Source organism: Pseudomonas sp. DW-iso3, assembly GCF_058725305.1.
In genome coordinates, this window is sequence record NZ_JBZXDZ010000001.1 from 669,783 (window position 1) to 783,839 (window position 114,057).

At 60.9% G+C, this 114,057-nt stretch carries 104 protein-coding genes (1 of these 104 cut by a window edge); 40 read left to right on the forward strand and 64 right to left on the reverse strand.

Going from position 1 to position 114,057, the window contains the following annotated elements; genetic code table 11:
- The 15 genes from AC4PS7_RS03110 to AC4PS7_RS03180 all read right to left on the reverse strand — a co-directional run.
- Positions 1–1,715, reverse strand: partial view of a ligase-associated DNA damage response DEXH box helicase gene (locus AC4PS7_RS03110; RefSeq protein ID WP_010212417.1) — the 5' portion only. It extends 766 nt beyond the left edge of the window; the window shows 1,715 of its 2,481 coding nt (coding positions 1–1,715); its start codon is at positions 1,713–1,715; its stop codon lies off the left edge, out of view.
- Positions 1,716–1,772: 57 nt separating this feature from the next.
- Positions 1,773–2,537: an ABC transporter ATP-binding protein gene (locus AC4PS7_RS03115; RefSeq protein WP_010212416.1), complete on the reverse strand. Its 765-nt coding sequence runs from the start codon at positions 2,535–2,537 to the stop codon at positions 1,773–1,775.
- Positions 2,538–2,550: 13 nt separating this feature from the next.
- A complete protein-coding gene (locus AC4PS7_RS03120; RefSeq protein WP_198581457.1) occupies positions 2,551–3,669 on the reverse strand; it encodes a succinylglutamate desuccinylase/aspartoacylase family protein in 1,119 nt (372 codons plus the stop codon).
- Positions 3,670–3,695: 26 nt separating this feature from the next.
- Positions 3,696–4,406 carry an ABC transporter permease gene (locus AC4PS7_RS03125; RefSeq protein WP_044286733.1) on the reverse strand — a complete coding sequence of 237 codons (711 nt, stop codon included), beginning with the start codon at positions 4,404–4,406 and terminating at the stop codon, positions 3,696–3,698.
- Positions 4,403–5,131, reverse strand: a complete 729-nt coding sequence (locus tag AC4PS7_RS03130; RefSeq protein WP_010212412.1) for an ABC transporter permease — start codon at positions 5,129–5,131, stop codon at positions 4,403–4,405. The genes AC4PS7_RS03125 and AC4PS7_RS03130 overlap by 4 nt, the downstream gene beginning before the upstream one ends.
- 57 nt (positions 5,132–5,188) lie before the next feature.
- A complete protein-coding gene (locus AC4PS7_RS03135) occupies positions 5,189–5,968 on the reverse strand; it encodes a transporter substrate-binding domain-containing protein (RefSeq protein WP_045791249.1) in 780 nt (259 codons plus the stop codon).
- Positions 5,969–6,208: 240 nt separating this feature from the next.
- Positions 6,209–7,843 (reverse strand): ATP-dependent DNA ligase, encoded by a 1,635-nt coding sequence (locus tag AC4PS7_RS03140; RefSeq protein WP_010212409.1) that lies wholly within the window; start codon positions 7,841–7,843, stop codon positions 6,209–6,211.
- On the reverse strand, positions 7,840–8,844 hold the full coding sequence (locus tag AC4PS7_RS03145; protein WP_010212407.1) for a ligase-associated DNA damage response exonuclease: 1,005 nt from the start codon (positions 8,842–8,844) through the stop codon (positions 7,840–7,842). The genes AC4PS7_RS03140 and AC4PS7_RS03145 overlap by 4 nt, the downstream gene beginning before the upstream one ends.
- Before the next feature lie 122 nt (positions 8,845–8,966).
- Positions 8,967–11,408, reverse strand: coding sequence for a penicillin acylase family protein (locus AC4PS7_RS03150; RefSeq protein WP_044286734.1), 2,442 nt, complete (start codon positions 11,406–11,408; stop codon positions 8,967–8,969).
- 102 nt (positions 11,409–11,510) lie between these two features.
- A complete protein-coding gene (locus AC4PS7_RS03155; RefSeq protein WP_010212403.1) occupies positions 11,511–12,155 on the reverse strand; it encodes a glutathione binding-like protein in 645 nt (214 codons plus the stop codon).
- 105 nt (positions 12,156–12,260) lie between these two features.
- Positions 12,261–13,046, reverse strand: a complete 786-nt coding sequence (locus AC4PS7_RS03160) for an ABC transporter ATP-binding protein (protein WP_198581459.1) — start codon at positions 13,044–13,046, stop codon at positions 12,261–12,263.
- Positions 13,043–14,101, reverse strand: coding sequence for a FecCD family ABC transporter permease (locus AC4PS7_RS03165; RefSeq protein WP_198581460.1), 1,059 nt, complete (start codon positions 14,099–14,101; stop codon positions 13,043–13,045). The genes AC4PS7_RS03160 and AC4PS7_RS03165 overlap by 4 nt, the downstream gene beginning before the upstream one ends.
- 94 nt (positions 14,102–14,195) lie before the next feature.
- Positions 14,196–15,311 (reverse strand): ABC transporter substrate-binding protein, encoded by a 1,116-nt coding sequence (locus AC4PS7_RS03170; RefSeq protein ID WP_492179053.1) that lies wholly within the window; start codon positions 15,309–15,311, stop codon positions 14,196–14,198.
- A gap of 28 nt (positions 15,312–15,339) precedes the next feature.
- A complete protein-coding gene (locus AC4PS7_RS03175) occupies positions 15,340–16,020 on the reverse strand; it encodes a Fe2+-dependent dioxygenase (protein WP_198581462.1) in 681 nt (226 codons plus the stop codon).
- Between the two features lie 3 nt (positions 16,021–16,023).
- Positions 16,024–18,405 (reverse strand): TonB-dependent receptor, encoded by a 2,382-nt coding sequence (locus AC4PS7_RS03180; RefSeq protein WP_492179054.1) that lies wholly within the window; start codon positions 18,403–18,405, stop codon positions 16,024–16,026.
- Positions 18,406–18,603: 198 nt separating this feature from the next.
- Here AC4PS7_RS03180 and AC4PS7_RS03185 point away from each other — a divergent pair, with 198 nt between their 5' ends.
- Together AC4PS7_RS03185 and AC4PS7_RS03190 are read left to right on the forward strand one after the other, a co-directional pair.
- Positions 18,604–19,314: a response regulator gene (locus AC4PS7_RS03185; protein ID WP_010212395.1), complete on the forward strand. Its 711-nt coding sequence runs from the start codon at positions 18,604–18,606 to the stop codon at positions 19,312–19,314.
- Positions 19,311–20,696 carry an ATP-binding protein gene (locus AC4PS7_RS03190; protein ID WP_010212394.1) on the forward strand — a complete coding sequence of 462 codons (1,386 nt, stop codon included), beginning with the start codon at positions 19,311–19,313 and terminating at the stop codon, positions 20,694–20,696. The genes AC4PS7_RS03185 and AC4PS7_RS03190 overlap by 4 nt, the downstream gene beginning before the upstream one ends.
- A 131-nt stretch (positions 20,697–20,827) precedes the next feature.
- Here the strand turns inward: AC4PS7_RS03190 and AC4PS7_RS03195 are convergent, their stop codons facing one another.
- The 4 genes from AC4PS7_RS03195 to AC4PS7_RS03210 are packed head-to-tail and all read right to left on the reverse strand — an operon-like array spanning position 20,828 to position 22,500.
- Positions 20,828–21,028: an SEC-C metal-binding domain-containing protein gene (locus AC4PS7_RS03195; RefSeq protein ID WP_003189235.1), complete on the reverse strand. Its 201-nt coding sequence runs from the start codon at positions 21,026–21,028 to the stop codon at positions 20,828–20,830.
- Positions 21,025–21,507 carry an LEA/WHy family protein gene (locus AC4PS7_RS03200; RefSeq protein WP_021492408.1) on the reverse strand — a complete coding sequence of 161 codons (483 nt, stop codon included), beginning with the start codon at positions 21,505–21,507 and terminating at the stop codon, positions 21,025–21,027. The genes AC4PS7_RS03195 and AC4PS7_RS03200 overlap by 4 nt, the downstream gene beginning before the upstream one ends.
- A gap of 20 nt (positions 21,508–21,527) precedes the next feature.
- The gene (locus AC4PS7_RS03205) at positions 21,528–21,998 is read right to left on the reverse strand and encodes a YchJ family protein (RefSeq protein WP_010212389.1); all 471 of its coding nucleotides are present in this window, start codon (positions 21,996–21,998) and stop codon (positions 21,528–21,530) included.
- A gap of 4 nt (positions 21,999–22,002) precedes the next feature.
- A complete protein-coding gene (locus tag AC4PS7_RS03210; protein ID WP_010212387.1) occupies positions 22,003–22,500 on the reverse strand; it encodes a DUF6231 family protein in 498 nt (165 codons plus the stop codon).
- 190 nt (positions 22,501–22,690) lie between these two features.
- Between AC4PS7_RS03210 and AC4PS7_RS03215 the strand changes: the two genes are divergently transcribed.
- Entirely contained in the window at positions 22,691–23,386 is a 696-nt protein-coding gene (locus AC4PS7_RS03215; protein WP_042570681.1) for a PA1041 family peptidoglycan-binding anchor lipoprotein, read from the forward strand.
- A gap of 160 nt (positions 23,387–23,546) precedes the next feature.
- Entirely contained in the window at positions 23,547–24,305 is a 759-nt protein-coding gene (locus tag AC4PS7_RS03220; RefSeq protein WP_010212385.1) for a hypothetical protein, read from the forward strand.
- A 119-nt stretch (positions 24,306–24,424) separates the two neighbouring features.
- On the opposite strand, the gene AC4PS7_RS03225 is transcribed toward AC4PS7_RS03220, so the two are convergent.
- On the reverse strand, positions 24,425–24,889 hold the full coding sequence (locus tag AC4PS7_RS03225; RefSeq protein WP_492179055.1) for a CopD family protein: 465 nt from the start codon (positions 24,887–24,889) through the stop codon (positions 24,425–24,427).
- Between the two features lie 99 nt (positions 24,890–24,988).
- Here AC4PS7_RS03225 and dinG point away from each other — a divergent pair, with 99 nt between their 5' ends.
- The 6 genes from dinG (at position 24,989) to AC4PS7_RS03255 (ending at position 33,453) form a co-directional block, all read left to right on the forward strand.
- On the forward strand, positions 24,989–27,133 hold the full coding sequence (gene dinG, locus AC4PS7_RS03230; protein WP_010212383.1) for an ATP-dependent DNA helicase DinG: 2,145 nt from the start codon (positions 24,989–24,991) through the stop codon (positions 27,131–27,133).
- A gap of 89 nt (positions 27,134–27,222) precedes the next feature.
- A complete protein-coding gene (locus tag AC4PS7_RS03235; protein WP_492179056.1) occupies positions 27,223–29,520 on the forward strand; it encodes a beta-galactosidase in 2,298 nt (765 codons plus the stop codon).
- An 80-nt stretch (positions 29,521–29,600) separates the two neighbouring features.
- Positions 29,601–30,746: an EstA family serine hydrolase gene (locus AC4PS7_RS03240; protein WP_021492394.1), complete on the forward strand. Its 1,146-nt coding sequence runs from the start codon at positions 29,601–29,603 to the stop codon at positions 30,744–30,746.
- 143 nt (positions 30,747–30,889) lie between these two features.
- Entirely contained in the window at positions 30,890–32,044 is a 1,155-nt protein-coding gene (locus AC4PS7_RS03245) for an OmpA family protein (protein WP_460127852.1), read from the forward strand.
- Between the two features lie 27 nt (positions 32,045–32,071).
- Complete coding sequence (gene pdxH, locus AC4PS7_RS03250; protein ID WP_045791231.1) at positions 32,072–32,719, forward strand: pyridoxamine 5'-phosphate oxidase; 648 nt, start codon at positions 32,072–32,074, stop codon at positions 32,717–32,719.
- Between the two features lie 269 nt (positions 32,720–32,988).
- Positions 32,989–33,453 (forward strand): outer membrane lipoprotein, encoded by a 465-nt coding sequence (locus AC4PS7_RS03255; RefSeq protein WP_003189251.1) that lies wholly within the window; start codon positions 32,989–32,991, stop codon positions 33,451–33,453.
- Between the two features lie 725 nt (positions 33,454–34,178).
- Here the strand turns inward: AC4PS7_RS03255 and nhaA are convergent.
- Positions 34,179–35,372, reverse strand: a complete 1,194-nt coding sequence (gene nhaA / locus AC4PS7_RS03260; protein WP_010212376.1) for a Na+/H+ antiporter NhaA — start codon at positions 35,370–35,372, stop codon at positions 34,179–34,181.
- A 217-nt stretch (positions 35,373–35,589) separates the two neighbouring features.
- Between nhaA and AC4PS7_RS03265 the strand changes: the two genes are divergently transcribed.
- Positions 35,590–36,684 (forward strand): PLP-dependent cysteine synthase family protein, encoded by a 1,095-nt coding sequence (locus AC4PS7_RS03265; protein WP_010212375.1) that lies wholly within the window; start codon positions 35,590–35,592, stop codon positions 36,682–36,684.
- 43 nt (positions 36,685–36,727) lie between these two features.
- Here AC4PS7_RS03265 and AC4PS7_RS03270 read toward each other — a convergent pair whose 3' ends face one another.
- The 3 genes from AC4PS7_RS03270 to AC4PS7_RS03280 form a co-directional block, all read right to left on the reverse strand.
- On the reverse strand, positions 36,728–38,341 hold the full coding sequence (locus AC4PS7_RS03270) for an NAD(P)/FAD-dependent oxidoreductase (RefSeq protein WP_010212374.1): 1,614 nt from the start codon (positions 38,339–38,341) through the stop codon (positions 36,728–36,730).
- A 106-nt stretch (positions 38,342–38,447) separates the two neighbouring features.
- Positions 38,448–39,119 carry a COG3650 family protein gene (locus AC4PS7_RS03275; RefSeq protein ID WP_021492391.1) on the reverse strand — a complete coding sequence of 224 codons (672 nt, stop codon included), beginning with the start codon at positions 39,117–39,119 and terminating at the stop codon, positions 38,448–38,450.
- Between the two features lie 96 nt (positions 39,120–39,215).
- Positions 39,216–39,815, reverse strand: coding sequence for a short chain dehydrogenase (locus AC4PS7_RS03280; RefSeq protein ID WP_010212372.1), 600 nt, complete (start codon positions 39,813–39,815; stop codon positions 39,216–39,218).
- Positions 39,816–39,920: 105 nt separating this feature from the next.
- Here AC4PS7_RS03280 and AC4PS7_RS03285 point away from each other — a divergent pair, with 105 nt between their 5' ends.
- Complete coding sequence (locus tag AC4PS7_RS03285; protein ID WP_021492390.1) at positions 39,921–40,829, forward strand: LysR family transcriptional regulator; 909 nt, start codon at positions 39,921–39,923, stop codon at positions 40,827–40,829.
- On the opposite strand, the gene AC4PS7_RS03290 is transcribed toward AC4PS7_RS03285, so the two are convergent.
- From AC4PS7_RS03290 to AC4PS7_RS03330, 9 genes are all read right to left on the reverse strand, one after another.
- Positions 40,826–41,311 (reverse strand): DoxX family protein, encoded by a 486-nt coding sequence (locus AC4PS7_RS03290; RefSeq protein ID WP_010212370.1) that lies wholly within the window; start codon positions 41,309–41,311, stop codon positions 40,826–40,828. The genes AC4PS7_RS03285 and AC4PS7_RS03290 overlap by 4 nt on opposite strands.
- On the reverse strand, positions 41,308–42,084 hold the full coding sequence (locus tag AC4PS7_RS03295; RefSeq protein ID WP_460114752.1) for an HvfC/BufC N-terminal domain-containing protein: 777 nt from the start codon (positions 42,082–42,084) through the stop codon (positions 41,308–41,310). Before AC4PS7_RS03295 ends, AC4PS7_RS03290 begins: the two co-directional genes overlap by 4 nt.
- A complete protein-coding gene (gene bufB / locus AC4PS7_RS03300) occupies positions 42,081–42,959 on the reverse strand; it encodes an MNIO family bufferin maturase (protein ID WP_460114751.1) in 879 nt (292 codons plus the stop codon). Before bufB ends, AC4PS7_RS03295 begins: the two co-directional genes overlap by 4 nt.
- Before the next feature lie 23 nt (positions 42,960–42,982).
- On the reverse strand, positions 42,983–43,279 hold the full coding sequence (locus AC4PS7_RS03305; RefSeq protein WP_010212367.1) for a BufA1 family periplasmic bufferin-type metallophore: 297 nt from the start codon (positions 43,277–43,279) through the stop codon (positions 42,983–42,985).
- 260 nt (positions 43,280–43,539) lie between these two features.
- On the reverse strand, positions 43,540–44,241 hold the full coding sequence (locus AC4PS7_RS03310) for an ABC transporter ATP-binding protein (RefSeq protein ID WP_010212366.1): 702 nt from the start codon (positions 44,239–44,241) through the stop codon (positions 43,540–43,542).
- 1 nt (position 44,242) lies between these two features.
- Entirely contained in the window at positions 44,243–45,010 is a 768-nt protein-coding gene (gene livG / locus AC4PS7_RS03315) for a high-affinity branched-chain amino acid ABC transporter ATP-binding protein LivG (protein ID WP_010212365.1), read from the reverse strand.
- Positions 45,007–46,260: a high-affinity branched-chain amino acid ABC transporter permease LivM gene (locus AC4PS7_RS03320; RefSeq protein ID WP_010212364.1), complete on the reverse strand. Its 1,254-nt coding sequence runs from the start codon at positions 46,258–46,260 to the stop codon at positions 45,007–45,009. Before AC4PS7_RS03320 ends, livG begins: the two co-directional genes overlap by 4 nt.
- The gene (livH, locus tag AC4PS7_RS03325) at positions 46,257–47,180 is read right to left on the reverse strand and encodes a high-affinity branched-chain amino acid ABC transporter permease LivH (RefSeq protein WP_003172375.1); all 924 of its coding nucleotides are present in this window, start codon (positions 47,178–47,180) and stop codon (positions 46,257–46,259) included. Before livH ends, AC4PS7_RS03320 begins: the two co-directional genes overlap by 4 nt.
- Positions 47,181–47,409: 229 nt before the next feature.
- A complete protein-coding gene (locus tag AC4PS7_RS03330) occupies positions 47,410–48,537 on the reverse strand; it encodes a branched-chain amino acid ABC transporter substrate-binding protein (protein WP_010212361.1) in 1,128 nt (375 codons plus the stop codon).
- Positions 48,538–48,878: 341 nt separating this feature from the next.
- Between AC4PS7_RS03330 and AC4PS7_RS03335 the strand changes: the two genes are divergently transcribed.
- On the forward strand, positions 48,879–49,181 hold the full coding sequence (locus AC4PS7_RS03335; protein ID WP_010212359.1) for a DUF2288 domain-containing protein: 303 nt from the start codon (positions 48,879–48,881) through the stop codon (positions 49,179–49,181).
- 309 nt (positions 49,182–49,490) lie between these two features.
- Here the strand turns inward: AC4PS7_RS03335 and AC4PS7_RS03340 are convergent, their stop codons facing one another.
- From AC4PS7_RS03340 to AC4PS7_RS03350, 3 genes are all read right to left on the reverse strand, one after another.
- Complete coding sequence (locus AC4PS7_RS03340; protein ID WP_021492386.1) at positions 49,491–51,668, reverse strand: hypothetical protein; 2,178 nt, start codon at positions 51,666–51,668, stop codon at positions 49,491–49,493.
- A 204-nt stretch (positions 51,669–51,872) separates the two neighbouring features.
- Positions 51,873–54,137: a putative bifunctional diguanylate cyclase/phosphodiesterase gene (locus AC4PS7_RS03345; protein ID WP_010212354.1), complete on the reverse strand. Its 2,265-nt coding sequence runs from the start codon at positions 54,135–54,137 to the stop codon at positions 51,873–51,875.
- Between the two features lie 140 nt (positions 54,138–54,277).
- Positions 54,278–54,643, reverse strand: coding sequence for a YkgJ family cysteine cluster protein (locus AC4PS7_RS03350; RefSeq protein WP_021492384.1), 366 nt, complete (start codon positions 54,641–54,643; stop codon positions 54,278–54,280).
- 251 nt (positions 54,644–54,894) lie between these two features.
- Here AC4PS7_RS03350 and AC4PS7_RS03355 point away from each other — a divergent pair, with 251 nt between their 5' ends.
- The gene (locus AC4PS7_RS03355; protein ID WP_021492383.1) at positions 54,895–56,241 is read left to right on the forward strand and encodes a spinster family MFS transporter; all 1,347 of its coding nucleotides are present in this window, start codon (positions 54,895–54,897) and stop codon (positions 56,239–56,241) included.
- 179 nt (positions 56,242–56,420) lie between these two features.
- Here the strand turns inward: AC4PS7_RS03355 and rapA are convergent, their stop codons facing one another.
- The gene (gene rapA / locus AC4PS7_RS03360) at positions 56,421–59,267 is read right to left on the reverse strand and encodes an RNA polymerase-associated protein RapA (protein WP_492179057.1); all 2,847 of its coding nucleotides are present in this window, start codon (positions 59,265–59,267) and stop codon (positions 56,421–56,423) included.
- A gap of 219 nt (positions 59,268–59,486) precedes the next feature.
- Here rapA and AC4PS7_RS03365 point away from each other — a divergent pair, with 219 nt between their 5' ends.
- Positions 59,487–59,828, forward strand: coding sequence for a hypothetical protein (locus tag AC4PS7_RS03365; protein WP_010212350.1), 342 nt, complete (start codon positions 59,487–59,489; stop codon positions 59,826–59,828).
- On the opposite strand, the gene AC4PS7_RS03370 is transcribed toward AC4PS7_RS03365, so the two are convergent.
- The 3 genes from AC4PS7_RS03370 to AC4PS7_RS03380 all read right to left on the reverse strand — a co-directional run bounded on the left by AC4PS7_RS03370 (position 59,825) and on the right by AC4PS7_RS03380 (position 62,430).
- Positions 59,825–61,006, reverse strand: a complete 1,182-nt coding sequence (locus AC4PS7_RS03370; RefSeq protein WP_042570686.1) for an aminotransferase class V-fold PLP-dependent enzyme — start codon at positions 61,004–61,006, stop codon at positions 59,825–59,827. The two genes, AC4PS7_RS03365 and AC4PS7_RS03370, sit on opposite strands and share 4 nt — an antisense overlap.
- Positions 61,003–61,473, reverse strand: a complete 471-nt coding sequence (locus AC4PS7_RS03375) for a RidA family protein (protein ID WP_010212347.1) — start codon at positions 61,471–61,473, stop codon at positions 61,003–61,005. The genes AC4PS7_RS03370 and AC4PS7_RS03375 overlap by 4 nt, the downstream gene beginning before the upstream one ends.
- Positions 61,474–61,563: 90 nt before the next feature.
- Positions 61,564–62,430, reverse strand: coding sequence for a LysR substrate-binding domain-containing protein (locus AC4PS7_RS03380; protein WP_010212345.1), 867 nt, complete (start codon positions 62,428–62,430; stop codon positions 61,564–61,566).
- Positions 62,431–62,561: 131 nt separating this feature from the next.
- Here AC4PS7_RS03380 and AC4PS7_RS03385 point away from each other — a divergent pair, with 131 nt between their 5' ends.
- On the forward strand, positions 62,562–62,723 hold the full coding sequence (locus AC4PS7_RS03385) for a hypothetical protein (protein ID WP_010212343.1): 162 nt from the start codon (positions 62,562–62,564) through the stop codon (positions 62,721–62,723).
- A gap of 143 nt (positions 62,724–62,866) precedes the next feature.
- Positions 62,867–62,983 carry a cytochrome c oxidase subunit CcoM gene (gene ccoM, locus AC4PS7_RS03390; RefSeq protein WP_010212341.1) on the forward strand — a complete coding sequence of 39 codons (117 nt, stop codon included), beginning with the start codon at positions 62,867–62,869 and terminating at the stop codon, positions 62,981–62,983.
- Positions 62,984–63,152: 169 nt separating this feature from the next.
- On the opposite strand, the gene AC4PS7_RS03395 is transcribed toward ccoM, so the two are convergent.
- Entirely contained in the window at positions 63,153–64,628 is a 1,476-nt protein-coding gene (locus tag AC4PS7_RS03395) for an inorganic phosphate transporter (RefSeq protein WP_010212339.1), read from the reverse strand.
- Between the two features lie 313 nt (positions 64,629–64,941).
- Entirely contained in the window at positions 64,942–65,142 is a 201-nt protein-coding gene (locus AC4PS7_RS03400) for a hypothetical protein (RefSeq protein WP_003189295.1), read from the reverse strand.
- Between the two features lie 547 nt (positions 65,143–65,689).
- On the opposite strand from AC4PS7_RS03400, the gene pcaR reads away from it, so the two are divergent.
- The 11 genes from pcaR (at position 65,690) to pcaC (ending at position 76,384) form a co-directional block, all read left to right on the forward strand.
- Entirely contained in the window at positions 65,690–66,532 is an 843-nt protein-coding gene (pcaR, locus tag AC4PS7_RS03405; protein ID WP_010212335.1) for a pca regulon transcriptional regulator PcaR, read from the forward strand.
- Positions 66,533–66,677: 145 nt separating this feature from the next.
- Positions 66,678–68,018 (forward strand): 4-hydroxybenzoate transporter PcaK, encoded by a 1,341-nt coding sequence (pcaK, locus tag AC4PS7_RS03410; RefSeq protein WP_010212334.1) that lies wholly within the window; start codon positions 66,678–66,680, stop codon positions 68,016–68,018.
- Positions 68,019–68,245: 227 nt separating this feature from the next.
- Positions 68,246–69,103 carry a CoA transferase subunit A gene (locus tag AC4PS7_RS03415; protein WP_010212331.1) on the forward strand — a complete coding sequence of 286 codons (858 nt, stop codon included), beginning with the start codon at positions 68,246–68,248 and terminating at the stop codon, positions 69,101–69,103.
- A complete protein-coding gene (locus AC4PS7_RS03420; protein ID WP_010212329.1) occupies positions 69,103–69,882 on the forward strand; it encodes a CoA-transferase subunit beta in 780 nt (259 codons plus the stop codon). Before AC4PS7_RS03415 ends, AC4PS7_RS03420 begins: the two co-directional genes overlap by 1 nt.
- The gene (gene pcaF, locus AC4PS7_RS03425; RefSeq protein ID WP_175439626.1) at positions 69,879–71,084 is read left to right on the forward strand and encodes a 3-oxoadipyl-CoA thiolase; all 1,206 of its coding nucleotides are present in this window, start codon (positions 69,879–69,881) and stop codon (positions 71,082–71,084) included. The genes AC4PS7_RS03420 and pcaF overlap by 4 nt, the downstream gene beginning before the upstream one ends.
- 17 nt (positions 71,085–71,101) lie before the next feature.
- Positions 71,102–71,806: a protocatechuate 3,4-dioxygenase subunit beta gene (gene pcaH, locus AC4PS7_RS03430; protein ID WP_183701289.1), complete on the forward strand. Its 705-nt coding sequence runs from the start codon at positions 71,102–71,104 to the stop codon at positions 71,804–71,806.
- 1 nt (position 71,807) lies between these two features.
- Positions 71,808–72,374, forward strand: a complete 567-nt coding sequence (gene pcaG / locus AC4PS7_RS03435; protein ID WP_021492379.1) for a protocatechuate 3,4-dioxygenase subunit alpha — start codon at positions 71,808–71,810, stop codon at positions 72,372–72,374.
- Positions 72,375–72,511: 137 nt separating this feature from the next.
- The gene (locus tag AC4PS7_RS03440) at positions 72,512–73,807 is read left to right on the forward strand and encodes an MFS family transporter (RefSeq protein ID WP_010212323.1); all 1,296 of its coding nucleotides are present in this window, start codon (positions 72,512–72,514) and stop codon (positions 73,805–73,807) included.
- A 10-nt stretch (positions 73,808–73,817) separates the two neighbouring features.
- Complete coding sequence (locus tag AC4PS7_RS03445) at positions 73,818–75,173, forward strand: 3-carboxy-cis,cis-muconate cycloisomerase (protein WP_010212322.1); 1,356 nt, start codon at positions 73,818–73,820, stop codon at positions 75,171–75,173.
- Between the two features lie 10 nt (positions 75,174–75,183).
- Complete coding sequence (pcaD, locus tag AC4PS7_RS03450; protein ID WP_492179058.1) at positions 75,184–75,975, forward strand: 3-oxoadipate enol-lactonase; 792 nt, start codon at positions 75,184–75,186, stop codon at positions 75,973–75,975.
- 10 nt (positions 75,976–75,985) lie between these two features.
- Positions 75,986–76,384, forward strand: coding sequence for a 4-carboxymuconolactone decarboxylase (gene pcaC / locus AC4PS7_RS03455; protein ID WP_010212318.1), 399 nt, complete (start codon positions 75,986–75,988; stop codon positions 76,382–76,384).
- 133 nt (positions 76,385–76,517) lie between these two features.
- On the opposite strand, the gene AC4PS7_RS03460 is transcribed toward pcaC, so the two are convergent.
- The 7 genes from AC4PS7_RS03460 to AC4PS7_RS03490 all read right to left on the reverse strand — a co-directional run bounded on the left by AC4PS7_RS03460 (position 76,518) and on the right by AC4PS7_RS03490 (position 86,351).
- Positions 76,518–77,417, reverse strand: coding sequence for a polysaccharide deacetylase family protein (locus AC4PS7_RS03460; RefSeq protein WP_029529212.1), 900 nt, complete (start codon positions 77,415–77,417; stop codon positions 76,518–76,520).
- A 118-nt stretch (positions 77,418–77,535) separates the two neighbouring features.
- Positions 77,536–77,865, reverse strand: coding sequence for a M91 family zinc metallopeptidase (locus AC4PS7_RS03465; RefSeq protein ID WP_492179059.1), 330 nt, complete (start codon positions 77,863–77,865; stop codon positions 77,536–77,538).
- A complete protein-coding gene (locus AC4PS7_RS03470) occupies positions 77,799–79,037 on the reverse strand; it encodes a calcium-binding protein (protein WP_492179060.1) in 1,239 nt (412 codons plus the stop codon). The genes AC4PS7_RS03465 and AC4PS7_RS03470 overlap by 67 nt, the downstream gene beginning before the upstream one ends.
- 90 nt (positions 79,038–79,127) lie before the next feature.
- A complete protein-coding gene (locus AC4PS7_RS03475; protein ID WP_010212315.1) occupies positions 79,128–80,378 on the reverse strand; it encodes an OprD family porin in 1,251 nt (416 codons plus the stop codon).
- 199 nt (positions 80,379–80,577) lie between these two features.
- Positions 80,578–82,035, reverse strand: a complete 1,458-nt coding sequence (adeC, locus tag AC4PS7_RS03480; RefSeq protein WP_010212314.1) for an AdeC/AdeK/OprM family multidrug efflux complex outer membrane factor — start codon at positions 82,033–82,035, stop codon at positions 80,578–80,580.
- A complete protein-coding gene (locus AC4PS7_RS03485) occupies positions 82,032–85,193 on the reverse strand; it encodes an efflux RND transporter permease subunit (protein WP_010212313.1) in 3,162 nt (1,053 codons plus the stop codon). Before AC4PS7_RS03485 ends, adeC begins: the two co-directional genes overlap by 4 nt.
- Positions 85,194–85,196: 3 nt before the next feature.
- Positions 85,197–86,351 carry an efflux RND transporter periplasmic adaptor subunit gene (locus AC4PS7_RS03490; protein WP_010212312.1) on the reverse strand — a complete coding sequence of 385 codons (1,155 nt, stop codon included), beginning with the start codon at positions 86,349–86,351 and terminating at the stop codon, positions 85,197–85,199.
- A 286-nt stretch (positions 86,352–86,637) separates the two neighbouring features.
- On the opposite strand from AC4PS7_RS03490, the gene AC4PS7_RS03495 reads away from it, so the two are divergent.
- Positions 86,638–87,270 carry a TetR family transcriptional regulator gene (locus AC4PS7_RS03495; protein ID WP_492179061.1) on the forward strand — a complete coding sequence of 211 codons (633 nt, stop codon included), beginning with the start codon at positions 86,638–86,640 and terminating at the stop codon, positions 87,268–87,270.
- Positions 87,271–87,526: 256 nt separating this feature from the next.
- On the opposite strand, the gene AC4PS7_RS03500 is transcribed toward AC4PS7_RS03495, so the two are convergent.
- The 3 genes from AC4PS7_RS03500 to AC4PS7_RS03510 are packed head-to-tail and all read right to left on the reverse strand — an operon-like array spanning position 87,527 to position 90,118.
- Positions 87,527–88,582 (reverse strand): alkene reductase, encoded by a 1,056-nt coding sequence (locus AC4PS7_RS03500; protein WP_010212309.1) that lies wholly within the window; start codon positions 88,580–88,582, stop codon positions 87,527–87,529.
- Between the two features lie 29 nt (positions 88,583–88,611).
- Positions 88,612–89,778: an MFS transporter gene (locus tag AC4PS7_RS03505; RefSeq protein ID WP_010212307.1), complete on the reverse strand. Its 1,167-nt coding sequence runs from the start codon at positions 89,776–89,778 to the stop codon at positions 88,612–88,614.
- A 13-nt stretch (positions 89,779–89,791) separates the two neighbouring features.
- Positions 89,792–90,118, reverse strand: coding sequence for an ArsR/SmtB family transcription factor (locus AC4PS7_RS03510; protein WP_010212305.1), 327 nt, complete (start codon positions 90,116–90,118; stop codon positions 89,792–89,794).
- A 154-nt stretch (positions 90,119–90,272) separates the two neighbouring features.
- Here AC4PS7_RS03510 and AC4PS7_RS03515 point away from each other — a divergent pair, with 154 nt between their 5' ends.
- A complete protein-coding gene (locus tag AC4PS7_RS03515) occupies positions 90,273–90,857 on the forward strand; it encodes an acyl carrier protein phosphodiesterase (protein WP_010212303.1) in 585 nt (194 codons plus the stop codon).
- Between the two features lie 106 nt (positions 90,858–90,963).
- Here AC4PS7_RS03515 and AC4PS7_RS03520 read toward each other — a convergent pair whose 3' ends face one another.
- Positions 90,964–91,755, reverse strand: a complete 792-nt coding sequence (locus tag AC4PS7_RS03520; RefSeq protein ID WP_047541417.1) for a lysophospholipid acyltransferase family protein — start codon at positions 91,753–91,755, stop codon at positions 90,964–90,966.
- On the reverse strand, positions 91,755–92,510 hold the full coding sequence (gene olsB / locus AC4PS7_RS03525) for an L-ornithine N(alpha)-acyltransferase (protein ID WP_003172415.1): 756 nt from the start codon (positions 92,508–92,510) through the stop codon (positions 91,755–91,757). Before olsB ends, AC4PS7_RS03520 begins: the two co-directional genes overlap by 1 nt.
- A 186-nt stretch (positions 92,511–92,696) precedes the next feature.
- On the opposite strand from olsB, the gene AC4PS7_RS03530 reads away from it, so the two are divergent.
- Complete coding sequence (locus AC4PS7_RS03530; RefSeq protein ID WP_045791223.1) at positions 92,697–93,770, forward strand: serine hydrolase domain-containing protein; 1,074 nt, start codon at positions 92,697–92,699, stop codon at positions 93,768–93,770.
- Complete coding sequence (locus AC4PS7_RS03535; RefSeq protein WP_010212295.1) at positions 93,767–94,081, forward strand: hypothetical protein; 315 nt, start codon at positions 93,767–93,769, stop codon at positions 94,079–94,081. The genes AC4PS7_RS03530 and AC4PS7_RS03535 overlap by 4 nt, the downstream gene beginning before the upstream one ends.
- A gap of 183 nt (positions 94,082–94,264) precedes the next feature.
- Here AC4PS7_RS03535 and AC4PS7_RS03540 read toward each other — a convergent pair whose 3' ends face one another.
- On the reverse strand, positions 94,265–94,555 hold the full coding sequence (locus tag AC4PS7_RS03540; RefSeq protein WP_492179062.1) for a DUF3077 domain-containing protein: 291 nt from the start codon (positions 94,553–94,555) through the stop codon (positions 94,265–94,267).
- 288 nt (positions 94,556–94,843) lie between these two features.
- On the opposite strand from AC4PS7_RS03540, the gene AC4PS7_RS03545 reads away from it, so the two are divergent.
- On the forward strand, positions 94,844–95,434 hold the full coding sequence (locus AC4PS7_RS03545; RefSeq protein ID WP_010212292.1) for a YceI family protein: 591 nt from the start codon (positions 94,844–94,846) through the stop codon (positions 95,432–95,434).
- A 1-nt stretch (position 95,435) separates the two neighbouring features.
- Positions 95,436–96,593, forward strand: coding sequence for a phospholipase D-like domain-containing protein (locus tag AC4PS7_RS03550; RefSeq protein ID WP_010212290.1), 1,158 nt, complete (start codon positions 95,436–95,438; stop codon positions 96,591–96,593).
- A 130-nt stretch (positions 96,594–96,723) separates the two neighbouring features.
- On the opposite strand, the gene bglX is transcribed toward AC4PS7_RS03550, so the two are convergent.
- The gene (gene bglX, locus AC4PS7_RS03555; RefSeq protein WP_010212288.1) at positions 96,724–99,015 is read right to left on the reverse strand and encodes a beta-glucosidase BglX; all 2,292 of its coding nucleotides are present in this window, start codon (positions 99,013–99,015) and stop codon (positions 96,724–96,726) included.
- 238 nt (positions 99,016–99,253) lie between these two features.
- Here bglX and AC4PS7_RS03560 point away from each other — a divergent pair, with 238 nt between their 5' ends.
- The 4 genes from AC4PS7_RS03560 to AC4PS7_RS03575 all read left to right on the forward strand — a co-directional run bounded on the left by AC4PS7_RS03560 (position 99,254) and on the right by AC4PS7_RS03575 (position 102,606).
- Entirely contained in the window at positions 99,254–99,865 is a 612-nt protein-coding gene (locus AC4PS7_RS03560; protein WP_010212287.1) for a LemA family protein, read from the forward strand.
- 18 nt (positions 99,866–99,883) lie between these two features.
- A complete protein-coding gene (locus AC4PS7_RS03565) occupies positions 99,884–100,612 on the forward strand; it encodes a TPM domain-containing protein (protein ID WP_010212285.1) in 729 nt (242 codons plus the stop codon).
- Positions 100,613–100,640: 28 nt separating this feature from the next.
- Positions 100,641–101,258 (forward strand): TPM domain-containing protein, encoded by a 618-nt coding sequence (locus AC4PS7_RS03570; protein ID WP_010212282.1) that lies wholly within the window; start codon positions 100,641–100,643, stop codon positions 101,256–101,258.
- Between the two features lie 130 nt (positions 101,259–101,388).
- Positions 101,389–102,606, forward strand: coding sequence for a class I SAM-dependent methyltransferase (locus AC4PS7_RS03575; RefSeq protein ID WP_010212281.1), 1,218 nt, complete (start codon positions 101,389–101,391; stop codon positions 102,604–102,606).
- A gap of 13 nt (positions 102,607–102,619) precedes the next feature.
- On the opposite strand, the gene AC4PS7_RS03580 is transcribed toward AC4PS7_RS03575, so the two are convergent.
- The 6 genes from AC4PS7_RS03580 to AC4PS7_RS03605 all read right to left on the reverse strand — a co-directional run bounded on the left by AC4PS7_RS03580 (position 102,620) and on the right by AC4PS7_RS03605 (position 109,818).
- Positions 102,620–103,519: a DMT family transporter gene (locus AC4PS7_RS03580; RefSeq protein WP_042570696.1), complete on the reverse strand. Its 900-nt coding sequence runs from the start codon at positions 103,517–103,519 to the stop codon at positions 102,620–102,622.
- A gap of 220 nt (positions 103,520–103,739) precedes the next feature.
- A complete protein-coding gene (locus AC4PS7_RS03585) occupies positions 103,740–106,298 on the reverse strand; it encodes a TonB-dependent receptor (protein ID WP_187516978.1) in 2,559 nt (852 codons plus the stop codon).
- 128 nt (positions 106,299–106,426) lie between these two features.
- Entirely contained in the window at positions 106,427–107,398 is a 972-nt protein-coding gene (locus AC4PS7_RS03590) for a FecR family protein (RefSeq protein ID WP_042570698.1), read from the reverse strand.
- Entirely contained in the window at positions 107,395–107,934 is a 540-nt protein-coding gene (locus tag AC4PS7_RS03595; RefSeq protein WP_021492365.1) for an RNA polymerase sigma factor, read from the reverse strand. The genes AC4PS7_RS03590 and AC4PS7_RS03595 overlap by 4 nt, the downstream gene beginning before the upstream one ends.
- A gap of 200 nt (positions 107,935–108,134) precedes the next feature.
- Positions 108,135–109,007, reverse strand: coding sequence for a dihydrodipicolinate synthase family protein (locus AC4PS7_RS03600; RefSeq protein WP_010212276.1), 873 nt, complete (start codon positions 109,005–109,007; stop codon positions 108,135–108,137).
- Between the two features lie 28 nt (positions 109,008–109,035).
- Positions 109,036–109,818 carry an aldolase gene (locus AC4PS7_RS03605; protein ID WP_010212275.1) on the reverse strand — a complete coding sequence of 261 codons (783 nt, stop codon included), beginning with the start codon at positions 109,816–109,818 and terminating at the stop codon, positions 109,036–109,038.
- A gap of 105 nt (positions 109,819–109,923) precedes the next feature.
- Here AC4PS7_RS03605 and AC4PS7_RS03610 point away from each other — a divergent pair, with 105 nt between their 5' ends.
- Positions 109,924–110,451, forward strand: coding sequence for a helix-turn-helix domain-containing protein (locus tag AC4PS7_RS03610; RefSeq protein ID WP_010212274.1), 528 nt, complete (start codon positions 109,924–109,926; stop codon positions 110,449–110,451).
- 139 nt (positions 110,452–110,590) lie between these two features.
- Here AC4PS7_RS03610 and AC4PS7_RS03615 read toward each other — a convergent pair whose 3' ends face one another.
- Positions 110,591–111,607 (reverse strand): DUF4917 family protein, encoded by a 1,017-nt coding sequence (locus AC4PS7_RS03615; RefSeq protein WP_010212273.1) that lies wholly within the window; start codon positions 111,605–111,607, stop codon positions 110,591–110,593.
- A gap of 123 nt (positions 111,608–111,730) precedes the next feature.
- Here AC4PS7_RS03615 and yiaY point away from each other — a divergent pair, with 123 nt between their 5' ends.
- Positions 111,731–112,879 (forward strand): L-threonine dehydrogenase, encoded by a 1,149-nt coding sequence (gene yiaY, locus AC4PS7_RS03620; protein WP_492179063.1) that lies wholly within the window; start codon positions 111,731–111,733, stop codon positions 112,877–112,879.
- Here the strand turns inward: yiaY and AC4PS7_RS03625 are convergent.
- Complete coding sequence (locus AC4PS7_RS03625; protein ID WP_021492362.1) at positions 112,846–114,033, reverse strand: MFS transporter; 1,188 nt, start codon at positions 114,031–114,033, stop codon at positions 112,846–112,848. The two genes, yiaY and AC4PS7_RS03625, sit on opposite strands and share 34 nt — an antisense overlap.
- Positions 114,034–114,057: the final 24 nt, after the last annotated feature.

Sequence of the window (114,057 nt, forward strand, 5' to 3'; positions counted from 1 at the left end):
TCTACAACCGCTTGCGCCAGCTCGTTGGAAAGCGGCATGCGCCCGCCATTCCAGCGTGGAACGGCAGCTTTTTTAGCGTTGCTGCGGCGCACATAGGCCGTCATGTTTTCTACCCTCACCAGCTCAAGCAGGCGGCCGGCGAACAGGAAGCCATCTCCCGGCTTCAGCCGGGCAATAAACCCTTCCTCGACACTGCCAAGGTTCTTGCCACCTCCGCCTTTGCTCCAGAATTTCAGATGGATGCTCGCATCACTGACGATCGTGCCCACGCTCATTCGGTGACGCCGTGCCAGCCGGGCATCCGGGACACGCCAGATGCCGTGCTCGTCTGGTTCCACGCGGCGGTAATCCGGATAGGCGGTCAACGACAGCCCACCATGACGCACAAAACCCAGGGCCCAGGCCCAGTCTTCATCCGTCAGGTCGTGGTAGGCCCAGGCACCCCGCACTTCCACCAATAAGTCGTCGGGCTTGTAGCCGCCGCCCAATGCCATGCTGACCAAGTGCTGTACGAGTACATCCAAAGGCTTGTAAGGCGATTCCCGTGCTTCGATACGCCGTTGCGCAATCGCATCTTGAGCGGCGGCAGCTTCCACCAGCTCCAGGCTGTGGGTCGGCACCAGCGTCACCCGCGACGGCCGTCCTGGTGCATGCCCCGAGCGACCGGCGCGTTGCATCAAACGCGCCACGCCTTTGGCCGAGCCGATCTGCAGCACGCGTTCCACCGGCAGGAAGTCCACCCCCAGGTCCAGGCTCGAGGTGCACACCACTGCCTTGAGCTGGCCGTCTTTCAAGGCCCGCTCCACCCAGTCACGGGTCTCTCGGGACAGCGAGCCATGGTGCAGCGCAATCACCCCGGCCCAATCGGGGCGTGCGTCCAGCAACGCCTGAAACCAGATCTCCGACTGCGCCCGTGTATTGGTAAACACCAGGCAACTGCTGCTGGCGTCCACTTCAGCCACTACCTGGGGCAACATCTTCAAACCGATATGCCCGGCCCACGGAAAGCGTTCAGTCACGGGTGGCAACAACGTATCGATGATCAACTGTTTAGCCGTTTGCCCCTGCACATTGATCCCGTCACCTTGTGGGACCAAGACTTCCAGCGCGTGAGCTTGATTACCCAAGGTCGCCGAAATCCCCCATACCATCAAATCAGGGTGCCAGCGCCGCAGTCGCGCCAGTGCCAATTGCAGTTGCACACCGCGTTTATTGCCAATCAGCTCATGCCATTCATCCACCACCACCATGCGCAGGTGCGCAAGGCTCACTTCGCTGTCGGCGCGGGCGAGCATCAGCGTCAGGCTTTCCGGGGTGGTGACCAGTACGGTGGGCTGGCGCCGGGTCTGGCGTGCGCGCTCGCTGCTGCTGGTGTCGCCAGTGCGCAGGCCGACACTCCAGGGAATCTGTAACGCCTCAAGCGGGGCTTCAAGGGCGCGGGCGGTGTCGGCGGCCAGCGCACGCATGGGCGTGATCCACAACACCGTCAGCGGCTCAGCGGGCGGTTTGCGTTTAGCGGTAACAGGCGGGCGAGCGATGGCGAAGCGATTGAGGGCGGCGAACCACAGCGCATAGGTTTTACCCGCACCGGTGCTGGCGTGCAGCAACCCCGATTGACCGCTCTTGACCGCCGCCCATACCTCTTTCTGAAAGGCAAACGGCTTCCAGCCTTTGGCGGCGAACCAGCGTTTGGCGAAATCGGTGGCTTTTGCCATGGGGCTGCTGACACTCTGGAAGGCCTATTCCACAGACCCTCCAGAGCGACCAAAGGTTTACTTCAAATTGCCACTCAAGAACTGCTGCAAGCGCTCGCTCTTCGGATTGCCCAGCACCTCTTCCGGCGGACCTTGCTCTTCCACCAGCCCCTGGTGCAGGAACAACACCTGGCTGGACACTTTGCGTGCAAAGCTCATTTCGTGAGTGACCATGATCATGGTGCGGCCTTCCTCGGCCAACCCCTGGATCACCTTCAACACTTCACCCACCAACTCCGGGTCGAGGGCTGAGGTGGGCTCGTCGAACAGCATCACTTCCGGTTCCATGGCCAAGGCGCGGGCGATGGCGACGCGCTGTTGCTGGCCGCCGGAGAGGAACGCCGGGTATTGATCAGCCACGCGTGCGGGCAGGCCCACCTTGTCCAAGTAACGACGCGCGCGGTCTTCGGCGTCCTTCTTGCTGCACCCCAGCACCCGGCGCGGGGCCATGGTGATGTTCTCCAGCACGCTCATATGGCTCCACAGGTTGAAGTGCTGGAACACCATGGCCAGGCGCGTACGCAGGCGCTGTAATTCGGCGTCATCAGCCACGCGCATGCCGTGTCTGTCGCTGACCATGCGGATCGGCTGGCCGTCGAGGGTCATGGCGCCGTCGTTGGGGGTTTCCAGGAAGTTGATGCAGCGCAAAAAGGTGCTCTTGCCCGAGCCGCTGGCGCCGATCAGGCTGATCACGTCACCGGTCTTGGCCTTAAGCGAAACACCTTTGAGCACCTCATTGTCGCCATAGCTTTTATGCAGGCCTTCAACGGTCAATTTGTACATGGGGCGTGCATCCTCAAGGCGAAAGTAGATAGCCGCTGCGGTAGGCCTCGGTGCCTGCGACATGGGCGATGACCATCCCGGCAGTGGCCATGCGGCGCAGCGAACGGGCGTAGAGCAGGCCGGCATTGCGGCAATGCACGGGCGTTACGCGGTCGGAAAGGGGGTCGATGATTTCAGCGATCAGTTGTCCGGCTTCCAGGTATTCACCCGGCAGGGCGCAAAATACCAGCAGGCCGCCCACAGGCGTTGCCACGGGTTCAACACCCGCCAGCGGTGTGGCCGGGTAAGGCAGGTCGGGCAGCGGTGCAACGTCACCGGCGATGGCGCCGAAGTGGATCAGGTAATCGATGATCGCCTGGCAGTCGAGGGCGGCCAGGCCGTGGTTGACGTCACCTTGGCCACGCAGTTCGACGGTGACCGAAAAACTGCCCATGGGGATCGGGAAGCGCTCACCGAAGCGTTGCTGCAACTGCCACCACACCAGGGTGAAACACTCATCGAAGGACTGCCCGCCGGAGTCGGTCGCCAGCAGATTGGCCTGCGAACCGATGTAACGCGCCAACGGCTCCACCTGCGGCCAGGCCTCGGGCGTGGTGTACAAGTGCGCCACGGCTTCGAAGTCGCAATGCAGGTCCAGCACCATATCGGCATTGCACGCCAGGCGTTGCAAGACCAGGCGATGGGAGTGCAATTGGGTCTCAGCGCTTTGCGCGGCGAGGGCGGTAGACAGTGCCGCGCGGATCAACTCGACGTTGTGCTGGGGATCGTCCCCAAGCAGGTCCTCGACTTGATTACCCACCGCTTCACTGAGGTCGACAAACAGACGATTGAAGTTCTGTCCGCTTTCCAGCTCGTAGCGGCCCAGGGGAATATCCATCAGCACCTGTTCCAGGCCCGCGGGGTTGGCAATGGGCACCAGCACAATCTCGCTGCGCAGGCGACCGGCCGCCGCCAGTTCAGCCAGTCGCACCTTGAGGTGCCAAGCCACCAGCATGCCCGGCAGCTCGTCGGCATGCAGTGACGACTGAATGTAGATTTTGCCCGCGGCCTGATCCGGGCCGAAGTGAAAACTGTGAATCTGCCGCGCCGTTCCTGGCACCGGCGCGATCAGTTCATGGACTTGATGTCGCATGAAAGCTCCTGAACATAAAAAACGGCTTAATGGCTCGGCCCGAGGAAGGCCAGCCAGCGACGCTCCGCCAACCGGAACAGACCGACCAGGGCAAAGGTCACGGTCAGGTAGATCAGCGCAGCGATACCGAAGGATTGAAAGGTCATGAAGGTGGCCGAGTTGGCATCCCGCGCCACTTTGAGGATGTCTGGAATCGTCGCGGTGAAGGCCACCGTGGTCGAGTGCAGCATCAGGATCACTTCATTACTGTAGTACGGCAGCGAGCGACGCAACGCCGACGGCATGATCACGTAGGCGTAGAGCTTCCACCCGCTCAAGCCGTAGGCCTTGGCCGCTTCGACCTCACCATGGGCCATGCTGCGGATCGCCCCGGCGAAAATCTCCGTGGTGTAGGCGCAGGTGTTGAGGGCGAAGGCCAGGATGGTGCAGTTCATCGCGTCGCGGAAGAACGCATCCAGCAACGGCTGTTCGCGCACGGCGGCAATGCTGTAGATGCCGGTGTAGCAGATCAGCAGTTGGATGTAGAGCGGCGTGCCCCGGAACAGGTAGGTGTAGAACTGTACTGGCCAACGCACCAGGCGCTTGCGCGACACGCGGGCGATGGACAACGGGATCGACACCAGGAAGCCAATGACCAAGGCGGTGGTGAGCAACCACATGGTCATGGCGAGGCCGGTGATGTGCTGGCCGTCGCTATAAAGGAAGGGGCGCCAGTATTCCTGCAAGAGTTCGATCATCGCACGGCCTCCCGGGCGCCAGCGGAGTAGCGACGTTCAAGGCGGCGCAAGACGAAGTTGGACGCGCTGGTGATCAACAGGTAGATCAATGCCGCGAGTACCAGGAAGTAAAACAGCTGATAGGTGCTCTTGCCGGCATCCTGGGCGGCCTTGACCAGGTCGGCCAGGCCGATGATCGACACCAGGGCCGTGGCCTTGAGCATCACCATCCAGTTATTGCCGATACCCGGCAGGGCAAAGCGCATCATCTGCGGGAAGGTCACGTAGCGAAACCGCTGGCCGCGCTTGAGCCCATAGGCCGTGGCGGCTTCCAGCTGACCACGCGGCACCGCGAGGATCGCGCCGCGGAAAGTCTCGGTGAAGTACGCACCGTAGATAAACCCGAGCGTGATCACCCCGGCGCTGAAGGGGTCGATCTCGATGTATTCCCATTCCATGAAGTCGGTGAGGCCGGTCAGCCAAGTTTGCAGGCTGTAGAAAATCAGCAGCATCAGCACCAGGTCGGGCACACCGCGGATCAGCGTGGTGTAGAGCTGGGCGGGAATGCGCAGGAAGGGCAGGCTGGACAGTTTGGCGCTGGCGCCGAGCAGGCCCAGCAACACGCTGACGGCCAGGGACAGCACCGACAACTTGATAGTCATCCAGGTGCCTTGCAGCAACAGCGGGCCGAAACCCTTCAGGCTGAGCGCGCTCAGGCCGAGGGTTTGCAACAGTTCTTCGAACATAAATCGGGACCTATGGCGATAAAAAAGCGCCCCTCCAGGGGAGGGGCGCTCCAGGCATTACTTGCCGCTGTACAGGTTCAGATCGCCAAAGTGTTTCTTCTGAATGGTGGCGTAGGTGCCATCATCGTGTAACGCTTTGATACCTTTATCCAAAAGCGCCTTCAGTTCAGTGTTACCTTTTTTGATACCGATCGCGGTTTTCGACGGCAGCAGCGGGTCGTCAATCGCCGTGCTGACTTCATAACCGGCACCGGCCGGCGACTTCAGGAAGCCCAGCTCGGCTTGCAGCATGTCCTGCACAGAAGCGTCGAGACGGCCGGAGGTCAGGTCGGCATACACCTGGTCCTGGTTGGCGTAGGCCTTGGTGGTCACGCCGGCTTTATCCAGTACGGCCTTGGCATAGGCTTCCTGGATGGTGCCTTGCTCGTAGCCCACAGACTTGCCCTTGAGGGACTCAGGCGTCGAGTAGCCTGCGCCTTTCTTGAACACCAACGAAGTAGGGCCGGAGAACAGTTCGCTGGAGAAGTCGATGGCCTTCTCGCGCACTGGGGTCACGGTCATGGACGAAATCACGCCATCGAATTTGTTGGCTTTCAGGCCTGGAATCATGCCGTCGAAGTCACTTTCTACCCACTTGCACTTCACTTTCAGCTCGGCGCAGATCGCATTGCCCAGGTCGATATCGAAGCCTACCAGGCTGCCGTCGGCGGCCTTGGACTCGAACGGTGCGTAGGACGGATCGACACCAAAACGCAATTCCTTGTATTCCTTGGCCAGCGCGGAACCGGCGGCCATGCACAGGGCCAGTGCAGAAAGGGTCAGCAATGCTTTTTTCATTATGTAATCCCTGGAAACCAAGATAAGCGCTTGTGGCGCGTTTAGGACTGTTACTGAACGGTGTCAGACGGATCACAAGTAGCAATTTCTGCACCATAGTTCCGAATGAGCGTTTTAAAAGGTGAGACAAGGAAGAAGTGAGTGTAGGAGATGCCCGAAAATGGGCGCACAAAAAACACTGCACCAAGTTGGGTCTGGCACACCTCAAGAATGTGGGAGCTGGTATTTGTTGCCAAACAATCAGGTCAGAAGGTTTTGCAGGGTGGCAAGGTTGTCAGCCTCTTCCACGGATTTGTCCTGCCGCCAGCGCAACATCCGCGGAAACCGCACCGCAATCCCACTTTTGTGTCGCTTGGACAGGGCAATGCCCTCGAACCCCAGTTCAAACACCATGCTCGGCGTCACGCTGCTGACCGGGCCGAATTTTTCCACCGTGGTCTTGCGCACAATGGCGTCAACCTTGCGCATTTCTTCGTCGGTCAGGCCGGAGTAGGCCTTGGCAAACGGCACCAGGGTGCGTTCGCTGCCGGGCGGTCCGTCCCACACGGCGAAGGTGTAGTCGCTGTAGAGGCTGGCGCGCCGACCATGACCGCGCTGGGCATAGATCAACACCGCGTCGACGCTGAACGGGTCGACCTTCCACTTCCACCACACGCCCATGTCCTTGGTGCGGCCGACGCCGTAGAGGCCATCCCGCGCCTTGAGCATCATGCCTTCCACGCCGAGGCTGCGGGAGGCTTCGCGTTGTTTGGCCAGCGCTTCCCAGGTCGCGCCGGTCAACAGCGCAGACGCCACTAGTACGGGCTGATTGCACTGGGCAATCACCCGCTCAAGCTGCGTGCGACGCTCAGCCTGGGTGTGGTTGCGCCAATCGTCGCCCTGGTGTTCCAGCAGGTCGTAGGCCAGTACCGCAACCGGAGCATCTTCCAGCACTTTTTTGCTCAGGGTCTTGCGGCCAATTCGCTGTTGCAGCAGCGCGAAGGGTTGCACCGTGTCTTTCCATACCACGATTTCACCGTCGATCACCGTGCCATCGGGCAAGCCGCTCACCAAGCTGTGCAGTTCTGGGAAACGCTCGGTTACCAATTCTTCGCCACGGGACCAGATCCACAGGCGGCCCTCGCGTTTCACCAGCTGCGCGCGGATGCCATCCCACTTCCATTCCACTTGCCAATCGGCGGGGGAGCCCAGCAAATCGTGGAATTGCTCCACCGGTTGTGACAAACCATGGGCGAGAAAAAACGGATAAGGCTGTCCGCCCCGTTGTGCATGTTCGTCGGGCGATTCGGCGGCGATCAACTTGAGGTAGCCTTGGGCCGTAGGACGGTTGGATAAGTCGGTGTAGCCCACCAACCGTTGCGCCACGCGCTTACTGTCCAGATCGGCCATCGCGGCGAGTGCGCGGGTGACCAGCAGTTTGGACACGCCAACGCGAAAGCTGCCGGTGATCAACTTGATGCACACCATCAGGCTGGGCTGATCCAGTTGTGACCATAACGCCGGTAGACGTTCGGCCAATTCCAATGGCGGCAGACCACGCAGGGGCAGGAGTTTTTCCTCCAGCCACACTGCCAAGCCGTCCTCCGAGGTGTAGGTAGATTCCGGCAGCAGCAGGGAAATGGTCTCCGCCAGGTCGCCCACCGACTGGTAGCTTTCTTCGAACAACCACGGCTCGATGCCGGACGCTTCGGTGGCCATATCGCGCAACAGGCGCGTCGGCACCAGTTGCCGAGGTCGCCCGCCGGACAGGAAATACACCGCCCAGGCGGCATCCTCCGGTGCGGCATCCTGGAAGTAGGCTTGCAGCGCGGCAAGCTTGGCGTTGCTGGAGGTCGTGGCGTCTAGGTTGGCGTACAACTCGGCAAAGGCCTTCATGCGCTGGCCTCTTCTTCGTCATCACCGTATTCAGTCGTGAAGCCCTGGGCATCCAGGCCTTTTTCCCGCAGATGGCGCACCAGAACGCCGACAGACCCGTGAGTGACCATCACCCGCTCGGCGCCGGTTTGCTCGATGGCCCACAGCAGGCCAGGCCAGTCGGCGTGGTCCGATAGCACAAACCCCCGGTCCACGCCGCGCCTGCGTCGGGTGCCGCGCAGGCGCATCCAGCCGCTGGCGAAAGCGTCGCTGTAGTCGCCGAAGCGCTTGATCCAACTGCTGCCGCCGGCGGAAGGCGGCGCGATGATCAAGGCCTGGCGCAGCAGCGGGTCGGTTTTCTTGAAGTCACCGGCGTATAGGGTTTCAGGGATATAGATGCCGGCCTCGCGGTACACCCGATTCAATGGTTCGACCGCGCCATGGCTGAGGATCGGGCCGATGCTGGCGTCGATGCCATGCAGGATGCGCTGAGCCTTGCCGAAGGAGTAACAGAACAACACGCTGGCTTTGCCGGCTGCGATATTCGCCTGCCACCAGGCGTTGATCCCGGCAAAAATCTGCGCCTGGGGCTGCCAGCGATAGATCGGCAGGCCAAAGGTGGATTCGGTGATAAAGGTGTGGCAGCGCACCGGCTCGAAGGGCGCGCAGGTGCCGTCGGGTTCGACCTTGTAGTCGCCGGACGCGACCCAGACTTCACCCCTGTATTCCAGGCGCACCTGGGCCGAACCCAATACATGCCCGGCGGGGTGAAAACTCAGGGTGACGCCGTGGTGGAGCAATTGTTCGCCGTAGGCCAGGGTCTGCAGGTTGATGTCCTGTCCCAGCCGCGAACGCAGGATGCCTTCGCCAGGGGCGGCGGCCAGGTAGTGCTGGTTCCCGGTGCGGGCATGGTCGCCATGGGCGTGGGTGATGACCGAGCGTTCCACCGGGCGCCAGGGGTCAATGTAGAAATCTCCGGCGGGGCAGTAGAGGCCTTCGGGGCGGGCGATGACAAGGTCCATGGGCGTGCCGGGGGCGATGGGCTTATCAGGTAGGAGGCGGTTGGCAGAGGAGAAGTTCGATTAACTATTTGCAGTGATCGGGCTTGCTCACCACAGCAAGCCACTCCCACATGTTGATCCGGTTATTTACCGGGCGTCAGGGTCAACCTGGCTTTCCCATATACCTTCTCGAAGTTCTGCGGCTGCATCGGGAAGCTCAGGTATTGGGCCTTGAGCGACGGGTCGATGCCATTGGCATAGTTAGGGCTGGCCGGGTTGCCGGACTGGCCGATGCCAGCCTGGCCCATCATCGGTTCCACTTGGCCGAAGTCGACGATCATGCGCAGGGCCGACACTTGGGTGGTGGTGAAGTCCTGGCCCCAGCTGTAAGGCGCAGGGTTCAGGGTGTTGTGGTCGCCACCGGAGGCCAGCGGGCCGCGGATCGCCTGGCCGTTGGTGTTTTTCCAGGTGGTGGTGTGCAGTTTGCCCCACTGCCAGGCCTTGTGATCGGCGCCCAACTGGCTATCCCCCGCGCTGATCGCGGCGGCCAGGCTGCGGGCGAGGATCGCCGGTTTGTCTTCTTTTTGCGGGGTACGCACGTCATCCCAGAACGGGCTGTCTTCGCGGCCCAGCAAGTGGTCGGCCTGGGCGGCGTAGGACAGGCTGGCATTGCTGACAAACGCCTTCCAGCTGGCGCTGTTTTCCGGGCCGAGTTCGTCAAGGAAGATCTGCTTGGCGCTTTCTTGCAGGAACAGTTCATAAATCGCCGCGTCGGCGGAGGTGGACGCCAGGCGACCGTCAAAGGCCATCAGACGCCCCAGCGCTTCCCGTGCCTTGGTCTGTTCGGGCGCCGGCAGTGCGTCGATCGCCTGTTTCAGCGGCTGGGCCATGCCTGGCGCCTGGAACATTGTCTTGAGCTTGGCGGCGAAGGTGGTGGTCTGGTCGTACTGCATGGCGATCATGCTGCGGCTGTCATGCTTGCCGGCATTGGCCAGTTGCGCCAGGCGCTCACTGCGCTCCGGTGCATCCCAGGAGTTGGACAACTGCATACCATAACCGCGCGGTGCGGTGCGTTGGTTGGCGGTGCCGATCCAGCCTTGGGCCGGGTCCTGGTCATAGGGGTGCAGCATCGCGTCGGCGTAGCCATCCCAGTCAAACCGCGTGTCCCAGCCAGGCGACGGCAGCAGGCCTTCGCCTTCGCGACGGTTGGGGAAGCGCCCGGTGACTTGCCAACCAATGTTGCTGGCGTCGGCGAAGATCATGTTCAGGGCAATGGCGCGAATCTCGCGCGTTGCGTCCGAGGCCTTGCCGGCGTTTTGTGCACGGGACAGGTCGAAGAACGCGTCCAGGCTCTTGTCATCCTTGAGTTCGGCGGTTTGCAGCGCCAGACCCAAACCGGTGGTCAGCGCCTGGCTGCTGTTGAGCAGGGCGCCGTGGCGGGTTTCGTACACCACTTCACGAATCGAGCGTTGGCCTTTGACGAAGAAGGTTTCGTTACGCACACCAGCGGGTAGCCATTTTCCGTTGTTCTCGTAATACAACGCGCTGCCCTGGCGTTTGACCTTTTCCAGGAACAGGTCCTGAGTGTCGCCCTTGACCGTGCTCATGCTCCACGCGACTTTGCCGTTGAAGCCGGACAGCAGTGTCGGCAGGCCGGCAATCGAGGCGCCCACGGCCTGGTACTTCGGCGCGCGGATCTGCACGTAGCTCCACGGAGACGGTGCTTGCGGCTGGGCGGCGAGGTCGCCTGCCAACAGGCTTTTACCGCTGCGGCTGCGTTGCGGGCCAATGGCCCAGTTGCTCGATGTGGTCACTGCCAGCGAGTTGAGGCTGCTCAGTTGCTGGCCGACCGCGTCCAGGCCGGCGAGGCCGGTAATCTGGCTGAAATTCACGCCCTTGAGTTTCTCGGCCTCGGCCACCGGGATCGCTTCATCCGGCGCACTTGGGGTGAGCCAGGCGAGTTTGTCGACGCCGACTTTCTGTGCCAGCACCAAGGATGCGATTTCCTCCTGCAGGTTGACCGATTCACTGAAGTTCAGCAGGCAGAACAGCAGCGCCGAATCTTCCGGCTTCCAGTACTCGGGCTTGTACCCGGTCTGGGCCAGGTCTGGCGGTAGCTTGTCGCGGTAGCGGAACAGGTAGGCATTGACGCCACGGGCATACACTTCGAAGAAGCGCTTGAGGCGCGGGCTCGATGCGTTATACAGCTCGCCCGCGCTTTTCTTCAGGTTGACCGCGCGCATGAATCGATCGACATCCAGCACCTCGGGCCCGGACATTTCCGCCAGGCGGCCCTGAGCCAACAGGCGCAGGGTGACCATCTGTGTGATGCGATCACTGGCGTGCACATAACCGAGGCTGAACAGTGCGTCATGGAACGTGTTGCTTTCGATCAGCGGCATGCCTTGAGCATTGCGGCGCACGGAAACATTCTGTGCCAGGCCTTTGAGCGGCTGCACGCCGGCGACCGGGGGCAGGGTGTCCTGGGTGCTCTGGAGCTGGCAACCGGCCAGGCTTAACGCACTGGCCACTGCCGCGGCAACGCCGAACCGGGGAAGAAAATGTGAGAGGGCTGGCGAGGCCATGGCAAAGCTCCTGCGGGGGGTAGCGTCAGTAAAGGCGCTACGTTAGTGAGCGCGGCGAAACGACGCAAGCAGGAGCTATGCCTTATTTTCAGGAAATGCGTATCAAGACTTGGGCGGGTTCACTTTCTGCACCAGCTCATACGCGCGGACCGTCGCCGGCCGCTCCTTGATCCTGTTGAACCAGCGGTGCAGGTGTGGGAAATCTTCCAGGCGTTGGCTCTGCCACTTGTGGGAAACAATCCACGGGTAGATCGCCATGTCAGCAATGCTGTAGGCCTCACCCGCCACGAACGCGCGGTCTGCCAGACGCCGATCCAGCACACCGTAAAGGCGAGCGGTCTCGTCCACATAACGCTTGATCGCATACGGAATTTTTTCCGGTGCGAACTGGCTGAAGTGATGATTCTGACCGGCCATCGGCCCCAGGCCGCCCATTTGCCAGAACAACCACTGCAGTGTTTCCTGGCGACCGCGTAGGTCTTTTGGAATGAACTGGCCGGTTTTTTCCGCGAGGTACAGCAGGATCGCGCCGGATTCAAACAGTGAAATCGGCGCGCCACCGTCGGTCGGGTTCTGATCGACGATGGCCGGAATGCGGTTGTTGGGAGCGATCTTGAGGAAGTCAGGCTTGAACTGGTCGCCCTGGCCGATGTTGATCGGGTGCACCTTGTAGGGCAGGCCGGCTTCTTCCAGGAACAGCGATACTTTGTGACCGTTAGGGGTAGTCCAGTAATACAGGTCGATCATGAAGCTCTCCAAAAGTGGTGATGCTTGAGCGAATGCCTGTAGGTATAGGTAATGTTGGGTGTGCGAAGTTTCAATGAAACATTTGCGCATACCCATAGAAGCAAATTAAAAGGCGCCGTCCACCAACACCTGCACCGTCTGCTGCGAACAGCGCTCGATGCGTGCCCGCACGCGATACACCTCGGCAAACAGCAGTGGGTTGAGCACGTCGTCCGCTGCACCGCTGGCATACAAACGTCCCTGGCGCAGCACGGCAATATGGTCGGCGAAGCGCGCGGCGAGGTTGATGTCGTGCAGCACCACCACGGCAATCAGGTTGTGTTCGCGCACCAAATCGCGCACGCAATCCATGACTTTCAGTTGGTAATTGAGGTCGAGGGCGCTGGTGGGTTCGTCCAGCAGCATCACCTGAGGGCGACGGGCGATGAGTTGGGCGAGGCTGACCAGTTGGCGTTGGCCGCCGGATAGGGTGCTCAGCAACTGATCGGCCAAATGCGCGATGCCAATGCGCTGCAAGGCGTCGAAGGCTTCACGCAGGCAGGCGTCGCTGGACAACGGGATGCCCTCGACATTCGCCACGCGCAGGGCGGCGATCACACTTTCCATCACGCTGAGGCTCAGTCCCGGTGGCAAGTTTTGCGGCATGTAGGTCACACGCCGCGCGCGCTCGGCGACGGACATGGCCGACAGGTCGAGGTCACCCAATCGCACAACGCCTTGCATCTTTTCCAGCCCGGCCACGGCACGTAGCAGGGTGGATTTACCCGCGCCGTTGGGGCCGATCAGAGCGGTGAGGCTGCCGTGGGGCAGGGTGGGCAGGCTCAGGTCGTGCACGATCTGGCGGCGCCCGTAACTTACCTGGGCATTGTGTACGCTCAACCCTTCGCTCATAACTGCCTCCCCCGCTTGAACACCAACACCACGAAAATCGGCACGCCCACCAACGCGGTGACGATGCCCACCGGCACGATCACGCCGGGCATGATCAGCTTGCTGGCAATCGACGACAGCGCCAGCAGCAACGCGCCGGTCAAGGCGCTGGCCGGCAGCAGGAAGCGTTGATCTTCGCCCACCAGAATCCGCGCGATATGCGGACCCACCAGGCCGATAAAACCGATGGTGCCCACAAAGGCCACGGCGGTGGCCGACAGCAGACTGATGCGCAGCAGTGAGAAAAACCGCAGGCGCTTCACGTCCACGCCAAAGCTTTGCGCACGGTCCTCGCCCATGCGCAACAGGGTCAGGCGCGGTGCGGCGGCAAAGGAAAACGGCAGTACTACCGCGACCACCAGCGCCAGGATGCCGAGCTTGTCCCAGTTGGCCCGGGTCACACTGCCCAACGTCCAGAACACCAACTGTTGCAACACATCTTCGGTGGCCACCAGTTGCAGCAGCGCCACCACCGCGTTGCAACTAAACACCAGGGCGATGCCGAACAGCACCAGGCTTTCCACCCCGGCGCCGCGCAAACGCGACATGGCTTGCAGCAAAAATACCGACGCCGCCGCGAAGATAAATGCCGAGATGGAAATCGCCGTATTGGCCGAGACCCACAGTGTCGTCACCGGAAACACAATCACCAGGGACGCGCCCAAGGCCGCCGCCGACGACACGCCCAAGGTGAACGGGCTGGCCAGCGGGTTGTTCAGGATCGCCTGCATTTCGGCCCCGGCCAGCGACAGCGCGCAGCCCACCAGCACTGCCATGAGTGCATAGGGCAGGCGCACGTTCCAGATGATCACCTGGTCGGTGACGCTGAGGTGGGACGGGTGCAGGATTCCGTCCAGCAAGGCCAGCAGGCCCATGCCCGAGGGGCCGCTGGCAAGGTCCACGAGGATGGCGCACACCAGCGCCGTACCGAGCAGGCCAAGCAGCCAGGCGCGCCGCGCCAGCAGACGGCGATAGCCATGGGTGGCGCTGGCGAGGTCGAGGGTTTGAGTGGTCATTGAACTCACACAATCTTGAAAGCGAAGAGGATCCAAATGTGGGAGCTGGCAAGCCTGCTCCCACACTGACTGCATTCCAATAGGGCGATCAACGTTACTTGGGCTTGCTGTCGATCCAATAGGCACCCTGCAACGGCATCCCCAGGAATTGCGCGTTGATCTGGTCCATGGTCGCCTGCGGATCCAGCTGGGCGAACAGCTCCGGGTGCACCCATTTGGCCAACGATTCAATCGCCAGCAGGTTGTACGGCGAGTTGTAGAAGTCATGCCACAGGCCGTGGGCATTGCCCTCACGGATTGCACGAAGATTGGCGAATTCGGGACGCGCCAATACCCGGTCCAGCGCCTCGTGGGCTTCATCTGCGCCGACACCCGCGCCCAAGATCAAGCCGGGCTTGCGGTTGCCGGTGGCTATATACACATCCGGGTCGGCCTTGAGCGCGTACTCGACGCTGATATCGCCCAGCGCACCCGGCACCACGCCAGCGGCGATATTGCGCCCGCCAACCAGTGCGATCAGTTCGCCCATGCCACTCTTGCCGGTGGTATGCCCCGGCGCTTGCCAAACGCCGGCCAGCAGTTCGAGGAACACACTCGGGCGCGGCCCCGCCGGCAAGGTGGCGACCGCATCGGTGATCACCTTGATGTGCTGGTCATAGAAACCCAGGAACGCCTTGGCCTGGGCTTCACGCCCCAATGCCTGGCCCAGCGCGGTCATGCTGGTGTGAGTGCCCTGCACCGGGTTGATGCGGAAGTCGACGAACACCACCGGAATGCCCGCCTGGGCCAGCACATCGGCGACCGGACTGTGTTCGGTGGGGCCGTGACCGGAAATGCTGAACACTGCCAGGTCAGGTTTCAGCGAGAGGATTTCCTCGGCGCTGACACTTTGTTCCGACGCTTGCCCGATCAGCGGGATGTCTTTCACTGTCGGAAATTTCGCCACGTAGGCGTTGTAGGTGTGTTGGTCGAGCAAGCGCAAATCGTTCTGCCAGCCGACGATGCGCTGGAAGGGCGCGTCCTTGTCCAGCAACGCAAACGCCGAAATCAGCCGGCCTTCACCCAGGACAACGCGCTTTACGTTGTCAGCCACTTCGACCTTGCGGCCCAGCACATCGGTGACTTCATGGGCGGCAGCGGTTTCAGCATGGCCCAGGACCAGCGCGGCAAACAGCACGCCGAGCGTGACCACATTACGGGGTTTCAACATGGCAGGGACTCCAGGTGAAGGCGGCGCATCAGCCATCGCTCCAGCGCCGCAACAGGTTGTGGTAAGCGCCGCTCAGTTGCAGCAGCGCGTGGTGATCGGCGTCTTGGGCGGTGAGGGTCTGGATCGCCACGTCCATGTCCAATAGCAACTGGCGCTGGCTGTCTTCGCGCACCAGGCTTTCGATCCAGAAAAAACTGGCGATGCGCTCACCGCGCGTCACTGGATTGATCTTGTGCAGGCTGCTGCCGGGGTAGATCAGCAAGTGGCCGGCGGGCAGCTTCACAGCGTGTTCGCCGAAGGTGTCGCGGATCACCAATTCACCGCCGTCGTAGCTGGCCGGGTCGGCCAGGAACAGCGTGGCGGAGATGTCGGTGCGCACCCGCTCGCGCACGCCCTTGATGCCGCGAATGGCGTTGTCGATATGCCACTCGAACCCTTCACCACCGCTGTAGCGGTTGAACAGCGGCGGGTAGATGCGCTTGGGCAAGGCGGCGGACATAAACAGCGCGTTGTCCGACAGCCGCGCCAGAATCTGCTCACCGATGCGATGGGCCACTGGCGAATCCTCCGACAACTGCCGGTTATTTTTCGCCATGGCCGAGCGCGGTCCGGCGGTCACCTTGCCGTCAACCCAGGGCTGATCGAGCAAGGTGGCCACGGTGGCGTCGACTTCGCTGGCACTGAACAGCGCCGGGATTTCGATCAGCACGGTTCAGAACTCATAGTCGACGCTGGCGGTGAGGGTGCGCCCGGCACCTGGGATGCCGTAGAGCTGGAAGCCGTCGAGGGAGGCGCCGACCTGGCTGTAGTAGAACTTGTTGAACACGTTGTTGAGGTTGAGGTTGACCGTGGTGTCCTTGTTCACTTTGTATTGCGCGGCCAGGTTGCTCAGCCAGTAGCCGGGGGCTTTTTCGTGGTCGCGGGTGTAGATCGCGTACACGCCGGACGGGCCGTTGGCGTAACTGCTGTTGTTGTTCAAGCCGCCGACGTATTTGTTGTCGGTGTAACGGCGGCGGCCCACGTATTGCTCGCCGTAGCTGAGGCTCAGGGCATCGGTGACGGCGTAGGTGGTCCACAGATTGGCGGTCAGGTCGGGCACGTTCTTGGCTTCGGCGCCCTTGTTGATGCCTTTGGTCTGCGTGCTTTTGAGTGCCGAGAAACCACTGTAGGCGGTCCAGCGCGGGGTGATATTGCCCTGCAGGCCCAGTTCGATGCCGTCGACCCGTTTGGCGGGCAGGGCGCGTACCGGCGCGGATTCGCCGTCCTGGTATTCCCAGGCATTGTCCAGTTCGGTGCGGAAGATCGCTGCTGTGACGTTGAGCATATCGTGGGCAATGTCCCACTTGGTGCCCAATTCATAGGTCTTGGACTTGGCCGGGCTGTAGTGGCTGGTGCTCGCCGTGCCGTAGATCTGGTTATTGGTCGACGCACCCAACGCGGACGGCTGCGCCGCTTCGCTGTAGGACACATAGAGGCTGCCGTTGGGCAACGGCTTGAACACCGCGCCAACCCGACCGCTGACGGCACCGTCGGTGCTGCTGATGCTGGCTTGACCGCGTTGGCTGGTCTGGGCACGCCAGTTGTCGTAGCGCAGCGACCCGAGCACTTGCCACTGATCGTTGAGGGTGATGGTGTCGCCCAGGTAGATCCCGGCGTTGTCGATCACTGAGCGCGGGTCGCCTTCGCCTTTGGTCACGTAGGTGCTGGCGAAGCTGTGGTTGGGGGCGTTCATGTCGAACAACATGTCGCCGGCCGGCACTTTGGCGCTGCGTTTCAGGCCGCCGTAAGTCTCGTGATAGAACTCCAAGCCGCTGACCACGGCGTGTTGCAGGCTGCCGGTGGTGAGGTTGAAATTGAAGTCGGTCTGGTTGTCGAGGATGGTGTAGCGCTTGGACAAGCCGAAATCGCTGCCGCGCAGGATGCCGTAGGCGGTATTGCTGTTGTTCAAGTAGTCGGAGTAGGCGTTCACCGTGCTGCCCGGCACTTGGCTGATCGGTCCTACACCGGTGTAGCCCAAGGTCGCACAACGGGTGCCGGTGCAGGTCTTCTGGCCGTTGGCGTTGGCGGCGAAGAAGCGCGCCGGGGAGAGCACGGCAAAATTGTCGCTGCGTTCCCAACGCGTCTGGTTGCGCAGGTTGGCGTCATTCCAGTCGAAGTCATGCTCGAAGCGCGCCGTGAGCGAAGTGGTTTTGTTCTCTTGGGTGTAGAGGCTCGAGTCGCCGTACCCGTTGGAGCGCTTCACGCCGGGCATGCGATCGCCATTCGTCCCACGCTGGATCGGCACGCCGCCGTCCGGCGTATTGGTGTCTTTCTGGTAGAAGGTGTCGACGAAAAAGCGCGTGTCGGTGCCCAGGCCGAAGCCGAACGAGGTGGCAATGCCCCAGCGGTCGTAGTCCACGTCGTCACGTTCGGCCACTTGGTTGTAGTGCTTCATCAGGTTGATACGTAGGGCAGTGGTGTCGTTGATCTGTTTATTCAGGTCAGCGGTGAGGCGGCGGTAGGCATCGGTGCCGATACCGGCCGAGACGCGGTTGGCATCGCCCAGGTGCGCTTCTTTACTCACCAGGTTGACGCTGCCCCCCACGGCGGACACGCCGGATTCGATGGAGCCAGTGCCCTTGAACACTTCCGCCTGTTGCAGGTTGAAGGTGTCGGTGCGCGTGGACATGCCCGCATCGCGCACGCCATCGACGGTCAGGCTTTGTTCGGAAGAAAACCCGCGAATCGAAAACAGGTCGCCCCACCCCAGGTTGCCTTCGCCGGACATGAAGGTAATCCCCGGCACGTTGCGCAACACTTCCTGCAAGGTCTGCGCATTCTGCTCCTTGAGCACCTGCTGCGGCACGATGGTCACGCTTTGCGGGGCGTCCAGCAGCGGTTGGCTGATTTTTGCCGAGGTCACCCGGTCTACTTTGAAAGTGGAAGTGGCTTCACCATCGACCTTGATTTCCGGCAGGCTCAGCACCGAATCGTTGGACTTGGCCGCTGGCGCGCCAGCCAAGGCGATCGGGACGACGCCGCCGGCAGCCAGTAGGCCGAACATCGGTGCCAGGGTGGTGTGCAGCGTGTGGCTGCGAGAGGTGGGCGATGACATGGGCAACTTCCGAGTCTAAATTACAATTACTCTCATTTAGGTTCGGTAGTCTAAAGAGCGTTTTCCCCTGCCATGCCCCGGGTTTGTATCGCTGATGCGTGATTATGGTTTCCTACAACATTCCATTACATTTGCCTGCACGGCTGGCTGAACTTTCGGCTATTTGCTGCGTTTCATTGTTTTTTGGATTGACTGCCCATGGCCAAGCAAGACCACCTGCTGATCGTTGATGACGATCCGCAAATCCGCCAGTTGCTCTGCGACTACCTGAGCGACGCCGGCTTCCAGGTCTCCACTGCGGCCGACGGCAAGGAAATGCGCCGCCGCCTGGCGCTGAATGTCATCGACCTGATCGTTCTCGACCTGATGCTGCCCGGTGAAGACGGCCTGAGCCTGTGCCGCGAACTGCGGGTGAACTCAAACACGCCGGTGGTGATGCTCACGGCAAAAGGCTCGTTGATCGACCGCATCGTCGGCCTGGAAATCGGCGCCGACGATTACCTGCCCAAACCGTTCGACCCGCGCGAACTGCTGGTGCGGATCAAGGTGGTGTTGCGCCGGGTGCAGAGCTTTCCCGACCGTGCGCGCCTGGATGAAGCGCCGAGCATCCGTTTCGCAGGCTGGCAGCTCGACACGCGGGCGCGGCAGTTACTGTCGCCGGAGGGGGTGGTGGTCAGCCTGGGCAACTCCGATTACCGCGTGTTGCGCCTGCTGTTGCAGCACCCCAATCGCCCGTTGAGCCGCGACTTCCTGCTCAATCACGTGTTCGACAAGGACAGCACGCCGTTCGACCGTTCCATCGATGTGTGCGTCAGCCGTCTGCGCTCGCAACTGCCGGCCAATGTGATCAAGACTGTGCGCAACGAAGGCTACATGCTCACCGCCGACGACGTTGTGCTGGAATCGTGAGACTGCTGCCGCGTTCGCTGTTCGGGCGGTTGGTGCTGATTTTGGTCAGCGGCATGCTCGCGGCGCAGGCGCTGACCAGCAGCATCTGGTACGACCGGCGCCACGGGCAGGTGCTGGAAATCCCTGCGCGCTTGATCGCCACGCGCTTGGCGGACGTGGTGCGGCTGGTGCACGGCGACCCGCAACAGGCGGACCTGCTGATCAAGATGCTCGACACGCCGACCTTCCGCCTGACCCTCAGCGACCAGGCCAGTAATACGCCTAGCACGCTTCACGACAGCGACCGGCCCACCGAACGGTTGATCAAGAAGGTATTGTCGGAAAAAACCGGTTACGCCCAGACGCTGATCCTGTTGCGCCTGTCGTTGGTGGATGGCGAAGGGCAAACCGCCGGGCTGTCGACCCTGCTGGGTTCCAAACCGGTGGTGGGGCAGTTTCTGATCGACCTGCGCCTGCCCGACGGCCGCTGGTTGCAGGTGGATGCCAGCGAAGAACAGGGCTGGACCAGCACCTCACCGCTGGACCTGTTGTTCGATTACGTTATGCGCATTTATTTGCTGCGGGTACTGGTATTGGTGCTGATCGCTCTGGTGGCGGTGCGCCTGGCGATCCGCCCGCTCAACGCGTTGGCCAAGGCGGCCGAAGCCCTGGGCCGGGATATCCAGCGACCGCCGTTGTCGGTGGATGGCCCTACCGAAGTGCGCCGTGCCGCCCAGGCCTTCAATGCCATGCAGCAGCGGCTGATCGCCAACATCGCCGAGCGCACGCGGTTTCTTGCGGCTATTTCCCACGACCTGCGTTCACCGATCACACGCCTGCGCCTGCGCACCGAGATGCTTGAGGACAACCGCACCAAGGAACGTTTTCGCAGTGACTTGGAGGAAATGGAACAGATGGTGGCCAGTACGCTGGATTTTGTCAGCAGCGGTGAAATCAACGAGGCACGGCAGAACATCGACATCAATGCCTTGCTGCAAAGCTTGCAGGCGGATCTGCAGGATGTGGGCGAGAACGTGGTGATCGAAGGCCGCGCAAAACAGCCACTGCCGGGGTACGCCCGCAGCCTCAAGCGGTGTGTGCAGAACCTGCTGGAGAACGCGGTGCGTTATGGCCGCGATGTGACGGTGCGGGTCGAGGACCAGGCGGATAGCTTGACGATCATTATCAGCGACCGAGGGCCGGGGATTCCCCAGGCACAGCTGGAGCAGGTGATGGAGCCGTTTTATCGGGTAGAAGGCTCACGCAATGCCGAGACCGGCGGGTATGGGTTGGGTTTGAGCATCGCTCACACCATCGCCAAGGCGCATGACGGGCGGTTGAGCTTGCGTAATCGGGAAGGTGGGGGCCTTGAGGCGGAGCTGCGATTCCAAAGCAAATCCTGAATGTGAAACGCAATCTAAATGTGGGAGCGGGCTTGCTCGCGAAAGCGGACTTTCAGTCGATGCATCAGGTGACTGACACACCGTATTCGCGAGCAAGCCCGCTCCCACACAAGCCCGCTCACATTTGGGCCTTACGCCCCGTGGCACTTCTTGAATTTCTTCTCGCTGCCGCACGGGCAAGGATCATTGCGACCCACGTCCTTCAAGGCGTTGCGCACGGGCTCCTGGTGAGCATGGCCGCAGTTCGGGCCGTGGACATGGCCGTGGTCGTGATCATGGTGATCGTGATCGTGGTTGCAGTCAGGACCATGGACATGGGGTTGCTGAGTCATCGATGTCGCTCCGGAATAAAATCGCCGGGGATTATCTCGCCATTGTGGTTCACCTGCACGTCATAACCGATGAATAATCCGGTTTTCAGCTCGCCATCCAAGCGATACGGCACAGGCCGGTCGGGATTTTTCAGCATCTGCACCACATCACGGATCTGCGGCCAGAGGTTGGTGCGCACCGACACCCGGAAAAACTTATGACTGCGCGGCGGCACGGTGAGCCATTCATTGGACTCGCCCTCAGTCAGCACGAAGTCGCCCAGGGTGACCTTGTAAATCAAACCGCGCACAGTCAGGTCGGCGTCGTCGCGGTTATCCACGCGAAAGTACAGCTTGAATTTCTGCTCCAGCAACTTGGCGCGCACCACTTCGACTTTCACCAGCGACACGTGGGGCGGGGGGGAGTCGTCTTCAAACCACGACGCGCAGCCGCTCAAACCGAGGGCTAACGCCAGCATCAAGCTGTACATCCGAAGCATGGCGTTAATCCTTAGCGTTTTTAGAGGTAGCTGGAACAGCACTTCTTGAATTTCTGCCCACTGCCACACAGGCAGGCATCGTTGCGTCCGGCCTTCACTTCCACGGTCGGGTCGATGAAGTACCAGCGCCCGTCATTCTGTACGAAAGAAGACTGCTCGCGGTGGCTATGTTCGCCGTTGCTGTCGTGCCAGCGCGCGGTGAAGGTCACGAACGCGTGTTCCGGCTGGCCGCCGAACACCTCGGAGCTTTCCACCTCAAGGCCGAGCCAGGTGCTCTGGGCACTCCAGGCGGCGATGGCATTTCGGTCCAGCCCGGCTTGTTGCGCGGGCAGGGTGGTGGCGATCAGGTAATCCACCAGGCCCAAGACGTAGGCGCTATAACGCGAACGCATCAACGCGGTGGCGCAGGGTGCCGGGTGGCCGGCGTGATAATGGCCGCAGCAGGCATCCAGCAGGTTGCCACTGCCGCAGGGGCAAATGGATGTACTCATCAGGTTACCACCAATACTTTCCGAAGTTTTCCGGGTTGGCCCAGAAGCGGGCGTTGAGCCAGTCCGGCACCTGTTTATAGTCAAGCAGATCATAGGTAAACAGCGTGAGAACCTGCTCGTCGCGCTGGAATCGCTCACCGGCCTGCAGGGCCAGGGAGAAAAAGTCCGTGTCCTTCCAGTCGCAGGCGCCCAGGTCCACCAGCACCGCAATGCGGCTGGCATTCAGGTTACGGATGCCGCCGAGCAGCGTCAGGCCTTGCGGTTTTGACAGGTGCTCCAGGCAGTCCACCACCAGCGCCAGGTCAAACCGCTGTGCGGCAAGCTCTGTGGGCAACGCGCCCGGTGCCGCGACGGACACCTGGGTATCCGGGTGGGCTTTTTGAAAAGCCTCCAGCGCCGGGAACTGGCTGGCGCCCAACAGCAGCAGGCGTTTGGGCTGGTGCAGATCGAGCAAGGCGGCCAAGGCTTGCTGAGGTGTACGGGCAGAAATACCAGCGGTCATCAGAGATCCTCACATCGGGACCATAGAGACTAGCGCGGCTGAGCGTGCGGGCCTAGAGCGGGTGGCGGCGAAAAGTCCTACGAATGCGGCGATCCTCAATGAATACAGGGGCGCGGCGTAGTGGCGCAGATGAAAAGAGCCGTCTTTACTCCACCCATCGGCCCCCGCCGATCCCCTCAGGAGAAATCAGATGAGCATCATGCGGACAGCTCTACCCTTGGTTCTGCTAACCGGAGTATTGACAGGTTGCGCAGGTTTGCAAAAAACCGATTGGCCCACCTGCGCCGCCATTGGCGGTGTGACCGGTGCGGCGATCGGTGCCACTGAAAGCTCGGCCTATGCGGGCGCTGGTGCGCTGCTGATCGGCGGCATGGCCGGTGCCTATTGCTGGGTGCACGGCGATGGTGATGAAGACGGTGATGGTGTGCCGGATAGCCGCGACAAGTGCCCAGGCACGCCAAAAGGTGTGCAGGTGGATGCCAATGGTTGCCCACCGACACCGCCACCGGCCGTGGTTGAGGAAGTGGTGGTGGTCAAGGAAGAAACCATCGTGATCCGCGATGTGCACTTCCAGTTCGACTCGGCCAAGCTGACGGCGGCGGACAAAACCAATCTCGACACCATCGCAACGCGCTTGAAACAGGAAGCCCCGACCGCCCAGTTGCGAGTCAGTGGGCACACCGACAGCGTCGGCAACGACGCCTACAACCAGAAGCTTTCGGACAAACGCGCCCATTCGGTGACGGACTACCTGATCGGTGCCGGTGTGCCGCGCAGCAATTTCGTATCGGTGACCGGCGCAGGTGAAAGCCATCCTGTAGCGGATAACAAAACCGCTGAAGGCCGCGCCTTGAACCGCCGCACCGAAATCCAGATCAACCGCTGACGGCCCTTGCCCCTGTGGGATCCACAGGGGCATTGCTGCCAATCCTCCCCCTTTATCATCTTTTTTGATCCTTCACTGGCAAAGCGCCTGTGGAAGTCGTTACTGTGCGTCCAAAGAAAAACTAGAAATATTTTTTGAAAATTTTCAGGGGAGCTCCACGATGCGTAAGGTTCTATTGCTGGCCCTGTTGGTCAGCCCCGTTGCCCTGGCCCAGAGCGTCAGTGTTGAAACCAACTCGTTGATGCGTCTGCCCAGCAGCACCAGTGTGTTGCAACTGGAGCGCTTGGACGTGGCGGACTACGGCACGTTGTTGATTCCGGCCACCATCAGCCAAGTCACCGTGGATGAACTGCACCTGGGCCGCGACGCCCGTATCGCCATCGTGCCCGGTAACACTGCGCTGCAATTGCAAGTGCGCCATGCGCAGTTGGATCACGGCAGCCAGATCACCTCACGCGGCGCTCCCGGCACCCACGAAAAGCCGGCCAAGGCCGGGCGTGACCTGACGTTGCGCATCAATTCGCTGGTAGCCGAAGAACTGTCGGTGGACGCCCGTGGCGGCGCCGGTGCCCAAGGTTATGCCGGGCTGGATGGCGCCAATGGCGAAGACCCGGGCTGCACCTGGGGCTCGGCCGGTCGTGGCGCCAATGGCGATAACGGCGGTGACGGTTTGCCAGGCGCGGCGGGTGCGCAGGTGCGGGTCGAGCTGCCGCAGGACTTCCCGGCGCAGCAGATCAAGGTGTGGGTGGATGGCGGTGCCGGAGGTTTGGCTGGCACAGCGGGCAAGCCCGGCAAGGGTGGCCAGTCCAAAGGCTGCCTGGTGTACCGCGCTGATGGCGGCGAGAAAGGCCGCCCAGGGTTGGAAGGGCAGCCAGGGCCGGCTGGGCCTGCAGGCACTGTGACAATTCAGCGGCTGTGAGTCGTTTGGGCTGACGTCTTCGCGAGCAAGCCCGTTCCCACATTCGACCGCATTCTCATGTTGGAACTCGGTCAACTGTGGGAGCGGGCTTGCCCGCGAAGAGGCCCTGAAGAACACCCTTATAACATCGGCCGAGCCGAAGCAATCGCCACCACCACCAACCCCACGATCAAATTGATCCCCACCAACCGGCGAATCTGGCCCAGCACCGCAGCCCCTGCCGACCAATCCTCAGCCGCCACCGCCGTGCGCAATTCCGGGAATTTCAAGGCCTGGATACGGATAAACAACGCCGTCATCACCAGATACAACCCCATCATCACCTGCACATACCGCGGTGCCGTCTCAAACCCGTTGAAGCGCAATTGCAGCAAGCCAATGCCGCTGATCGGCAAAATCGCCACCGCGACCCACACCCATACGAAAAAACGTTGAAACACATTCGCCCATAACCTGAGGCGGGCCGGGCCCTCAAGTGCCGCGACAGCGGCGGGGCGCAGGATCATCCAGGCGAAAAACATACCGCCGACCCATACCAGGGCGGCCAATACATGTAGGGTGTAAGCGAGGCTAAACGCGGTCATTGTGGTACTCCGTTCTGCGCGGGATTCATTAGCGGGGTATGATAGCCGCCGATCCGAACCACTGAAAATTTATCCAGCGTTTTTTGCGCCCGACTATCCATGATCAGCACTGAACTCAAAACCACGATCCAGGGCGCCTACTCGCGTTTTCTCGAAGCCAAGAGCTTGAAACCGCGTTACGGCCAACGCCTGATGATCGCCGAAGTGGCCAAGGTCCTCGGGGATATCGACACCGACGACGAAGGTCGCCGCGAGGGTGAGCCCGCGGTCGTGGCGGTCGAGGCTGGCACCGGCACCGGCAAGACCGTGGCCTACAGCCTGGCAGCGATCCCCACCGCCAAGGCTGCTGGCAAGCGCCTGGTGATCGCCACCGCCACCGTCGCCCTGCAAGAGCAGATTGTCTACAAAGACCTGCCCGACCTGATGCGCAACAGCGGCCTGAACTTCACCTTCGCCCTGGCCAAGGGCCGTGGCCGCTACATGTGCCTGTCCAAGCTCGACGTACTGTTGCAGGAAGGCCATGCGCAGACCGCCACTGCCCAGCTGTTCGAAGAAGAAGGCTTCAAGATCGAAGTCGATGAGGCCAGCCAGAAGCTGTTCACCAGCATGATCGAGAAACTGGCCGGCAATAAATGGGACGGCGACCGCGACAGTTGGCCCACCGCCCTGGAAGACGCCGACTGGGCACGCTTGACCACCGACCACAGCCAATGCACCAACCGCCATTGCCCCAACTTCGGTCAGTGCGCCTTCTACAAGGCCCGCGAAGGCATGGGCAAGGTCGATGTGATCGTCACCAACCACGACATGGTCCTGGCTGACCTGGCCCTGGGCGGCGGCGCAGTATTGCCGGACCCGCGTGACACCCTCTATGTCTTCGACGAAGGGCACCACCTGCCCGACAAGGCCATCGGCCACTTCGCCCACTACACGCGCCTGCGCTCCACTGCCGACTGGCTGGAAACCACCGCGAAGAATCTCACCAAGTTGCTGGCCCAGCACCCGCTGCCCGGTGACCTGGGCAAGCTGATCGAACAGGTGCCGGAGCTGGCGCGGGAGATCAAGACCCAGCAGCAATTCATGTTCAGCGCCTGCGAGCAGGTGGCTGATTTCAAACCCGGCGAAGACGTCGAGGGCCGTGAGCGGCCGCGTCACCGTTTTGTCGGCGGGTTGATTCCCGAGCACATGCGCGAAATGGGCATCGAGCTGAAGAAGGGTTTTTCACGCCTGACCGACCTGTTCACCCGTCTCACCGACCTGCTCAAAGAGGGCATGGACGGCGAGGTCAACATCGGCATCGCCAGCAACCAGGCCGAGGAATGGTATCCGTTGTTCGGCAGCCTGTTGTCCCGTTCCCAGGGCAACTGGGAGTTGTGGACGGCCTTTACTGTTGAAGACCCGGAAGACAACCCGCCCATGGCGCGTTGGTTGACCCTGTCGGAAAGCGGTGCGCTGTTCGACATCGAGGTCAACGCGAGCCCGATCCTGGCCGCCGAGATGTTGCGCCGCAACCTGTGGAACGTGGCCTACGGCTGCCTGGTCACCTCGGCCACGCTGACGGCCCTGGGCACTTTCGACCGCTTCCGCATGCGCGCCGGCCTGCCGAAAAAGGCCGTCACCGCGGTGGTGCCCAGCCCGTTCCATCACGCCGACGCCGGTGTGTTACGGGTGCCGGACCTCAAGGCTGATCCACGGGATGCGGCGGCCCACACCGCTGCGATCATCCGTGACCTGCCAGAGCTGGTAGAGGGTTCACGCGGTACGCTGGTGCTGTTCTCGTCGCGCAAACAGATGCAGGACGTGTTCGACGGCCTCGACCGTGACTGGCGCAAGCAGGTGTTTATCCAAGGCAACCTGTCCAAGCAGGAAACCCTGAACAAGCACAAGGCGCGCGTTGATGGTGGGGACTCCAGCGTACTGTTCGGCCTGGCGAGTTTTGCTGAAGGTGTGGACTTGCCGGGTGCCTACTGCGAGCACGTGGTGATCGCCAAGATTCCGTTCTCGGTGCCGGACGATCCGGTCGAGGCGGCCTTGGCCGAATGGATCGAAGCACGGGGCGGCAACCCGTTCATGGAAATCTCGGTGCCGGATGCTTCCCTGAAGCTGGTCCAGGCCTGCGGTCGCTTGCTGCGTACCGAGGAAGACCGAGGCACCATCACCTTGCTTGACCGCCGTTTGGTCACCCAGCGCTATGGCAAGGCTATCCTTAATGCCTTGCCGCCGTTCAGGCGCGAAATTTCTTAAGCCACAGTGGGCGGATTCGCCCACTTCGTGGTCTATCTGACTGTCATTCATCAGGCCATTCATCGGCCGCCTGGGAGAACCTTGCTCGTATGATTCGCACGCTGCCCGCCCTTTTTGCCCTGCTGTTCGCCGCGCCCTTGATGGCCGCGCCTGCAGGGCAACAGACCCTGTTCAATTTCGTCCGGCCTGCCGATGTGGTCAAGGTGGCGACCCAGGACGCCAGCCTGCCGCAATACAACGCCGAACAGACGCCTGAAGGCGAAGTGCTGCGCCGTATCACGTTCAACCCGGCTGCCGAACCGAGCCTGGTCCTCAGCCCACAGACCGGCGCCTGGGACTGGTCCCAGTCGGGGGCCATGAGCCTGCGCATCCAGAGTGCGATGGATTGGGCATTGACGCTCTACGTCAAGGTGCAGAGCAAAGACGGCCGTACCCTGGTCAGCCGCATCGACCTGCCGGCGGGTCCGGCGCAGACCCTGCTGGTCCCATTGCAAGCCAATTCACCATTGAGCCAGGGCATGAAGGCCGGTCCGCCGATGCCGATCACTGTGGACGGCCAGCGGGTATTGCTGGCCAGCAGCGCGGGTGAAATCGACCGCAGCCAGGTGGTTTCGGTGACTTTGTCGATGATCAAGCCCAACGCCGCCCAGAGTATCTTGCTGGAGCGCTTTGGCGTGCAGGACAGCGAGCCCGTATTGAAGGCTGCCTACAGCGAATTGGTGGATGCCTATGGTCAATCCACCCGTGCGCGCTGGCCGGAAAAAGTCAGCAGCGACGAGCAGCTCAAGGCTGCCTCCGCCAAGGAGCAACAGCAGCTCCAGGGCTGGCTGGCCACGCGGGATAAGTCCGCCCTGGATCAGTACGGCGGCTGGAACAAGGGCCCCGCGTTCGACGCCAGCGGTTTTTTCCGCACCGAGAAGCGCGACGGGCGCTGGTACCTGGTGACGCCGGAGGGGCATCCGTTCTACTCCCTGGGCGTCAATACCGTGGCCCCGGACAACAACCAGACCTACGTGTCCGGTCGTGAATGGATGTTTGCGGCGCTGCCCAAGGCCGGCGAACCGTTCGACAAGTATTACGGCAGTGGTGACAACCGCACGGGCAATGGCGCAGGTGAGGGCCGCAGCTTTGGCGCCGGGCGCTGGTACGATTTCTACGGCGCCAACCTGCAGCGCACCTATGGCGGTGAAGGTTTTGACCAGAAACGCTGGACCACTCACACCCTCGACCGCCTGCAAGCCTGGGGTTTCAATACCGTGGGCAACTGGAGCGATGGCGACCTGGCCAGCGCCGACCGCGTACCCTATACCTTGCCGCTGTCGATCGTCGGCGATTACACCAGCATCAGTACTGGCACTGACTGGTGGGGCGGCATGCCCGATCCGTTCGACCCTCGCTTTGCCATGGCCACTGAGCGCGCCGTGGCCATCGCTGCCCGCGATCATCGCGATGATCCGTGGCTGATCGGTTTCTTTGCCGACAACGAGTTGGCTTGGGCCGGCCCAGGTGATGATCCGAAGTCCCGCTATGCCTTGGCCTACGGCACCTTGCGCATGACCACCGACGTCCCGGCCAAGCGTGCGTTTCTCAAGCAACTGCGCGACAAATACCGTAACGAAGAAGGCCTGTCGAAAGCCTGGGGCATCGAATTGAAGGGGTGGGAGCTGATGGAAGACCCAGGCTTCGAACCGCCGATGCCCAACCCTGAGCACCCGGAAATCGAAGCGGACTTCAAGTACTTCCAGAAGACCTTCGCCGATGCCTATTTCAAGACCATTTCCGATTCGCTGAAGTGGCATGCGCCGAATCAACTGCTATTAGGCGGTCGTTTTGCGGTCAGCACACCGGAAGCCGTGGCGTCCTGTGCACAGTATTGCGATGTGCTGAGCTTCAACATGTACACCCTCAAGCCGCAGGACGGTTACGACTTCGCCGCCCTGCGTGCGCTGGACAAGCCGGTGTTGATCACCGAATTCAACTTCGGCTCGGCCGACCGTGGGCCTTTCTGGGGGGGCGTGACGCAGCTGGCCCGTGAGGAAGGCCGTGGCGCGGCCTATGGCAACTTCTTGAAGCAGGCCATGGCCGAGCCGTCGATCGTTGGCGTGCATTGGTTCCAGTACCTGGATCAGCCGGCCACCGGGCGTTTGCTGGACGGTGAAAACGGCCATTTTGGCCTGGTAGGCATCACCGACGTGCCGTTCCAGGGCTTTGTCGACAGCGTACGCAAAAGCAACCTGGCGGCCGTCGATCAACTGGGCAAGGAAGCGGAAAAGGCCAAGGCGGCGGGGGCTGTGCGTGAAAGCGAAGGCGGCAGGGCCGGACACGAGGGCAAAGGCCCGGGGCAGGGCGCCGGACATGCGGGCGGGCACTCTGGAAATGGTCATTGATTGAGTGCTGACGGGTTCACAAAACCCACAAGGGCTGGAACAATGTCGGCCACTTTTTTGATGTTTTCGAGGGCGCTCAGGTGCAGATTCAGGGTCATTACGAACTCCAGTTCGAAGCGGTACGTGAAGCCTTCGCCGCCTTGTTCGATGACCCTCAGGAGCGTGGTGCCGGGCTCTGCATCCAGATCGGCGGTGAAACCGTTGTCGACCTGTGGGCCGGTACCGCCGACAAGGACGGTGTCGAAGCCTGGCACAGCGACACTATCGTCAACCTGTTCTCCTGCACCAAGACCTTCACAGCCGTGACGGCCCTGCAGCTGGTGGCCGAAGGCAAGCTGCAACTGGACGCACCCGTGGCCAACTATTGGCCGGAATTTGCTGCGGCCGGGAAAGAAACCATTACCCTGCGCCACTTGCTCTGCCACCAGGCTGGTTTACCGGCGATCCGCGAAATGCTCCCCACCGAGGCCCTGTACGACTGGCAACTGATGGTCGACACCCTGGCGGCAGAAGCCCCGTGGTGGACGCCCGGCCAAGGCCACGGCTACGAGGCGATCACCTACGGCTGGCTGGTGGGTGAATTGCTGCGTCGCGCCGATGGGCGCGGGCCGGGAGAGTCAATAGTGGCGCGGGTTGCACGGCCACTTGGGCTGGATTTCCATGTGGGCCTGGCGGATGCAGAGTTTTATCGCGTGGCACATATAGCGCGCAGCAAAGGCAATATGGGCGATGAAGCCGCACAACGTTTACTGCAAGTAATGATGCGTGAACCTTCGGCCATGACCACACGTGCATTTGCCAATCCGCCGTCTATTCTGACCAGTACTAATAAACCTGAATGGCGCCGCATGCAGCAGCCGGCGGCAAATGGTCACGGTAATGCACGCAGCCTGGCAGGCTTTTATAGCGGTTTATTGGACGGTAGTTTGCTTGAAGCCGATATGCTTGAACAATTGACCCGCGAGCACAGTATCGGGCCGGATAAAACATTATTGACACAAACCCGTTTTGGCCTGGGCTGCATGTTGGACCAACCGCAGCTGCCCAATGCCACCTTCGGCCTTGGCCCGCGTGCATTCGGGCATCCCGGCGCAGGCGGCTCGGTAGGCTTTGCCGACCCAGAGCATGATGTAGCGTTTGGTTTCGTGACTAATACATTGGGACCTTATGTACTTATGGACCCCCGGGCGCAGAAGTTGGTCGGAATATTGGCCGGTTGTCTGTAAACCTCTTGCTGTTTCACGATTTTTTGTTACAAAGGCAAGTATAAGAAGACGCTGAACGAAATGATCTAACTTTGATGTTCTGTAAGCGTCTGTTTAACGGGTCATCCAGACCCCCGTTTCTTTTCTCATTTTGTGGATATCTCATGTTATCGAACAAGTCCTTGGCACTGGCGCTATGCCTCACTATTACCGGCTGCGCACAAACTCCACAAAATGATGCCGAGGGCGGGCATTGGTGGTCATTTGGATCTGACAAGGCCGCGACCAAGGACGCAGTGACCCAAACCGACGCCAAGCCAGACGCCAAGCCAGACGCCAAGCCGGCTGCGGGTGCCAAGCCTGTAGCGCCGGTAGCCGCCACCGCCGCGCCGGCGCCAGCCGCCAAGGCTGACACCGGCTCCAGCTGGTGGCCGTTCTCTTCCAAGAGCGCCGACGAAAAGGCCGCCGATGCCAAGGCTGACCTGAAAGCCGATCTCAAGGCCGCCGAGCCTGCAACTGCTCCGGCCGTCGCCAAGACAGACAGCGAAACCCGCTGGTGGTGGCCGTTCGAAAGCAAACCCAAGCCATTGGCCAAGGTCGACGTGACCAACGTGCCAATGCCTGACCCGAAAATCACCCAGGCCTGGTTGGACGACTATGAGCCGCGCCTGCGCGCCGCCATCAAGGACAGCAACCTGCAACTGGAGCGTCGCGACAACGTGCTCGTCGTGATTGCGCCGGTAGACGGTTCCTACAACCCGAAACGCCCGACCATGCTGCTGCCGGTCACCCTCGGTCCGTTCACGCGCGTTGCCAAGGCTGTTGAAGCCGATCCCAAGACCGCCGTGCTGGTACTCGGCCATGTGGATGCCACCGGCACCGCCCCGGCCAGCCAAGCGCTGACCAAAGAGCGTGCACAATCCATCGCTTCGATCTTCAGCCTCAGCGGCCTGAAGCAGGATCGCCTGATGTTGCGTGGCATGGGCGACCTGATGCCCCGTGCCGCCAACGACAGCAATCAGGGCCGTGCCCTGAACCGTCGCATGGAAATCATGTTGACCCAGCGCACCACCATGCTGGCGCTGCTGAGCAAGTACCAGTCGGGCAAGACCCCGCCTGTCGCCGAGATGGTTGCGGTGCAGAATGTTCCCGCTCCGACTCCGGCTCCAGCTGCCAAAGCTACGGCTAAAAAGGCGCCAGCCAAGAAAGCCGCCGCCAAGCCAGCCGCCAAGAAAGCCCCGGCCAAGCCTGCTGCCAAAAAGCCTGCGCCGGCCAAAGCCAAGGCTGCGGCACCGGCTAACGACCAGGCCAAAAACTGATCCGCTGAACCAGAAGGATAAAGCCGCATGACCCAGGCACTGGCCGATATGCGCCGTGACTACACACGGGATGGTTTGAGCGAGGCCCAGGCCCCGAGCGAGCCATTTGCCTTGTTCCATCAGTGGTTTGCTGACGCGGTGAAAACCGAGCAGCCACCGGTGGAGGCCAATGCCATGACCCTGGCCACGGTTGACCAGGACGGTCGCCCGCACTGCCGCATCCTGCTGCTCAAGGGCCTGGACGCGCAGGGTTTTACCTTCTTTACGAACTATCAGAGTGCCAAGGGCCAGCAGCTCGCGGCGCGGCCCTTTGCGGCCATGACCTTCTTCTGGCCGACCCTGGAGCGCCAAGTGCGGATCGAGGGGCGGGTGGTGAAAGTCACGGCTGAAGAGTCGGACGCTTATTATCAGGTCCGCCCGCTGGGGAGCCGACTGGGCGCCTGGGCGTCGCCGCAGAGCCAGGTCATTCGTGATCGAGAGGAACTGCAGGACCTGCTGAAGGCCACCGAACAGCGTTTCAGCGAAACCCAGCCCGACTGCCCTGAGCATTGGGGTGGCTATCGCTTGCTGCCGGAGCGCATCGAGTTCTGGCAGGGTCGTGCCAGCCGTTTGCATGACCGTCTGAACTATCGCCTGCAAGGGGCCGACTGGACCCGCGAACGCCTGGCGCCCTGAGCTGCACCTTTCGTCATTTCCGTTGAATGCATCCCGTCACTCCGACGTCTCTATTCCAGAGACGTCGGACGTGTACTGCCGCGCCGAGTTCTCGGCGACCGTTGCGACTACAATCAATGTAAACCTTGAAGGTAGAACTACCGTTCGTCGAGTTTTCTGGTGTGGGCAGTCTGTACTAAGGCTGAATGAAAGCAATTTTTTGCGGTGCTTGCCGTGACAGGCGTCAAGCTGCAGCGTTTAATGACCACCTGTCCTTTGGAGTTGATGCTATGCGTAAGTCAGTTTTACTGGTTGCCTGCTTTACCACCCTGTCGTTGCTGCTGGGTGGCTGCGCCTCGAGTCTGACCGGCGACTCGTATTCCCGTGACGAAGCGCGTCGTGTACAGACCGTGCGCATGGGGACCATCGAATCCCTGCGTCCGGTAAAAATCGAAGGTACCAAGACCCCAATCGGCGGTGCAGCCGGCGCAGTCATTGGCGGCGTTGGCGGCAGCGCCATCGGCGGCGGCCGTGGCAGCATCGTGACCGCAGTGATCGGCGCCGTCGCTGGCGGCCTGCTGGGTTCGGCCACCGAAGAAGGCCTGACTCGCACTCAAGGTGTGGAAATCACCGTTCGCGAAGACGACGGCAGCATGCGTGCCTACGTGCAGGCTGTGCAGGAGAATGAAATCTTCCGCATTGGTGACCGTGTGCGCATCATGACTGTTGATGGTACTAGCCGCGTTACGCGTTAAGCGCTGGTTGTAGAACTACAAAACCCCAGCCGGGTGACCGGTTGGGGTTTTTGGTTTTATGGGGTGTGGCCGGGTTGAACTGCAAAAAATGCAGGCATTAAAAAACCGCCTTAGTAGGGCGGTTTTTTATTGCGAACCCGATTATTGACGGGGCTGCGACTTCAAAGATGCATTGACCTGCGGCCGGGATAGTACCTCCGGTCACACCGTCATGCAAGGTTGAGAGAAGTCGACGAAGGCCATTCTTGACGCTTTTCTGTTTTCAATTTTTACTGCAAAAAATTGCAATAGATCTCATAAGCAGTACTGGATATTTAACCACTTTTCGTCACACCTTCATTCGGGAGATTCGTTAGGCTCCCCCTTGTTCTACGTTTTTCGCTAATAGGCGAGCCGGGTACGCGCGCGAATTTTTGGACTGATCGCCACGGGCTAGTAAGCCGTGCCGGATTCATGCGGGAAGCCCATCAACCCGGCCGCCTCAAAGATGCATTGACCTGCATCCAAAGGCTCACGTGTTCCGGTAAGTGCGCTGGAGGTAAGGCCTAACGTTAGGAGGGCCGAGTATGTCGAAGTTTGCACGACGTACGTGGAACCTCGTAGTGAATAGCCTGCGTGTCTACCACGTGTGGGTATTTCTGCGGGACAGCTTCGATGACCGGTAAGGTCTGAAAAGTGGAGCCGCCTCGGTTTAAGCCGAGGCGGCTTTTTGGTTTTCGGCGCTGTCAGTTCAAACCTGAAGTTTCGGCCTTCTTGCGACTCGCCATCGCCGTCACCGCATAACCAATACACGCGGCCAATATCGACCCCGTCAGAATCCCCATCCGGTCCTCCCCAGCAAACTCACTGGCACCCGGCACAAACGCCAGCGAACCGACAAACAGGCTCATGGTAAAGCCGATGCCGCAGAGGATCGCCACACCAAACACCTGGCCCCAGTTGGCGCCGTTGGGCAAGGCAGCGAGGCCGGTCTTGATGGCCAGCCAGGTGAGGCCAAACACACCCACGGTCTTGCCGATCAACAAACCGGCGGCAATGCCCATCGGCACATGGTGAGTGAAGCTTTCCAGGCTGACGCCGGTCAGGGATACGCCGGCGTTGGCGAAGGCAAACAGCGGCAAAATACCGTAGGCCACCCACGGGTGAAGCGCGTGTTCCAGCGTGAGCAGCGGTGAGGGCTCGGCGTTCTTGGTGCGCATCGGGATGCAGAATGCCAATGTCACACCCGCAAGCGTCGCGTGAACACCGCTCTTGAGTACGCACACCCACAGGATCAGCCCAATGATCAGGTATGGTCCGAGCTTGATGACGCCCAGGCGGTTCATCGCAATCAAGGCAACCAGACAGGCAGCTGCGCCCGCCAGGGCGGCGCCGGACAGGTCGGCGGAATAGAACACGGCAATCACGATGATCGCGCCAAGGTCGTCAATGATCGCCAAGGTCATCAGGAACAGCTTCAGCGACACCGGCACGCGCTTGCCCAGCAAGGCCAGCACGCCGAGGGCGAAGGCGATGTCGGTCGCCATGGGAATCGCCCAGCCGGAGAGTGCGGCGGGGTAATCCTTGTTGATCGCCCAGTAGATCAACGCCGGCACGACCATGCCGCCGATAGCCGCTGCGCCGGGCAGTACCACTTGCGAGGGCTTTGACAGGTGGCCGTCGAGCAACTCACGTTTGACCTCCAGACCGATCAACAGGAAGAACAGGGCCATCAGGCCATCGTTGATCCACAGCAAGGCCGGTTTGGCGATTTTCAACGCGCCGATCTGCGCCACCACCGGTACATCAAGAAACGCAGCGTACAGGTGCGACAAAGGGGAGTTGTTGATGATCAACGCCAGTGCCGCAGCCGCGATCAATAACAGACCGCTGGCGGCTTCCAGCTGGAAGAAACGGGTAAAAGTGCTACGCAGAGGCAAGGGATGCTCTCCAATCCAGATTCAATAGGTGGGTACCCTAACCCGTACCGTTAGTTGTTAAAACAAAAGTTATATTCTTATTTGTTATAAGCGACGGTTTGGAATGACGTTGCGATTGAACCTAGCAATTGTGCGCCCGATTGAATCGGTACTGTATCTGTGTGACACGTAGGAAACCCCCTAAAATCAGGGCTTACACCCTTTAGAGAAACTCTCCATGAGTGACCATCGTCCCTGGGCTCGCGAAGCCATTCGCATCATTGAAGCTGACTTCCAGCGCAGCGCGGACACGCACTTGATCCCTTTGCCGCTGCCGGGGTTGCCGGGCATCGAGCTTTACTTCAAGGACGAGTCCAGCCACCCCACCGGTAGCCTGAAGCATCGGCTGGCGCGTTCGCTGTTTCTCTACGCGCTGTGCAATGGCTGGCTCAAGCCGGGCGCGCCGGTGATCGAAGCATCCAGCGGTTCGACGGCGATTTCTGAAGCCTACTTCGCGCGCCTGCTCGGTCTGCCGTTTATTGCGGTGATGCCGGCCACCACGTCCCAGGAGAAAATCGCGCAGATTGCCTTCTACGGCGGCAAGAGCCACCTGGTACAGGATCCCACGCAGATCTATGCCGAATCCGAACGTCTGGCGCGGGAAAGTGGCGGTCACTTCATGGACCAGTTCACCTACGCTGAGCGCGCCACCGACTGGCGGGCAAACAACAACATCGCTGAGTCGATCTTCCAGCAGATGCGTTTCGAGCAACATCCAGAACCGAGCTGGTTGATCTCCAGCCCCGGTACGGGCGGCACCACCGCGACCCTCGGTCGTTATGTACGTTATCGCCAGCATTGCACCCGCGTGTTGTGTGCCGATGCCGAACGCTCGGTGTTCTTTGATTTCTACCAGAGTGGTGATGCCAGTTTGCGCCTGGACTGCGGTTCGCGGATTGAGGGCATTGGTCGGCCACGGGTCGAGGCATCGTTTTTGCCCAAGGTGATCGATGCGATGGTCAAGGTGCCGGATGCACTGTCGCTGGCGGCCATGCACTACCTGGCCGAGCGGTTGGGGCGGCGGGTCGGCGGTTCGAGCGGGACTAACCTGGTTGGCGCTTTGGTGGCGGCGCAGCAGATGAGAGCGGCGGGAGAGTCGGGCTCGATTGTGGCGATCTTGTGTGATGGCGGTGAGCGCTACGCCACAACTTACTACGATCAGGCCTGGCTGGCGGGGCAGGGGTATGCGCTGGACGGGTTGATTGCGGCGGTTGCGGCCAGTGTCGAGCGCGGCGAGCCGTTGCCGGACAGTATTCTGCGCGCCAACATTTAACGTTGTAGAAGCCCGGCGAGCCGGGCTTCTACAAGGGAATGTGTCAGGCTTGCAGGCCCAACATGTCCCGCGCCAACGCCTCGGCAATGCGAATCCCATCCACACCTGCCGACAGAATCCCTCCGGCATAACCGGCGCCTTCCCCCGCCGGGAACAGACCTTTCACGTTCAAGCTCTGCATCGATTCGTTACGGGTAATCCGCAGCGGCGACGAAGTACGCGTCTCAATGCCGGTCAACACGGCATCGTGCAGCGAGTAGCCTTTGATCTGCTTCTCGAACGCCGGCAGGGCTTCGCGGATCGCTTCGATGGCGAAGTCCGGCAAGGCCAGCGCCAAGTCGCCCAGGGAAACGCCTGGTTTGTAGGACGGTTCCACGCTGCCGATCGCTGTGGACGGCTTGCCGGCGATGAAGTCACCCACCAACTGCGCCGGCGCCTCGTAGTTGCTGCCACCGAGGACATAAGCGTGGGACTCCAGGCGCTCCTGCAGCTCGATACCTGCCAGCGGACCGCCCGGGTAATCCACCTCCGGAGTGATGCCGACCACGATGCCGGAGTTGGCATTGCGCTCGTTGCGCGAATATTGGCTCATGCCGTTGGTGACCACGCGGTTCGGCTCGGAAGTCGCCGCGACCACGGTGCCGCCTGGGCACATGCAAAAGCTGTAGACCGAGCGGCCGTTCTTGGCGTGGTGCACCAGCTTGTAGTCGGCGGCGCCAAGTTTCGGATGCCCGGCGTATTTGCCCAGGCGCGCGGCGTCGATCAGTGATTGCGGGTGCTCGATGCGGAAACCCACCGAAAACGGCTTGGCTTCCATGTACACACCACGGCCGTGGAGCATGCGGAAGGTGTCGCGGGCGCTGTGACCCAGGGCCAGGATCACGTGCTTGGACAGGATTTGCTCGCCACCATCGACGACCACGCCGTTCAACTGGCCGTCCTCGATCAGCACGTCGGTAACCCGCTGCTCGAAACGCACTTCACCGCCGAGGGCGATGATCTGCTCGCGCATGTTCTCTACCACACCGGTCAGGCGGAACGTACCGATATGCGGCTTGCTGACGTAGAGGATTTCTTCCGGTGCACCGGCCTTGACGAACTCGTGCAGGACTTTGCGGCCGTGGAATTTCGGGTCTTTGATCTGGCTGTACAGCTTGCCGTCGGAAAAGGTCCCGGCGCCACCTTCCCCGAACTGCACGTTGGACTCTGGGTTGAGCACGCTTTTGCGCCACAGGCCCCAAGTGTCCTTGGTGCGCTGGCGTACTTCCTTGCCGCGCTCAAGGATGATCGGCTTGAAGCCCATTTGTGCCAACAACAGCCCGGCAAAGATCCCGCATGGGCCGAAACCCACTACGATCGGCCGTTCAACCAGGCCTTCCGGCGCCTGGCCCACGACTTTGTAGCTGACATCTGGCGCGGGGTTGACGTTGCGATCATCGGCGAACTTGAGCAGCAGGGCGGCTTCGCCCTTAACATTCAAGTCGACGGTGTAGATGAAGCACAGCTCCGACGATTTCTTGCGGGCGTCGTAGCTACGCTTGAACAGGGTGAAATCGAGCAGGTCATCACTGGCGATGCCCAGGCGCTGCACGATGGCGGGCCGCAGGTCTTCTTCGGGATGGTCGATGGGCAGCTTGAGTTCGGTGATTCGTAACATGACAGGATCCGGTAGGCGGCGGGCTCGGAGGCCGGCTGTTTTGCAAACCGGCGATTATAAGCCTCAATGGCGGTTTCCCGTCATGTTAAAACAGCGTGGGGTCGCGTCAGTCGTCGCGCGAGCCGCCGAACGACGCGCAACCGCGCTGCACCTGGCCGTTGACGCGCAACTCGGCGGTCATGTGTTGCAGGCTGCCGCTGACCGGGTCGACGCAACGCTGCGGGGCTACCCACAATTCCACGTGCTGGTTGTTGGCTTCGGTCATCAGGTTGAAGCGGCCGTCACCGATTTGTTCTTCCACATAGGGCACCGCCAGTGGCGGCTGGCCTTCGCGCTCCAGCACCAGGCCCTTGGCGGTGACGTTCATCACCCAGGTCGGTTTGTGGCCGTTGGCGCGCAGGATCATGCGTTTGAAGTCCGGGTCGTCGCAGGCCGACGTCGAGCGCTCGACGCGGTAGAGTTGTTGCAGGTCGACGCTGCCCTGGGTGCCGCTGGCGACCCCGGAGAACTTGCCACGCAGGTCGGCAAACAACGCGCCTTGCTCGCCGGCGAGGGAGGCCGCTTCCTGCAGGATGCTGGTGCCGCCGGTGTCGTTGACCACGTAGTTGCGTTTGTCATTGCACGGCTGGAACAGCAGTTTGCCGCCGACTGCGGTGAGTTCGCCCTGCATTCGGGTCAGCCCGGCCGTAGAAGGCTTGGCCGGATCGTTATCGAACATCTGGCAGGCGCCAAACAGGGGAAACAAGGCAAGTAGGGCAAGGGTATGGGCGGCACGCATTATCGGGTCTCCAGACAAGTGCCGCCACGTTACGCAGGCCTGCGCTGCATCACAACCCCGCCCGTTAGCTTCAGGTAATTCTGACAGGCAGCCTGATCACCCCACGATAAACGTCTGGCCGGTCTGCAAGCCTTCCACACTTTTTGCGTAGGCCAATGCCACGTCGGCGCCCGGCGCCGGTTTGTAGCCACGGAAGTACGGTGCGTAGCTGTCCATGGCTTCCAGTAACACCGTCGGGCTCACCGAGTTGACACGCAGGCCACGTGGCAGCTCGATTGCCGCTGCTTTGACGAAAGCATCCAGCGCACCATTGACCAGCGCAGCTGAAGCCCCGGTGCGAATCGGGTCGCGGTTCAGAATGCCACTGGTGAAGGTGAATGAGGCGCCATCGTTGGCGTATTCGCGGCCGATCAGCAGCAGGTTGACCTGGCCCATCAGTTTGTCACGCAGGCCCAGTTCGAAATCGCCTTCGCTCATCTCGCCTAGCGCCACGAACTTCACGCTGCCTGCCGCACAGACCAGGGCATCGAACTTGCCGGTCTGTTCGAACAGTTTGCGGATCGACGCGCTGTCGCTGATATCCACCTGGAAGTCACCGCTGTTGCGGCCGATGCTGATCACGTCGTGACGCTGGGCCAGTTCCGCCTTGATTGCTGAACCGACAGTGCCGCTGGCGCCAATCAATAGGATTTTCATGGTGCTGTTCCTCCAGGGAGTTAAGTGAGGGTTCAGTCTAGAGTGGCTTTTTTTGCGAATAAACGTGCTAATAGGCAACCTTTGGTTTTCAAATGGAAACAATCCGTGAGTGACATGGATGACCTGGCCGCGTTTGCGGTGCTGATCGAAGCCGGTAGTTTTACCGTGGCCGCCGAGCAATTGGGCTGCAGCAAAGGGCAGTTGTCCAAGCGGATCAGCCAGTTGGAAGCGCGGTTTTCCGTGGTATTGCTGCACCGCACCACCCGCAAGCTTAGCCTGACCGCGGCCGGCGCAGCGTTGCTGCCCCAGGCCCAGGCATTGGTGGTGCAGGTGGATCGTGCCCGACAGGCGTTGGCCCGGCTCAAGGATGATCTGGCTGGGCCGGTACGCATGACGGTGCCGGTGTCGCTGGGCGAGACCTTCTTCGACGGATTGTTGCTGGAGTTTTCCAAGCAGTACCCGCAGGTACAGATCGAGCTGGAGCTCAACAACAGCTACCGCGACCTGGCGCGGGATGGCTTTGACCTGGGGGTACGCTTAGGCGCGATCGAGAATGAGCGCCTGGTGGCCAAGCCGTTGTTGGCCTGGCATGAGATGACCTGCGCCAGCCCAGCCTACCTTGAGGAGCATGGCGAGCCGCAGACCCCGTCCGACCTGGCCGCGCACACCTGCCTGCTCAACAGCCATTACAGCGGGCGTGAAGAGTGGCTGTATCACCAGCAGCACGAATTGCTGCGGGTGCGGGTCAGCGGCACATTCGCCTCCAACCACTACAACCTGTTGAAAAAGGCCGCATTGGTGGGCGCCGGTATTGCGCGGCTGCCGTCCTACGTTCTCCCCGCGGAATTAGCGGACGGCCGTTTGCGCTGGCTCCTGCGCGATTATCAGACGCGGAGCATGCCGATGTACCTGGTGCATCCCTATCAGGGCGGTTTGCCGCGCCGCACCCAGGTGTTAGCCGATTATCTGGTGGGTTGGTTCAAGCGCAGCGGCGAGGCCCTGGATCGGCTTTAAGCATAGCGACGGGCGATCAGGTGATCGATGGACAGACGTCCCGGCCCTTTGGCCACCAGCAACAATAGCAGCGCGATCCAGGTCCCGTGGGTCGGGTAGGCGTCCGGGTAGACGAACAGCTGAATCACCAGGGTCATGCCGATCAGGGCCAAGGCCGAGAAGCGTGTGGCAAAGCCCACCAGGATCAATACCGGGAAAAAGTGCTCGGCAAATGCGGCCATAGGCGCTGCGACTTCGGGCGATAACAGGGGCACGTGGTATTCGCTGCGAAACAACGGCAACGTTGAGGCTGCCAGTTTGGGTTCACCCAGTTGGAAGGTGCCGCTGATCAAATCAATCGCGAAGCCTTCGACTTTGGTTTGCCCGGATTTCCAGAACACCGCGGCAATGGAAAAACGTGCGAGAAAGGCGATCAGGCTGTAGGGGATCTGCTCGAAAAGCGCGATGACCCGATTGATCAGGTACGACGGACGAGTATTCATGGCGATACCTTTTGTTCTGGATACAAATGAGTGATGGCGTTGTGGCTGATCAGCAGCGTCAGGCATTGGTGCAGGTCGAACTCGACTGACACTTCAAGCGCCTGCTCCACGGCTATTTCCAAGGGCGTGCCATGGGCCAGGCTGTCGATAAACGTGGCTGAACCGTGGTCGATAGCAAAGACCTGGACCTTCAGGCCCTGACGCATGACCAGCGCACCCTGGGCGTGCCAGGGATTCAGGGTGGCCAGGCCACCTTCGAGCTGGTGTGCGGCCCAGATGGCTACCACCGCATAAGTTGAATTCAATGTGGCAAGGGAGGGGTGCAGTTGCAGGCGCAATTTCCCCAGGGCTGACTGGCCTTGCAGTGCTTGGAGAACCGCCTGCTGTTCCAGCGGCTGGGTATCTGCTGCGTGGTAGGCACGCACGCGCAAGCGTTCCAGGCGTGCGACATCGGCCAGGTAGGGCACGCTGGCGGCAGGCTCGAAGTCCTGGATAAACGCCGCGAACGCACTGCCGTACTCGCTGATCAACGGGCTGGTGGGTGGGTAAGCCTGCACAAACAGGCCGGCCATTGCGCGGAAAAATTCCTCGCCCACCAGTTGTAATGTCACCGGGTAAGCCGTTGCCAGTGCGTTGATCAACGCGCTGTGCACGTTGTTGCGATACACCACAAAGCGGCTGGCAGGGTCGGCGCCATTGCTGCTGAACAGGCCATCGGGGCAGGCCAGATCCGGCGCCAACAAGGCCTCGGCGAACTCGTCATGCAGGCTCATGGGGTCACCTGCGACAGATGCCATTCGGCCTGTTGAGCCTCGGCCAGCAGTGCGCCGAATGCTGGCACCTGGTTATCCCGCTCGATCAGGGTCGCAACCGAGCCAACGTGTGCCAGTACTTTTTCGTACAGCTGCCACACGGCGTTATCGATTGGCGCGCCGTGATCATCGATCAGCAAGCGATCACCGAGGCTGTCAGTGTCTTCGGCAAAACCGGCCAGATGAATTTCGCCGACGGCCTGCAGCGGCAGGGCATCGATGTAGGCGAGTGGATCGCGCTGATGGTTGATGCACGACACATAGACGTTGTTGACGTCCAGCAGCAAACCACAGCCGGTGCGGCGGATGATTTCGCTGATGAAGTCGGTCTCGTCCAGGGTCGAGCGCTGGAATTGCAGATAAGTCGACGGGTTTTCCAGCAGCATTGGGCGCTTCAAGGTGCTCTGTACCTGGTCAATGTGTTCGCACACCCGTTGCAGGGTCGCGCTGTCGTAGGCCAGGGGCAGCAGGTCATTGAGGAACACCGGGCCATGGCTCGACCAGGCCAGGTGTTCGGAAAAAGACTGGGGGTGATAGCGATCGATCAGCGTGGCCAACCGTGCCAGGTGCTCACGGTCCAGCGGGTGTTCGCCGCCAATGGACAGGCCCACACCGTGCAAGGACAACGGGTACTGTTCGCGGATCAACCCCAGGTAATGATGAAACGGGCCGCCGGCCACCATGTAGTTTTCGGCGTGCACTTCAAAAAAACCGATGTCGGGTGAGGTCTCCAGCACTTCAAGGAAATGCTCATGCTTGAGCCCCAGCCCGGCCCGGCGGGGGAGGCCGGGCGCCTGAGCCTGGGAGATGGCGTGCAGGGATGAAAGAGTCATCATCAGTACTCAGGTTTTGCGAGGGATCAGGACTTGGCAGTGAAGGCCGCTTCCTGGCCGAATCCGGTCGGCGAGGTGGAGCTTGGGGTCTTGAGGCAGGTGCCGGCCGGGACCAGTTTCCAGGCGTTGGCCTGGTCTTTGGTTTTCGAGGTGCCGGCGCAGGAAGTGCCGGCACCCGCGGCGCAATCGTTCTTGCCAGCTTCGGCGACGCCAAAGCATTTCTGCATGTCGTCGGCAGCGTGGGCGGTGGTGGCCAGGGTGGACAGGCTCAGGGCGGAACCGAGGGCCAGGACGAGGGTGGCGGCGGACAGTTTGGTAGTCATGTTGAATCTCCAGCAGTGGGTTGAATTGGCGGGCTTGAGTGCCTGCTTGCACCACTAGAGGCGGGAAGGTGAGATTCGTTACACATCGCTTGAAAATAATTTCAAACAATGAAAGTTTCAGGGATCACACAAAGCAAAATGTGGGAGCGGGCTTGCTCGCGAATGCGGTGTTTCAGTCACTGAATGTGCTGACTGATCCACTTTATTCGCGAGCAAGCCCGCTCCCACATTTTTGATCGGGTTCCTACAGCAACCGTCTCTTAACCGCCCAGGTACGCCTCGCGCACCTTGGGATCGGTCAGCAACTGCTCGCCAGTCCCTTGCATCACCACCCGGCCGTTTTCCAGCACATAGGCGCGGTCAGCGATCTTCAAGGCCTGGTTGGCATTCTGTTCCACCAGGAACACCGTCACACCGTCCTTGCGCAGTTGTTCGATGATGTCGAAGATCTGCTGGATGATGATCGGCGCCAGGCCCAGTGAAGGTTCGTCCAGCAGCAACAGCTTGGGCTTGCTCATCAGCGCACGGCCGATGGCGAGCATTTGCTGCTCACCGCCGGACATGGTGCCGCCGCGTTGACTGAAGCGTTCCTTGAGCCTCGGGAACAGGTGCAATACCTTGTCCATCTGCTCCTGGTAGTCGCCCTTGTCGGTGAAGAACCCGCCCATGGCCAGGTTCTCTTCCACGGTCAGGCGCGAGAACACGCGACGGCCTTCCGGCACCACCGCAATGCTCTTTCGCATGATCTGCGACGACTGCTGGCCCACCAGCTCTTCGCCCATGTAGCGGATGCTGCCGCTGTGGGCTTGCGGCGAACCGCACAGGGTCATCAGCAAGGTCGATTTGCCGGCACCGTTGGCGCCGATCAGCGTGACGATCTCGCCTTGGCGCACTTCCACGTTGACGCTGTGCAGGGCCTGGATCTTGCCGTAGAAAGTGGAAACGTTTTCGAATTGCAGCATTTTACGCTTCCCCCAAATAGGCTTTGATCACTTCAGGATTGTCGCGGATCTGCTCCGGCGTGCCGTTGGCCAAAGGTGTGCCCTGGTTGATCACCACGATGTGGTCGGAAATGCTCATGACCAGTTTCATGTCGTGTTCGATCAACAGCACGGTGGCGTTGTTTTCCTCACGCAACACGCTGATCAGGGCCTTGAGGTCTTCGGTTTCCTTGGGGTTCAGGCCGGCCGCGGGTTCGTCGAGCATGAGGATCCGCGGACGGGTCATCATGCAACGGGCGATTTCCAGGCGACGTTGCTGCCCATAGGCCAGGGTGCCGGCGGGGCGGTTGGCGAACTCGGTGAGGTTGACCTTGTCCAGCCAGTACTCCGCATATTCCATGGCCTCGCGCTCGCTCTTGCGGAACGCCGGGGTCTTGAACAAGCCTGCGAAGAAATTGGTGTTCAGGTGGCGGTGCTGGGCGATCAGCAGGTTTTCGACCGCCGTCATGTCCTTGAACAACCGCACGTTCTGGAAGGTCCGCACCACGCCTTTGCGGGCGATCTCGTGACCGGCCAGGCCCTGGATCGGTTGGCCGTCCAGCAGGATGCTGCCACCGCTCGGCTTGTAGAAACCGGTGAGGCAGTTGAACACCGTGGTCTTGCCGGCGCCGTTGGGGCCGATCAGCGCTACGACTTGTTTTTCTTTGACGGTCAGGGCTACGCCGTTGACCGCTAGCAAACCGCCGAAGCGCATGCTCAGATTTTCGACTTTCAGGATCTCGCGGCTCATTTGCGCAGCTCCATGTGTGGACGTTGCATGGGCAGCAGGCCTTGAGGACGCCAGATCATCATCAGCACCATCATGGCGCCGAACATCAACATGCGGTATTCGCTGAACTCACGCATCATTTCCGGCAGCAGGATCATCACGATCGCCGCCAGGATCACGCCCAGTTGCGAGCCCATGCCACCCAATACCACGATGGCGAGGATGATCGCCGACTCGATGAAGGTGAACGACTCCGGGGTCACCAGGCCTTGGCGAGCGGCGAAGAAGCTGCCGGCGAAACCGGCGAACGCAGCCCCCAGGGTGAACGCGGAGAGTTTGATGATGGTCGGGTTCAGGCCCAGTGCGCGGCAGGCGATCTCATCTTCGCGCAACGCTTCCCACGCGCGGCCGATCGGCATGCGCAGCAGGCGGTTGATCACGAACAAGGCGGCCAATGCCAGTAACAGCGCCACCAGGTACAGGAACACCACTTTGCTCACGGGGTTGTAGTCGATCCCGAAGTATTCGTGGAAGGTCTGCATGCCTTCAGCGGCGGTACGGTCGAACGACAGCCCGAAGAACGTCGGCTTGGGGATGCTGCTGATACCGTTGGGGCCGCCGGTGATGTCGGTGAGGTTACGCAGGAACAGACGGATGATTTCACCGAAGCCCAGGGTCACGATCGCCAGGTAGTCACCGCGCAGGCGCAGTACCGGGAAGCCCAGCAGGAAGCCGAACGTGGCCGCCGCCATGCCCGCCAATGGCAGGCAGATCCAGAAACTCCAGCCCAGGTAATGCGAGAGCAGTGCGTAGGTGTAGGCACCCACGGCATAGAAGCCCACGTAACCCAGATCGAGCAGGCCGGCCAGGCCGACCACGATGTTCAGGCCAAGGCCCAGCAACACGTAGATCAGGATCAGGGTGGCGATATCGACCGCGCCGCGCGAGCCGAAGAACGGCCAAATGAGTGCGGCGATGATCAGGGCAATGATGATGTAGCGCTGCGTGCGTGGCAGGGTCAGGAATTGGCTGACCTTGGGCGACACCAACGGACCACGGTTGCTCTTGAACAGGGCACCGACCTGCTGGGTGAACAGCACGCGCAGGAACATCAGCACCGAGCAGAGGGCAATGATGGTCAGGGTCACGGGACCGGTGCCATGCACTTCCAGATTGATGCCGACAATGCTCAGCTTGAGACCGAGTACCGGAAAGGCCACGGCCCATACCAGCAAGGCGCTGAAGAACGCCGATTTAAGATATCTGCTCATACTTTCTCAACCTCCGGACGGCCCAGGATTCCGGTCGGACGGAACAACAGCACCAGAACCAACAGGCCGAACGCCACGACGTCCTTGTACTGGTCGCCGAAGATATCGGCGCCAAAGGCTTCGGCCACACCCAGCACCAGGCCACCGAGCATCGCGCCCGGAATACTGCCGATGCCGCCCAATACCGCCGCGGTAAAGGCCTTGAGGCCTACCAGGAAACCGGCGTTAGGGTTGATCACGCCGTACTGCATGCTCAGCAGCACCGCTGCAACGGCGGCCAGCGCGGCGCCGATCACGAAGGTCAGGGCGATGATGTTGTTGGTGTTGATGCCCAGCAGGTTGGCCATCTTGATGTCTTCGGCGCAGGCCCGACAGGCGCGCCCCAGACGGGAGCGGGAGATGAACAGGGTCAGGCCCAGCATCGCCACCAGAGTGACGACGAAAACCAGGATCTGCATGTAGGAAATCAGGACTTCTTCCGCACCACCCGGACCGAAGGAGAAGCTCCCCGGGATCAGGTTGGGAATGGACTTGTCCTTGGAATCCTGGGACAGCAATACGGTGTTCTGTAGGAAAATCGACATGCCAATGGCGGAAATCAGCGGGATCAAACGGTTGCTGCCACGCAAGGGGCGATAGGCAACGCGCTCGATACTGTAGCCATAGGCACTGGTTACGACGATCGACGCAAGGAACGCAGCGGTCATCAACAGCGGCAGGGAGTGGATACCCATCATGGCCAACCCGGCAAGGGCGATAAAGGCCACGTAGGAACCAATCATGTAGACCTCGCCATGGGCGAAGTTGATCATTCCAATGATGCCGTAAACCATTGTGTAGCCAATGGCTATCAAGGCATAGGTGCTGCCAATGGTCAGGCCATTAACCAGCTGTTGGAAAAAATGATAGATCTCAGGCATTACAGCGCTCCTAAAAACCCGATACGCATTTCACTGGTGGAGTCATGTTCCGGCCCCGTGCTGTGTTCTGTGAGCACATTTGCACAAAGCGTTTGCCAGCGAACCGCTGGTGACGGTTTTAAGATTTTCAGGTGAGCCAGCGCCCGGATCGCGGGTGTCAGGCCCATAAACCTCGTAAAACAAAGCCCACTGCTCTCACAGTGGGCTTGTTGGACCAGTAATGCCTGGCTTACTGAGGGGAAACTTCGGTTTTTGGTTTACCGAAGTGCCATTCGTAGACCACGAACTTGAAGTCCTTCAGGTCGCCCTTGGCGTCGAAGCTCAGGTCGCCGGTAGGGGTCTTGAAGGTGCCCGCGTGGATGGCTTCGGCCACCTTGGCGGTGTCTTCGCTCTTCGCAGCCTTGATACCGCCGGCGATCACTTCAATGGCCGAGTAGGCTGGGAACACGAATGGACCGGTTGGGTCCTGCTTGTTCTTGGCGAACTCTTCAACGATGGCTTTGTTGGCCGGGTCGGTGTCGAAGGATTTAGGCAGGGTCACCAGCAGGCCTTCGGAAGCGCCCTGGGCGATTTGCGAGATGGAGTCGTTGCCGACGCCTTCTGGCCCCATGAACTTGGCGTTCAGGCCTTTTTCCTTGGCTTGGCGCAGGATCAGGCCCAGCTCAGGGTGGTAGCCGCCGTAGTAGACGAAGTCGACGTTGGCTTGCTTGAGTTTCTGGATGATCGAGGAGAAGTCTTTGTCGCCGGCGTTCAGGCCTTCGAAGACGGCAACCTTGGTGCCTTTCTTCTCGAGGGTCTGTTTGACGGCGGTGGCGATGCCTTCACCGTATTGCTGCTTGTCGTGCAGTACGGCCACGATCTTCGGCTTCACGTGGTCGGCGATGTAGTTGCCGGCGGCTGGGCCTTGAGCGCTGTCCAGGCCGATGGTGCGGAAGATCAGCTTGTAGCCACGCGCGGTGATTTCCGGGCTGGTGGCAGCCGGGGTAATCATGATCACGCCTTCATCTTCATAGATGTCGGAGGCAGGTTGAGTGGAGCTGGAGCAGAGGTGACCGACCACGAACTTGACGCCGTCGTTGACCACTTTGTTGGCGACGGCAACGGCTTGTTTAGGATCGCAAGCGTCGTCGTATTCCTTGGCTTCAAGCATTTTTCCGTCGACGCCGCCTTTGGCGTTGATGTCGGCGATGGCTTGCTTGGCACCCATGAATTGCATGTCGCCGTATTGCGTCACTGGACCGGTCTTAGGACCTGCGATACCGATCTTGATGGTGTCGGCTGCGAACGAATGGCCGGCAACCCCAGCCAGGACCATAGCGGCAAACAGTTTGGAAATCTGCTTAGTAGCCTTATTCATAGTGCTCCACTCTTACTGTTGTATTTTTTATAGTTCTAGCGGCCTTGTGAGCTGCAGAACCGGATCAGATATCTCGGATATCCCCCCGGCAGTGCCCTGGCAACTGTACCGGTACAGTGTAGAGCGCCGGTTGATCGCTTGAAAAGCTGGCTGCTGGGGGCAAAACCCGGGTATGTCGCTTAAATGAAAGAAAAAGACAGAATTGCGGCGGGGTTATGCCGGAGTTTCAGGCAATCCTTGGCTTTCCTGACACTTTCTATCGGTGACTCATTTGCAACTGGGTTTTTCTGCTTGAGGTGTGACGCTATGATTGCGCCGATTTTTTCCCAAGGTGAACTCCCATGACGCAAGAACCTAGCACCCTCTATGCCAAGCTGCTCGGTGAAACCGCCGAAATATCCTGGAAGGAGCTTGAGCCGTTCTTTGCCAAGGGTGCCCTATTGTGGGTCGACGCCGGCCTGGATTTGATCGAGGCCGCCGAAGGCATGGCCGAAGATAATCGCGACAAAGTCGCTGCCTGGCTGGCTGCCGGGAGCCTTGGCGAAGTGTCTGCGACGCGGGCATTGGACCTGGTTGAGCGTGATCCGAGCCTGTGGGCGGTGGTGGTATCGCCGTGGATTCTGATCCAGGAAAGGGCAGTGTAAGAAAAGATTGCACGAAAAAGGTGCGTGGTTTTTGCTGTCTTAAGTGTGTAGCGGAGTAACTGCTGACGCCGTGATGGCACGTTGCCGTAGAGAAAGGTCACAGGTGAGGGTGACGTGCACGTCATGGGAACAGTTAGGGCGCTGGCCGAATCGCTGCGCAATTGTTTCCAGGTGTGCCAGGACTGAAGGTATCTGTTGTCTGGACTGCCGCATTCGCGAGCAAGCCCGCTCCCACATGCGACCGCATTTGTGCAGGATGCACACGGTCAACTGTGGGAGCGGGCTTGCTCGCGAAGAGGGCAACGCGGCCTAGGCGGTTTTCCCGGTATGGTTATTCAACGAAATAACCTTGGTCTTGCCAATCCGGTGACGGTAAATCTCGCGCAGGTACTTGATCGCCTTCTTCACGCAATCCCGTGACAGGCGGATGTCATTGATCGACACAAACTTCTCTTTGTCGTTGATCAACTCGCGGTACTTCTTCTCATACATCGGTTTGATCGCGTACCAGTTGGTATCGAGGATCTTCGCCGGGTTTTCGAACTCGTTGAGCAGCTCGTCGATACGGTCTTCGTCGAAGTCCTCGTGGATGATGAAGTCCAGGATCGAATTGTCCAGCGTGTCATCGAAGCGGTACGGGTTGCGCGCAAAGCAACGTTTGATGAATGCCACGATCAGCGTAAGAAAGTCGTCCGACAGGCACGGGCTCTTGGCGATCAGGGTGGTCAGCGACAAGTTGGCCGAAGCGCCGATCACCAAGGCATAGCGCTTGAGGGTGGTATTGGGGAACAGGCTGTTGAGGTGGGTCTTGAGCCGGTTCAGGTCCATGTAGGACAGCTTGTAGTCCTTGGGCAATGAAACGATCGACACCACCGACGAACAGTTTTTGAAGAAGTGCAGGTCGTGCAACGCGGCCGCGTCGTAGCCCGAATTCTTGTACTGCTCCAGCGACGCCTTGTAGCGCTTGGACTCGATCGGCAGCAGGCTGATGCCTTCGATGGCTTGGGTGACCTTGTTGAAGTGCGGCAGGTCGATGGAGCGGAAGAACAGGTCGTCGATGTTCAGGCGCTGCGGCTCTTTGTCGAATACCTTGAACTTGTCGCTCGACGGCGCCGGGGTTTCCGGGACGACGGATTCGGCATAGGCAATCGCCACCGGGCCGGCCAGGCTCATGAACAGGTCGTTGGCATCCAGGCGAATGGTTTCGCCGATGTCGATACCGGCACGACGGAAGTAGTTCTGGTCGTAGTCGGTGGTCACGGCCTGGGCCGTGAGGATGTTGAAGATCTGCTGGGAAATGTACTGGTTGGCGTGTTTTTCCATCGCATTGACGTCAATGTTCTGGATATTGCCGTCATCGCTTTCTTCGGCATAACGCATGATGTCGTTGGAGATCAGCATCATCGCGTTCCACGGCCGGATACGCCCCTTCACGCTGGCTTCGCTGCTGTCTTCGTTGGCAAAGTTGTACGAGAAATCCCATTCTTCCGACAGGTATTTGCACAGCAGTCGCCCGGCGTTGATGTGCAGCGCCTCGGACATTTCACTGCGGTGGTCGGAAATATTCGGCAGCACGCAGATGCCGCTGGTGAAGATCGGCTCGAACACAAAGGCATGGCCGCTTTTGCTGTCGTGCTCGTCGGCGGGCTTGGTGTCGAACGTTTTGTTCATGTACGAGTGCTGCTGGGCCAGGCCGAATTCGGAGGCCATGCCCGAACCGGTGCCGCCGCCGGCGCTGAAGATCGAGAAGTACAGGCGCGACTGGTTGGCTTTGATACCGCAAGAGTCGATCAGGTACGAGTGGATCATCTTCCAATCGGGGCTGGAAAAGCGCTGGGTGTCTTTGTTGAGGATGATCTTGGCCAGGTACTGGCCGAGGATCGGCGCGTTACCGGCACCACCGGCATGGACCTCCGACAAGTCCATGATCTTCATTTTGCTGTAGTCGCGCAGGAAGCCGCTTTTTTCGCCCTTGCGCGAGAAACGGATGCGCCCGGCGATGTCCTTGTCCAGGTCGCCGAGCATGACCAGCGGCTCCACCAGGAACACAGGTTTGCTGGCCTTGCCGCCGCCCAGGCGCAGATTGTTGCGGATCCACTGGGCCGGGCTGTAGCCCTTGTCCTGCGATTTGTCTTCGTTGCTGAATTCGTTCAGGTAGAACTTGCGCGCGTTGTACACCAACTCCGCCACGTCCAGTGCGATGTTCGAACCGCAGCGGCCCAGGCCGATCAGGCATACCGAGGGAAATTCCTGCTCGTTGCGCGGGTCGGTATCGCCTTCCAAGTGGGGCGGGCGCGGGAACACCATGTCGCGCAGGCCGTCGAGGTTGTCGAGAATGCGGTCGGTATTGGTTTCGGTGAAGTACAGGTATTGCTGGGTGGCCGACGGGCGGGTGGTGCTCAATGACGTTGAACCTGAGGGTTTGTCCGCAGGCGCTGGGGGCAACACGTCGGATACCAGGGTGGCAGAGTTATTTTTAGAGGTCATTGTGCGCCATGTGCCTGGGCGGACGGCTAAAGAGTATCAAGTAGCCATCACGGAGTGGGAGTTCGCGACTTTACTGCGCGTCCTTGTCCTGGGCGAGTGGGCTAAACCCGAGTGTTTTCAGGGAAAACCTGGCCGGACTCTGATGAATCGGCCGTTTGTCGGGGTTCTTTAGGCAAATGATGGCTAAATGCCAAGGATTCGACGTCAACGAATTGGCCTGACGATCGACGTGGAGCTGCCACGGTTTGGGGAGGGGTCTTTCGTCGAACTGCTGTCCTTGCTGCCCACCCCTCTGTGCGCAGGGAGAGGGTTGCGCTGGTTGATGCCCTGCATCACGCCGATGATCTCACTGGCCGGCACCGCCGGACTTAGCAGGTAACCCTGCACGAAATCGCAGCCATGCTTGAGTAGCACCTCGAATTGGGCCTGGGTTTCCACGCCTTCGGTCACCACCTGCAAGTGCAGGGTGTGAGCCATGCCGATCACCGCCTGGACGATCTCGATATCGGCGGTGGACTTGGGAATGTCCTGGATAAACGAGCGGTCTATCTTCAGGGTGTTGAGTGGCAAGCGTTTGAGATAAGCGAGGGACGAGTAGCCCGTGCCGAAGTCGTCGATGGCCAGCGACACGCCCAGCGCGCGGATCTGCCGCAGCAACGCCAAGGTGCTGCTGATGTTGCCCATCAGTGCGTTTTCGGTGACTTCCAGCTCCAGGCGGTTGGCGCCGATCCCGCTGAAGCGCAACGCGTCTTCGATTTCATCCGCCAGCTCATCGCGCGCCAGGTTAAGGGCCGAGCAGTTCACTGACATGGTCAAGTCGGTGTAGCCGCGGTCAGCCAGCAGGCTCAGGTCATGACAGGCTTGGCGCAACACCCAATGGTCCAGTTCGGCAATCAGGCCGTTGCTTTCGGCGATGCCGATAAAGCGGTCCGGGGCCAGCAAGCCGTGCTGTGGATGTTGCCAGCGCACTAGGGCTTCGAGCCGCGTGACCTTGCCCAATTTCATGTCGAAGATCGGTTGATAGAACAACACCAGTTGGTTATGGGTGCGCAGCGCTCCGCGTAATTCCTCTTCCAGTTGCAGTTCGAGGAAGGCGCGAGTTTTCAGGTTGGAACTGAAAAAGTTGAGATTGTTGCGCCCGGCATCCTTGGACTGGTACAGCGCCAGATCGGCGGTTTTCAGCAGTTCTTCGCAAGTCAGGCCGTCGTCGGGGAACAGGCTGATACCAATGCTAGTGGTCATCACCATGCGTCGGCCGGCCAATTCGATGGGCTCTTTCATCTGTTGCATGATGCGCTGGGCCAGGTGCCGGGCTTCGTCGCGGTGGTGAATGCTGATCAGGATGCAAAACTCATCGCCGCCAAACCGTGCGACCACATCCGCGTGGCTGCGCACCGAGCCCTTGATATGCCCGGCCAGCACGCTGAGTAACTGGTCGCCGGCGTCATGCCCGAGGCTGTCATTGATGCGCTTGAAGTGATCAATATCGAGGAATATCACGGCCATCATGCCGTTGGAGGCGGTTTTTTCGGCGAGCTTCTCCGCAAAAATCTGGTTGAACCCTCGGCGATTGAGCAGGCTGGTCAGGGCGTCGTAATGGGCTACTTGTTGCAGCGAGGCGCGAGCCTGGTCCAGTTCGCTGAGCAGTGCATTGACCCGGCGCAGGTCACGTTCCTTGTGCTGCAGTTTCTTGTCGGCCAGAGCGGCGCTGATGCTGCTGCCGATCACCAGCAGGGTGATGACGGCCACCGACAGGCCCAGTTGAATGGGGTTGTTATCCACTGCCAGTGAGAGGTCAGCGCCGGTGGGGACGATTAATTGCAGAGCGGCCATGCCCGTAAAATGCATGCTCAGGATCCCCGCGCCCAAGACCAGGCTGGCGGCGTATTTGAGCAGTTGATGGAACACGCCCGTGCCCGTGCGCAGGTAACTCGACAGCAACAACGCCGCGAGGCTGGCACCCATGGCAATGCCAACCGAGGCCAGGAACAGTCCCGAATCGAAATACATCTGGGCCTGGGAGCGCATGGCCGACATGCCAACGTAATGCATCAAGGCGATGCCGATGCCCATCCAGATGGACGCCAGCAAATACTGGTGAAAGCGCAGGTTGGAGTGACTGAGGGTTTGCATGGCGATCAACGACGCGATCAGCGCGATCAGCAAGGATGCGAACGTCATGAACAGTTCGTAATGGATCACAATCGGGGCCTGGAAGGCCAGCATGCTGATGAAATGGGTGGACCAGATCCCGCCTGCCAGGCAACCGGCACCGAGCCAGCGCCAATGGCGCCGCGCGGTAGGGTCTTCGACATGGCCGACGCGTTCGGCCATGTCCAGTGTGCCAAAGCCCGCCGCACACGCAACCAGGTAGGCGAGCAACACCAGGAAGGGGTTATGACTGCAATTGAGTAATAAGTGCCCGCTCGCTGGAAGTTCGGTAAAAAAATGCAGACCCAGCCATTCCATAGCATGTCCCGTCATAGCGTCACGTCACTGCCTACGGCGATGACCAATGAGGACGAGTGTAGACGGCTAGGAGAATTCGCCAAGGAGTAATGGCACTTTGATTCTCTACGATTTTGGCATGCCACCCATAGCGTTTGATGCTAAGCGCTGATGGGCAGGTCCAGTTCGAACGGTGCTTCCAGAGGCGCCAGGCCAAACGCGGCGCGGGCTGCATCGCAATCGGCGTTGTGTTCGCCCCCATACCAGGAGGCCTCGAATTCGCGGCACACACTGGAGCGTTGTTCGTAAATCGTGCAGCGGGTGCCTTGGCCCACTTCTCCTTCAAGGCTGCAGCAGCGCGCCGGCTTCTGATCGGTGCCGATCATCGCCACGCGGGTGGGGTTGATCTGCACCACCAGGTCATCGGGCACCGTGCCCCCCGACGAGGCGCACTCTCCCCAAAAGAAAGACACACGAAAGTGTGAACAGCAGGCACCGCAATTCAGACACGGACTGGCTTCGGACATGGGCGTCATCGATAAGAAAAGTAGGGTTGGGGTGTTACGGAAGGCTCGCCATTCTATCCGGGCCATGGCCGTTGGGAAGGGGGGCAGGCACTTATATTTTTGTGGGCGAAGTCCCGTGCTGCCGGGCGAAATCATGCCCTATCAGCTTTACGAATCATTACAGACAACCGGGTGCTGTCTGACTATGTTGCAGGTACCGGGCAGGATGCATCGGGCATCGCAGCTCTCATAACAATAAAAGAGACGGACCCATGCAGAACTCGACCCAAGCGGCGAATGCCTGGCGCATTCTGTTCCTGCTGTTCCTCGCCAACCTGTTCAATTTCTTCGATCGCACGATTCCGGCGATCATCATCGAGCCAATCCGCATGGAATGGCACCTGAGCGACTTCCAGCTCGGCATCATCGGCACCGCCTTCACCATCGTCTACGCCATTGCCGGCTTGCCCCTCGGGCGCCTGGCCGATACCGGCTCGCGCAGCAAACTGATGGGCTGGGGCTTGTTCGCCTGGAGCGGGCTGACGGCGGTCAATGGCATGGTCGGCAGTTTCTGGACGTTTCTGTTGGTGCGCATGGGCATCGGCATTGGCGAAGCCAGCTATGCACCGGCGGCCAACTCGCTGATTGGCGACCTGTTTCCGGCGCACCGTCGCGCGCGGGCCATGGGCATTTTCATGCTGGGCCTGCCGTTGGGGCTGTTGCTGGCATTCTTTACCATCGGCTGGATGGTCAAGGCGTTCGACAGCTGGCGCGCACCGTTCTTTATTGCGGCGGTACCGGGCATGATCCTGGCGGTGTTCATGTTCTATATCAAGGAGCCCAAGCGCGGCGCCGCCGAAACCGTGCAGGTGTCCCAAGAACGCGTCGACCGCCCGATCCGCCGTGTGTTGGCGGTGCCGACCTTTCTGTGGCTGGTGCTGGCCGGGTTGTGCTTCAACTTTGCGACCTATGCCTGCAACTCGTTCCTGGTGCCGATGCTGCAGCGTTATTTCCTGATGCCGTTGCAGGAAGCCGCCGTCGCCACTGGCGTGATCGTCGGTTTGACCGGCCTGGTGGGCCTGACGTTGGGGGGCTGGGTCGCCGACAAGATCCATCAGCGGGTTGCCAATGGTCGGCTGTTGTTCGCCGCGTTCAGCCTGATTATCTCCACCGTGACCACCGCCTGGGCGTTGCACGCCGGGCGCATTGAGATTGGTGTGTTCGTGGCGCTGTTCAGCGTGGGCTGGTTGTTTGCCTATAACTTCTACACCTGCGTGTACACGGCGATTCAGGACGTGGTCGAACCGCGCCTGCGCGCCACGGCGATGGCGCTGTTTTTTGCCGGGTTGTACTTGTTGGGGGGTGGAATGGGGCCGATCGTGGTGGGCGGGCTCTCCGATCATTTTGCCCATTCGGCGATGTACGCAGCGGGGGCGGAGCAGATGACCGAAGCGTATAAAGCGGTGGGGTTGCATGACGCCATGTACCTGATCCCGGTGGCGCTGTTCTTGACCATGCTGTTTCTGTTCCAGGCGTCGCGCAGCTTTGTGCGCGATGCCAAGAAGATGAAGGAAGGATTGGGGGACGTGCAGGTGCCGGCTGCCGGGGTTCCCGCCTGAGATCGGGTTGACCCCTTCGCAGGCGAGCCAGCTCCCACATTGAACGGTTATCGACATGGCAACTCGGTCAAATGTGGGAGCTGGCTTGCTTGCGAAGAGGCCGGCACCCACAACACCGGGGCCGCGACAAACGAAAAAGGCCCGCATTGCGCGGGCCTTTTTTGTGCTTCAAACCACGATTAACCTGCTACCAGAACCCGAATCGCTTCCAGTCGCAGCGCCGCCTTATCCAGCATGGCCAGGCCTTGCTCGCGTTGGGTGCGCAGGGCCACCAGCTCGCTGTCGCGCACAGTCGGGTTGACCGCTTGCAAGGCGGTCAGGCGTGCCAGTTCTTCGTCGGTGTCCGCCGCCAGGCGACGCTTGGCCTCGGCCACGCGCTCGGCATGTTGCGGGGTGATCTTCTCTTCGCCCGCGTTGATCCGTGGCGTCAGCTGGTCGCGCTGGGCCTGGATGAACTTGTTGGCGCTGGCCCGTGGCACGCTTTCCAATTGGTCGTTGAGGGTCACGAAAGACACACGGCTCGACAGGTCGTTGCCATTGGCATCCAGCAGGCAGCGCAGGGCTGCCGGCGGCAGGTAACGGCCCAGTTGCAGCGAGCGCGGGGCAACCACTTCGCTGACGTAGAGCAGTTCCAGCAACACGGTGCCAGGCTTCAGCGCCTTGTTCTTGATCAGCGCCACGGCGGTGTTGCCCATGGAACCGGACAACACCAGGTCCATGCCGCCCTGCACCATCGGGTGTTCCCAGGTGATGAACTGCATGTCTTCACGGGACAGCGCCTGGTTACGGTCGTAGGTGATGGTCACACCTTCGTCGTCACCCAGGGGGAAACTGGCGTCGAGCATCTTTTCGCTGGGCTTGAGGATCAGCGCGTTTTCCGAATGGTCTTCGCTGTCGATGCCGAAGGCGTCGAACAGGGTTTCCATGTAGATCGGCAGGGCGAATTGGTCGTCTTGCTCAAGGATGTCTTCCACCAGTGCATCGCCTTCACCCGCGCCGCCGGAGTTGAGTTCCAGCAGGCGGTCGCGACCGGTGTGCAGTTCTTCTTCCAGGCGCTCACGCTCGGCGCGGGCCTCGTCGATCAAGGCTTGCCACTCGCCGTCATCGGCGTTTTCCAGCAGCGGCAGCAGGCGTGGGCCGAACTGATGCTGCAAGGCGTTGCCGGTCGGGCAGGTGTTGAGGAAGGCGTTGAGCGCTTCGTGGTACCACTGGAACAGGCGCTCTTGCGGGCTGGTTTCCAGGTACGGCACGTGCAGTTCGATCACGTGTTTCTGGCCGATCCGGTCCAGTCGGCCGATGCGCTGTTCCAGCAAATCGGGGTGGGACGGCAGGTCGAACAGCACCAGGTGGTGGGAGAACTGGAAGTTACGGCCTTCACTGCCGATTTCCGAACAGATCAGCACTTGGGCGCCAAACTCTTCATCGGCGAAGTAAGCGGCGGCGCGGTCACGCTCGAGGATGTTCATGCCCTCGTGGAACACCGTGGCCGGAATGCCGGAGCGCACGCGCAGGGCGTCTTCCAGGTCCATGGCGGTTTCGGCGTGGGCGCAGATCACCAGGACCTTGGTGCGCTTGAGCATTTTCAGCTGGTCGATCAGCCATTCGACGCGCGGGTCGAAGCGCCACCAGCGGTTTTCTTCTTCGATGTCCGGCTGCGACTGGAAGCTGACTTCCGGGTACAGTTCGGCGTGTTCGCCCAGCGGCAACTCGAGGTATTCGTCCGGGTTCGGCAGCGGGTAGGCGTGCAGTTTGCGCTCTGGGAAACCTTGCACAGCGGCACGGGTGTTGCGAAACAGCACGCGGCCCGTGCCGTGGCGGTCGAGCAGCTCGCGTACCAGGCGTGCGCTGGCTTCGGTGTCGCCATCGTTGACGGCGGTCAGCAGCGCTTCACATTCGTTGCCGAGGAAACCCTGGATGGTCTTGTGCGCGGCAGGGGAGAGACGACCTTTGTCCAGCAGCTCCTGCACGGCTTCGGCGACCGGGCGATAGTTCTCGCTCTCGGCGCGGAAGGCTTGCAGGTCGTGGAAGCGATTCGGGTCGAGCAGGCGCAGACGCGCGAAGTGGCTGTCCTGGCCCAATTGCTCCGGGGTGGCGGTGAGCAGCAATACGCCAGGGATCACTTCGGCCAGTTGCTCGACCAGCGCGTATTCCGGGCTGACCTTGTCTTCATGCCATACCAGATGGTGAGCTTCATCGACCACCAACAGGTCCCAACCGGCGGCGAACAGCGCGTCCTGGGCCTTTTCGTCGTCCACCAGCCATTCCAGCGCAACCAGAGCCAGTTGGGTGTCTTCGAACGGGTTGGTGGCATCGCTTTCGATAAAGCGTTCTTCGTCGAACAGCGCAACCTGCAGGTTGAAGCGGCGGCGCATTTCCACCAGCCATTGGTGCTGCAGGTTTTCCGGGACCAGGATCAGCACGCGGTTGGCGCGGCCCGACAGCAGTTGGCGATGGATCACCAGGCCGGCTTCGATGGTCTTGCCCAAGCCCACTTCGTCAGCCAGCAATACCCGTGGCGCGATACGGTCAGCGACCTCACGGGCGATGTGCAACTGGTGCGCGATCGGTTGTGCACGCACGCCACCCAAGCCCCACAACGAGGACTGCAATTGGCGGCTGGTGTGTTCCAGGGTGTGGTAGCGCAGCGAGAACCAGGCCAGCGGGTCGATCTGCCCGGCGAACAGGCGGTCGCTGGCCAGGCGGAACTGGATGAAGTTCGAGAGTTGGGTTTCCGGCAGGGTGACCTGCTCGTTCTGCCCATTGAGGCCGTGGTACACCAGCAAGCCGTCGACATCGTCGACTTCCTGAACGGTCATTTTCCAGCCTTCGAAGTGGGTGATGCTGTCACCCGGCGAAAACCTCACGCGAGTGAGGGGCGCATTCCGTAGCGCATACTGGCGAGTGTCGCCAGTGGCCGGATAGAGCACGGTCAATAAGCGGCCGTCCTGTGCCAGAACGGTGCCTAACCCCAGCTCTGCTTCGCTGTCACTAATCCAGCGTTGCCCCGGTTGATACTGCTGCGCCATGCTGCCTGACTCCCGCCGTGAAAAAGCCGACTATCTTAACGGAACAAGCCCCCACGCCCAAGGACTCTGAGAAAAACTACTCCGTTGGCGCGGCGTATCGGAAGTCGAATCGACGGGTGGCGGGCACTTGACAGTGTCGACTGGGTCACAGGTTGGCGAGCCTGCGCTCAAGTCGCCCGGCAACCCGCCGACAGCCTGTTGATCAGGAGAATAATCACTATGCTGCCACCCATGCTGCCCGTCAGCGTTGTGCCGGTCACGTCACAACTCGATCCGGTGCGACAGAAGCCGGATATCCCGCCCGTGGTGCCAGTTCAACCCGGCTCCAACGAGAGCACCATCGACCTGAAAAAAGGCGACGCCGAGACGTCGACCTTTTTGCTGCGCGAAGAACAACGCCGCCAGCAGGAACAACAGAAACGCCGGCGTGAGGCCGATGAAGACCCGGAGCAGCACCTGGCCATTCCGGGGGATGTGCTCAATGCCGACAACACCGTGCCGGTGGTGCCGCTGATCGAAGATGCCCCGCGCCAGGGCTTGTGGGTGGACGTCGAGGTTTAGTCGCACAACTCGCGCAGGGCCGCGATCAACAACTCGATATCGTGCTCGGTGTTGAGCGGGCTGACCGAGACCCGCGCCACGCTTTCCAGGCCCCGCGCCTGCATATCCAGTGGCGTGTAGGCCACGCCGTTGGCGCCGATATTGATGCGCTTCAAGCCCAGTCGCCGTTTCAGTTCGAAGGCATCCCACCCCGCCAGGTTGAAGGCGATCAAGCCTGATTGATGGGTGCCCAGGTCATGCAGGGTAATACCCGCAATCCCACGCAATGCGTCGCGGATTTGCTCGGCGGTTTGCGACACCCTTTCCCAGACGCGCTCGATGCCCAGACGATTCATCTCTTGCAATGCGTTGCCCAGGCCAGCCAGTAAGGCGAAGGAGGTCTCGCTGGTTTCGAAGCGACGGGCGTCATTGCGCAGGTCAAACCCCCGGGCAGTCCATGGCGCTGAAAATACGTCACGCTGGGCCGGGTTCAACTGTTCAAGAAAATCCGGCCGCACATACAGCAGTGCGGTGCCCCGTGGGCCGCGCAGGTGTTTGCGTCCGGCCGACTTGAGCACGTCGCACTGCAACGCCTGCACATCCACGGGCACCTGGCCGACGGCTTGGCCGGCGTCGATGAAGTAGGGGATGGCATGACGTCTCGCCACTTCACCGATGGCCTGGGCGGGGTTGATCAGGCCGCCATTGGCCGGGAGCCAAGTGAGGTCGATCAGCTTGACGTGTGTATCGATCATCGATTCCAGCGCCAGCGGGCAGACCGCGCCGCTGTCATCGCAGGGGATGGTTTCCACTCGGGCACCGGCTTGTACAGCCAGCTCCATGCTGGCCAGATTGCCACCCCATTCATGGCGGCCCACCAGAATACGATCGCCCGCCTGCCAAGGCCCCAAGGCCTGAAACGCCAGGCTCCAGGCGGTCGAGCCACTGCTGGCAAACGCGATTGATGAAGCGGGGGCGTTGAGCAATTGCGCGGCGGCGCGACGGGCTTTTTCCACCAGCACGGCGCCATGTTCACCGGCTTCCATCGGGCCGTCCCGGGCTTCGCGTTGCAGGTGTTCGATGATCGCATCGAGGGTTGCCTGGCTGGGCAGGGAGGCGCCGGCAGGGTTGAAGTGCACGATGCCGGATTGGCAACCCGGCGTGTCATCTCGCAGGCGCTGGACTTCGAGCGGGCTCACGGACGCAGCTCGAAAATGGCATCAACCTCCACCGCCACGCCGGCCGGCAGGCTTGAAACACCCACGGCGGTGCGCACATGTCGGCCTTTTTCGCCCAGTGCGTTGACCAGTAGATTGGACGCGCCGTTGGCGACCACGCTTTGTTGTTTGAAATCAGCGCTGCTGGCGATAAACACACCCAGGCGCACGGTGCGTACCAGGCGTGACAAGTCATCACCCAAGGCATCGCTCAATTGGCCCAGCAGGCCCAGGGCTGCCAGTTCCGCCGCGTGTGCGCCTTCTTCATCGCTGACGGACTCGCCCAAGCGGCCGACGTAGGCTGGTTTGCCATCTACCAGCGGAATCTGCCCGGAGACGAACAGCTGGTTCTGGCTGATGACATGATTGACGTAGTTGGCAATCGGCTGGCTGGGGGTGGGCAGCGTGAGGCCCAAGGCTTGCACGCGTTGGCGGATGGAGTCGCTCATGATCAATCCTCTCTGTTCAGGAGGTTTCAGCATGTGCGTTGCCTGGGTGAGCGACAAACGGATAGATCTCACGCAACGTATCGAAATAACTCACCCGTCGGCGCAGACTTCCTTCAGCCACCGGCTGAAGCACGCGGCGGCTTCGTTGGTGCTGCCCTGGGGAGCGATGAGCCAATAGCCGATGTCGCTGTGATAGGGCGGCCAGTCGAAGGCCTCCACCAGGCTGCCGTCCTGCAGCCGGCGTTCGATCAGGCGATGCCGGCCCATCGCGATACCTTGGCCAGCCACGGCGGCTTCGACCACGATGTTGTAGTCGTGCAGCATCACGCGGGGGTGGTGGGCGAGGTCGACCTGGTAGTGCGCGGACCAGTCGGTCCACTCGAACGGCCGGTGCGAAGTGGCCATTAATAGTGGGCTGTCCTGCATGGCTTTGAATGTAGGGCTGCACACCGGGGAGATGACTTCCTGCATCAGTCGCGTGGCCTGGACATCAGGCCAATCTCCCTTGCCGTATCGGATGGCGAGGTCGACCTCGGCCGCAGCGACGTTGGCCAGTTGAATAGACGGCAACAACTCAACCTGGATATGCGGGTAACGGGTTAGAAACCCGGCCAGACGCGGCGCCAGCCACAGCGTGGCAAAGGAGGCCAACAAGCCGATGCGCAAGACAGTGGCGCGGGGGGCAACCCGTTGGGTGCGAGTGGCGGCAGCGATGGCATCGAGGGCAGGGCGGATTTCGTCGTAGTACTGTTGGCCGTCGGCGGTCAGATCGATCGCGCGGGTGCGTCGGATAAACAGTGGTTTGCCCAGGTGCTGCTCAAGTTTTTGCACCTGGTGGCTGAGGGCGCTCTGGGTCACCGACAACTCGCTGGCGGCCTTGATAAAACTCAGATGCCGCGCCACGGCTTCAAAGGCACGCAGTGCCAGCAACGGCGGAAGGTCCTTGTGCAGTGCCACCTGAGGGCGTCTCCGGGTTTGGGAAAGGCCTCGATTTTGTGCGATGCCTTGCCTTTTGTCGCCCGCTGATTTGCCGTTGGCCGCTTGAGCCCGCATTATTGGGCCATTCCCTCCACGACGTAAGCCAAGCCATGAGTGAAGACGACAAGCTGATCGACCTGAATGCCGAACGTGCCAAGCGCGTGCATGACCTCAATGACAAGCGCCTGAATGAAGTGCGCCAGGCATTCGAACAGGCAATGCCGCTCAGCAAAGTGAAGAAAAAACCGAAGAACAAACCAAAAAAGCGTTGAAACAGCCTGCATCTGCTGATGCAGGTCAGTTATTGCCCTTCTTTATGCCCCGTCGCGGGCAACATTGATCCCCGTCAATTTTCCAATCCGCGTTCTCCATTAACTTAGCCCTATCGCAACAGGGCAAGCACAGGAGGCCGGTCATGTTTATCGATAATGTGGTGTTTGCCGGAGTGCTGACTGTAAGCCTCATGGTGATGTTTTTTGTAGGATTTGGAATTTTTATCTGGAAAGACGCGAACAAGCGTAAAAAACCATAGGTCTTTCCAGATTACATGAGCACGCAAGGCATTTTGGGCGACTTCGGTCGCCCTTTTTTTTGCGTTCGAATTAACGCCATTTCCTGTAGGAGCCGGCTTCTGCAGAAGTACGAACATAAAAAAAGGTGCGATCCTCGCGGATCGCACCTTTTTTATGACAGGCAGGTTATCAACTACCCAGCGCTTTGGATGCCAACCAGAACAACCCGGCCGACAAGGCCACGGTGGCCGGAAGGGTCAGGACCCAGGCCATCAGGATGGTCTTCACCGTGCCACCTTGCAGACCGCTTTTATTCGCGACCATGGTGCCGGCCACGCCGGAAGACAGCACGTGGGTGGTGGAGACCGGCAGCGCAAAGATGTTGGCGAAGCCAATCATGGTCGCGGTGGTGATCTGCGCCGACATGCCCTGGGCATAGGTCATGCCTTGCTTGCCGATCTTCTCACCGATGGTCAGTACGACGCGCTTCCAGCCCACCATGGTGCCCAGGCCCAGGGCCAGTGCAACGGCGAGGATGACCCAGAACGGGGCGTACTCGGTGGTGGCGGTCAAGTCTTTGCGCAGCTTGTCGAGGTCGGACTTTTCACGTGCATCCAAGCCTGGCAGCTTGCCGACTTTTTTCGCGGTGTCATCCAGGCAGAGCAAATAGCGACGCACTTCAATACGCTGGTCAGAGGTCAGCGAATGATAGTCGGACACGCCTTTCAAGGTGTCGACCAGCGCGTTGATGGTGGGCTCGGTCTGTTGCGGGTTGCACTGGAACTTGCCCGGCAGATCATTTTTCACGCTTTTGCCCAGGGCCAGGAACTCACCGAGCGTGGCGTTATTGCGCTGGTAGAACTGGCTCAGATGCACGGTCGCATCGCGGGTACGTTCGATCTGGTATGTGGTGCTGCCCAGGTCGAGGACGAACTGCGCCGGTACGATACCGATCAGCACCAGCATGATCAGGCCGATGCCTTTCTGGCCGTCGTTGGAACCGTGTACGAAACTCACGGCCATGGCGGAAATCACCAGTACCAAGCGGTTCCAGAACGGCGGGTGTTTCTTGTCGTCGAGCTTGCGGCGCTGGTCCGGGGTCTTGTGCATCTTCGACAGCGGACGCCACCACTTCAGGCCGATCAGCACCAGGGCTGCGACCAGGAAGCCGGCCATTGGCGAGAACACCAGCGAGGCGCCGATATCCACGGCTTTCTGCCAGTTCACACCGTCAGCCAGGGGAATATCGTTGATCAGGGCATTGGCCAGGCCGACACCGAGGATCGAACCGATCAGGGTGTGGGAGCTGGAAGCCGGGATACCGAAGTACCAGGTGCCCAGGTTCCAGGTGATCGCCGCCGCCAATAAAGAGAAGACCATCGCCAAGCCATGGCCGGTGTTCACATTGATCAGCAACTCCACCGGCAGCAAGTGCACGATGGCGTAGGCGACGCCGACACCACCGAGCAACACGCCGAGGAAGTTGAACACCCCGGAGAAGAACACGGCCAAGTGCGGCGGCATGGCTTTGGTATAGATGACTGTGGCCACCGCGTTAGCGGTGTCATGAAAGCCATTGATGAACTCGAAGGCGAGGACAAAGGCCAGGGCGAGCAACAGGCTCACGAGAACCCAAGCATCCAGTCCGCTGAATAAATCGATCATGAAGGTTTTCTGACCCGGTCGTAAGGGGGCGCGATTATGCCAGAAAACCTCAGTAATCGATGCACTAGCTGCTCATCGGTAACAATCTTCACCGAAAAAAACACCGTGAAAGGCGTGCATCCCAGGGTTTTCGGGGCTTTGGCAAGTCTTTGATTTATAAAGCGCAGAGGCCTCAGGGCGGGGTTTTGTCACAAAAACGTCACGCCTGAAACATTTGTATGAAATTTTACCGGTGGTGGTGGGATTCAAGGTTGCCGGCTGCTGGCTATGTGCCGGCAGCCGAGGCAGAACCTTGTGGCTCAGACCGGATCGCTTATGGCTCTTCGGTTTTCAGCTCTTGTTCAATCTTTTGGATTTCCTGGGCAAATGCCTGGTCGAGCAGGCTGGCTCGCTTGCGCCAGGGTTTGCGTTCAGGCTCAGGCTGGGCGGCGTAGGTGGTGACTTCCCCGCCGTAAACGTCCTTGTAACGTTGCTCCTGGCGCTCAAGTTCCGCGCGCAGTTCATCTTTCGTCACATTGCTACCTAATTGAGTTGAGTGTTAATACGTTGCAGCTTTATGCCGGAATGCGTCCTCGTGTGTTCCAAGTTGAAACGTTCAAGTTTGGAATAAGCACACGCGGCCACTTGTTTAGTGGGGGCATTCAAGGCATGTAGTTTCGACCATGCACAGCGGGTGCATCATCTGGCGTGGCCCCGACCTGATAAACAAACCAGGTGAACCTGCGCATAGCGCACATTATAGCGGCGCGTTCGAATAACACTATCAGCTTAAAGTTAAAAACCGTCAACTTTGTGTGAGCGTTTTGTTACACCGTCGCGCGGGTAATTGCGTGAATTCTGGCGTCATAAATTCTACCCAACTTAACAGGTTAATAAGCACCGTTTGCTTTTACCCAATTCTGCGGGCTGGCCTACGGCGCGAACCGGAAAATTGCGATAATCGAATGATCGTCCGATAATCGCACAATGTTGTCAGCGCTGCCTTGTGCATCCCGGCTGACGCGGCTTGTAATAGCAGCCGAACCTCCCTTGCGGTCGACAATAAGAGAAAGGATCCCGACATGAACGATCAATTGCGCAACTCTTTCGCGTCAGTAGCGCCGCCGATCGTTGCCTCTCCGGCCAAGCGTATCCAGGCATTTACCGGTGATCCGGACTTCATGACGTCCCTGGCCCGCGGCCTGGCCGTGGTGCAGGCATTCCAGGAACGCAAGCGCCACCTCACCATCGCCCAGATCAGCCACCGCACGGAAATCCCCCGCGCCGCCGTGCGACGTTGCCTGCATACCCTGATCAAGCTCGGCTACGCCACTACCGACGGGCGGACCTATTCGCTGCTGCCCAAAGTCCTGACCCTCGGCCATGCCTATTTGTCTTCCACGCCGTTGGCCGTGTCGGCCCAGCCCTATCTGGACCGCATGAGCGAGCAGCTCCACGAAGCCTGCAACATGGCCACCCTCGAAGGCGACGACATTCTGTACATTGCCCGTTCGGCCACTACCCAGCGCCTGATTTCCGTAGACCTGTCGGTGGGTGGGCGCCTGCCGGCCTATTGCACGTCCATGGGACGCATCCTGCTTGCCGCGCTGGACGACGCCTCGCTGCAGGATTACCTCGACCATGCCGACCTGCAAACCAAGACCAGCCGCACCCTGACCACACCCGCGGCGCTGTTCGAATGCCTGCAACAAGTGCGTCAGCAGGGCTGGTGCATCGTCGACCAGGAGTTGGAGCAAGGCCTGCGATCCATCGCGGTGCCGGTGTATGACGCATCGGGTCAGGTGCTGGCCGCGCTGAACGTCAGCACCCATGCCGGACGCGTCAGCCGCAGTGAGCTGGAACAGCGCTTCCTGCCGAACATGCTCAGCGCCAGCCGTGAGTTGAGCGCGCAACTGTTCGCCTAAGCTGTTCGGTCACCGCACAGATCCCGGTTTGCTCAATTGACGGTGTTTCCCCCGGCTTATTAATGTGCGGCAGCGCTGTTCAAGCGCACCAATAATAATGACGACCCCAGGTCGTCAGCCCGCCATCGGTGTGGAAATAAAAACAATGAATCAGCCTTCTGTCGGTACCCCGTTGGACGTTCAGTCCTTCATCAACGCTCAGCCACTGTCACGTTATCAGTGGCGCGTGGTGATCCTGTGTTTCCTGATTGTGTTCCTCGATGGCCTCGACACCGCCGCCATGGGCTTTATCGCGCCGGCGCTGTCTCAGGACTGGGGCATCGACCGCGCCAGCCTCGGCCCGGTGATGAGTGCCGCGTTGATCGGCATGGTGTTTGGTGCCCTGGGTTCCGGACCATTGGCCGACCGCTTCGGCCGTAAAGTGGTGCTGGTGGGCGCGGTACTGGTGTTTGGCGCGTTCAGCTTGGCGTCCGCCTACAGCAGCAACGTCGATCAGTTGTTGGTGCTGCGTTTTCTCACTGGACTGGGGCTGGGCGCCGGCATGCCGAATGCCACGACGCTGCTGTCCGAATACACGCCGGAACGCCACAAGTCGCTGTTGGTGACCAGTATGTTCTGCGGCTTCAACCTGGGCATGGCCGGTGGCGGGTTTATCTCGGCCAAGTTGATCCCGGCGTTTGGCTGGCATGCCTTGTTGCTGATCGGCGGCATCCTGCCATTGATCCTGGTGGTGGTGCTGATGCTGTGGCTACCGGAGTCGGCACGCTACCTGGTGGTGCGCAATCGCGGCACCGACAAGGTGCGCAAAACCCTGTCTCCCATTGATCCCGTTATCGTCGGCCAAGCCACCAGCTTCAGCGTACCCGAGCAAAAAACCGTCAAGGCGCGCAACGTGTTTGCGGTGATCTTCTCCGGCACCTACAGCGCCGGTACGTTGCTGCTGTGGCTCACCTACTTCATGGGCTTGGTGATCGTCTATCTGCTCACCAGTTGGTTGCCGACCCTGATGCGTGACAGCGGGGCCAGCCTGGAACAGGCCGCATTCATCGGCGCCTTGTTCCAGTTTGGTGGCGTGCTGAGTGCGGTGGGCGTGGGCTGGGCGATGGACAGGTTCAATCCGCACAAGGTCATCGGCAGCTTCTACCTGCTGGCCGGGGTGTTTGCCTACGCGGTAGGCCAGAGCCTGGGCAATATCACCCTACTGGCAACCCTGGTGCTGATTGCCGGGATGTGCGTCAACGGTGCCCAGTCGGCGATGCCTTCATTGGCTGCACGTTTCTATCCGACCCAGGGCCGCGCCACGGGCGTGTCGTGGATGCTTGGCATCGGTCGCTTCGGCGCGATTCTCGGCGCCTGGATGGGGGCGACCTTACTGGGCCTGGGCTGGAACTTCGAACAAGTGCTCACGGCGTTGGTGATCCCCGCTGCGTTGGCAACCGCCGCTGTCGTCATCAAAGGCATGGTCAGCCACGCCGACGCTACCTGAGGATACCGCTGCCCCTGTGGGAGCTGGCTGGCCGGCGATGCTGTTGCAGGCAAGCCAGCTCCCACATTTACCGCGTTCCTCCAGATGATTAGCCAGGCAACAATCCGTTCGATAATCGAACGCTGAGTCGATTATCGGATTGTTTGGCCCATTTCCCCGGCTTAATCTTCAAGCACTTCGGCGCCCCCTCAGCGCCTTTTTCGATCCATACCGGGAGCCCGAAACCTATGGCTGAAATCCTCGCGCTGCGTGACGCGGTGAAGCAATTTGTGAACGACGGCGACACCGTCGCACTGGAAGGCTTCACCCATCTGATCCCTACGGCAGCGGGTCATGAAATCATTCGTCAGGGCAAGAAAGACCTGACGCTGGTGCGTATGACGCCTGACCTGATCTACGACCAGTTGATCGGTGCCGGCTGCGCCCGCAAGCTGATTTTCTCCTGGGGCGGAAACCCTGGCGTGGGCTCCCTGCATCGCCTGCGGGACGCGGTCGAGAAGCAATGGCCGCAACCGCTGGAAATCGAAGAACACAGCCATGCCGACCTGGCCAATGCCTACGTCGCCGGTGCCTCGGGCCTGCCGTTCGCGGTACTGCGCGCCTACGCCGGCTCCGACTTGCCCAAGGTCAACCCGCTGATCAAGACCGTCACCTGCCCGTTCACGGGCGAAGTGCTGGCGGCGGTGCCGTCGGTGCGTCCGGATGTCACCGTAATCCACGCACAAAAGGCCGACCGCAAGGGCAATGTGTTGCTGTGGGGCATTCTCGGTGTGCAGAAAGAAGCGGCCCTGGCCGCCAAGCGCTGCATCGTCACCGTTGAAGAAATTGTCGATGACCTGAATGCGCCGATGAACAGCTGCGTGCTGCCGACCTGGGCGCTGACCGCGGTGTGCCATGTGCCGGGTGGCGCGCATCCGTCCTACGCCCATGGCTACAACGAGCGTGATAACCGCTTCTACCAGGCGTGGGACCCGATCGCCCGCGACCGTGGGACTTTCACCGCCTGGATCAACGAATACATCCATGGCACTGCCGACTTCACTGAATTCCAGGCCAAGCTGGCCACCGCGCAGGAGGCCAAGTAATGGCTTACTCGACCAATGAAATGATGACCGTCGCTGCTGCGCGCCGCCTCAAGAACGGTTCCGTGTGCTTTGTCGGCATCGGCCTGCCGTCCAAGGCGGCCAACTTGGCGCGCCTGACCTCGTCGCCAGACGTGGTGTTGATCTACGAGTCTGGCCCGATTGGCGCCAAGCCGTCGGTACTGCCACTGTCCATCGGTGATGGCGAGCTGGCGGAAACCGCCGACACCGTCGTACCGACCGGTGAGATCTTTCGCTATTGGCTGCAAGGCGGGCGCATCGACGTGGGCTTTCTCGGCGCGGCCCAGGTCGATCGTTTCGGCAACATCAACACTACCGTGGTCGGTGACTATCATCAGCCTAAAGTACGCCTGCCGGGTGCCGGTGGCGCGCCGGAAATCGCCGGTTCGGCCAAGAGCGTGCTGATCATCCTCAAGCAGTCTGCGCGTTCGTTTGTCGACAAGCTCGACTTCATCACCTCGGTCGGCCATGGCGAAGGCGGCGATTCGCGCAAACGCCTGGGTCTGCCGGGGGCGGGGCCTGTAGGGATCATTACCGACCTGTGCATCATGGAGCCGGAAGCGGGCACCCATGAATTTGTGGTCACCGCGTTGCACCCTGGCGTGACCCGTGAGCAAGTGGTGGCCGCCACCGGTTGGGCGATTCGTTTTGCCGACCAGGTCGACACCACCGCTGAACCGACAGACGTAGAGCTGACCGCCCTGCGTGACCTTGAAGCACGCACCGCGGCCGCCCATGGCCAAGCGCCGGGAGAAGCCTGATGCGCGATGTATTTATCTGTGATGCCATCCGCACTCCCATCGGTCGTTTCGGCGGTGGCCTGTCCACCGTGCGTGCCGATGACCTGGCAGCGTTGCCGATCAAGGCGCTGATTGAGCGCAATCCTTCGGTGGATTGGACGGCAGTCGACGAGGTTTTCCTCGGCTGCGCCAACCAGGCCGGTGAAGACAACCGCAACGTGGCGCGCATGGCGCTGTTGCTGGCGGGCCTGCCGGAAAGCATTCCCGGCGTGACCCTCAACCGCTTGTGCGCCTCGGGCATGGACGCGATCGGTACCGCCTTCCGCGCCATCGCCAGCGGCGAAATGGAGCTGGCGATTGCCGGTGGCGTCGAGTCGATGTCCCGCGCGCCGTTCGTGATGGGCAAGGCCGACGCAGCGTTTTCGCGCACTATGAAGCTGGAGGACACCACCATCGGCTGGCGTTTTATCAACCCGTTGATGAAGGCGCAGTACGGCGTGGATGCCATGCCGCAGACCGCCGATAATGTCGCCGACGATTACCACGTGTCCCGCGCCGACCAGGACGCCTTTGCCCTGCGCAGCCAGCAACGCACCGCAGCGGCCCAGGCCGCTGGCTTTTTCGCCGAAGAAATTGTGCCGGTACGGGTCGCCCATAAAAAAGGCGAAACCGTCGTCGAACAGGATGAACACCCGCGCGCGGACACCACCCTGGAAGCCCTGACCAAGCTCAAACCGGTCAATGGCCCCGACAAGACCGTCACCGCCGGCAATGCCTCGGGCGTGAACGACGGTGCGGCGGCGCTGATCCTGGCCTCCGCCGAAGCCGTCAAGAAACACGGCCTGACCGCCCGCGCCCGTGTATTGGGCATGGCCAGCGCCGGTGTCGCACCGCGAGTGATGGGCATCGGCCCGGTGCCGGCCGTGCGCAAGCTGGTCGAGCGCCTCGGCCTGGCGGTCACCGATTTTGACGTCATCGAACTCAACGAAGCCTTCGCCAGCCAAGGCCTAGCCGTGCTGCGTGAACTGGGCATCGCTGACGACGCACCCCAGGTCAACCCGAACGGCGGCGCCATCGCCCTTGGCCACCCGCTGGGCATGAGCGGCGCGCGTCTGGTGCTGACAGCCCTGCACCAACTCGAAAAAACCGGCGGCAGCAAAGGCCTGGCGACCATGTGCGTGGGCGTCGGCCAAGGCTTGGCCCTGGCGATTGAACGCATCTAATAAGAGAGGACTGCACCATGAGTGACAAGCCTGGATACCGGCGCCCGCAAGCGGGCACTCAACCTGATTACCTGCACCCGGCCTACCAGTCGACGAACCTGCGTTCGCCGTCCCAGCCGTTGGTGTTCCTGCCCCATTCCTTGTCGGAAATCACCGGCCCGACCGTCGGCGCCGAGCGTGTCAACGCCAAGGACAACGACCTCACTGCCCAGCATGACGGCGAGCCTCAAGGCGAACGCATCATCATTCATGGCCGCGTACTGGACGAGAACGGTTTGCCGGTGCCGGGCATTCTGGTGGAAATCTGGCAGGCCAACGCTGCCGGCCGCTACAACCACAAGCGCGACCTGCACGACGCGCCGCTGGACCCGAACTTCACCGGCACCGGTCGCACCGTCACCGACGCCGATGGCTGGTACCAGTTCCAGACCATCAAGCCCGGCGCCTACCCGTGGGGAAACCACCACAACGCGTGGCGCCCGGCGCATATCCACTTTTCGCTGTTCGGCCCGAGTGTGCTGACGCGACTGGTCACACAGATGTACTTCCCCGGCGACCCGCTGCTGGAATACGACCCGATCTACAACTGCGTGCCGGACACCTCGGCCAAGGAACGCTTGATCGCCCGTTTCGACCTGGAAAAAACCATTCCTTCCTATGCCCTCGGCTACCGCTGGGACATCGTCCTGCGCGGCCGCGACGCCACGCCGATGGAGAAATGAGATGACACTCAACGCGACCACGTCCCACACCGTCGGGCCGTATTACCACATCGGCCTGACCTGGCTGAACCGCGAAGACCTGACCGTGAGCGCCACCCTCGGCGAACGCGTGGCGATCAGCGGGCAAGTGGTGGATGGCAACGGCGATGTCGTCAATGACGCCATGCTCGAAGTCTGGCAGGCCAATGCCGCCGGCAAATATGACCATCCGGAAGACGAGCAGGACAAAGCCGTCGATCCGAACTTCGAAGGTTTCGGCCGGGTGCCGGTGGACGCCGAAGGGCGGTTTCGCTTTACCACCATCAAGCCGGGTGCCGTGCCGGGCTTGAAGGGCACTACCCAGGCGCCGCACCTAGTAGTGCTGGTGTTTGCCCGGGGTTTGGTGAAACACCTGCTGACGCGGATTTATTTCGAGGGCGAGGCGCTGAACGGTGATGACCCGTTGCTGGCATGTGTGCCAGCCGAGCGTCGCAGTACCTTGATTGCCCAGCAGGATGCGGCGGGGGTGTATCAGTGGAATGTGATTTTGCAGGGGACAGAGAAGGAAACGGTGTTCTTCGATTATTGAGTTGACCTTAGGGCCCTATCGGAGGAAAGCCCACCGATAGGGCTCTACCAGGCAACACATATCCAAAAGTCCGCTTGCATGACATGGTTGTTGCAAAGTATGTCTAGGCTATAACCGTTCCCACTGAGTGAAAAAACATGACAACAACAACGAGCCACTACACCGGAGAAGAACGCAGCAAACGGATTTTTGCGATCGTAGGGGCATCCTCCGGCAACCTCGTCGAATGGTTCGACTTCTACGTCTATGCCTTCTGCGCCATTTATTTTGCGCCGGCGTTCTTCCCGTCGGACGACCCCACGGTCCAACTGCTTAACACCGCCGGCGTGTTCGCCGCCGGCTTCCTGATGCGCCCGATCGGCGGCTGGCTGTTTGGCCGGGTGGCCGACAAGCACGGGCGCAAGAACTCGATGATGATCTCGGTGCTGATGATGTGCGCCGGTTCCCTGGTGATCGCCTTCCTGCCCACCTACAAAGACATCGGCGCCTGGGCCCCGGCGTTGCTGTTGGTGGCGCGGCTGTTCCAGGGCTTGTCGGTGGGTGGCGAATACGGCACCACCGCGACCTACATGAGTGAAGTCGCACTCAAGGGCCAGCGCGGCTTCTTCGCCTCGTTCCAGTACGTAACCCTGATCGGCGGGCAACTGCTGGCGGTTTTGGTGGTGGTGATCTTGCAACAGATCCTTACCGAAGAAGAATTGCGCGCCTGGGGCTGGCGGATTCCGTTCGTGATCGGCGCCATTGCGGCGGTGATCTCCCTGCTGCTGCGTCGCACCCTCAAGGAAACCACCAGCAAGGAAACCCGCCAGGACAAGGACGCCGGCAGCGTGGCTGCGTTGTTCCGCAACCACAAGGCGGCGTTTATCACCGTGCTCGGCTACACCGCCGGCGGCTCGCTGATTTTCTACACCTTTACCACGTACATGCAGAAATACCTGGTGAACACGGCCGGCATGCACGCCAAGACCGCCAGCTACATCATGACCGGCGCGCTCTTTGTGTACATGTGCATGCAGCCGCTGTTCGGCATGCTCTCGGACAAGATCGGCCGTCGTAACTCGATGCTCTGGTTCGGCGCCCTCGGCACCCTGTGCACGGTGCCGATTCTGCTGACCTTGAAAACCGTCACCAACCCATTCCTGGCCTTTGTGTTGATCTCCCTGGCCCTGGCCATTGTGAGTTTCTACACCTCCATCAGCGGCTTGGTGAAAGCGGAAATGTTCCCGCCTCACGTGCGTGCCCTGGGGGTAGGCCTGGCCTACGCGGTGGCCAACGCGATCTTCGGTGGTTCGGCGGAATACGTGGCCCTGGGCCTCAAATCCATGGGAATGGAAAACACCTTCTACTGGTACGTCACCGGCATGATGGCGGTGGCCTTCCTGTTCAGCTTGCGTCTGCCGAAACAGGCGGAGTACTTGCACCACGATCTATAAGGGACGCGTTATGACTTTGCGCACGAGCAATCAATTGTTCGACGCTTACTTCACGGCGGGCAGCATGGCCGAGGTGTTCTGCGACCAGGGACGCTTGCAGGGCATGCTGGATGTTGAAGCGGGCTTGGCCCGGGCCCAGGCCCAGGTCGGGGTGATTCCCCAGGCCGCCGTCGCACCGATTGCCCAGGCGTGCCTGGCCTCGTTGTATGACGTGGATGCCCTCGGCGCGGCGATTGCCACGGCGGGTAATTCGGCGATTCCGCTGGTGAAGGCGCTGGGCAAGTTGATTGCCAGTGAAGATGCCGGGGCTGAGCGCTACGTGCATCTGGGGGCGACCAGCCAGGATGTGATGGACACCGGCCTGGTGCTGCAACTGCGGCGGGCGGTGGAGTTGATCGAGGCGGATTTGGTGCGCCTGGGGGATAGGCTTGCCGCCCAGGCCCAGCGATATGCCGACGTGCCTTTGGCCGGGCGTACCTGGTTGCAGCATGCAACGCCGGTCACCCTGGGGATGAAAATCGCCGGTTGGCTGGGCGCGGTTACCCGCAACCGCCAGCGCCTGACGGCGCTGAAACCGCGCTTGCTGGTGCTGCAATTCGGCGGCGCATCCGGAACCCTGGCAGCGCTTGGTGAGCAGGCCATGCCGGTGGCCGAAGCGTTGGCGGCTGAGTTGCAACTGAGCTTGCCCGAGCAACCCTGGCACACCCAACGGGATCGCTTGGTAGAGTTCGCCAGCGTGCTCGGCCTGATCGCCGGCAGCCTGGGCAAATTGGGCCGTGATATCAGTTTGTTGATGCAGACCGAAGCTGCCGAGGTGTTCGAGCCGTCGGCTCCGGGCAAGGGCGGCTCGTCCACCATGCCGCACAAGCGCAACCCGGTGGGTGCGGCCGTGCTGATCAGCGCCGCTACCCGAGTGCCGGGCCTGGTCTCGACGATGTTCAGCGCCATGCCCCAAGAGCACGAACGCAGCCTGGGCCTGTGGCATGCGGAATGGGAAACCCTGCCGGAGATCTGCCGTTTGGTGTCCGGCGCTTTACATCAGGCGTTGCTGGTGAGCGAAGGCCTGGAAGTCGATCCGCAGCGCATGGCGCAAAACCTCGACCTGACCCACGGCCTGGTACTGGCCGAGGCCGTCAGCATCGTGCTTGCCCAGCGCCTCGGTCGCGAAACCGCCCACCATCTGCTGGAGCAGTGCTGCAAGCGTGCCGTCGCAGAGGGGCGTCACCTGCGTGCGGTCCTGGCGGATGAGCCGCAAGTCACCGCCGAACTGTCCGCGATTGAGCTGGACCGTTTGCTTGATCCTGCCCACTACCTGGGCCAGGCCCACACCTGGGTCACCCGCGCCGTAGCCGAACACTTTGCTTGAGGAGACCACCGTGGCATTTGTACAACTCGCCGAGGGCGAACTGCATTACCAATTGGACGGGCCTGAGGGTGCGCCAGTACTGGTGCTCTCCAACTCGCTGGGCACCGACCTGCACATGTGGGACCTCCAGATCCCGGCCTTCACCCAGCATTTTCGCGTGCTGCGTTTCGATACCCGTGGCCATGGCAAATCCCTGGTTACCCCAGGCCCCTACAGCATTGAGCAACTCGGTCAGGATGTGATCGCGCTGCTGGATGCACTGGATATCCAACGCGCGCATTTTTGCGGGCTGTCCATGGGCGGCCTGATTGGCCAATGGCTTGGTATCAATGTCGGGCAGCGTTTGCAGCGCCTGGTGGTGTGCAACACCGCCGCCAAGATCGGCACGCCCGACGTGTGGAACCCGCGCATTGAAATGGTGCTGCGTGATGGCGCAGCGGCGATGGTAGCGCTGCGCGATGCATCGATTGCACGCTGGTTCACCGCGGACTTTGCGGCCGCCAACCCGTACCAGGCCAAGCAGATTACCGACATGCTGGCGGCCACATCGCCCGAAGCTTATGCCGCCAATTGTGCAGCGGTACGTGACGCGGATTTCCGCGAGCAACTGGCTTCGATCACAGTACCGACCCTGGTCATTGCCGGCACTGAAGATGCCGTCACACCGCCTGCGGGCAGCCACTTTATCCAGAACCATGTACAGGGCGCCGAGTACGCCGAGTTCTATGCGGCGCACTTGTCCAATGTGCAGGCCGGTGCGGCGTTCAGCGACTGCGTCATTGAATTCTTGTTGGGCCACTGAGGAGCTTTTCGTGGACGAGAAACAACGTTATGCCGAAGGCCTGCAGGTGCGCCGCGAAGTGCTGGGCGACGCCCATGTCGACCGCAGCCTCAATGCCCTGACCGAATTCAACAGCGAGTTCCAGGAAATGATCACCCGCCATGCCTGGGGTGACATCTGGACCCGTCCCGGTCTGCCCCGGCACACCCGTAGCCTGATCACCATCGCGATGCTGATCGGCATGAACCGCAGTGAAGAACTCAAGCTGCACCTGCGCGCCGCCGCGAGCAATGGCGTCACCCGCGCCGAGATCAAGGAAGTGCTGATGCAGAGCGCGATCTACTGCGGGATCCCGGCAGCGAACGCGACGTTTCACCTGGCGGAATCGGTGTGGGATGAGCTGGGCGTCGAGTCGCGCCAGGCTGACTGAGTTGAAATACGGTCAAAACGTGGGAGCGGGCTTGCTCGCGAAAGCGGTGGTTCAGTTAATACCTGTGCTGACTGACACATCGCATTCGCGAGCAAGCCTGCTCCCACCGCTAGTCTTTACCGGGTTTTAAACATCAGTGGGAGTCGGCGTCCCACACCCAATTCCACACGCCTGGCAGATGCACCTCTTCACTCACATCCTTGACCGTACGCGCCAGCGCCGCGCGCTGAAGCTGGGCCGTGTCGGTGTAGAAGGGCTCCGCGGAAGTCTTCAGGCCGTTGATCCGGGCGCTGTCCAGCAGGATCTGCAGGTACTCCTGCATATGCCGCGCGGTGTAGCGGTTGATGTCGTGGAAGGTCACCACCACCGGTATCACACCGTCCACCGTCGGCAACTCACCCAACGCAATGCGCTCGCGCACTACCGACAACTGTCGATACAGATTGGCGCGCCTGCGCGGGCTGCCGTTGAAGCCCCAGATCTTGCCGTCATTGGCACTTAAATCCGTGAGCAGCACGTGCATGCCATGGCGCTGGTAGGCGGCGAAGGTGCGGCGGTCGTAATTCCAGAACGGCGGGCGCACCAGCACCGGCAGGCTGCCGGTGATCGCGGCAATATCGGCCGCGCCTCGGGTGAGGGTGCTTTCCAGTTCCGCGTCGTTCAGCCAGCGGTGGTTGGTGTGAAACCCCGTGGCGGTGTGGAAGGCCAGGATGTGACCGGCCGCATACTCGCGCTCCATGGTCTTGCGACCCCGTGAGCTGCCGCCGGAGCGAGCCGCTTCGGTCTGCAGGAAGAACACCGCCTTGATCTGCGGCAGCACCGGGTTCTGCGCCAGGTCGGCTATCACCGACCGGCTCGGGTTGTTGTAGCCCGACGCACTCGGGCCGTCATCGAAGGTCAGCAGGAAGCGGATCGGCGCCTGGGTTTGCAGGCGCTGTTCGGTCTCTGGCGTCAGGGCGATGGGCGAGCCAATGCAACCGCTGAGGCTCAAGGCCAGGGTCAGCACGGCGGATGCGATGGCGAAGGATTTCATGGTGTGCGCGGGCTCGAATGGAAGGCCGCTGCGGGGTGGATCAGCAGCGGCAGGCGCGCACCATACAGCAAGATGGGCGGTGGGAGGTTACAGGCTGACAAACGAGCATCGCTAGGGGTCAGCCCACGTATTGTGTGCGCAGTGGCTTGCCCATCTCTTCAAGCAAGGCGTTTTCAGTGAAGGGTTTGGGGTTGGGGACGGTCGCGGGTGTGGTGGGCAGCCCTACGGCCTGACGTTCGCTGTTGGGGACATCGTGTTGCTCGCCCTCGAATGTTTCAGTGGTCGAGCCCGATAAAGCCGTGCCGTTACCAGCGTTATAGGCATGAACCATTTCGTGATAGAGCGTCGTGATCGGTGAGTACGTGCTGGCACCCAGTACGTTCAGGGCGGAGCGGTTGTAGATGATTTCAGCTCGATCAGCCCGAGACCCCGGCACACCGTCGACCATAAACCCCCACTTGGGGGCGTCCCCCACCACGGGGGGCGTTCGTATTGCAGCAATGCCTTAAGTTCCTGACTGCCATAAACGTAGCCGCTACCCACGTCGACCCGATCCTCCACAAGCATCACCGGTGCGCCGTTACGTAGGGCGATCGCATTCATCTCGGCCAGCATCTGTTTGCCCTGGGGGGAACTGCGCAGCAAGGCCAGATCGTCTTCGACCCTTTGAATAAAATCGGCAGAGCCCTTGATGCGAAAACCTACAAGCGACGACTGGTCGGTTGTGACGGTGGTCAACACCGAGCCGTTGAGGCGCTTGATCGTATCGCCCGCTTGAGCGTAGATCCGGTCGCCAGGGCGATTGGCAATCACCCTGTCGCAGCCACTGCCGGTGTAGAACGTGCTGCGATCGTGGCCGATCAAGCGATCGTCACCGGGCCCTCCATGCAACACGGTATGGCCGTTGCCCGCGTACAGTAAATCCTTACCGTTACCGCCATCCATGTAGCTGGTTTTGCTTTTTGCACCCGCACCGGCGTAGAGGCGGTCATTGCCGTTGTTGCCGTACATGACGTTGTCGCCCGTACCGCCGATGAGCGTGTCGTCACCGTCGTTACCTTCGGCATAGCCAAGGCCGCTACCCAGGCGCAGCACATCGTCGCCTTTACCACCGAACAGGCGGGTGTAGCCCGCGCCGGCCTGCACACGGTCATTGCCGTCGCCAGCCTCCACGATGACGGGTTGCGTCACGTTGGCGTCGATGCGGATGTTGTCGTTACCGCCGTGGGTCTTGAGATGAAAGGTGAGTGCTTTACCGTCTTTATCCTGACTGTCAAAACGATATAACTGGCCGTTGATCCGAACATCCAGTTGGCCGGAGTACGTCTGGCTGATATGGACCCGGTCGGCCTTGTCGCCGGTTTCAAGGATCAGACTGTTGTTCAGGCTGAAGGAGTTGTCTTGCTCCCACACCGACTGGCCGCTGGCTTTTAAATTGCCGTCATCCAGAAAGGGGTGTCGGTGAGCTTGGACCGGGTTGTCGGGCGTGAGTACCGGGCGGGGGCGTAATACAAGGCCATAGTGGCTATTGTTGAAGGCTGTAGGGCGCGCAGTCGTCGAACTGTGCGCCCCGGCAGGCAGGTTGGGTTGAGCGTGTGCAATACGGTTTGAAACGTCCATGTGTAATCCCTATCGGGGGCCTGGTATTGACCCTGTCTCCTGGAATTGTCCTGACGCTTCAGATGGTTCCTCCAGAAATGTAATTCGGTCTTACAGCAGGCTGATCGGGTAACTGACGATCAACCGGTTTTCATCGAACTCATTGTTGCTGTAGTCACGGCGCATGCTGGAATTACGCAGGCGCACGGTCAGGTTTTTCAGGCTGCCACTTTGCACGGTGTAGCCCAGTTCGCTTTCGCGGCCCCATTCCTTGCCGTCGGTGACGGTGCCGGTGTGCACGTTGCTGCCGCTGATGTAGCGGTTCATCAGGGTCAGGCCCGGCACACCGAGGGCGGCGAAGTTGTAGTCGTGGCGTACTTGCCAGGATTTCTCCTGGGCGTTGTCGTAGCTGGCGTTGTAGCTGTCGTTGGCCAGGGTGCCGCCGCTGGTTCCGTTAACGCGCATCCAGGCGCTGTTGCCGGTGAGTTTCTGCAGGCCGAGGTAGAAGGTGTTGCCGCCGTACTTGGCGGAGAACAGGCCCGACCAGGTCTTGTTGTCCAGCTCGCCGGCGCGGGCGCTGCCGTCGTCCTTGCCGTAGAAAAAACCGAGGTTGGCGCCCAGGGTCCAGTTGCCCAGCGGTTGGCTGTGGATCAGGTTGATGAACTGCTGGCTGTAGATGTCTTTGAGTTGGGCATTCCACAGGCCGATCTGGGTGCGCTTGTCGTTGAACGCGTACTCGGCGCCCTGGAAGTTGAAGCGGTCGGAGGTGAACGCGGTTTTACCGAACATCGACAGGTCGTTCATGCTGCTGTCGTCCCGCGGGCTGTTGGCACGAAACTGGCCGCCGTAGAGGGTCAGGCCATCGATTTCTTTGGAAGTGATCTGGCCGCCGCGCAGGGTTTGCGGCAGGGAGCGGCCGTCGTCTGAGCGCAGGATCGGCAGCACCGGCATCCACTCGCCGACCTTCACTTCCGTCTTGGAAATGCGCGCCTTGAACGCCACGCCCAGGCGCCCGAATTCATCCGCAGGGCGGCCATCATGATCCAACGGCAGCAGTTGGGTACCCCCGGTGCCGCGTCCGCCATCGAGCTTCAACGAATACAACCCCAACACATCCACGCCGAAACCTACAGTGCCCTGGGTAAAGCCGGACTTGGCGTCGAGGATGAAGCTCTGGGTCCACTCCTGCGCACCCCCCTGGGCCTTGGTGGGGTTGGTGTAATTGCGGTTGAAGAAGAAATTGCGCAGGTTGAGGTTGGCGCTGGCGTCTTCGAGAAAACCGTGTTCTTCGGCGACGACGGGCAGGGCGAGACTGGCGACAGCGGTTGCCAGCAGCAGCCGGCGCGGGTGGAAAGTGCTCATGGCGAAAGGACCTGTTGTTATTGGGTTTATGCAGGTGGCGGCCATGGTGCGGGGCGGTGCGGGAGCGAGGAAAGTGGGGAAGGGCGGGTTGTGGGCGATGATCGAACGCAAGTTATCAGGGCAAAAGTGAGGCATAAAAAAACCGCTTCCGGTGAGGGAAGCGGTTTTTTTTGCAGCGGTGCGACTTTTTACAACACCATCAGAACAACTTCAGCGCCGGTGCTTCTTCTTTCAACGGCTCGTTCTTCGCGGTCTGCTCGTTCCAGCCGCCGCCGAGGGCCTTGTACAGGTTGACCTCGCTGGTCAGCTGCGCCAGGCGGTCGGTGATCAGCGATTGCTGGGCACTGAACAGTTGGCGTTGGGCATCGAGGAACGTCAGGTTGCTGTCGACACCAATGCGGTAGCGACGCTCGGCCAGGCGGTAGTAATCCTGGTTGGCTGCGACGAATCCGCGTTGGGCATCCAGTTGCTGCTTGTAGGTTTCACGTGCGGCGAGGCCGTCGGACACTTCCTGGAAGCCGGTCTGGATCGCCTTCTCGTAGTTCGCCACATTGATCTCTTTCTGGATCTTCGAATAGTCCAGGCTGGCGCGCAGGCTGCCGGCGTTGAAGATCGGGATGTTGATCTGCGGGGCGAACGACCAGGTGCCCGAACCGCCCTTGAACAAACCGCCCAGGTTCGGGCTTGCGGTGCCGGCGCTGGCGGTCAGGGTGATGCTCGGGAAGAACGCGGCACGCGCCGCGCCGATGTTGGCGTTGGCCGCCTTGAGGTTGTACTCGGCTTGCACAATGTCGGGACGACGTTGCAGCAGGTCCGATGGCAAGCCGGCCGGCACTTCGCTGAGCAGGTCATCCGACAGCGGCTTGCTGGTGATATTCGCCGGCAGGCCGGTGCCCAGCAGCAGGGTCAGGCTGTTTTCGTCCTGGGCCACCTGGCGGGTATAGCGTGCCAGGGCAACCCGGGCGTTTTCCACCGAGGTCCGCGACTGGCTCAGGTCGAGGGCCGAGGCCACGCCGACTTCGTTGCTGCGCGAGGTGAGCTTGAAGCTCTGCTCGTAGGCATCCAGGGTGTCCTGGGTGAGCTTGAGCAGTTCCTTGTCGGCCTGCCAGGTCAGGTAGGCATTGGCCACGCTGGCCACCAGGCTGATCTGGGTGCTGCGCCGCGCTTCTTCAGTGGCGAAGTACTTTTGCAGGGCTTCTTCACTCAGGCTGCGCACGCGACCGAACAGGTCCAGCTCATAAGAACTGATCCCGAGACCGGCCGAGTATTGGCTGCTGATGGTCGACTCGCCAGTCTGCGACAGGCGGGCCGGAGTGCGCGAACGGCTGCCGCTGCCCGTGGCCGAAACGGCCGGGAACAGGTCGGCGCGCTGGATCTGGTATTGCGCGGCATACGCGTCGATGTTCAGGGCCGCGACCCTCAGGTCACGGTTGTTCACCAGCGCGGTCTGGATCAGCTGTTGCAGGGCAGGGTCATGGAAAAACTGCTTCCAGCCCTGCTCGGCAGCGGCCTGGCTCGGCGCCTGGGCCGACGAATACGCCGGCCCCTGCGGGAACTGTGCGGCCACCGGCGCTTCGGGGCGCTGATAGTCAGGTATCAGCGAGCAGCCACTGAGCACGAATGCCGTGACGGCTAGGGAAAGTAGCGACTTGCTCATTGGCCAGCCTCTTTAGGGGTTTCAGTTGTGTCAGTCTTTTTACGCTCGCCAGCAGCGGATACGGTTGCGAAGAACAACGGCACCCAGAAGATCGCCAATACAGTGGCCGTGATCATACCGCCGATGACACCGGTACCGATGGCGTGCTGGCTACCCGAACCTGCGCCCGAGGAGATCGCCAGCGGCAATACGCCGAGGATGAACGCCATGGAGGTCATGATGATCGGCCGCAGACGCATGCGTGACGCCTCGATGGCCGCCTCGACGATGCCTTTGCCTTGTTCGTGGAGCTCTTTGGCAAACTCCACGATCAGGATGGCGTTTTTCGCCGCCAAGCCCACCGTCACCAACAGGCCCACCTGGAAGAACACGTCGTTGGACAACCCGCGCATGCTGGTCGCTATCAACGCACCCACAACCCCCAGGGGCACTACCAGGATCACCGCGATCGGGATCGACCAGCTTTCGTACAGTGCCGCGAGGCAGAGGAACACTACCAGCAGCGACAGGGCGTACAGCGCAGGTGCCTGGGAGCCGGACAGACGTTCTTCGTACGACAGACCGGTCCACGCATAGCCAATACCTGCCGGCAGTTGCTTGGCAATACGCTCGACTTCGGCCATGGCGTCACCGGTACTGTAACCCGGTGCCGGAGTACCGAGGATTTCCATCGCCGCTACACCGTTGTAGCGCGAGAGTTTCGGCGAACCGAAGATCCACTTGCCCGACGCGATGGCGGACAACGGCACCATCTTCCCGGAGTCGCTGCGCACGTACCATTTGTTCAGGTCTTCAGGCGACATGCGGCTGGCGGCTTCACCTTGCACGTACACCTTCTTCACCCGACCGCGGTCGATGAAGTCGTTGACGTAGCTGCCACCCAGGGCAATCGCCAGGGTCTGGTTGATGCTCGACAGGGTGATGCCTTGGGCACTGGCCTTCTCGTCGTCGACGGTGAGCTCGTACTGCGGCTCATCGTTCACGCCGTTGGGGCGCACACCTGCCAGAATCTTGCTTTGTGCTGCCATACCGAGGAACTGGTTACGCGCCGCCATCAATTTATCGTGGCCGACCCCGCCCTGGTCTTGCAGGAACACGTCGAAGCCCGTGGCGTTACCCAGTTCCAGTACAGACGGCGGCACGATGGCAAATACCATGGCGTCCTTGAAGGTCTGCATGAAGTAGCCCTGGGCGCGCTTGGCGATCTCGAACACCGAGGTGGAGGCGTCACGTTCGTCCCACGGCTTGAGCATCACAAAGGCCAGGCCCGAGCTTTGGCCACGACCGGCGAAGTTGAAGCCGTTTACGGTAAATACCGATTTCACGCCTTTGCCTTCGCCCGGCTCGCCTTCCTTGTCGTTGAGCAGGAAGATGCGCATATCGTCGATGACTTTTTGCGTCCGTTCAGCCGTAGAACCGACCGGCGTCTGTACCTGGGCAAAGATCACGCCCTGGTCTTCATCGGGCAGGAACGCCGCAGGGATGCGCATGAACAGCCAGATCATGCCAGCGATAACCAGTGCGTACACCAGGAACGCCGGGATCTTGTGCTTGATCATATTACCCACGCCGCGCTCGTAGCTCAGTACGCCACGGTCGAAGGTGCGGTTGAACCAGCCGAAGAAACCACGCTTGGGTTGGCCGTGTTTTTCCGGGTCGATCGGCTTGAGCATGGTGGCGCACAAGGCCGGGGTGAAGATCAGCGCAACCAGTACCGACAACGCCATGGCCGAAACGATGGTGATGGAGAACTGTTTGTAGATCACACCGGTGGAACCACCGAAGAATGCCATCGGCAACAGTACCGCCGACAGTACCAGGGCAATACCCACCAGGGCACCCTGGATCTGGCCCATGGACTTGACTGTCGCTTCTTTGGGCGACAGGTGTTCCTCGGCCATCACTCGCTCGACGTTTTCCACCACGACGATGGCGTCATCCACCAGCAAGCCGATGGCCAGGATCATGCCGAACATGGTCAAGGTGTTGATGGTGAAACCGAACGCCGCCAGGATCCCGAAGGTACCCAACAGCACCACCGGTACGGTCATGGTGGTGATGATGGTGGCACGGAAGTTCTGCAGGAACAGGAACATCACCAGGAACACCAGCACGATCGCTTCGACCAGGGTATGGACTACACCGGAGATCGATTCGGTCACGACCGGGGTGGTGTCATACGGCACCACCGCCTTCATGCCTGGCGGGAAGAAGGGTTCGAGCTGCGCTACGGTGGCACGGATTGCTTTGCCGGTGTCCAGGGCGTTGGCGCCCGAAGCCAGCTTGATCGCCATACCGGAAGCCGGCTTGCCGTTGAACTGTGCAGCGATGCTGTAGTTCTGGCCACCCAGCTCAATACGCGCGACATCCTTCAGGCGTACCTGGGAGCCGTCTGTATTGACTTTCATCAGGATGTTGCCGAACTGCTCCGCCGTCTGCAGGCGCGTCTTGCCAATGATGGTCGCGTTCAACTGAGTGCCGGGCAGGGCAGGCAGGCCACCCAGTTGGCCGGTAGCCACCTGCACGTTCTGTGCGGAGATCGCGGTGCTGACATCCACTGGCGTGAGCTGGTAATTGTTCAGCTTGCTTGGGTCAAGCCAGATGCGCATGGCGTACTGCGAACCAAACACCTGGAAGTCACCGACACCTGCGGTCCGGGAAATCGGGTCCTGGATGTTCGACACGATGTAGTTGGACAGGTCGTCCTTGGTCATGCTGCCGTCTTCCGACACCAGACCGATCACCATCAGGAAGTTCTTCACCGACTTGGTCACGCGGATACCCTGCTGCTGCACTTCTTGCGGCAGCAGTGGAGTCGCCAGGTTCAGTTTGTTCTGCACCTGAACCTGGGCGATGTCCGGGTTGGTACCCTGGTTGAACGTTACGGTGATGGTCATGCTGCCGTCGGAGTTACTGTCCGAGGAAACATAACGCAGGTTGTCGATACCGTTGAGCTGTTGCTCGATGACCTGCACCACGGTGTCCTGCACGGTTTGTGCGGACGCGCCTGGGTAGGTCACCTGGATGTCGATGGCGGTCGGCGCGATGGCCGGGTATTGGTTGATGGGCAACTTCAGGATCGACAGTGCCCCGACCAGCATGATCACCAGGGCAATAACCCAGGCGAAAATGGGGCGGTCGATAAAAAATTTCGACATGGATTACTCCCCTTTGCCAGCAGCGGCAGCAGGAGCAGCAGCACTGCCGGCGTCAGCAGGTTTGGCGTTGTCGGCCGCCTTGACCTTGACCTCGGCGCCCGGCTTGACGTACTGCAAGCCTTCTGTGATCACACGGTCGCCGGCGTTCAAGCCCTTTTCCACCAGCCAGTAGGCGCCGTAAGTACGGTTGGCCACCAGTTCGCGCTGCTCGACCTTGTTGTCGGCGTTGACGACCAGCGCTGTTGGAGTGCCCTTCAGGTCACGGGTTACGCCTTGCTGCGGGGCCAGGATTGCCTTGCTGTTCACACCGGCTTGCAACTGGGCGTGAACGAACATGCCCGGCAGCAAGGTGTGGTCAGGGTTCGGGAACACGGCGCGCAGGGTCACGGAACCGGTGGTCTGGTCGACCGACACTTCGGAGAACTCCAGCTTGCCATCCACGCCATAGGCGCTGCCGTCTTCCAGGGTCAGCTTGACTTTGGCGGCGTTGTCGCCGGCTTTTTCCAGTTGGCCGCTGGCCAGGTCGCGGCGCAGTTTCAGCATTTCTGCCGAAGACTGTGTGACGTCGACGTAGATCGGGTCCAGTTGCTGGATCACGGCCATGGCATCGGCCTGGCCGTTGCTGACCAGTGCGCCTTCGGTCACCGAAGAACGACCAATACGCCCGGAGATCGGCGCGAACACTTTGGTGTAACGCACGTTGATCTGGGCGGTTTGCACGTTGGCTTCCGACGTCATGCGGTTGGCGACGGCAGTGTCGTACTCCTGACGGCTGACGGCTTGCTCATCGACCAACTGCTTGTAGCGGTCGCTGATCGACTTGCTCTGGGTCAGGCTCGCTTGTGCACTTTTCAGGGTGGCTTCATACACCGAAGGGTCGATCTGGTAGAGCTGTTGCCCTTCCTTCACGTCGCCGCCTTCCTTGAACAGGCGCTTGAGAATGATGCCGTTGACCTGCGGTCGCACTTCCGCAATGCGGTACGCGGTGGTGCGACCCGGCAATTCGGAGGTGAGCGTAAAGGCTTGCGGTTGGATAGTGACCACGCCGACCTGAGGGATTTGAGCGGGCGGAGCCGCTTCTTCCTTTTTACATCCGCTGAGCAGCGATGCCAGGGCGACGGCAGTGACCAGAGCGGTAACAGCTGGCTTAAGTTGCATGAAGATCCTCGGGTCAGGCGCGCAGGATGCGCACAAGAAGGGTGGAAGGGTAAAAAACAAACACTGAGTAGATAAGTAGCTTGCTACGCAATATACTTACGTTCATGGTTGTTTGTAAACTCTTGACAGGCTGCGCGGAGTGTTGACAAAGCAACGCCCAAAGCCTCGATTCCATTACGTTCGGCACCCATGACGGTGTCGTCCCACAAATATTCGGATTATCGGTACTGGCGGTTAATTCTGCGTTAACGATAGTCCCAAGTGTCCTGATTGAGGTTGTACTGCCATGGTTCGTCGCACCAAAGAGGAAGCTCAGGAAACGCGCAGCCAGATTCTTCAAGCCGCCGAGCAAGCGTTCTATGAACGCGGCGTCGCGCGGACCACGCTGGCGGACATCGCCGCGCTGGCCGGTGTGACGCGGGGTGCCATCTACTGGCATTTCAGTAATAAATCCGATTTGCTGCAGGCGCTGCTCGACACGCTGCATGAGCCGCTGGACGAGTTGGCCAGGGCCAGTGAAAGCGAGGACGAACTCGACCCGCTGGGCTGCATGCGCAAACTGTTGATTCATTTGTTTCATCAAGTGGCCCTGGACCCGAAAACCCGGCGCATCAACGAGATCTTGTTTCATAAGTGCGAATTCACCGATGAAATGTGCGACATGCGTCGCCAACGTCAGACCCATAGCCTCGAATGCAACCTGCGCATCGGCCTGACCTTGCGTAACGCGGTCCACCGCGGGCAACTTCCGGAAAATCTTGATACCACCCGTGGCGCGGTGTGCATCCATGCCTACATCAACGGGCTGATCGGCCAGTGGCTGCTGGTTCCCGACAGCTTCCATTTACATCAGGAAGCCGAACGCTGGGTGGATGCGGGGCTGGACATGCTGCGTTGGAGCCCCAGTCTGCGCAATTAAGACAAAATGCGTAATTGCATCAGGTTGTGTCAACAGTAAAGCCCAAGGACAGTCAATCGTCCTTCCGCCTGATTAGTGGGGTGACTTTATATACGGGCTGTCCAGCGGTTGATAGGTAGCCGCCTAAGTATTTTGTAGCGATTTTGTTGCACGGTTGTGAAGGAGTATTGCTCTCAGGTCCCGCGTACTCGACAAGATAGGCGTAAAAAAGCCCCGGTTCCTGCGAACCGGGGCTTTTTCATTTCAGCTTTTTACCTCACAGCGCCAGGGTCGGGTAGTCGATGTAGCCGACTGGGCCTTTGCCATAGAAGGTTTCCGGATGCGCTTCGTTCAGCGGCGCATCTGCCTTCAAGCGTGCTGGCAAATCCGGGTTGGCAATAAACGGCACACCGAAGGCCACCGCATCCGCTTTGCCCGAAGCCAGCCAGGTGTTGGCGCTGTCCTTGGTGAAGCGTTCGTTGGCGATGTACACGCCGCCGAAGGCTTTCTTGAGTTGTGGGCCGAGGCTGTCGCCGGCTTCTTTCTCACGGGAGCAGATGAACGCAATGCCACGCTTGCCGAGTTCGCTGGCGACGTAGGTGAAGGTTTCCGCCAGGTTGTCGTCGCCCATGTCGTGGGCGTCGGCCCGCGGTGCCAGGTGCACACCCACACGGCCAGCGCCCCAGACTTCGATGGCTGCATCGGTGACTTCCAGCAACAGGCGAGCGCGGTTTTCCAGGGAGCCGCCGTACTGGTCAGTGCGCTTATTGGTGCTGCTCTGCAGGAACTGGTCGAGCAGGTATCCGTTGGCGCCGTGAATTTCCACGCCGTCGAAACCGGCGGCCTTGGCGTTCTCGGCACCGGTGCGGTAGGCGTCGACGATGTCGGCGATTTCAGCGGTTTCCAAGGCGCGGGGGGTCGGGTAGTCGGCCAATGGGCGCACCAGGCTGACGTGGCCTTTAGGCTGGATTGCGCTCGGGGCCACCGGGGTTTCGCCGTTCAGGTACGACTCATGGGAAATACGGCCCACGTGCCACAGTTGCAGGAAGATCTTGCCGCCCGCGCCATGAACCGCCTTGGTGACGTTGGCCCAGCCGCGCACCTGATCGTTGGACCAGATGCCCGGCGTGTCCGGGTAGCCTACGCCCAACGGCGTCACGGACGTGGCTTCGCTGAGGATCAGCCCGGCGGAGGCGCGTTGCACGTAGTACTCGGCCATCAGCGCGTTGGGCACGCGACCGGCGTCGGCACGGCAGCGGGTCAGCGGCGCCATGATGATGCGGTTCGACAGTTCCAGGTCGCCCAGTTTGATCGGATCGAAAATAGTCGTCATGGGGAAAGCACCTTTGTCTTTGAAGTGGATCAGTGGGTCGCAGGGGCCAGGTCGGCATCGCCGGTCTGGCGGAAAGTAATCAGGGTCACCAACAGCGCGAGAATCGCCAGGACCGCTGCGGCCAAGGGCACGCGGGTCAGGCCGAAACCGTGGGCAATCACACTGCCGCCCACCCAGGCGCCGAGGGCATTGCCGATGTTGAAAGCGCCGATGTTCAAGGTGGACACCAGGTTCGGTGCGGCCTTGCCGAAGGTCACCACGTTGATCTGCAACGCCGGCACGGCGGCGAACGACGCGGTGGCCCACAGGAACAGGGTGATTTCGGTCGGGATCACGGCGACGCTGGTCCAGGTCAGAGCCGTGGAAACCACCGCCATGCTGATGAACACGCCGATCAAGGTGGCCGCCAGGCGTTTGTCCGCCAATTTGCCGCCGATGATGTTGCCCACGGTGAGACCCAGGCCGATCAGCAGCAGGGTCCAGGTCACGCCCTTGGGCGACACGCCGGTGACATCGCCGAGCAGCGGCGCTACGTAGGTGAAGAGGGTGAACATGGACGCGGCAAACAGCGCGGTCATGCTCAGCGACAGCCAGATGCCGGCGCCCTTGAGGGCGGCCAGTTCGGCGCGCATGTCGAGTTTCTCTTCATCACGCTTGGCGGGCAGGAAGCGGATCAGGCCGATCAACGCCACCACACCAATCACCGTCACTGCCCAGAAGGTCGAGCGCCAGCCGGCTTCCTGGCCGAGTGCGGTACCCAGCGGTACGCCGAGCACGTTGGCCAGGGTCAGGCCGGTGAACATCAGGGCCACGGCCGAAGCTCGTTTGTTGGCGGGCACCAGGTTGGCGGCGACCACCGAACCAATACCAAAGAACGCACCGTGGCACAGCGCGGTGACGACACGGGCAAACATCAGCACGTTGTAGTCACTGGCCAGGGCGCAGAGCAGGTTGCCGATAATGAAGATACCCATCAACGCTACCAGGGCCGCCTTGCGAGGCAGCTTGGCGGTGGCCAGCGCCATGAAGGGCGCGCCGATGGCCACGCCCAGGGCGTAGCCGGTCACCAGCCAGCCGGCGCCGGGAATCGACACACCCAGGTCCGCTGCCACATCGGGCAGCAAGCCCATGATGACGAACTCGGTGGTGCCGATGGCGAAGGCACTGAGGGCCAGTATGAGTAGCGAGAGGGGCATTATCGTTTCCTTGTTACAACGCGGCGTTGTCGTCCGCGCTGAGTTCGGTGGTGAGCGCCGCGAGGAACGCCTGGATGGTGTCCTCGTTGCGTTTGAAAAAGTGCCACTGGCCGGCCTTCTGGCTGCTGATCAACCCGGCGCGTTGGAGGGTGGCCAGGTGGGCTGACACGGTCGACTGGGACAAGCCGCAGCGTTGGTCGATCTGCCCGGCGCAGATGCCGTATTCGTGGTTGTGCAATTGTTCGGGGAACTGCACTTTGGGGTCTTTCAGCCAGGTGAGGATGTCTCGTCGTACTGGGTGTGCCAGGGCTTTTATTATTTCGTCGAGGTCGATGGACATGGCAGATGCTCGGTTTTGTACAGCGTTATATCGCGATGAGGCGAACTTTATATCGGTCTATCCCGATAGACCAATATGATTTTGGTCTGAGCCTAGGCTTAATCGGTATATCGGGTTATAACGATACGTTGAGGGCAGTGATAGACTGCGCGCCATGAATTATCTCGCACATCTGCACCTGGGCGGCCAACTTCCTGCGCAACTGCTGGGCAGCCTGTATGGCGACTTCGTCAAAGGCCGCCTGCAGGGCCAGTTCAGCCCGCAAATTGAATCGGCGATCCAGCTGCATCGTTCCATCGACCGCTTCACCGACAGCCACCCGCTGGTGGGGGAGGCGCTGTCGCGCTTCAGCCTTACCCGTAGGCGCTATGCCGGGATCGTCCTCGATGTGTTTTTCGATCACTGCCTGGCGCGGGACTGGACCTTGTATGCCGACCAGCCCCTTGAGCATTTCACGTCGCAGGTTTACCGCGTGCTGGCGGCCGAGCCGCAGTTGCCGGGGCGGCTGGCGCAGATTGCACCGTATATGGCGGCGGATGACTGGCTGGGCTCCTACCGCGAGTTTGCGGTGATGGAGCAGGTGTTGCGCGGGATCGCCCGGCGCCTGACACAGCCCGAGGAACTGGGGCATGCCATGCAGGAATTGCGCGAGTTGTATGAGCCGCTGAGTGAAGACTTCCGGTTGTTCTATCCCGAGCTGCAGGCCTTTGCACACTCCCGACTGACGCCATCGATTTAAGGTGGGAGCTGGCTTGCCTGCGATTGCAGTCTGCCAGTTGATACATGTGTTGCTGACCCACCGCTATCGCAGGCAAGTCAGCTCCCACACGTTGACCATGCCCGCTTTATGCCGCGAATGCCGGTCGAGCCGCGATCTGTTCTGCCTCGGGCAAGGGCCCAAACAACGCCTTTTGCACCGCCTGCTGCGCCTGATACGCCAGCGCCGCGCGTTCCTGCCCGGCACAGGCAATTGGCTTGAGCACATGGATTTCCACATCGCCCTGGTCGTTGGCAAATAAGCGCATCAGGTGCGACAACAAATCATCATCGCCAATAAAAGGCGCCAGCGGGTCCACTTGCCCCTCACGCAGATAACGGATCGCCACCGGTTGCAGGCATACATCCGCATCGATCGCACTGGCCAGCAAACGCCCGTGGAAAGTGCGCAGGCTGCGCCCGTCGGTGGTGGTGCCTTCGGGGAACATCAGCAGCGGGTGTTGTTGCCCCAGGTGACGGGTCATCTGCTTGCGGATCAACTGGCTATCGCCCGAACCCCGGCGGATAAACAAGCTGCCGGCTTTGGCCGCCAGCCAGCCTGCCACCGGCCAGGTACGCACTTCGGCCTTGGACAGGAACGACATCGGCGTCACCATGCCCAGCAGGGGAATGTCGGTCCAGGACACGTGATTGCTCACCCACAGCATCGGCGTTTGCGGCAACTCACCGTGCACCGTCACGCGAAAGGGCAGGGCGTTGGTCAGCCGCGCCATGAAGAACCGCGACCAGCGCTGGCGGCGCACCATCGAGTTGGCCACGCCCAACCGTTCGAACACGCCGAATACACTGGCCATGCTCAAGCCCAGTGCCACCACTAGCAGTACGCGGGCAATGCGCCCGTACACGCGCAGGCGGCTCATCACATGGCCGCCTTGAAGTGGCGTGCATAGCGCGGGCATAGCTCATCGCGCTTGAGCAGGATAAACACGTCGGCCACCTGGAAATCTTCATCCCAGCACGGCTCGCCACAGATCTTCGCCCCCAGGCGCATGTAAGCCTTGAGCAGTGGCGGCATTTCGGCGATCACGTTGGACGGCAGGTCCAGCGCCGGCAGGGGTTTTTTCGGTTCGGCGCGCAGGTGTTCATTGCACAGGTAGCGTTCGCGCAGGCGCTGCATGATCGCGTGAGCCTGGATGCCGCCGTCGTGCATCGGGATGCTCGCGCAGCCCATCAAGTAGCTGTAGCCACCCTGGTTGAGCACTTCGGCCAACTCGCCCCACAACACGGCAATGGTGCCACCGTTGCGGTAGGCCGGATCGACGCAAGTGCGGCCGATTTCCAGGATCGGGCCTTGCAGGTGGAGCAAGCCATGCAGGCTGAATTCTTCTTCGCTGTAGAACCGACCCAAGGTGCTGGCAGCCTGGTGGTCCAGCAAGCGAGTGGTGGCCACCAGTCGACCGCTGTTCAAGTCCCGCACGCCGATGTGGCTGCAGTGAACATCATAGTCATCCATGTCCAGGCCCAGTTCCGCGCCTTTCAGCTTGGCGTTGAATTCGCCGCTGAACACGTTGAACCGCAGGGCCTGGGCTTCCTGCAACGCCTGCGCGCCAACCAGGCGTTCGGCTTGCAGGCGGCGTTCATTGCCGGTGTCGCTGATGCGGGCGATCTGAGTCATGGCGAGTCTCCGAGTGCCGGCCACGATTTCGGCCGGTCGACTTTGTTGTCCAAAGTCAGGCTATGGAGGCCCGGTGTCATCTCCATGAAGTTATGGTGACGCTTGGATGACAGCCCTCCATGTCGCAAATCTGTCATCACCCTCGGCTAGGCTCGCGGGCTTGAATGCCCCCTTGAGTTTGCGTCCATGGTCAGAGGCCTGTTGTGCGTTGCCCTGTTGTTCGTCACCGTTGCCGCTTACGCCGAAACCTGGCCCGATAAGGAATGGGCCAAGGGCACACCGCTCTCGGGTCCCGCAGTTGATGCTCTGGATGCTTACGCTTTTCCGGCGCGAGACGACGCCACCCGCCAAGGCATCCGCACTGACGCATTGTTGGTGATCCGCGACGGCCAGGTCGTCTACGAACGCTATGCCACGCCCACCACCGCCAGCACTCCGCACCTCACCTGGTCCGTCAGCAAAAGCCTGATGGCGACCGTGCTGGGCGTGGCCTACGGCGAAAACCGCTTCAAATTGACCGACCCCGCCGCGCGTTTTTACCCGCCAATGAAGCAGCACCCGACTGTGACCATGGCCGACTTGCTGCACTGGGCCTCGGGCCTCGACTGGCAGGAAGACTATGAATACGCGCCGCTGAAATCTTCGGTGGTGGCGATGCTTTACACCCGTGGCCGCGGCGACATGGCTGACTTTGCCGCCGATACCGAGGCCGCCACTGCACCGGGCCAGGTGTTCCGGTACTCCAGCGGTGACACCAACATCCTGTCCGCCACGCTGAAAGGCATGCTCGGGCATAAGGCGTATATGAGTTACCCGTGGGATGCGTTGTTCAAGCCATTGGGGATCCGCAATGCCACTTGGGAAACCGACGCCGATGAAACCTTCGTCGCTTCCTCTTACGCCTACCTCACGGCTCGTGACCTGGCGCGTGTCGGCCTGTTGATGGCACGGGACGGCCGTTGGGGGGAACACCAGTTGCTGCCCAAAGACTGGGTCGCCTTCAACCGTCAGCCGTTCGATAAGTACAAGGCCGGCCAGGACGAAGCCGTTCCCGGCGGTCACTGGTGGCTTAACCAAGGTGCGCCACGGCCCTGGCCAGACGCCCCCGCCGACACCTTTGCGGCCCTCGGCCATTGGGGTCAGGCGCTGTTTGTGATGCCTGAAGAACATCTGGTGATCGTACGCTACGGCGACGACCGCGACGGCAGCTATCGCCACAACGAACTGCTCAAACGCGTGCTTGCGGCGGTGCAGCCATGATCCGTCGTCGTCCGTTTACCAGCCTGTTTCTGCTGCTGTTGCTCGCCCTGCTGGGGTGGATCTGGCACGAGCGCGTCAACCTGCAAGCTTTCCCCGACATCATCGCGGCGTATACGGCCAAGGAGTATTGCTCGTGTCGGTATGTGGCGAACAACCCGGCGGAGTATTGCCGGGGGTATGTGAAGCAGTACGTGCCCACCAGTGCCTTTACCGATAACCCCGAGCGCAGTGAAGTCACGGCCAGCGGTTTGGGGCGTACGCACAGTGCACGGTGGTTGGGGGATCGGCAGGGCTGCCGCTTGAACCCCTGACACACCGCGACCCCATGTGGGAGCTGGCTTGCCTGCGATGATGGCGGCACAGGCGATAGTGATGTTGACTGACCTGCCGCTATCGCAGGCAAGCCAGCTCCCACAGGGGATTTGCACTAATCATTGGAAATGAGAGAAGCACAGGTAGGCGCCCGATGCACTGCATCGGGCGCGAACGACTTACTACGTGGCTGGGCTGCCAGGTTGCATAGCCAACAGCAGATCATCAATGATCGCTTTGCCCATTTCACCCAAATAGTGCGAGGCGAAAGCGAACTTCTCCGCCTTGGGGTCCATGGCGGCCTCAAGCGAGAGCATTTTTGCGTAATAAAGCACGTGCGAGGCGTGTTCAAGGGCTTCCAGCAGCGGAACCCCTGCGTTGACACGGAACACTTTCAAATGGCTTTTGTTTTCTCGGCAATCTGCAAAGGTCGCGGCACCGATAGTTTCGGCTGAGGGTATTTCGTACGGCATAGCTTGCTCCTTTGGTACAACCAAAAAGAGCTGCCAGTCACGATTCCAAGCGTGGGGGTGGCAGCTGTACGCAGGTTGGAATCCGAGAAGAAGCAACTCGGCAGGCACAAGGCCTCCCACGTACAGTCGCCATAAAGCACAAACAGCAGGCACAAAAAAGCGCCGACTAATTGTTTGACGACGCTGTAGCGTTCTTTCCCGGGATTCCACGCCCGCTCATCACAGACTTTGCTTCCGCTCCAATGGACGGTTAAGGTTCGTTCAGGTTTTTCGCCCCGCGAGTTTTCAATGTTCAACGCTTCTGTGATCAAACCCCTGGCCTTCGCCCTCTTGGCCGCCGCCGCTGTGCCTGCCCATGCCGACTGGTATCTGGATAACGAGTCCTCGCGCCTGTCGTTCGTCACCACCAAGAACACCGAAATCGCCGAAGTGCAGCGCTTCCTGGTGTTGCACGGCAAAGTCGACAGCAAGGGCGCGGCGCAACTGGAGGTGGAGCTGGAGTCGGTCAACAGCGGCGTTCCGCTGCGCGACGAGCGCATGCGCAATCAGTTGTTCGAGATCAAGACGTTTCCAGACGCGCTGATCAACGCGCAGATCAACCTGCAACCGATCAACGATTTGGCCCCTGGTGCGCAATTGGAATTGCGCCTGCCGTTGTCCGTGACCCTGCACGGCAAGACCCAGACCTACAGCGCCGAGCTGCTGGCGACGCGCCTGGATGACCGGCGTTTCCAGGTGGTGACCCTGGAACCGCTGGTGGTGCATGCCGAGGACTTCGACCTGGCGCCGGGCGTGGCAGCGTTGCGCAAGGCGGCGGGGCTCAAGTCGATCAGTCTGTCGGTGCCGGTGGGTGCGGTGCTGATTTTCACGGCGCGCTGACATGAGCGGCGCGGTGTTCCCATGGCGCAGCGCCAACCGTTTCGAATTGCTGATCGATGGGCCGAATTTTTTTCCGCAGATGCTGGTGGGCATTGCCCGCGCCGAGCGGCAGGTCGAGCTGGAGTTGTACCTGGTGGAAGCCGGTGCCTGCGCCGAAGCGATGGTGCAGGCACTGGTCCTCGCCGCTGAACGCGGCGTGCGGGTGCGCTGCCTGTTCGATGATTACGGCAGCCTGGCGTTTACCCTCGGGTTGCGTAAACGCTTGACGGACGCGGGTGTGGAGCTGCGTTTCTACAACCGCCTGAATTGGCGCCGCTGGATGCGCAACCTGTACCGCGATCATCGCAAACTGCTGTTGATCGACCAGGACATGGCCTTTGTCGGCGGCACCGGGGTGACCGATGAATTCTGGACGCCAGGCAACGACAGCGCCGACTGGCATGAAGTCATGGTGCAGATCAGCGGGCCGCTGGTTTTGGACTGGCAGGCGCTGTTCGATCGCCAATGGCATGCCAATGCAGCTCGTCGGGAATGGAAACCCGCCACCCATTTCGGTTTGCCGCGGTTGCCCAAGGTGCCGGCGACGGGCCCCGGCCTGGGTCGGGTGGCCTATGCCGATGCCCGCCAGCACCGCGATATCCTGCAATCGCTGATCCGCGCCTTGAACAGCAGCCAGCAGCGTATCTGGCTGGCCACACCGTACTTCCTGCCGACCTGGAGCGTGCGCCGTGCCTTGCGCCGTGCCGCCGGGCGCGGCGTCGACGTGCGTTTGTTGCTCACCGGCCCGCGCACCGATCACCCGTCCGTGCGTTACGCCGGCCACCGTTATTACCCGCGCTTGCTGCGTTCGGGCGTGCAGATCTTTGAATACCAGCCGTGCTTCCTGCACTTGAAAATGGTGCTGGTGGACGATTGGGTAAGCATCGGCTCGTGCAACTTTGATCACTGGAATTTGCGCTTCAACCTGGAAGCCAACCTGGAAGCGCTGGACCCGGCATTGACCGAGGCCGTGGCGGGCAGTTTCGAACGGGATTTTGCCCAGAGCCAGGCGGTCAGCCTGGAGGCGTGGAAGTCGCGGCCGTTGTGGCGGCGGGTGAAGCAGCGGGTGTGGGGCTGGATTGATCGGTTGGTGGTCAACTTGCTCGACCGACGCGGCTAATCAGGTCAACTCGATCGAAATGTGGGAGCGGGCTTGCTCGCGAAGGCTGCGTGTCAGTTACTAAAATCAGCGACTGATCCACCGCATTCGCGAGCACGCCCGCTCCCACATGTTCTGACCGCGTCAGGCGTTAGAGCAGTTCGAAGGTCTGCTGCTGCACATCCTGGGAATCCAACCCGATCTGCACATTGAACTCACCCGGCTCTGCCGCGAATTTGAGCTGGGTATTGTAGAACTTCAAGTCCTCCTCGGTGATGGTGAAGTGCAGCGTGCGCTCTTCACCCGCCTTGAGCATGACCTTCTGGAAGTTCTTCAGCTCCTTGATCGGGCGGATCATCGAGCCGGCCACGTCTTGGATGTACAGCTGGACGACGGTTTCCCCATCCACCTTGCCGGTGTTTTTCACGGTGACACTGGCATCGAGCTTGCCGGTCTTGTTCAGCGTGGTGGACGACAGCGCCATGTCCGACAGGCTGAACGTGGTGTAGCTCAAGCCATATCCGAACGGGAACAGCGGCCCGGTGGTGTCATCGAAGTACTGCGAGGTGTAGTTGCCCGGCTTGCCTGGGGTGAACGGCCGGCCGATGGTCAGGTGGTTGTAGTAGGTGGGAATCTGCCCCACCGAGCGTGGGAAGGTGATCGGCAGCTTGCCTGACGGGTTGTAGTCACCAAACAGCACGTCGGCAATCGCGTTGCCGCCTTCGGTGCCGGCGAACCAGGTTTCCAGGATCGCGTCGGCCTGTTGGTTCTCTTCGAGGATCGACAGTGGACGGCCGTTCATCAGCACCAACACCAGCGGCTTGCCGGTAGCCTTCAGGGCCTTGATCAGGTCGCGCTGGCTCTGCGGGATGTTCAGGTCGGTGCGGCTCGAGGATTCGTGGGACATGCCACGGGACTCACCCACGGCGGCGACCACCACATCGGCCTCCTTGGCGGCCTTGACCGCTTCGTCGATCATCACCTGGGCAGGGCGGGTGTCATCCACCACTTCAGGGGCATCGAAGTTGAGGAAGTTCAGGTAGTCGACCACGGCCTTATCCTGGGTGATGTTGGCGCCACGGGCATAGATGATCTTGCCTTTTTCGCCAATCACCGCGTTGAGGCCGTCGAGCAGGGTGACCGATTGTTCCGGTTTGCCGGCAGCGGCCCAACTGCCCATCATGTCGATCGGCGCCTTGGCCAGCGGGCCGACCAGGGCGATGGTCGCGGATTTTTTCAGTGGCAGGGTGTTGTTCTGGTTTTTCAGCAGCACCAGGCTGCGGCGCGCGATGTCGCGGGCTTCTGCGCGGTGCAGGCGGCTTTCGGCGTAGGTGTCGGCCGGGTCGTCCTCGGCTTTGCCGATACGCAGGTAGGGGTCCTTGAACAGGCCCATGTCGTACTTGGCGCCGAGCACTTCGCGAACGGCGTTATCAATGTCGCTCTGTTCGATCTCGCCGGACTTGAGCAGCCCCGGCAATTCCTTGCCGTACAGCGAGTCGTTCATGCTCATGTCGATGCCGGCCTTGATTGCCAGCTTGGCGGCTTCGCGCCCATCCTTGGCCACGCCGTGCTTGATCAGTTCGAAGATCGCGCCATGGTCGCTCACGGCCAGGCCCTTGAAGCCCCAGTCCTTGCGCAGCAGGTCGTTCATCAGCCAGGTGTTGGCGGTGGCGGGTACGCCGTTGATCGAGTTCAGCGCCACCATCACGCCGCCGGAACCGGCCTTGATCGCCGCGTGGTACGGCGGCAGGTAGTCCTGGTACATCTTGACCGGGCTCATGTCGACCACGTTGTAATCGCGGCCGCCTTCCACCGCGCCGTACAGGGCGAAGTGCTTGACGCTGGCCATGATGCTGTCGGCATTCGCGGGGCTCACGCCCTGGAACGCCTTGACCATCACTTCGGCAATGCGCGAGACCAGGTAGGTGTCTTCACCGAAGCCCTCGGACGTACGACCCCAGCGTGGGTCGCGGGAGATGTCGACCATCGGCGCGAAGGTGATGTCGAGGCTGTCGGCGGCGGCTTCCTGGGCGGCGATGCGCCCGGAGCGGCCGATGGCGTCCATGTCCCAGCTGGAGGCAAGCGCCAGGCTGATCGGGAAAATCGTGCGGTGGCCGTGGATCACGTCGTAGGCGAAGAACATCGGGATCTTCAAGCGGCTGCGCATGGCCGCGTCCTGCATCGGACGGTTTTCCGGGCGGGTGATGGAGTTGAACGTGCCGCCGATGCGACCGGCGGCGATTTCCTTGCGGATCAGCTCACGGGGCATCTCGGGGCCGATGCTGATCAGGCGCAATTGGCCGATCTTTTCATCCAGGGTCATCTGCTTGAGCAGGTCGCTGACGAAGGCGTCCTTGTCCTTAAGCGCAGCAGGCTTTGTTTCTGCCCAGACGGGATGGGTGGCCAGAGTGGCAACAAGGCCGAGCAAACACAGCTTCTTCATGAATATCCTTTTTCGGCTCACTGCACAGCAATTACGCTGATCGGCCAAAATGTGGGGAGCGTCTATTGTTGTTCGGGTGTTGTTCAGATAAATGCAGCACACTCTGAACTCTTTTTCGCGCTGGGCATCTTTGTAGCTGATTGGTTCGATGCATTCCAGTGGTGGCGGATTATGCCCCAAGCGCGCGGTGTATAGGGTTAGTCGTAACATTCCATCAAGATTGGGCAGGAGAAACACCATGCAAGCAGCACAAGGTTACCGCTGGGGCTTGAAAGCCGCGGCGCTGCTATTGATCAGCACAGTGCTGAGCGGTTGTGGCATCAATAACATCCCGACCCTGGACGAACAGGCCAAAGCCGCCTGGGGTCAGGTGCAAAACCAATACCAACGCCGCGCCGACCTGATCCCCAACCTGGTGGAAGTGGTCAAGGGCTACGCTGCCCATGAGCAGGACACCCTCACCGCCGTGATTGAAGCACGGGCCAAGGCCACCTCGATCCAAGTGGATGCGAGCACCCTCGACAATCCGGAAAAACTCAAGCAGTTCCAACAGGCCCAGGACGGCTTGAGCGGTGCACTCAGCCGCTTGATGGTGGTGTCCGAGCGGTACCCGGACCTGAAGGCCAACCAGAACTTCCTGGCCCTGCAATCCCAGCTTGAAGGCACTGAAAACCGTATCGCCGTGGCCCGCCGCGACTTTATCCAGGCAGTGCAGGCCTACAACACCGAGATCCGCACCTTCCCGGGCCGCCTGTGGCACAGCGTGATGTACAGCGACTTGCCGATCCGCGCCACGTTTGAAGCCACCAGCGCCGATGCCGATAAAGCGCCGCAAGTGAAGTTCAAATAAGGCTGCACTGAGGTGTCGATGCGTTTATTACGGATAGGCCTGGCGCTGTGGTTGTTGGCCTGCGTGGGCGTGGCCCAGGCGGCGCTGAGCTTCCCGGCGTTGAGCGGGCGGGTGGTGGACACCGCCCAGATGATCGACCCGGCGGTGCGCGAGCAGATTACCCAGCAATTGCAGGCACTGGAGCAAACCCGTGGCGACCAGATCGTGGTGGTCACGGTGCCAGACCTGCAGGGCGTGCCCATTGAGGATTACGGTTATCAACTCGGCCGCCAATGGGGCATCGGCCAGAAGGGCAAGGATAACGGCGCGCTGTTGATCGTCGCCCGGGATGAGCGCAAATTGCGCATCGAAGTCGGCTATGGCCTCGAAGGCACGCTGACCGATGCGCAGTCCTGGGTGATCATCAACCAAGTGATCGCGCCTAAGTTCAAGGCCGGTAATTACAGCCAGGGCATCAGCGACGGCGTATCGGCGATGGTGCAGGTGGTGGGCGGCGAGCCGCTGGCCGTGCCGGCGCATGTGGCGGATGCCAACTTTGCCAAGGATAATCCCGGGTTTTCCATTGGCCTGTTTATCCTGCTGATCGGCGTGTTGTGGCTGTGCAATCGCATGGGGCTGCCGGTGGGCGCTATCTTGCTGGCGATTCTCAGCAGCAGCGGCCGTGGCGGTGGTGGCGGGGGCGGCGGTGGTGGTTTCCGGGGCGGCGGTGGCGGCTTTGGCGGCGGCGGGGCTTCAGGCGGCTGGTGATGATAATAATGAGAGAGCAACGACAACCATGGCATTACTGACTGAACACGAGCAGCGCCAAGTCGCGGAAGCGATCGCCCGCGTCGAGAAAACCACCGACGCGGAACTGGTGACCGTGTTGGCCGCCCGCGCCGACGACTACGCCTACATCCCACTGTTGTGGGCCAGCCTGATCGCGTTGGTGGTGCCCGGTGTGGTGCATTACCTGTCGGGTTACCTGACCATGTACACCTTGTTGCTGGCGCAATGGGCGACATTCATCGTGTTGTGCCTGGTGTTCCGCCTGCCCAAGGTCACCACGCGGTTGATCCCCCGTTCGGTGCGCCACTGGCGTGCGTCCAACCTGGCGCGGCGGCAGTTCCTGGAGCAGAACCTGCACCACACGCTGGGCAGCACCGGCGTGCTGATCTTTGTCAGCGAGGCAGAGCGGTACGTGGAGATCCTGGTGGATGACGGCATTTCCAAACGCCTGGATGACAGCAGCTGGGATGTGATCGTCAAGGCGTTTACCCAGCAGGTGAAACAGGGGCAGACACTGGCTGGGTTTATCAGTTGCATCGAGGCCTGTGGCGAGTTGTTGAAGGTGCATGTGCCGGTGACGCAGACGCGTAACGAACTGCCGAATCGATTGGTCGTACTCGAGTAATCCAGACAGTGCAGTTCTAAATGTGGGTTTTGTGTCGGCAATACACTGACCGTTAGTCAAATAACCCCGTGCCCTGAACCGCTATCCCCCCTAAAATGCCCGGCATTCCCTGCCCGAGGCGTTTTAGTTCATGTCTGTCACCGCTCAACCTGCCCGTCCTGCGCCGGATCATCATGCCCAGTTCGTCGAACTGCTCAGCGCAAGCCTCGCGCAGAACGCCTTTATCAAGCTGGTGCTGGCCAAGTACGTCGGTGAGGAAGCCGAGTTGCAGCGGCTGATCATCAAGCCGGTCACGGTCAAGGAACAGGCGTGCCTGTCCTTCGTCTACCGCTACAAGACCCGCGACATCACCAAGAACTTCCTGCTGGCGGAAGGTGTGGCGGCGATTGCCGAGTTGCTGCCAACCTCGTTCAAGAATGCGCACCTGCTGTCGCTGACTGACGAAGCCCAGTTGGAATACAGCAAAAAGAACAAAAGCTCACTGTTCAAAAGCAAGCCGCAGCAACTGCGTGAAGCGCCGTCGGCTGAACATAACCGTGAGAAGAATCGATTCCTCGATCTGAGCCGACCCTTTCTCGCCGACCTGGGCGTGACCGACGCCAAGCAGGCGCTGATCCCGTCGATGTCGCGCAAGTGGAAGCAGATCAACAAGTTCATCGAAGTGTTCAGCCATGCGCTCACCTCGTCACCCTTGAAGCTGGACCAGCCGGTGCGCGTCGCCGACTTCGGCTCGGGCAAGGGCTACCTGACCTTTGCCATTCACGACTACCTGCGCAACACCCTCAAGGCCGAAGGCGAAGTGACCGGCGTCGAGCTGCGCGAAGACATGGTGACCCTCTGCAACACCGCCGCCGCCCGCCTGGAGCATCCGGGGCTGGTGTTCAAATGCGGTGATGTGCGCAGCGTGGCGCCCAGCGAGCTGGACGTGATGATCGCCCTGCATGCCTGCGACATTGCCACGGACTACGCGATCCACACCGGCATCCGTTCCGGCGCGTCGATCATCATGTGCTCGCCGTGCTGCCACAAGCAGATCCGCCTGCAGATCCAGAGCCCGGCGCTGCTCAAGCCGATGCTGCAATACGGCCTGCATCTGGGCCAGCAGGCGGAAATGGTCACCGACAGCTTGCGTGCGTTGTTCCTCGAAGCCTGTGGTTATGAGACCAAGGTGTTCGAGTTCATCTCACTGGAGCACACCAACAAGAACAAGATGATTCTTGCGGTCAAACGCGCCGAGCCTGTGGACAACGCGCAGTTGCTGGAGAAGATCCAGGAGCTGAAGGCCTTCTACCACATCACCGAACACTGCCTGGAAACCCTGCTGCGCGCGGATGGCTACCTGGCCTGAAGCACGATGCGATTTAAAGAGTGGCAGCCTTGGGGGCTGGCGCAGGCTGCACCGCCGTCTTGCGCCCCAGCATCACCGTCACGATCACCCCACACGCAAACAGCCAGGTAATCGGCTCGATGTGTTCACCAAAGAACAGCGCCGAAAACGCGATGGTGAAGAAGATCTGCAACAGCTGGATCTGGCTGACTCGCGCAATCCCGCCCATGGCCAACCCGGCGTACCAGGCGAAGAACCCGAGGAATTGCGAAAACAGCGACACGTAGCCGAATGCCCACCAGGCGCGCATGGAAATCGCGCCTTGATGCTGCGCCGCCAGGTACCACACCGGCCCGATCAGCACGGGCGTCGACAGCACCAGCGCCCAGCAGATCACCTGCCAGCCGCCCATTTCCTTGGCCAGTCGGCCGCCTTCTGCGTAACCCAGCCCACCCACGGCAATCGCGCCCAGCATCAGCAAATCACCCGCCTGGATACTGCCGGCGCCGGTGATCAACGCATAACTCAATACCAACCCACTGCCCAGTGCCGCACAGGCCCAAAAGGCTTTCGACGGTCGTTCATGGGACAGCCACGCCGCGTACAGCGCCACGCACAGCGGTTGCAGGCCGTTGACCAGTGCGCCATGGGATGCCGGCAGGGTCTGCATGGCCCACGCTGACAGCACCGGGAAACCCAGGATCACGCCCGCGATCACCAGGCACAGCCCACGCACCTGACGCCAGGTCGGCCAGCGTTCGCGACGCCACAGCAACAGCGCCGCCGCCGGGATCGCCGCGAACAACGCACGGCCCAGGCCGTTGAGTAACGGATGGATTTCCTGCACCACGATGCGGGTGAAGGGCAGGGTCAGGCTGAAGATGATGACGCCCAGCAGGCCGAGGGCCATGCCGGTGTTTTCGCGCGAGCTCATGGAGAAGAACCGAATCTAGAGGGCTTCAAGGGAAGCCCATCTAGCCACATCCCTCACCGATCAAGGGTCTACAGCTGCGTGCGGATTTATCCGTACAGTTGCTGTCGGGTGGGAGCTGTCGAGCGTTCGCGAGGCTGCGATGGGCGCACCGCAGTTTTACGCAAAAAACGCGTCGCCTCCCTCGCGGGCACGCCCGGCTCCCACAACGGCCGTGCCCGTTTTAGAAGAAGCGCGTGACGCTGATCTTCGCGTCGCGGCCTTTGGTGTAGGCGCGGTCGCCACTCAGGGCCGGGCGGAAGTTGTTGTTGAACACGTTGTCCACGGTGAAGTTCACCTCAGTGCCTTTCAGGTAGGCCTGTTGTGGTTTCCATTTGGCGAACAGGCCCTGAGTGTTGTAGCGCTTGTTGCCGTACTGGTCGTAGAACAGGTCGCCCACGCCGCTGCCCGGGCCGCCGGAATAGTTGTCGCTGGGCAAACGGGAGGTCGCGCCGATGAACTGGCCGGTCCAGCCGACCTGGGCATCCCAGGCGGGAATATGGGTGCCAAGCACCAGTACCCATTTGGTCGGCGGGATATCCCGTGCCGCCACATCCGGACCCCAGGGGTTGGTGTAGGCGCCTTCATGATCACCCTTGGCATAGGCGAACGACACCGAGCCAAACAGGTAGGTGGAATTGTAGAAAGATTCGAGCTCGAAGCCCTTGATGGTCAGGCCACCGATGTTGCGATAGTTGGACAGGGCGCCCGGCGGGCAAGCCGTGGAGATGCTGCCGCCGTTAATGGCCTGGTTCTGGCAGCCGACGCCTGTAGCCTTGAAGATTTCGTCTTCGACTTTGTTGTGGAAGAAGGTGGTGCGCAGTTGCAGGTTGTCGTCGTGGGCGATCAGGTTGTCGAAGCTGCTGACGCTGCCCACGCTGATCGAGGTGATGCGTTCCGGGTCGAGGTCGACACTGGTGGCGGTGCGGCTGCCCAGGCCTTGGACTTCGTACTGTTCGTCGATCACTGGCGCGCGCCAGGTCTTGCTCCAGTTGGCGAACAGCCCGAGGTTCGGGTTGACGGTCCAGAACACTGCCAGGCGCGGCGACCAGCCGGTGTAGGTGCGGTCGCTGTAGTCGTGGCCAATGGACGGATCGGGGTTGCTGTAGTACGGCGCATCGTTGGCTTCGCCGCGGTTGCGGACGTGGTCGTAGCGCATCGATGGCGTGATGGTGACGTCGCCCAGGGTCACCGCATCCTGCACGAAGAAACTGTTGGTATCGACTTTGCCGTGGGGCATGAAGCCCGGCTGGAAATGCCCGTAGTTGTAACGCGGGGTGTTGTAGGTGGTACCCGGCATCCACATCTCGGTCTCGCGGATGTGCTTGCGGATCTGCCCGCCCACGGTGACGGCATGTTGCAACGGGCCAGTGTCAAACAAGCTGACGTTGCGCACGTCGAGGTTTTTGTCGGTGTAGGCGGTGTCCATTTTGCGCCCGCCGGTGGCCAGTTGAAAAAATGCCGTGGCGTCGCGTTCGTCGGTCTGGTCGGTGTTGGACTGGGAGTATTTGACGGTCAGGTCCACCAGCGGGTTATCCACGGGTGTGTATTCGTATTTGCCCGACCAAGTGGTGTCGACCGTGTCGCGATGGGCCAGAAAACGCTTCAGCGCTGCTTCGTAGCCATAGCGGTCAATGTTGGCCTGGGTGGGCGGCGTCGGGTAGCTGGCCGCTGAGAACGGCGTCCAGCGGTTGCTGTGTGACCGCGAGTAGGACAAGCCAACGGCGTGCTCTTCGGTGAAGTGGGCGTTGACCTTGAACAGCTTGCCGTCGACATTCTGGGCGGAGTTCGGCAGGCGCTGAGGGTTGATTGGGTACTGATTGTTTTCGTTGGGCAGTTTGGCGGCGACCTTCATGTCGTCGCCGTCGCGTTGGGTCAGGTAGGCCAGTGCGTCGAAACGACCATCGTCGGTACGTCCGAACACGGCGCTGCTGTAGACCTGCTCATGGTCGTTGCTGGAGTAACCGTATTTGAGCATCGCGCCACTGTTGCGACCGTCCTTGAGCAGGTCGGGGGCATCCTTGGTGGTCATGTTGACCGTACCGCCAAACCCGCCGTTGCCGGTGAAGGGGGAGTTGGGGCCTTTCTCCACCTCAATGCTTTTGATCAGCTCGGGCTCGATGAAGACTGTGCCTTGCTGATAGCGCTCAAAGCCGCTCTTGGTGGCCCCATCGACGGTCAGCGGTACGTCTTCGGCATCACCGAACCCGCGGATATTGATGGTCTGGCCGCCAGGTTTCAGCGAGCCGCCCTGGCTAACGCCCGGCAGGGTCTGCAGCAGGCTGGGGATGTTATTGGACTGGTAACGGTCGATGTCTTCCTGGCTCAGGGTGGAGCGGCCGACGGTGCTGGAATTGACCTCGGTACCTGTGCCGATCACGCTCAGAGCGTCCAGTTGGATCACGCCGCTGTGGGGGGTGGTGCCTTCATCGGGGCGCACGACGTAGGTGCTGCCGACCTTGATCAAGGTGAGCTCACCGTTTTTCAGCAGGGTGCGAATCGCCACTTCCGGCGTGAAGTTGCCGTTGAGTGCCGGCGCCTGCACGTTCTTGAGCAGTTCTTCATCGAACAACAGCTGGATTTTCGCCTGCTGCGCCACCTGGCTCAAGGATGTCGCCAGCGGCTGCGCCGGCAGTTGCAGCGTGAGCGACTCGGCCTGTGCATTGAGGCTGAATACCAGGCAGCTAGCGATGAGCGTCGGTCGAAAGAACAGGTGCGAAGCGTGGCAAGGCGCGCGAAACATGAAATCCCCCGGTGTGGCCAAATGGCCGAAAAGGTGTACGTATCGAACTCAGACCGGAGGAAGACGGGGCTGGCGGAAAAATCCACACCCGCGAATGCAAAATATTCTCAAATAAGAATTCTGTCGGGTTATTTGCTCGGTTCGATGCGTACGATGCCATCTGCCGACGTCACGGTTTTGACCGGCAACAGCGCAGGCAGGGCGTTGAGCAGGGCGTCGGGATCATTCACATCCAGATTGCCCGAGACCTTCAGGTGCGCCACGGCGTTGCTGACCTGCAACGTTGCCTGGGGGCGGTACAGGCTCAGCTCATCGATCAGGCTGGCGAGGTCGCGGTTGCGAAACGACAGGTGACCGCTGCGCCAGTCGGCAACCTCTCCGGCGGTGAGCGTTTGCTGCTGTACCGTGCCCTTGGCGTAACTGAAGATCGCGCGTTGCTGGGCGCCCAGCAGGGTGACCGGGATTTTTGCATCAGGCTCGAACGCGACCTGGCCATGGGCGACGCTGACCACCAGTTGCTGTTGGCTGCGCCGCACATCGAAGCCGGTGCCGACCACGCGGATATTGGCCTCGCCCGCTTGCACGAACAGCGGCCGTTCTTTGTCGGCGGCCACTTCGAGGTACAGCTGGCCCTTGTCCAGGTGCACGATGCGCTGGTGCGCGGTGAAATCCACGCGCACGCGGGTGTTGGCATTTACATACACGCTGCTGCCATCGGGCAGGTTGAGCGTGCGCATGCCTTTGGCGTGGGCTGCGACCTGGGTGTGATACAGCTCACGGGGCGCGCCGAGGTGGGGGGCCATTACCGCGCACAACAACGCGGCCGCCACGGCCAGGGCTGGGCGCCACACCGACGGTTTGCGTTTGGGCAGTGCCGTGGGCTTGTTCAGTTGCTGCAGCTGGGCCAGGTCTGACCACAGTTGCTCGAATTCGGCATAGGCGCGGGCATGGGCGGGCTCGGCTTGCCAGGCGGCAAAGGCCTTGCGGTCGGCACGCCCCACGTCATTATTGCGGTTGCGGGCAAACCAGCTGGCGGCTTGGGCATCGATGGAGTCACTGTCCTTGATGTCCAGCAAGTCGGTGTCGCTCAGGCGGTTCATTCTGGCTGCTCCGTGCCGGGTTCGTGTTGAAGGCGTCGCTTGCAATGCAGCAGGGCAAAAGCGATGTGCTTTTCCACCATGCTGGTCGATATGCCCATGCGCTCGGCGATCTGCGCCTGGCTCAAGCCTTCGAAGCGGTGCAGCATAAGGGCTTCTCGCCGGCGGGGCGAGAGTTCGGCGAGGACTTCTTTCAACTGTTCCAGGCGTTGCAGGCGTTGCACGGCGGCCATGGGATCGTTTTGCTCGTCGGTGGCAGGCTCGGCGTCCATGTCGGCCTGATCAGAGTGGACGGTGTGCCGTACCTTCTGTTTGCGCCAGTGATCACGCAGCAGGTTGCGCGCCATCTGGAACAGAAACGCCCGTGGCTGCTCGACCTTGGCGCGGTCGCGGTAGTCCAGCCACTGAGTGAAGACATCCTGGGTCATGTCCGCGGCGTCGCTGGCGTTGTCTGTGCGCTTGCGCAGGAAATACAGAATATCTGTATAGAACCCGCGAAAGGCATCGGCCGACAGCGGGTCGGGCTTGGGACGAGACATGGATATCCTTCTTGACGAAGCACGACTTGGAGAAAGTCGCGAATGGTATCGAGAACCATTGTCATTTGTCTCTATTTTACGGATGTACCCAGTAAAAAATGTGGGAGCGGGCTTGCTCGCGAAAGCGGTGTGTCAGTCGATTTATCCATTGACTGGCGCACTGCATTCGCGAGCAAGCCCGCTCCCACAGGGAGTCGTGGTTAGCGCAGTAATGTTTTCAGTTGTTCGATCCCCACTTCACCCAGCGGGAACACCGGCAACCGAGGATCACCGGCTTCCAATCCGGTCAACCGCAGCCCGGCTTTGATTGTGGCTGGCAATCCACCCTTGAGGATGAAGTCCAGCAACGGCAACTGGCGGTAAAACACTTCCCGCGCCTGGGTCAGGTCATTCGCCAATACCGCCTCATATAACGCCAGATTGAGCTCTGGGATCAGGTTCGGCGCCGCCGTGCACCAACCCTTGGCGCCCGCCGCGAAGGCTTCCAGCGCCAAGGGGTTGCAGCCGTTGTAGAACGGCACGTCGCTCTGGCGATGCAGGTGGTGCATGCGCTGGATATCCCCGGTGCTCTCCTTGACCATGGTCACGTTGGGGACCTGCTTGATGATGCGCAGGATCAGGTCCACCGACATGTCCGTGCCACTGGTGGCCGGGTTGTTGTAGAGCATGATCGGTACGCCGATGCTGTCGCCGATCGCGGCGTAGTGGGCGAGGATTTCCGCTTCGCTGAGTTTCCAGTAAGACGTCGGCAGCACCATCACCACATCGGCGCCATTGGCTTCGGCGTAGCGGGCGCGGCGTACGGCTTTGGCGGTGGTGAGGTCGGATACGCTGACGATGGTCGGCACGCGACGGGCGATTTTTGCCAGGCTGTAGGCGCTGACTTCGTCCCACTCGGCGTCGCTCAAGTACGCACCTTCACCGGTGCTGCCCAGTGGCGCAATGGCGTGCACACCCCCCTCGATCAGGCGGTCGATGGAGCGACCCAGTGTGTTGAGGTCAATGCGTTGGCCGTCGGTGCTGAACGGGGTGATGGTGTAGCCGATGATGCCGTGAATGTTAGGGCTGGACATGGAAAATCTCCGGTCGGAAAAGGGCAATTCAGTTCAGGCAATCGGCGTGTTGACGCAGGTTCTGCCGGGCGTAGTAGTTGAACGCGGCGCCATGGCGCTTGGGTCGGGAGATCCAGTCGTGGGCCTCGCGTCCCAGCTCCGGCAGGATCGGCTTGATGGTGCCGGCCGACATCGCCAGCAACTGCAATTTGGCCGCGCGCTCGATCAACTGCGCGATCACGCAGGCCTCCTCAATGCTCGCCCCGGTGGACAACTGACCGTGGTGCGAAAGCAGGATCGCGCGTTTGTCACCCAGTGCCGTGGTAATGATTTCGCCTTCTTCATTGCCCACCGGTACGCCCGGCCAAGCCTCCAGGAAGGCGCAGTCTTCGTACAGCGGGCAAAGGTCCATATGGGACACCTGCAGCGGCACTTCCAGCATCGACAGCGCGGCGATATGGGTGGGATGAGTGTGGATGATGCAGTTTACGTCCGGCCGCCCACGGTAGACCCAGCTGTGAAAACGGTTGGCGGGGTTGGGGATGCCGTGGCCTTCCAGTACTTCAAGATCCTCGTTTACCAGCAACAGGTTGCTGGCGGTGATCTCATCAAAACCCAGGCCCAATTGCTGAGTGTAATAGGTGCCCTGTTCCGGCCCGCGCGCGGTGATCTGCCCGGCGAGGCCAGAGTCGTGGCCGTTCTCGAACAGGATGCGGCAAGTGAGCGCCAGCTTTTGCCGGTCAGTCCACGTATTATCTGCCAGGGTGTTTTGCATCTGGACGAGTGCTTGCTTGACCAGTTGGTCTTTTGGGAGTGCTAATGTCTTGGCCATATCGGGTGTCCTGGGTGGCTGCTAATGACACTAATGATGCTATATGACACTTTGTGTCATTAGCAAGCACAGCTCATCGCTTACTGCATGGATAAATCGCAGCGCATGTCTATCCGTTTGAAATTATTGAGAAAAAAACTTGGTGTTACTTTGGAAGCCCTGGCTGAAAAGTCCGGGATGACCAAGAGTTACCTGTCCAAGGTGGAGCGCGGGCTCAACACGCCTTCGATTGCCGCCGCGCTGAAGCTGGCCAAGGCGCTGAACGTGAAGGTCGAAGAGCTGTTCAGCGAAGACAGCGTCAGCCTCGACAGCTACAGCCTGGTGCGCAGCCATGAACGGCCTGACACGTCACCCGGTTATGCGGTGCTGGCCCATCAGGTCAGTGAACGCAGCCTGCTGCCGTTCATCATCTATCCGCCGGCGGAGTTCACCGACAAGACCTTCAAGGAGCATCTGGGGGAAGAGTTTCTGTTTGTGCACGAAGGCCAGGTGGAGGTGGATTTCATGAACGAACGGGTGATCCTGGAGCGTGGCGATGCGCTGCACTTCAATGCGCAGAAGCCCCATCGGCTGCGTTCGGTGGGGGATGTGCAGGCGCAATTGCTGGTGGTGGTGCACAGCGCGGAAGACTGACGTCGCGCTGGCCTTGTGAACGCGGTCAATGTGGGAGTGGGCTTGCCTGCGATAGCATCACCTCGATTCAGCTGACAGACGGAGGTGCCTGTATCGCAGGCAAGCCAGCTCCCACAATGGATCGAAGTCGCACAAAAAATCAGCGTTCGACAGGCACTGACAGCGCAGGATGACCCAATGGATGCGTCCGCGCCGCAAAGAACTTCAGTGCCACGCCAGTCCCATCGAACAATTCCGAATACCGCCGCTTCTGCTGGCGGATGAACCCATCACTGCGCCCCGACACCGAGATCGCCAGCGTCGTCACGTTGGCCTGGCGAATCGCATCCACCAGGTGTTTATCCTGTGGGCCCAACTCATGCCCGAAGATGCACAGCGCCCCTTCGTGGCTCAGCAACTGCTCATAGCAGAACGACAAATAATCCGAACTGCGGATGGTCTTGAGCTTCTCTTCCACCTTGCCCTCACTGACGAACAGCGGCACATCATCAAGGGTCTTGATCGTGTTGTTGATCGCAAAACTGCTGAGCAAGGTGCTGTCGGTGGTCGGCAATTTGCGTGCGGTGCCATCGAGGTTGCGCACCAGGTGCAGGCCGCCGTGCAGGTAGAGGATGCGCGTGGTATCGGTGCGGGTATTGCGCAGGTCGAAGCTGGCGTCGGCGCTGCGAAACAGGTCGTCGATGCCTGGTGTGTGCAGGATCGCCCAATAGTTGAGCAAGTCGTAGTTGCTGGTGAACACGGTGGCGTAATGCTTCAACTCATCGTTGATCGTCGCCAGCGTCGACGGCTGCACCAGGCGCCACGGGATATGCACCGCGTGGATGGTATTGATCAAGGCTTCCTTGATCGCGTAATAACGATTGCGCGGCGCCGCTGAGCTGACGGCCAGGGCTTTGTTGACCCGGCTGGTGGTCTTCAACGCGCCCAGGGCTTGCTCGAAGCTGCGGGTTTGCAGGGCGTCGAACACGCTGAGTTCGGATTGGCTGAGGGGTTTTTCTTCGACTGTACGGGCGTTTTCGAACAGCGAGTCGTAGGCAAAGTCTTCCCAAATCGTACGGCTCGCGCCATTGCCGATCAGAATCCCGCTGAAGTCGGTGCTGCTGCGCACTGCGCTCCAGTCTTCAAGGTGGGCGTCAATATCCTGGAAATCCTTCATTGCGGCGGGTCTACTCGAAATCGGCTGAGCGGTGACTTTATCACGGGTCGACGTTGATCCTGATCAAGATGCCGCAGAGGGCGCAGGTTGATGCTGTAGGTATAAAGCCTCTGAGGATTCGCCATGAGCAGCACCTTCTTCATCCCCGCCGTCAACATCATGGGCACCGACTGCCTCGACGAAGCCATGATCGCCATCCGCGACTATGGTTTTCGCAAGGCGCTGATCGTCACTGACGCCGGCCTGGCCAAGGCGGGCGTTGCGAGCATGATCGCCGAGAAACTGGCGATGCAGGACATCGACTCGGTGATCTACGATGGCGCCAAGCCCAACCCCAACGTTGAAAACGTCGAAAAAGGCCTGACCCTGTTGCAGGAAAGCGCCTGTGATTTCGTGGTGTCCCTGGGCGGCGGCTCACCCCATGACTGCGCCAAGGGGATCGCCCTGTGCGCGACCAACGGCGGGCATATCGGCGACTACGAAGGCGTCGACCAGTCCAGCAAACCGCAACTGCCCCTGGTGGCCATCAACACCACCGCCGGCACCGCCAGCGAGATGACCCGTTTCTGCATCATTACCGACGAAACCCGCCATGTGAAAATGGCCATCGTCGACCGCAACGTCACGCCGCTGCTGTCGGTCAACGACCCAAGCCTGATGGTCGGCATGCCCAAGGGCCTCACCGCCGCCACCGGCATGGACGCGCTGACTCATGCCATCGAAGCCTACGTGTCCACCGCCGCCAATCCGATCACCGACGCTTGCGCGATCAAGGCCATCGAACTGATCAGCGCCAACCTGCGCCTGGCGGTACGCGATGGCAGCGACAAAGCCGCGCGGGAGAATATGGCCTATGCGCAATTCCTCGCCGGCATGGCCTTCAACAACGCGTCCCTGGGTTTTGTGCACGCCATGGCGCACCAGTTGGGCGGTTTCTACGACCTGCCGCACGGCGTGTGCAACGCGGTGTTGCTGCCCCACGTGCAAAGCTTCAACGCCAGCGTCAGCGCCAAACGCCTGAGCGACGTAGGCCGCGCTTTGGGCGCCGACGTCAAGGGTTTCAGCGACGAAGAGGGCGCCCAGGCCGCCATCGCCGCGATTCGTAGCCTGGCCCATGACGTTGAGATTCCCGCCGGATTGCGCGAGCTGGGTGCCAAGTTGCAGGACATTCCATTGCTGGCGACCAACGCACTGAAGGATGCCTGCGGACTGACCAACCCTCGGCGGGCGGATCAACGTCAGATTGAGGAGATCTTCCGCAGCGCGTTTTGATCTGCCCGGCAGCGGGCGACGCACACCCACGCGGCGCCCGCCAACGCCATACATAAAGCCGCCAACGACCATGCCTGCTGACTCACTAGCAGGCTCGCCATACCGCCAATCAACGCCGCCATGAGTTGGTGCATGAAACCGCTCAACGCCATGGCGTAGGAACCACTCACCGGCGACTCATCGTTGGCCACGGACAAACTGATTGGGTAACTCATCGACTGCCCCAGCACTGCCACGCAATACGGCAGCCACAACAAGATGGCGAGCCCGCCAGCAAACACACTGCCTAAAAGCATCACTGCCGTTCCTGTCAGCAACAGGGCTACGCCCCAGCCCATCATCGTTAATCGACCCGAGCGCGCCACAAAGCGGTTGACCATCAATGCCCCCGCCAGATAAGCCGCGCTGATTGGCCAACCCAACCCACCATATTGCGCCGCGCTCCACTCGAAACGCCCTTGCAGTATCAACGGTGCACAGGTGTTGAAGGCAATGATCACCCCATAACCCAGGCCACCGGCCAAGGCTGGGTACAGAAACGGTGGATGCCGCACGATCGTGGCATAGATGCGCCAGGCGGATAGAGACTCGTCAGCTTTCACCAGTGCCGGGAACATCACCCGCTGCAACACCAGCATCAACCCGAGCGCGCCAATCGCCAACCCGTAGAAGATCGCCTCCCAGCCCAAGATCACCTGCAACAACGAACCTGCGAATTGGCCGATACCCAAGGCAATCACAAAGGTCATGCCCAGCCACGACAAACCCTTTGCCAGCAAAGCACCGCTGAAACTATCACGCACCAATACTCGCGCCATCACCGAAACACCGCCCGCGCCCAGCCCTTGAATCAGCCGCAATGCCAGGAACGCTTCAACGTTGAACGCTGAAGGGATTGCTGCACTCGCCAACGCATACACGGCAAGCGCTGCCAACAGCACAGGCTTGCGCCCAAAGCGTTCGCTCAGGTGGCCCCACAACAACATCGGCAAAGCCATGCCGACCAAGTAGATCGCTAGGGCCAGCGCGACGTGGCCTTCGGCGGCGGGGAGGGAACGTGCGATTGCTGGCACGGCGGGCAGGTAGCTGCTGATTCCGACTTGGGCGAGGAAGGCGGCACTGCAGGCTAGGGTGAGGGTGGTCGAGTTTTTCAAGAATGGGCATCCGTCATTGCGAGT

Bases quoted from the DNA above. Each gene is read 5' to 3' on its own strand.
- AC4PS7_RS03115 (WP_010212416.1), bottom strand. From the start codon at position 2,537: ATGTACAAATTGACCGTTGAAGGCCTGCATAAAAGCTATGGCGACAAT.
- AC4PS7_RS03120 (WP_198581457.1), bottom strand. From the start codon at position 3,669: ATGCGACATCAAGTCCATGAACTGATCGCGCCGGTGCCAGGAACGGCG.
- AC4PS7_RS03125 (WP_044286733.1), bottom strand. From the start codon at position 4,406: ATGATCGAACTCTTGCAGGAATACTGGCGCCCCTTCCTTTATAGCGAC.
- AC4PS7_RS03130 (WP_010212412.1), bottom strand. From the start codon at position 5,131: ATGTTCGAAGAACTGTTGCAAACCCTCGGCCTGAGCGCGCTCAGCCTG.
- AC4PS7_RS03135 (WP_045791249.1), bottom strand. From the start codon at position 5,968: ATGAAAAAAGCATTGCTGACCCTTTCTGCACTGGCCCTGTGCATGGCC.
- AC4PS7_RS03140 (WP_010212409.1), bottom strand. From the start codon at position 7,843: ATGAAGGCCTTTGCCGAGTTGTACGCCAACCTAGACGCCACGACCTCC.
- AC4PS7_RS03145 (WP_010212407.1), bottom strand. From the start codon at position 8,844: ATGGACCTTGTCATCGCCCGCCCCGAAGGCCTCTACTGCCCCGCCGGA.
- AC4PS7_RS03150 (WP_044286734.1), bottom strand. From the start codon at position 11,408: ATGGCCTCGCCAGCCCTCTCACATTTTCTTCCCCGGTTCGGCGTTGCC.
- AC4PS7_RS03155 (WP_010212403.1), bottom strand. From the start codon at position 12,155: ATGATCGACCTGTATTACTGGACTACCCCTAACGGTCACAAAGTATCG.
- AC4PS7_RS03160 (WP_198581459.1), bottom strand. From the start codon at position 13,046: ATGAGCGAAGGGTTGAGCGTACACAATGCCCAGGTAAGTTACGGGCGC.
- AC4PS7_RS03165 (WP_198581460.1), bottom strand. From the start codon at position 14,101: ATGACCACTCAAACCCTCGACCTCGCCAGCGCCACCCATGGCTATCGC.
- AC4PS7_RS03170 (WP_492179053.1), bottom strand. From the start codon at position 15,311: ATGTTGAAACCCCGTAATGTGGTCACGCTCGGCGTGCTGTTTGCCGCG.
- AC4PS7_RS03180 (WP_492179054.1), bottom strand. From the start codon at position 18,405: ATGTCATCGCCCACCTCTCGCAGCCACACGCTGCACACCACCCTGGCA.
- AC4PS7_RS03185 (WP_010212395.1), top strand. From the start codon at position 18,604: ATGGCCAAGCAAGACCACCTGCTGATCGTTGATGACGATCCGCAAATC.
- AC4PS7_RS03195 (WP_003189235.1), bottom strand. From the start codon at position 21,028: ATGACTCAGCAACCCCATGTCCATGGTCCTGACTGCAACCACGATCAC.
- AC4PS7_RS03200 (WP_021492408.1), bottom strand. From the start codon at position 21,507: ATGCTTCGGATGTACAGCTTGATGCTGGCGTTAGCCCTCGGTTTGAGC.
- AC4PS7_RS03205 (WP_010212389.1), bottom strand. From the start codon at position 21,998: ATGAGTACATCCATTTGCCCCTGCGGCAGTGGCAACCTGCTGGATGCC.
- AC4PS7_RS03210 (WP_010212387.1), bottom strand. From the start codon at position 22,500: ATGACCGCTGGTATTTCTGCCCGTACACCTCAGCAAGCCTTGGCCGCC.
- AC4PS7_RS03215 (WP_042570681.1), top strand. From the start codon at position 22,691: ATGAGCATCATGCGGACAGCTCTACCCTTGGTTCTGCTAACCGGAGTA.
- AC4PS7_RS03220 (WP_010212385.1), top strand. From the start codon at position 23,547: ATGCGTAAGGTTCTATTGCTGGCCCTGTTGGTCAGCCCCGTTGCCCTG.
- AC4PS7_RS03225 (WP_492179055.1), bottom strand. From the start codon at position 24,889: ATGACCGCGTTTAGCCTCGCTTACACCCTACATGTATTGGCCGCCCTG.
- dinG (WP_010212383.1), top strand. From the start codon at position 24,989: ATGATCAGCACTGAACTCAAAACCACGATCCAGGGCGCCTACTCGCGT.
- AC4PS7_RS03235 (WP_492179056.1), top strand. From the start codon at position 27,223: ATGATTCGCACGCTGCCCGCCCTTTTTGCCCTGCTGTTCGCCGCGCCC.
- AC4PS7_RS03245 (WP_460127852.1), top strand. From the start codon at position 30,890: ATGTTATCGAACAAGTCCTTGGCACTGGCGCTATGCCTCACTATTACC.
- pdxH (WP_045791231.1), top strand. From the start codon at position 32,072: ATGACCCAGGCACTGGCCGATATGCGCCGTGACTACACACGGGATGGT.
- AC4PS7_RS03255 (WP_003189251.1), top strand. From the start codon at position 32,989: ATGCGTAAGTCAGTTTTACTGGTTGCCTGCTTTACCACCCTGTCGTTG.
- AC4PS7_RS03265 (WP_010212375.1), top strand. From the start codon at position 35,590: ATGAGTGACCATCGTCCCTGGGCTCGCGAAGCCATTCGCATCATTGAA.
- AC4PS7_RS03270 (WP_010212374.1), bottom strand. From the start codon at position 38,341: ATGTTACGAATCACCGAACTCAAGCTGCCCATCGACCATCCCGAAGAA.
- AC4PS7_RS03275 (WP_021492391.1), bottom strand. From the start codon at position 39,119: ATGCGTGCCGCCCATACCCTTGCCCTACTTGCCTTGTTTCCCCTGTTT.
- AC4PS7_RS03280 (WP_010212372.1), bottom strand. From the start codon at position 39,815: ATGAAAATCCTATTGATTGGCGCCAGCGGCACTGTCGGTTCAGCAATC.
- AC4PS7_RS03290 (WP_010212370.1), bottom strand. From the start codon at position 41,311: ATGAATACTCGTCCGTCGTACCTGATCAATCGGGTCATCGCGCTTTTC.
- AC4PS7_RS03295 (WP_460114752.1), bottom strand. From the start codon at position 42,084: ATGAGCCTGCATGACGAGTTCGCCGAGGCCTTGTTGGCGCCGGATCTG.
- bufB (WP_460114751.1), bottom strand. From the start codon at position 42,959: ATGATGACTCTTTCATCCCTGCACGCCATCTCCCAGGCTCAGGCGCCC.
- AC4PS7_RS03305 (WP_010212367.1), bottom strand. From the start codon at position 43,279: ATGACTACCAAACTGTCCGCCGCCACCCTCGTCCTGGCCCTCGGTTCC.
- AC4PS7_RS03310 (WP_010212366.1), bottom strand. From the start codon at position 44,241: ATGCTGCAATTCGAAAACGTTTCCACTTTCTACGGCAAGATCCAGGCC.
- livG (WP_010212365.1), bottom strand. From the start codon at position 45,010: ATGAGCCGCGAGATCCTGAAAGTCGAAAATCTGAGCATGCGCTTCGGC.
- AC4PS7_RS03320 (WP_010212364.1), bottom strand. From the start codon at position 46,260: ATGAGCAGATATCTTAAATCGGCGTTCTTCAGCGCCTTGCTGGTATGG.
- livH (WP_003172375.1), bottom strand. From the start codon at position 47,180: ATGCCTGAGATCTATCATTTTTTCCAACAGCTGGTTAATGGCCTGACC.
- AC4PS7_RS03330 (WP_010212361.1), bottom strand. From the start codon at position 48,537: ATGAATAAGGCTACTAAGCAGATTTCCAAACTGTTTGCCGCTATGGTC.
- AC4PS7_RS03335 (WP_010212359.1), top strand. From the start codon at position 48,879: ATGACGCAAGAACCTAGCACCCTCTATGCCAAGCTGCTCGGTGAAACC.
- AC4PS7_RS03340 (WP_021492386.1), bottom strand. From the start codon at position 51,668: ATGACCTCTAAAAATAACTCTGCCACCCTGGTATCCGACGTGTTGCCC.
- AC4PS7_RS03345 (WP_010212354.1), bottom strand. From the start codon at position 54,137: ATGGAATGGCTGGGTCTGCATTTTTTTACCGAACTTCCAGCGAGCGGG.
- AC4PS7_RS03350 (WP_021492384.1), bottom strand. From the start codon at position 54,643: ATGTCCGAAGCCAGTCCGTGTCTGAATTGCGGTGCCTGCTGTTCACAC.
- AC4PS7_RS03355 (WP_021492383.1), top strand. From the start codon at position 54,895: ATGCAGAACTCGACCCAAGCGGCGAATGCCTGGCGCATTCTGTTCCTG.
- rapA (WP_492179057.1), bottom strand. From the start codon at position 59,267: ATGGCGCAGCAGTATCAACCGGGGCAACGCTGGATTAGTGACAGCGAA.
- AC4PS7_RS03365 (WP_010212350.1), top strand. From the start codon at position 59,487: ATGCTGCCACCCATGCTGCCCGTCAGCGTTGTGCCGGTCACGTCACAA.
- AC4PS7_RS03375 (WP_010212347.1), bottom strand. From the start codon at position 61,473: ATGAGCGACTCCATCCGCCAACGCGTGCAAGCCTTGGGCCTCACGCTG.
- AC4PS7_RS03385 (WP_010212343.1), top strand. From the start codon at position 62,562: ATGAGTGAAGACGACAAGCTGATCGACCTGAATGCCGAACGTGCCAAG.
- ccoM (WP_010212341.1), top strand. From the start codon at position 62,867: ATGTTTATCGATAATGTGGTGTTTGCCGGAGTGCTGACTGTAAGCCTC.
- AC4PS7_RS03395 (WP_010212339.1), bottom strand. From the start codon at position 64,628: ATGATCGATTTATTCAGCGGACTGGATGCTTGGGTTCTCGTGAGCCTG.
- pcaR (WP_010212335.1), top strand. From the start codon at position 65,690: ATGAACGATCAATTGCGCAACTCTTTCGCGTCAGTAGCGCCGCCGATC.
- pcaK (WP_010212334.1), top strand. From the start codon at position 66,678: ATGAATCAGCCTTCTGTCGGTACCCCGTTGGACGTTCAGTCCTTCATC.
- AC4PS7_RS03415 (WP_010212331.1), top strand. From the start codon at position 68,246: ATGGCTGAAATCCTCGCGCTGCGTGACGCGGTGAAGCAATTTGTGAAC.
- AC4PS7_RS03420 (WP_010212329.1), top strand. From the start codon at position 69,103: ATGGCTTACTCGACCAATGAAATGATGACCGTCGCTGCTGCGCGCCGC.
- pcaH (WP_183701289.1), top strand. From the start codon at position 71,102: ATGAGTGACAAGCCTGGATACCGGCGCCCGCAAGCGGGCACTCAACCT.
- pcaG (WP_021492379.1), top strand. From the start codon at position 71,808: ATGACACTCAACGCGACCACGTCCCACACCGTCGGGCCGTATTACCAC.
- AC4PS7_RS03440 (WP_010212323.1), top strand. From the start codon at position 72,512: ATGACAACAACAACGAGCCACTACACCGGAGAAGAACGCAGCAAACGG.
- AC4PS7_RS03445 (WP_010212322.1), top strand. From the start codon at position 73,818: ATGACTTTGCGCACGAGCAATCAATTGTTCGACGCTTACTTCACGGCG.
- AC4PS7_RS03460 (WP_029529212.1), bottom strand. From the start codon at position 77,417: ATGAAATCCTTCGCCATCGCATCCGCCGTGCTGACCCTGGCCTTGAGC.
- AC4PS7_RS03465 (WP_492179059.1), bottom strand. From the start codon at position 77,865: ATGGTCGACGGTGTGCCGGGGTCTCGGGCTGATCGAGCTGAAATCATC.
- AC4PS7_RS03470 (WP_492179060.1), bottom strand. From the start codon at position 79,037: ATGGACGTTTCAAACCGTATTGCACACGCTCAACCCAACCTGCCTGCC.
- AC4PS7_RS03475 (WP_010212315.1), bottom strand. From the start codon at position 80,378: ATGAGCACTTTCCACCCGCGCCGGCTGCTGCTGGCAACCGCTGTCGCC.
- adeC (WP_010212314.1), bottom strand. From the start codon at position 82,035: ATGAGCAAGTCGCTACTTTCCCTAGCCGTCACGGCATTCGTGCTCAGT.
- AC4PS7_RS03485 (WP_010212313.1), bottom strand. From the start codon at position 85,193: ATGTCGAAATTTTTTATCGACCGCCCCATTTTCGCCTGGGTTATTGCC.
- AC4PS7_RS03490 (WP_010212312.1), bottom strand. From the start codon at position 86,351: ATGCAACTTAAGCCAGCTGTTACCGCTCTGGTCACTGCCGTCGCCCTG.
- AC4PS7_RS03495 (WP_492179061.1), top strand. From the start codon at position 86,638: ATGGTTCGTCGCACCAAAGAGGAAGCTCAGGAAACGCGCAGCCAGATT.
- AC4PS7_RS03500 (WP_010212309.1), bottom strand. From the start codon at position 88,582: ATGACGACTATTTTCGATCCGATCAAACTGGGCGACCTGGAACTGTCG.
- AC4PS7_RS03505 (WP_010212307.1), bottom strand. From the start codon at position 89,778: ATGCCCCTCTCGCTACTCATACTGGCCCTCAGTGCCTTCGCCATCGGC.
- AC4PS7_RS03510 (WP_010212305.1), bottom strand. From the start codon at position 90,118: ATGTCCATCGACCTCGACGAAATAATAAAAGCCCTGGCACACCCAGTA.
- AC4PS7_RS03515 (WP_010212303.1), top strand. From the start codon at position 90,273: ATGAATTATCTCGCACATCTGCACCTGGGCGGCCAACTTCCTGCGCAA.
- AC4PS7_RS03520 (WP_047541417.1), bottom strand. From the start codon at position 91,755: ATGAGCCGCCTGCGCGTGTACGGGCGCATTGCCCGCGTACTGCTAGTG.
- olsB (WP_003172415.1), bottom strand. From the start codon at position 92,510: ATGACTCAGATCGCCCGCATCAGCGACACCGGCAATGAACGCCGCCTG.
- AC4PS7_RS03530 (WP_045791223.1), top strand. From the start codon at position 92,697: ATGGTCAGAGGCCTGTTGTGCGTTGCCCTGTTGTTCGTCACCGTTGCC.
- AC4PS7_RS03535 (WP_010212295.1), top strand. From the start codon at position 93,767: ATGATCCGTCGTCGTCCGTTTACCAGCCTGTTTCTGCTGCTGTTGCTC.
- AC4PS7_RS03540 (WP_492179062.1), bottom strand. From the start codon at position 94,555: ATGCCGTACGAAATACCCTCAGCCGAAACTATCGGTGCCGCGACCTTT.
- AC4PS7_RS03545 (WP_010212292.1), top strand. From the start codon at position 94,844: ATGTTCAACGCTTCTGTGATCAAACCCCTGGCCTTCGCCCTCTTGGCC.
- AC4PS7_RS03550 (WP_010212290.1), top strand. From the start codon at position 95,436: ATGAGCGGCGCGGTGTTCCCATGGCGCAGCGCCAACCGTTTCGAATTG.
- bglX (WP_010212288.1), bottom strand. From the start codon at position 99,015: ATGAAGAAGCTGTGTTTGCTCGGCCTTGTTGCCACTCTGGCCACCCAT.
- AC4PS7_RS03560 (WP_010212287.1), top strand. From the start codon at position 99,254: ATGCAAGCAGCACAAGGTTACCGCTGGGGCTTGAAAGCCGCGGCGCTG.
- AC4PS7_RS03565 (WP_010212285.1), top strand. From the start codon at position 99,884: ATGCGTTTATTACGGATAGGCCTGGCGCTGTGGTTGTTGGCCTGCGTG.
- AC4PS7_RS03570 (WP_010212282.1), top strand. From the start codon at position 100,641: ATGGCATTACTGACTGAACACGAGCAGCGCCAAGTCGCGGAAGCGATC.
- AC4PS7_RS03575 (WP_010212281.1), top strand. From the start codon at position 101,389: ATGTCTGTCACCGCTCAACCTGCCCGTCCTGCGCCGGATCATCATGCC.
- AC4PS7_RS03580 (WP_042570696.1), bottom strand. From the start codon at position 103,519: ATGAGCTCGCGCGAAAACACCGGCATGGCCCTCGGCCTGCTGGGCGTC.
- AC4PS7_RS03585 (WP_187516978.1), bottom strand. From the start codon at position 106,298: ATGTTTCGCGCGCCTTGCCACGCTTCGCACCTGTTCTTTCGACCGACG.
- AC4PS7_RS03590 (WP_042570698.1), bottom strand. From the start codon at position 107,398: ATGAACCGCCTGAGCGACACCGACTTGCTGGACATCAAGGACAGTGAC.
- AC4PS7_RS03595 (WP_021492365.1), bottom strand. From the start codon at position 107,934: ATGTCTCGTCCCAAGCCCGACCCGCTGTCGGCCGATGCCTTTCGCGGG.
- AC4PS7_RS03600 (WP_010212276.1), bottom strand. From the start codon at position 109,007: ATGTCCAGCCCTAACATTCACGGCATCATCGGCTACACCATCACCCCG.
- AC4PS7_RS03605 (WP_010212275.1), bottom strand. From the start codon at position 109,818: ATGGCCAAGACATTAGCACTCCCAAAAGACCAACTGGTCAAGCAAGCA.
- AC4PS7_RS03610 (WP_010212274.1), top strand. From the start codon at position 109,924: ATGTCTATCCGTTTGAAATTATTGAGAAAAAAACTTGGTGTTACTTTG.
- AC4PS7_RS03615 (WP_010212273.1), bottom strand. From the start codon at position 111,607: ATGAAGGATTTCCAGGATATTGACGCCCACCTTGAAGACTGGAGCGCA.
- yiaY (WP_492179063.1), top strand. From the start codon at position 111,731: ATGAGCAGCACCTTCTTCATCCCCGCCGTCAACATCATGGGCACCGAC.